Below are 115,343 nucleotides of genomic sequence, written 5' to 3'. Positions count from 1 at the left end.
GTAGTCACATAGTCGCGCCGGAAGGCGTCGCCATCCGGCGATCAATTCAACAGTTAAACTTGCAAGTTTAACTGTCGTGTTCTATGCTTCGCCGCATGAACCCGCCACGCAAACCCGGCGTTTCCGCCGAAACCGTCGCCGCCGACCTGACCCTCGCGGTCGGCCAGCTCATCCGTCGGCTGCGCGCCGAGATCGATTCCGAAGGGCTCGGCATGTCCCAGACGAGCGCGCTCGCCCGGCTCGAACGGCACGGGCCGATGACGACCGCCGATCTCGCGCGCGCCGAGGCGATGAAGCCTCAGTCGATGAAGGCGATCCTCGCGAGCCTCGAGGAAGACGCGCTCGTCGAGCGCGAACCGCATCCGACCGACGGCCGCCAGATCCTGTTCAAACTCACCGCCGCCGGCCTCGCCGCGCGACGCAAGCGCAACGCCGCGAAACACCAATGGCTCGCCGCCGCGATCGAGAAGCTCGATCCGCAAGACATCGACACGCTTGCCGCGGCCATCCCGCTGATTCGCCGCATCGGCGACCAATGAACCGGCCCGTGCGCCACGCGGCATCCGCGCACGGTTTTCCTCGCCCTCTCCTCCGGAGTCCCATCATGAGCGCAACTCGTCTCGACACGAACACGGCGCTGGTCGTCATCGACCTGCAGAAAGGCATCGTCGGCCTCCCCACCGCGCACCCGGTCGCACCGGTGATCGCCCGCACCCGCGAACTGCTCGACGCATTCCGCAGCCGAGGCCTGCCGGTCGTGCTGGTCAACGTCGCGGGCGGCGCACCGGGCCGCACCGAGCAACCGCCGCGCACGGCGCAGTTCCCCGCCGACTGGACCGAACTCGTGCCCGAGCTGAACCGCCAGCCGAACGACCACGTCGTGACGAAGCAGACCTGGGGCGCCTTCACCGGCACCGGTCTCGACGCGCATCTGAAGGCAGCCGGCGTCACGCAGATCGTGCTGACCGGCGTCGCGACGAGCATCGGCGTCGAATCGACCGCGCGGCAGGCGCACGAACTCGGCTACAACGTGACGCTCGCCGTCGACGCGATGACCGACCTCAACGCGGACGCGCACGTCAACAGCGTCGAGCGGCTGTTCCCACGCCTCGGCGAAACAGGCACGACGCACGACATCGTCGCGTTGCTCGACCGGCGCGGCGCGTGAGCGACGAGCGCATCCGGCCGGCGCCGGGCCACGCGCCCAGCCGGCTCGATCCGTCGATCTGGAAAGTCAGCGCGGTGGCGACGCTCGGCTCGCTGCTGTCGCAACTCGATGCGACGATCGTCAACGTGTCGCTGTCGAGCCTCGCGACCGACCTGCATGCCAGCCTGTCGACGATCCAGTGGGTGACGAGCGGCTACCTGCTCGCGCTGACGCTGGTGCTGCCGCTGAACGGCTGGCTCGTCGACCGCATCGGCGCGAAGGCGCTGTACCTGTGGTGCTTCTCGGCGTTCACGCTCACGTCGGCGCTGTGCGGGCTCGCGTGGTCCGCGCCGTCGCTGATCGCGTTCCGCGTGTTGCAAGGCGTCAGCGGCGGCTTGCTCGCGCCGATGGCGCAGATGATGATCGCGCGCGTCGCCGGCCAGCAGATGGCGCGCGTGATCGGCTACGCGGCGGTGCCGGTGCTGCTCGCGCCGATCCTCGGCCCGGTCGTGGCCGGCGCGATCCTGCAGCACACGTCGTGGCGCTGGCTGTTTCTGGTGAACCTGCCCGTCGGCGCGCTCGCGCTCGCACTGGCCGCGCGGTTCCTGCCCGGCGACCGGGACGATGCGCCGCGGCGCGAACTCGACTGGATCGGCCTCGCGTTGCTGTCGCCGGCCCTCGTGCTGTTCCTGTACGGCGTCGAGCGGATCGGCTCGACGCCCGGCATCGTGGCGGTCGCGAGCTCGGCGCTGCTGCTCGGCGCGTTCCTGCGCTTCGAGCGCCGCCAAGGCGAGCGTGCACTGATCGATCTCGCGCTGTTTCGCTCGCGCGTGTTCGGCGCGGCCGCCGGCACGCAGTTCCTGTCGAACGGCGCGCTGTATGCAGGCCAGATGCTGATTCCCGTGTTTCTGATCCAGGCGTGCGGGCGATCGCCCGGCGAAATGGGCTGGCTGCTCGCGCCGCTCGGGCTCGGCATGCTCGTCACCTATCCGTCGATGGGCGCGCTGACGAGCCGGTTCGGCGTACGTCGGCTGGCCGCGGCCGGCGCCCTGCTCGCACTCGTCGCCACGCTGCCGTTCGTGTTCCTCGCGCTGACCGGCTACGATCCGCTCGTGCTCGTGCCGGCGCTGTTTCTGCGCGGCATGGGCCAGAGCGCGATCGGCGCACCGTCGATCTCCGCCGCGTATGCGTCGGTCGAGCGCCGCAACCTGCCGATGGCGACCACGTCGCTCAACATCGTGCAACGGCTCGGCGGCCCGACGTTCACGACGCTATGCACGCTGTTTCTCGCGTGGCGTCTGCAGGCCGAATCGACGTCGGCGGGCGGCACGCAGGCCGTCGCGTACGCGTGGGCGTTCGGCCTGCTGTGCGCGCTGCATGCGGCGAGCTTCGCGACGACGCTGCGGCTGCCGTTGCGCTCGGCTGGCGCAGGCGGCGACGGACGATCCCGCCACACACCGGCCGGTTCGCGCTGAAGACGGGCCGCGCCGCGTGCGCGCGCGGTCTCGCTACGGCAGGCCACATCGGCACCGATCGACGCCACGCGCAACGAGCCAAGCCTCGCATTCAGGCAACGCCGCGGCCGCTCCGTGCCCAACATGCATGCGAAACGGCAGTCCGGCGAAACACCACGGCGACAACGACGCCATCGCAACCACGCCGAATGCAAAACCGAGCAGCACGTCGAGCCGCGCCGTCCCTGCCGCGAGCGCCGGCTTGCGGTGACGCGGATTCGCCATCCACCTTCACCTCGATACAGAGGACACCTGTACAAAGGTGAGCCGATTCGGGAGCCGATCGACCGGCCCTCACCGCACGCATCCGGAACCCGATGGCACAATCACGGTCCCTTTCATGCACCCTTCACCGGGTGCACGCCGCCTCGCGGCGCCGATTCAACGCACAAGAAGGCCCCAGTCCGCCCCTATGACCCTGAACGAATCCTGGTTCACGCCGCTCGTCGGCATCGTCGTCCTGCTCGCCGCCGCCGGCGCGATCGCCGCTGTCGTCCACTTCCTGCTGTTTCGCGTGGTCGCGCGTCTCGCGCGGCTGTCCGCCACGCGCGTCGACGACGCGCTGTTCGAATTCGGCGCATTCAAATGGCTGAACCGCATCGTCCCGTTCGTCGTGATCAAGCTCGGGCTCGGCGCGGTGCCCGGCATGCCCGGCCTGGTCGCGCAGGTCGTCGACAAGGTGCTGTTCGCGCTGATCGTGTTCCTCGTGACGATGACCATCAGCGCGACGCTGTCCGCGCTCGAGCATACGCACCGCACCTCGCAGCGCGACCAGCCGCGCCTGTCGCTGAAAGGCGCGATGCAGCTCGTCAAGCTGGTGATGTTCATCACGGCCGCGCTCGTCGTGATCGGCGACGCGACCGGCAAGCAGATCGGCCTGCTGCTGTCCGGCATCGGCGCGATGTCCGCGGTGCTGATGCTGATCTTCAAGGACACGCTGCTCGGCCTCGTCGCCGGCGTGCAGCTGTCGTCGAACGACATGCTGCGGATCGGCGACTGGATCACGATGCCGTCGGCCGGGGCGGACGGCACGGTCATCGACATCACGCTGAACACCGTCAAGGTCGCGAACTTCGATCACACGATCATCACGGTGCCGACGTGGAAGCTGATCACCGAGAGCTACCAGAACTGGCGCGGGATGACCGAAGCGGGCGGCCGCCGCATCAAGCGCGCGCTGTTCGTCGATGCGACGAGCGTGCGCTTTCTCACGAACGACGAGATCGAACGGCTCGAACGCCTGACGCTGCTGAAGGACTATCTCGAGGACAAGGTCGACGCGATCGAGCAATGGAACGGCACGCTCGGCGCGGCCGGCGACTGCCCGGCGAACCGCCGCCAGTTGACGAATCTCGGCACGTTCCGCGCGTACGTCGCGAACTACCTGAAGGGCCATCCGCGCATTCGCCGCGACATGACGAACATGGCGCGACAACTGCCGCTCACCGCCGAGGGCATTCCGCTCGAACTGTACTGCTTCACCGATACGACGACGTGGGTCGACTACGAAACCATCCAGGCCGACTTGTTCGACCACCTGATCGCGGTGCTGCCTGAATTCGGGCTGCGCGTATATCAGCATCCGTCGGGCTTCGACATGCGGCAGATGGTCGACGCCGCGCAAGCGGGCGTGCACGCGCCGCGCGCGGCTTGATACCGGCCACGGCGGCAGGCCGCCAGCGGCCGCCTGCCCCGCCGTCGGGCGGCGGCGCTCACCGCGCCGCGCACTCCGACGCGAGCCGCCCCAGCACCTTCAGCGCGTCCTCGATCTGCCGCGACCACGGATAGCTGTAGTTGAGCCGGATGAAATGCCGGTAGTCGGTGCCGGCCGAGAACATGTGCCCGGGCCCGACCGTGATCCGCTGCGCGAGCGCCAGCGTGTACAGCTTCATCGCGTCGACCTGCGGCGGCAGTTCGACCCACAGCACATACCCGCCCTGCGGCTGCGACAGCCGCGTGCCTTCCGGGAAGAAACGCCGCACCATCGCACTCATCAGGCTCGCCTGCTGCGCATACTGCTTGCGCATGCGCCGCAGGTGAAAATCGTAGCCGTCGTATTTCAGGTATTCGGCGATCGCGAGTTGCTCGATCGCGGGCGTCGCGAGCGTGTTCAGGAATTTCAGCTTCTCGACCTGGTCGCGATAACGGCCCGGCATCGCCCAGCCGATCCGGTAGCGCGGCGACAGGCTCTTCGTGAACGACGCGCAATGCAGCACCAGTCCGTCGCGATCGAACGACTTCAGCGCGCTCGGCGCCGTGTCGCCGAAGTGCAGCTCGTGATAGACGTCGCTCTCGATCGCCGGCACGCCGTGCTTCGCGAGCAGTTCGACCAGCGCGCGCTTGCGCGCATCGGGCATCTGGAAGCCGAGCGGATTCTGGAAATTCGGCATCACCATGCATGCGGCGACGGGCTCGCGCGCGAGGACCCGCTCGAGCGCGTCGAGATCGATGCCGTCGCCCGGGTGCGTCGCGACTTCGAGCGCGCGCATGCCCATCCGCTCGATCGCGTGCAGCATCGCGTAGAACGTCGGCGACTCCACCGCGATCGTGTCGCCCGGCTTCGCCACCGCCTGCAGGCACAGGTTGATCGCCTCGGTCGCGCCGATCGTCATCACGATCTCGCCCGGCTCGACCGCGACCCCGCGCTCCGCATAGCGCCGCGCGATCTGGCGGATCAGCTCCTGATTGCCGGGCGGCAGGTCGTCGATCACGCCCCAGCGCGTGCGCCGCCGCCCGATCGTCTGCGCATAGCGCGCGAGGCGCTGCACCGGAAACTGCGACGCGTCCGGATACGGCGAACCGAGCGGCACCGCGTCGTCGCGCGCGATCGAGCGCAGCGTCGACAGCACGAGCCGGCTCACGTCCACGGCCGACGGCTCGGCGGCCGGCGCTGAGACATGCAGCTCGGCCTCGGCCGGCGCCGCCGCGCGCGCCCGCACGAAGTAGCCCGACTGCGGCCGGCTTTCGATCAGGCCGCGGCTTTCCAGCACGAGGTACGCACGCAGCACGGTCGTGACGCTGAGCTGTTGCTGCCGGCTCGCGTGCCGCACCGACGGAATCCGCTCGCCGGGCCGGTACACGCCTCGCTCGATCTGCGCCTGGAGATCGTCGGCCAGTTGTTCGTAACGCTTCACGTGCCTCCTTTCAGCTTCCCTTCAGCAACACAGTTGCGATCCGCATGGTATGGATGGCCGAAACTGTACTCTTTTTTGAAGTGAACAGGTGTACACACAGCGGCACGGGCGCCGCGCGTACTCTGCACGCATCGACCCCGACACCCGCATCATGAAAAAGAAATCCGCCACCGCGCGCATCGAACCGTATACCCACCCGGCCGCCGGCTGGGGCGCGCTGAAAGCCGTCACGATCAACCTGATCAAGGAAAAGGTCGCCGGCGGCAACTACCGCACGCTGCTGCGCCAGAACCAGCCGGACGGCTTCGACTGCCCGGGCTGTGCGTGGCCCGACCGCCAGCACGCATCGACGTTCGAATTCTGCGAGAACGGCGTGAAGGCCGTGGCCGCGGAAGCGACGAGCAAGCGCGTGACGCCGGACTTCTTCGCCGCGCACACGGTGACCGAACTGCTCGAACAATCGGATTTCGAGCTCGAACAGCACGGGCGGCTCACCGACCCGATGGTGTACGACGCGCAGACCGACCGCTACGTGCCGATCGCGTGGGACGACGCGTTCGAGCTGATCGCGCGCCACCTGCGCGCGCTGCCGGACCCGAACCAGGCCGCGTTCTACACGTCCGGCCGCGCCAGCAACGAGGCCGCGTTCCTGTACCAGTTGTTCGTGCGGCGGTACGGCACGAACAACTTCCCCGACTGCTCGAACATGTGCCACGAGGCGACGAGCCGCGGGCTGCCGGCGTCGGTCGGCGTCGGCAAGGGCACCGTCACGCTCGACGATTTCGAGCATGCCGACACGCTGCTGATCTTCGGCCAGAACCCCGCGACCAACCATCCGCGGATGATGGGCGAGCTGCGCGAGTGCGCGAAGCGCGGCGCGACGATCGTGTCGATCAACCCGCTGAAGGAGCGCGGCCTCGAACGCTTCGCCGATCCGCAAAGCCCGCTCGAGATGCTGACGATGTCGGGCACGAAGATCGCATCGACGTTCATCCAGCCGACGATCGGCGGCGATTTCGCGCTGATCAAGGGGATGGCCAAGCGCGTGCTCGAACTCGACGACGCCGCGCGCGCCGCCGGTGCGCCGCGCGTCGTCGACACCGCGTTCATCGGCGAGCACACGGCCGGTTTCGACGCGTTCGCCGACGATCTGCGCGCCGAGCGCTGGTCCGCGCTGACGGCCGAAAGCGGCGTGCCGTACGAGCAGATCGACGCGCTCGCGCAGCTCTATGCACGCAGCGAACGCGTGATCGCGACGTGGGGCATGGGCATCACGCAGCACAAGCATTCGGTCGCGACGGTGCAGATGCTGACGAACCTGATGCTGATGCGCGGCAACATCGGCCGCCCCGGCGCCGGCCTGTGCCCGGTGCGCGGCCATTCGAACGTGCAGGGCAACCGCACGGTCGGCATCGAGGAAAAGCCGTCGCAGGCGTTCCTCGACCGGCTCGGCCACGTGTTCGATTTCGAACCGCCGCGCCATCACGGCTACGACGTCGTCGAGACGATCGAAGGGATGCTCGACGGCCGTGTGAAGGTACTGATCGGTCTGGGCGGCAATTTCGCGATGGCGACGCCCGACACGCCGCGCACGTGGGAAGGCATGCGGCGCTGCGCACTGTCCGTGCACATCACGACGAAGCTGAACCGCAGCCACCTGATCCACGGCCGCGACGCGCTGATCCTGCCGACGCTCGGTCGCACCGAGATCGACCTGCAGGACGACGTCGCGCAAGGCGTGACGGTCGAGGATTCGATGAGCATGGTCCACGTGTCGTACGGGATGAACAAGCCGGCCTCGCCGAACCTGATGTCGGAGCCCGCGATCGTCGCGCACATGGGCCACGCGCTGTTCGGCAGCGGCACGATCGACTGGCTCGCATACAAGAACGACTATGCGAAGATCCGCGACGCGATCGAGGCGACCGTCGACGGCTTCTACGACTACAACGCACGCATCGCACGGCCCGGCGGCTTCCACCTGCGCGTCGCATCGCGCGACCGCGAATGGCTGACACCGACGGCCAAGGCGAACTTCATCGCGCACGCGCTGCCGACCGACACGCCGATCCAGCGCGCCCGCGCGCTGCACGGCGACCGGCTGATGACGCTGATGACGACGCGCTCGCACGACCAGTACAACACGACCGTCTACGGGCTCGACGACCGCTATCGCGGCGTGTTCGGCCAGCGCCGCGTGGTGTTCGTCAACCGCGACGATCTCGCGATGCTCGGCCTGAAGGCCGGCGAATGGGTCGACATGGAAACCGTGTGGCACGACGGCATCGAGCGGCGCGCGGACGGCTTCCTGCTCGTCGAGTACGACATTCCGCGCGGCTGCATCGGCGCGTACTACCCGGAAACCAACCCGCTCGTGCCGCTCGACAGCGTCGGCGACGTGTGCAACACGCCGACGTCGAAATCGGTGCCCGTGCTGCTGCATCGCGCGGCGGCGCCCGCCTCGATCGCCGCCTGACGGAGCGCGACGATGATCGTTCGTCCGCGCGAGCACTGGCTGCGGATGCTGCTCGTCTGGAACGGCTCGGTGCTGCCGACCATCCTGCCGCAGCTCGTGCTGACGCTCGCGATCAGCGTCGTCGCGGTCTGGGGCGGCGGCCGCGTGCTCGGCGAGAAGGTGCCGCTGAACCCGACGCCGTTCACGCTGATCGGCCTGACGCTCGCGATCTTCGCCGGGTTTCGCAACAACGCCAGCTACGAACGCTATCGCGAAGGCCGGCAGCTGTGGGGCGGCGTGCTGACCGCCACGCGCACGCTGGTGTCGCAGGCGCTCTGCTACGGCGCGCTCGACCGCGACGACGCCTCGCGCCGCGCGTTCGTGCGCACGGTCGTCGCGTTCGTCTACGCGCTCAAGCACCAACTGCGCGGCACCGATCCGGCCGCGGACCTGCGCGCGCTGCTCGACGGCGCCACCTACGCGCGCGTCGCCGCTTCCCGGTTTCGCCCGATCGTCATCGTGCACGCGCTGCGCGAAGCGTTCGCCGCGCGCGCCGATGCGGGCCATCTCGCCGACACGCGCCTGTGGATGCTCGATGCGCGCCTCGACGATCTCGTCGCGATGGTGAGCGGCTGCGAGCGCATCGCGTCGACGCCGATTCCGTTTTCATACGACGTGCTGCTGCACCGGACCATCTACGCGTATTGCGTGTTGTTGCCGTTCGGTCTCGTCGATTCGATCGGTGTGGCGACACCTTTTGTGACAGTTTTCGTCGCCTATACGCTGATCGCGCTCGACGCCATCGCGCATGCGATCGCCGAACCGTTCGGCGACGGCCCGAATCATCTCGCGCTCGATGCGATGACGCGGCAGATCGAGCGCACGCTGCTCGAACTGAACCGCGAGCCGCTGCCGGCCGAGGTGACGCCCGGCCCGGCCTACCGCCTCACCTGAGCGGCCATCCTGTTCGATCGCGGCGGCCGCGCAGGAAATCGCCATGCGCGGCGGCCGCATCCGCGATCCGCCGCAGCAGGACCACGCCGTGCAGCAACGCATGTGCGTCGTCGCCGTCGCGCGCGGCCACGCGTCGTCGCAACAGGCCGGCCGCGGCATCGCACGTCTGCTCGAGTCGCGCGAAATCCGCCCGTGCGACGCGCCCACGCACCGCCGCCGCCGCGCGGCGTGCGGCCGGTTCGCGCGCGGCCAGTTCGGCGAGCGACAGCAGGCTGTCGCCGATTCCCCAGATCGCGAGCAGATCGCGCATGTCGTGCTCGATCCGTGTCTGCGGCACGCTACCCGCGAATCCGAGCTCGCGTGCAAGACGGTCGGCCGTGCGGCTCAGCCACGCGCTCGCCGACCACGCCCGCGGCTCGCGCGCGAGCCGCGCCAGATCGCGGCGCACCGCGCGATGCAGCCGCCGCCGGCTCGTGCCCGGATCGCCGGGAAACACCAGCGCGAATACCAAAGCGCCGAACGCGATGCCGAGCAGCGTCGCGAGCGCGCTGTTCAGAAACGCGGCGTCGCCGATCCGCGTCGTGTTGTTCGGCGACGTGAAATTCCAGAAGAAGATCGAGAACGCACTGCCCATCGCGGCCGTGCGCGGATGGCGCATCGCGAGGCCGGTGCCGATCAGGAACACGCCGAGGATGTAGGCCAGCATCTCGAAGCCCGACACCGCGGGCAGCAGGATGAAGTTGCAGACGACGCCCGCGACCGCCGCGCATGCCGTGCCTTTCAGGAAACCGACGATCGCACGCACCGAATTGGGACGGGTCGAGAACAGCGCGCTCACCACGGCCGTGATCGCGACGAACCCGCCGCCCACCGGCCACGCGGTGAAGATCCAGATCGCCGACGCGGCCAGCACCGCGATGAACGCGCGGACGCCGTTGTGACACGCGAGCACCGGATCGCGGTGGAACGCATAGCGCACGCGTGCAGGCGGCGGCACCGGCCGGTCGAGCAATGCCTGGCTCGCGAATGCACGGTCGAAGCCGCCGAGCAGCGCCGACAGCCGATCGAGCGTGAGCAGGCGCGACGTGTCCGGGCCGGCCGGCGCGGCCGCTTCGACCCGCAGTGCGTCGTCCACGCGTGCGCGCAGCGCCGCCATCTCGTGCCCGGCGTCGCCCGATACGGCGACCCGGTCGAGCACGCGTGCCGCCTCGTCGACGAGCGGTTCCGGCGCATCGCCGCCGCGCGCCGCATGCTCGCGGATCGCCAGCCCCGCGGCCTGCGCGGCGAGCACGCCGAGCGCCGCCACGCGCAAATGGCCGATCATGTTGCGCACCGGCGGCGCGCCGGCCGCCGCATATTCGGCCGCCGTATCGAGTTCGAGCGCGTCCGCGAACAGCCGGTGCACGGCCGCGTCGTTCGGCTCGCGGCGCAGCGCGCCCGCGCCGACCGCCACCGCGCGGTCGAGATAGCGCGCGAGTCGCGTGCGGACCTCCTTCAGCGGCGCGCCGGGTGCGAAGACCGTTTCGAACAGCGCACCGCACAGGATGCCGACCACCACGTACAAAAACCGCGCGACGGCGACGTCGAACGCATGCAGCGGCGCGGATACCGCGTCCATCGCGACGATCGCGGCCGTATAGCCTGCGAGCACCGCCGCATACGCACGAAAATTCCGCTGGAACGTCGCGATGCCCGCGCACAGGCCGATCCACGCGGCGAGCGCGGGCAGGAACAACTGGGGCGTCTGCGCGAACGCGCTGGTCAGCGCGAGCGCCACGGCCGCACCGATCGCGGTGCCGAGAATCCGGTACTGGCTCTTCGACAGCCCCATCCCGCGGCTGCCCTGCGCGACGATCCACACGGTCGAGGCGGCCCAAATCGGATCGTCGAGATTCATCCGGAACGCGATATAGAGCGCGGTCAACGACGCGGCCGTATTGCGGAGTGCGAATGCAAGCGCGCCGGGCGGCAGCGTCGGACGCGCGTCGCGCAGCGCGGCCCGGACGGCCGCGAGCGGCGGCATGCTGGGGAAAGCGAATTTCATCCGGCGAGCATACGGTCGCGCGGCAGCCGCCACTACGGGGCGCGGGCAGGATGCGTTATTGCGCCGGGCAGGATAATCGGCTCGATCCGCAACGTTTCGGCCCGCGACGGTAAGATGCACGCAGGCCAAACACCGAAACGAACCGCATGGACCTCGAGAGCATCCGGATATTCCTGCGCGTGGTGGAACGCGGCAGCTTCACCGCCGCGGCCACGCAGATCGACATGCCGCTCAGTCGCGCGAGCCGCAAGATCAGGCAGCTCGAGGACGACCTCGGCGTCCAGTTGCTGTACCGCACGACGCGCCGCGTGTCCGTCACCGAAGCCGGCCGCGACTATTACGAACGCTGCCTGCGCGCCGAGGAGATCCTGCTCGACGCGGATCGTCAGGTGCGCGCGCTGCGCACGGAACCCGAAGGCACGCTGCGCGTGCTGGTGCCTTACGCGATCGGCCTGTTCGAACTGGAACCGGCGCTCGCCGAGTTTCGCCGGCGCTACCCGCTGGTCCAGCTCGTGCTGATCTACGACAACAGCGCGCTCGACCTCGTCGAACACGGCTTCGACGTCGCGCTGCGCACCGGCGTGCTGACCGATTCCGGCTATGTCGCGCGCTCGCTCGGCTGGTCGCACGCGAAGCTCGCGGCCAGCCCGCACTATCTCGACCGCGCCGGCCGGCCGCACACGCCGCAGGATCTCGTCGATCACGACATCCTGTTCGTCGGCCGCGACGCGCCCGGCCTGACGCTGCGCCTCACCAACGCGGCCGGCGACGTCGCCGACGTGCCGGTGCGGCCCGTGCTGATCTCGAACGAATCGGTCACGGTGCTGCGCCAGGCCGCGAGCGGCGGCGGCATCGCGCTGATTTCGACCCACTTCACCACACGCCGGATCGAGAGCAACGAACTCGAGATCGTGCTGCCCGACTGGCATCGCACCGACGACGTCGAGCTGCACGCGCTCTACCCGAAACGCGCGACGCTCGACAGCAAGGTGCGCGCATTCGTCGAGTTCCTGACCGAAGTCTTCACGGCGTGGCGGACCATGCCGTAGGGCCGGCAATCGATGCACGGCGGCTACATTATTGCGGTGCAGGAAAGGAATTAATGAGCGCGCAAGCGTTGATCGTCGTGCGCCGCATCGTTAGCCTGTGGCGATGAAAAACGACCACACCCGCTACGGCAGCCACGTGCCCGCTGCCCGCCGACGCGTCACGCGCGTCGCGCCCTCCTGACCGGCGACAGCCCGCCCCGCGACGCCCGCCCCGGCTTCGCCATTCCGATTCACCGATCGAACCGACCACCGCACGCGACGGCACCGCTCGTCGGGCCGCCGTGCGGCGCGCGTGCGTCCGTCCGTTCCGCGCTTCGCCGCACTTGGCCGCACGCCTGCCCCTCACGGGCGGCCGCGGCGTACGGGGCGCACCGCACGACCTTCGTCCATCACGCAGGAACGCCATGTCCTCTCCCTCGTCTTCAGGCCCGCTGTCGGGCGGCCGGCTCGTCATCGGCACGATCGCGGTATCGCTGGCGATGTTCATGAACGTGCTCGACTCGTCGATCGCGAACGTCGCGATCCCGACGATCTCGGGCGACCTCGGCGTGTCGGTCGACGAAGGCACGTGGGTGATCACGATCTTCGCGGCGGCCAACGCGGTGTCGATTCCGCTGACCGGCTGGCTCACGCAGCGCTTCGGCCAGGTACGCCTGTTCGTCGCGTCGATCCTGCTGTTCGTGCTCGCGTCGTGGCTGTGCGGAATCGCACCGAACCTGCCGACGCTGCTCGCCGCGCGGATCCTGCAGGGTGCGGTCGCGGGGCCGCTCGCGCCGCTGTCGCAGGCGCTGCTGCTCGGCGCATGGCCGCGGCAGAAGTCGTCGACGGCGCTCGCGCTGTGGTCGATGACGGCGCTCGTCGGCCCGATCGCGGGGCCGTCGCTCGGCGGCTGGATCACGTACGACTACAACTGGTCGTGGATCTTCTACATCAACATTCCGGTCGGCTTCTTCGCGGCCGCCGTCACGTGGTTCGTGTTCCGCGATCGCGAATCGGCCACGCGCCGCATGCCGATCGACACGGTCGGCCTGCTCCTGCTCGTGCTGTGGGTCGCGTCGCTGCAGATCATGCTCGACAAGGGCAAGGATCTCGACTGGTTCAACTCGCCGGTGGTCGTCGCGCTGGGCATCGTCGCGCTGATCGGCTTCGCGTTCTTCCTCGTGTGGGAGCTGCACGAAGCCAACCCGATCGTCGACCTGCGACTCTTCACGCAGCGCAACTTCGCGGGCGGCACGATCGCGATCTCCGTCGCGTACGGGATGTTCTTCGGCACGCTCGTGCTGCTGCCTCAATGGATGCAGGGCTATCTCGGCTACCGCGCGGTCGATTCGGGGCTGGCCACCGCGCCGCTCGGATTCTTCGCGATCCTGCTCACGCCGGTCATGGGGCGTCTGCTGCCGCGCACCGATCCGCGCTATATCGCGACGCTCGCGTTCGTCGGCTTCGCGGTCGTCTTCATGATGCGCACGACGTTCTATACCGACGTGTCGCGCCGGGATCTCGTGCTGCCGACGCTGTTGCAGGGCATTCCGATGGCGATGTTCTTCGTGCCGCTGACGTCGATCATCCTGTCCGGGCTGCCGCCGGAAAAGATTCCGGCCGCGGCCGGCCTGTCGAATTTCGGCCGCACGTTCTGCGGAGCGGTGGGGACGTCGCTGATCGGCAATGCGTGGAACGACCGCACGATCCTGCATCACGTGCGGCTCACCGAACAGGCGAGCGTCACCAATCCGGTCTTCGCGCAACAGCTCGACGCGAGCCGTTCGCTGCTGCACCTGAGCCCCGATTCGGCACTCGCGTTCTTCAATGCGTCGGTCGATTCGCAGGCGGCCGTGATGGGCCTGAACGACATCTTCTACGTGTCGGCGATCATCTTCATCGCGATCATCCCGCTCATCTGGATCACGAAACCGGCGCGCTCGGGCGGCGGCGATGCCGATGCGGCGGCGGCCGGCGCGCATTGATCCGCATGCGCGGCGCCGGACTGCGCGCCGGCATCGCGACGACGCGAGATGCGCCGATCACGGCGACGACCGACGCAAGCGCCCGGCCGGCAGCGGGCGCTTTGTATCGAATCGTTTCAACGCGCCGACGGTGTCGAATGCTGCGGGTATACTCCGTCGTCAGCCGCCCGTTGCATCGTCGTCCGTCACAAGCGGCCCGATTCCGGGCGGTTTCGTCGCGAAGCTTCGCGTTTCGCCACCCCGCGTTCCAGCCTCGATACGAGACACCCGACGACCGACCATGAAACGATTCCTGCTGCTCCTTCCCGCCGCCCTGCTCGCCGCCTGCGGTTCCGCTCCGTCGTCCGACTCGGCCGGCTCGGGTGCGGCACCGATGATCTACGTGTCGTCGCAACGCCCGGCCTACGCGATCGCGAACTGCCTCGACAGCCGCCTGTCGGGCACCGCACAATCGCAGCACAACGGCGTGACCGACATCGCGGTCGGTTCGAATTCGTACTTCGTCACGCTGACGCCGTCGGGCAACGGCTCGGTGATCAAGGTCGTGCGCGGCTCCGGCAGCGAACCGGCCGAGGAAGCGATGCGCTACGCGGTCGCGCGCTGCGCGATCTGACGCCCGCCGGCGCCGGGCACCCGCCCGGTCCGCCTGCCCAACGCTGCGTGCCAACCGGCGCACCTGCCGAATATTTTCATCCGGGTGCCCGTCGATGAGAGAATCGCACCACGATTCCTTTTCAATGGAGCCCGCATGAAGCACCTGCTGTCCCGGCTGTTCGTCAGCGCCGCTCTCGTCGCGCTTGTTCCGGCGCTGCCGGCGCAGGCTGCCACGCCGCCCGGCATCTTCGTCGTCGCCACGCAACTCGGCGAATTCACGACCCTCGACCCGAGCGGGATCTACGAGCTGGTGCCGTCCGAATACGTCGCGAACACCTACGAGCGGCTGGTGCGCGTCGACCTGAAGGACCCGACGCGCTTCGACGGACAGATCGCGCAATCGTGGACGGTCGGCGCAGACGGCGTGACCTACACGTTCAAGCTGCGCCCGGGCCTCACGTTCCACTCCGGCAACCCGGTCACCGCCGACGACGTCGCGTGGTCGCTGCAGCGCACCATCCTGCTCGACAAGGGGCCGGCCGGCGTGCTCGCCGATCTCGGCCTCACGAAGGCGAACGTGATGCAGAAGGTGCGCGCGATCGATCCGCAAACCGTCGTGCTCGAAACCGACCGCAAGTACGCGCCGAGCTTCGTGCTCAACGTGCTGAGCGCGTGCCCGGCATCGGTGTTCGACAAGAAGCTGCTGCTGTCGCACCAGCAGGGCAACGATTTCGGCAGCGGCTGGCTGCGCACCAACGACGCAGGCTCGGGCCCGTACCAGCTCGTCAAGTGGACGCCGAACGAATCCATCGTGCTGCAGCGCTTCGACAAATACCGCACGCCGTATCCGATGAAACGCGTCGTGCTACGTCACGTGCCCGAAGCGTCCGCGCAACGGCTGCTGCTGGAGAACGGCGACGCCGACGCCGCGCGCAACCTGAGCCCCGACAGCCTCGCCGCGCTGTCGAAGGCCGGCAAGATCAAGGTCGCGTCGTGGCCGGTGTCGGCCCTGCTGTACCTGAGCCTGAACACGAAGAACCCGAACCTCGCGAAGCCCGAGGTCCAGCAGGCGATGAAGTGGCTCGTCGATTACGACGGCATCCAGCGCAACATCGTCAGCACGACCTACAAGGTGCATCAGACCTTCCTGCCCGAGGGCTTCCTCGGCGCGTCGAACGCGCGACCCTACAAGCAGGACGTCGCGAAGGCGAAGGCGTTGCTCGCGAAGGCCGGCTTGCCGAACGGTTTCGACGTGACGATGGACATGCCGAACGACTATCCGTACCTCGAGATCGCGCAGGCGCTGCAGGCGAACTTCGCGCAGGGCGGCATCCGCGTGAAGCTGATCCCCGGCGACGCGAAGCAGGCGATCGGCAAGTACCGCGCGCGCCAGCACGACATCTTCATCGGCGAATGGTCGCCCGACTACATGGACCCGAACAGCAACGCGCGCGGTTTCGCGTGGAATCCGGACAACTCGGACCAGTCGCCGACCAAGATGCTCGCGTGGCGCAACGGCTGGGACATTCCGCAACTGACGAAGGACACCGAGGCCGCGCTCGTCGAGCCGTCGCCCGCGAAGCGCGCGCAGCGTTACGAGGCGCTGCAGAAGGCCGTGCTCGCAAACTCGCCGTTCATCATCATGTTCGAGAAGGTCGTGCAGGTCGCCACGCGCCCCGGCGCGACCGGACCGGAAATCGGGCCGATCAACGACCTCGTGTCATACCGCACGCTCGCGAAATAATCGCGGCCGCCTGCACGCGCGGCCACAGCGCCGTACAGGTAATCGCCGCGGGCCGCAGGGCCGGCGCCGGCCCGTGCGGCGGCGGCGATCTACAATGACCTGCATCGCGCGGATACCGCGCCGGGCACACGTAACGGGACGAGAACATGCATTCGAGCGAGCACGCAGTGTGCGTGGCGATCAACGACAACAACCGCGCGTGGTACGAAATGCTCGTGCCGTTCCTGCTGTCGCTGCGGCACGCCGGCTACGACGGGCGGATCGCGGTGATCGGCTACGGGCTGTCCGAGCGCAAGCGGCAGATTCTCGCGAGCCAGTCGGTCGACGTGATCGACGCGTCGAGCGCCTATGCGCTGCCGGTCGGCCGCTTCATCGAGGCCGCAGAGTATTGCGCGCGCCATCCTCAGATTCGCAAGCTCGCGCTGTACGACGCGGACATCTGGTTCTGCGCGCCGCAGTTCGACCTGTTCTCGCAGATCGGCGACGACCGCATCCACGTGTGCCCCGACCCGCTGTTCTGCACGTTCGTCGTCACGCCGCTGATCGGCGAGCGGCGCGACCATCACTGGCGCCTCGTCGTCGACGAAGTCAATGCGCGCCACGGCGGTGCGCTGCAGGCCGGGCTCGTCGCCGGCACCGCCGACGCATGGGCGCGTTATGCCGACCACCTGCGCGACTGCATCGCCCGCATCGGCACCGATTTCCAGGAATGCTTCGGCATCGATACGACGTTCCTGCATCTGTGGAGCGCACAAGGCGAAACGGCGCTGCTCGACCCGGTCCAGAACTTCGTCAGCAAGTACGGCATTCACGAATCGTTCGATGCGGGCAGCGGCAAGACGACGCTCAGGTATCACGGCGAGCCGATCCGTGCACTGCACATGACCGGCGACATCCGCTTCCTCGACCGGTGGCGCTACTACACGAACCACGCCGATGCCGCGCTGCGCGACGGTACGCCGTTCGCGCTGTCGGACGGCACGCCGGCCCCGTCCGATGCGCTCGCCGCACGCATCGCGGCGGCGGATTACGTGCGCTCGGCCGGGCTGACCGTTGCGTCCGCGGCGCTCGAGACGAGCGCGGGCGCCTACCTGCAGGCGATCGACGAACCGGGCGGCACGATGCTCGTCGGCAGCGGAAACCATGAAATCGTGTTCGCCGCGACCCGCGACATCGCACGGCTGAACGTCTATGTCACGCATCCGTCCGGCTCGCCGTCGCCGCTGCTGTGCGAGGTGCGGGTCGACGGCCACCCGCAGCGCAAAGGCACCGAACTGATGGCGCATTTCTGGTACCGGATAGCGGCCGGCGCCGTCGTCACGCTGCGCGCGACGAGCCTCGGCGGCCAGCAGTGCAACGCGATCTGGCGGCTGCGCGAAGCGCCGGACATGCAGCAGTAAGCGCCCGTCCGCACGCGTTCAACCGAACGCCGCCCAGACCAGATACGCATTCAGCGCGACGATCACGACCGTCGCCGCGCCGGCGACGATTCGCAGCGGCATCCGCATCGCGTAAGCGCCCATCACGTCCTTGCGCGCCGACAGCACCACCAGCGCGATCATCGGCATCGGCAACACGAAGCTCAGCACGACCTGGCTCGCCACCATCGCGCGCGTCACGTCGCAGCCGAGCGCGACCACCGCGAACGCGGGCGCGATCGTCACCGCGCGCCGCACCCAGATCGACAGGCGGCGGTGGATGAAGCCTTGCATCACGACCTGCCCGGCCATCGTGCCGACCACCGAGCTCGACACGCCCGAGGTCAGCAGCGCGACGAGAAACAGCGCGCCGGCCGCCGGCCCAAGTACCGGGACCAGCGTGTGATACGCATCGCCGATGTCGGTCATGCCCGGCGCGGCCACGTGGAACGCCGACGACGCCATCATCACCATCGCGAGATTCACGAATCCGGCAAGCCCGAGCGCGATCGCGACCTCACGGTTCGAGAAACGCACGAGCCGCCGCCGCTGCGCGTCGTCGCGCGGCGCGGTGCGATCCTGCGTGAGGCCCGAATGCAGATACAGTGTGTGCGGCATGATCGTCGCGCCGATGATCCCGACTGCGATCGTCAGCGCCGCATGATCCGGAATCTGCGGGACCACCAGGTGGAACGCGGCCGCACGCCAGTCCTGCGGCGCGATCAGCAGTTCGCCGAGATAGCATGCGCCGATCACGCCGACCAGCGCCGCGATCGCCGCTTCGAGCGGCCGGAAGCCGCGCTTTTCGAGCGCGAGGATCGCGCAGGTCGCGAACGCGGTCGCAACCATTCCCGCGAACAGCGACAGGTGGCACAACAAGCCGAACGCGAGCGCGCCGCCGAGGAATTCGGCGAGGTCGGTCGCCATCGCGGCGATCTCGGATGCGATCCACATGGCCCACACGACCGGCGCGGGAAAGCGGTCGCGACACAGTTCGGCGAGGTTGCGGCCGGTCACGATGCCGAGCTTCGCCGACATCGCCTGGAACAGCATCGCGATCGCGTTCGCGGCCAGCACGACCCACAGCAGCCGGTAGCCGTATGCGGCGCCGGCCTGGATGTTGGTCGCGAAGTTGCCGGGGTCCATGTAGCCGATCGATGCGATCACGGCCGGGCCGACGAACGGCAGCAGCGCGGCGACGCCGGTGCGGCGCCCTTCCAGCGCGGCGCGCGCCGCGCCGTCGATGTGCTCGGTGGAGCGGCCCGGCAGCGCGAAGCCGCCGGCAGGTTTGCTCGGGACGGGAAGCATGGTGGAGTTTCCGTTCGAATGAGTAAGACCGATTCGGGCGCACGTGCCGCGGCCGGCTTGCCGGCCGCCGGCCGTGGCGGGACGATGGCGGCGTTACAGCGGCACGACGTCGGGGCGATTGCGCGGAAACTGCGCGATCACGTCCGGCGCGACGTTCAGGTGCGCTTCGACGAGTTTCGGCGGCGTATGCGCGAGCCAGTCGGACAACGACACCTCCGCATAGCGGTCGGTCTTGAAGATCTCGAGGAACACGAGGTCGGTCCGGCCGGTGTTCTGCACGTAGTGACCGAGGCTCTTCTTCACATAGCCGACGTCGCCCGCGCGGAAGTCGGCCGTCTGCGCCTTCGGCCCCGTGTCGAACACCGTCATCCGCGCCTCGCCTTGCAGGTAGTACTGCCATTCGTCGGCGTTCGGGTGCCAGTGCAGCTCGCGCATGCCGCCCGGATGCACGGTCACGAGCGCCGCCGCGACGGTCGTCGACACGGTGAAGTTGTTGCTGTCCGCGATCCGCACCTCGCCGCCGCGCGTCTTCCTGACCGGCTTCATGTCGCCGAGCGAAAAGACGAACGGATGCGGCGGCGCACCGGCCGACGCGGCCGACGCGTGCTGCGCGTCCGCGAGCGGGCCCGGCTCGTCGCCCTGGAAAATCCACAGGTTGTCGAGCGGCACGTTCCTGAATGCGTCGGCCGGCACGCCGAAGTTGAGCGCGAGCACGTCGGGCGGCGTATGCGCGATCCAGTCGGTCAGCAACAGCGTGTTGAATTCCGATGCGCGGCCGTTATCGAATGCGAGCAGGAATTCGGCGCCGTCGCTGCCGAGGCCCTGCAGCGAATGCGGCAGGCCGGGCGGGAAATACCAGAGATCGCCGGTCTTGACGTCCTGGACCGACGGCCGGCCGAGCTCGTCGAGCACCGTGATCCGGCAGTGGCCGTCGAGCATGATGGCCCACTCGGCCTGCTGGTGCCAGTGCATCTCGCGAATGCCGCCGCGCGTCAGCCGCATGTTGACGCCGGAAATGGTTTCGGAAATCGCGAAATCGTCCTGCGTCACTTCGCGCGCCCAGCCGCCATTTTGAATGCGTTTATGGGCATTATTGAAAGACGCCCAGAATAACGGCATCCCGTTGATATCGGTGGCCGGCGGATCCTGAAAAGACGGAAATTGATTGGCGATGGCCGGATTTTTAGGCCCCGGGTCGGTCAGGCTCTGGCGATTGCGTGCATTCACCGCGCCTTCCGGCGGGCTGTCCGGATTGCCGAACGAGGCGGCCTTGGCCGATACCGCGATGCCCGCGGCGGCAATGGCGCCGGCCGTACTTGCCAGCATTTTGCGTCGAGAAAGATTCGTCATGATTTCCTCTTCATTCTTGCGATCGAGAGAATTCCGGTTACGGAATACTTGTCGTTTTCGGATTATCGAAAATCAAACATCCCGTGACGCAAGTTAAATCCAAATCACAGAAAAACTTAAATGAATTATTAACCTGAATTAATGACTTAATCTGATCGACTTTAATTTTGTAATTATTGCGGTGCAGAGGGACGCCGAGTGGCGGCGGATGTCGGCGAATCGGTCAGGTGCGGTGAATGCGGAAATACGACCGCGGCAGGTCGTGACGTCGCGGATGGCGACGGGAAACGATCGAGGCGCGCCACGTGCCATCGCCGATGCGATGCAGCCGATTCGGAGAACCGATCGTGAAAAACGGAAAACGGGTGAACGCCGATCCGTCGACCACCGGCTAACCGGGCCGCGTCGGGCGCAGCTTACTCCCGCGGCATGTCGGCGAGCCGCTGCGCGGCGAACCGCAATCCGCCCAGGATGCGCTCCGCGACCCTGGCCGGAAAGCCGGGAGGCAATGCCGCGCCGACCGACTCGATCACGTTCGGCGTCGCGGCGACGAGCCGTTCGACGATCGGTGTCGCGATATCGCCGAGCAGGCAATATTCGGCCATCGCGGCAAAGTGCCGTCGCGTGATATCGCGCATCGCATAGTGCTTGCGCTTGCCGTGCACGGCCATCGCGAGCTTCGCCTTGTGCCACGACCACTGGTTCGCGCCATCGCCTTCGACCGGCCAGATCGACATCACGTCATAGAGCGGCGTGAGGCGGAAACGGCCGCCCGGCAGCAGGCGCAGGCTGAAATTCTTCGCATGCCCGTCTGGTGCAGCGAGCATCCAGAACACGATCAGGGCGGCGAACAGTGTGTCGAGATCCTCCCGCGCCGTCTCCGAACGGCGCAGCAGGCCGGCCAGATCGGGTACGCCGGGGCCGCCCTGCGACTCGTACTTCAGGTGAGGCGGCACGCCGAGCGCCTGGCAGAAATCTTCCTGCGGCAAGCGCAACAGCCACCCGCCGTCGCGATGCAACACCCGATCGAACCGTTCGACCGACAGTACCTTGTGCGCGCCGAAACGCACGATTTCCGCGCGCGCCGCCGGCAGGCCGAACGCGCGCAGGATCGCGAGACACAGCCACTCGTTCTCGACGGAGGCCGTGAGATCGGCCCGCTTGTTGCCGACCAGCCCGAGCGGCAACTTGAGAATATGCGTCGTCGGCGTGGCGCCGTGCGGGCGCATCCAGCGCCCGTCGTGAAACAGCAGTGCGGTCTTTTCCTGCGCACCGGCGAGCGACAACCGGAAATCGTCGTCGTCCTCGCCCCCCGTCGCCACGCCGCTCGCCTGATCGAGCACGCGTGCGACGTCCTCGTCCGACAGCGGCGTGCCGTCGATGCGATCGAGGCCGGTTGGCGCATCGTCTTCGCCGAGCAATTGCACCGCCCCGACGCAATCACGACCGAGCGCGGCAAGCAGATCGAACGGCTCGGTCGTCGCGGTGCCGAATCGGGCGGCCAATCGGCGCCGAATGGCGTCGCTGTCCGGAAGCAGGTTGTCGAAGTAATGATTGACGCGTTCGCCACGCAACGGGGCATCGCCGACACCGAACGGCAGCGACAACGACAACGGGCGGCCGACGGCCGACTGCTTCCAGCCGGCGTCGTACAGCAGTTCCATGTCGCCGCGCACGGGAATCCGCCATGTGCCGACCCTCTTACCGTTCGTCCAGATCGACAGCGCGCGCGTGTGCGATTTGCGGCCCATCGCTTACCACTCGGCGGCGGCGGCGTCGCGCCCGTCCTTGGTGCGAATGCTGAGTTCAAGACCGTACAGCGCGGTCAACTCCAGCAATTGCCTGAGCGACAGGCTTTCGGTACGCGTGGTCTCGAGCAGCGACAGCCGCGACTGGCCCACGCCGATTCGCACGGCCGCTTCGGCTTGCGTCAGGCCCTTGGCCTGACGCGCCGAAGACAGGATTTCGCCCAGTTGCGCGGGCGTATTGACGATGAAATTCACGGCGCGTATTCCTGTAGGCAACATGCGCAGTATATTCCTGACAGGCATAAACGCAAATTATTCCTCACATGCATAAACGCAAAATATGCATGACAGGCATAAACAGAGGCCTGCGCGCCGACATCCCGCTTTTGGACCGACCCTATCAGTCATCCTCACACCATAGTTTTTATCCGCTGGCGCGAATGATTTTGGCTTTGTTAGATGGATGACATTCGATCAATCGACGACAACGATCTAACATCCGATGACTTGCGCGTTCGCCCGTACCGTCGAATCCCGCTTTGCCGAGCTGACGCCGACGGCCAAGCGCATCGCGAGCTACATGCTCGCGAACCTCGATCGGCTCGGGCTCGAGACGGCCGACCAGATCGCGCAGCAGGCCGGCACCAGCGGCATCTCGGTCGGGCGCTTTCTTCGCAGCGTCGGCTACCGCAATCTCGACGACCTGAAGCGCGAACTGCGCGGCGGCGGCGATCGTCCGTGGATGATCACCGACCGGCTCGACGAATACCGCCGCGTCGCGGGCACGCAACCGGCTGAACGCAACCGCGGCAACGGGAGTGACGGCCCGCTCGCGTCGTCGCTCGAGCGCGAGCTCGACGCGATCCGCCACGTGTACCGCCTGGCCGAAGGCCCGGTGTTCGCGCAGGTCGCCGACCGCATCGCGCAGGCCGACGCCGTGTTCATCCTCGGCATCCAGTCGACGCGCGGCATCAGCAACGCATTCAGCAGCTACCTCGAATACCTGCGCCCGCGCGTGTTCTATTCCGACGGCCAGTCGGGCTCGTACGTCGATTCGCTGAACTCCGAATTCGAGCGGCCGTACTGCGTCGTCACCGATACGCGCGCGTATTCGCGCAGCGCGCGCCGCTATTGCCAGGCGGCCGCCGAGCTCGGCCAGCCGTTCGCGCTGGTCACCGATCTGTCGTGCCCGTGGGCGCGCGAATGGCCGGCCGACCTGCTGCAGGTGAAGACCGACGTCGGCCAGTTCTGGGATTCGCTCGCACCGCTCACCTGTCTGTTCAACCTGCTGATCACGGCCGTGGTCGACCGCCTCGGCCCCGCGATCGACCGGCGCGTCGCGCGCAACCGCGAACTGCAGCGCACGTTCGACCAATTCGAATCATGAGCGAGCCCACCCTGCCGATGAACGATCACCGTCTCGTCGAAATCACGCCCGCCACGCATCGCGTCGATATCGAGCTCGTCTATGCGACCGCGCGCAATCTGACCGGCAAGCCGATCTACCGCAACGCGCACTGTCTGCTGCTCGAGCCGGCCGAAGCCGCATTGCGCCGCGCGGTCGACGTCGCCGCGCAGGCCGGCTTCACGCTGCGCATCTACGACGCCTACCGGCCGCCGCAGGCGCAGCAGGTCCTGTGGGACTTCCTCCCCGATCCGAACTTCGTCGCCGATCTCGGCCGCGGCTCGAATCACAGCCGCGGCACCGCGCTCGACCTGACGCTCGTCGGCGCGGACGGCGCGCCGCTCGACATGGGCACCGGCTTCGACGAGATGGTCGCCGCATCGGGCCACTTTCACGCGGGACTGCCCGAGCAAGTACAACGCAATCGCCTGCTGCTGCTCGGCGTGATGCACGCGGCCGGCTTCGCGCACATCGACAGCGAATGGTGGCACTACGAACTGCCCGGCTCTCGCGCGTTGCCGCAGATCGACAACGCGGCGAGCGGCCCGTGGCGCCTGATGTAACGACGAAGCACGTCCCCCTTTTCCGTTCACGTTCAACGACTTCAACGACCGATGGAGCGCACATGAAATTCCCGACATCCCGGCTCGTCGCGGCGCTGGCCGCCGCGTCCGCATTCGCCGCCGTTCCGCTTTCCGCCGCCCATGCGGAAACGCCGAAGGACTTGTTCGTGATGGCGACGCTGCTCGACGAATTCACGACGCTCGACCCGGGCGAGATCTACGAGCTGGTGCCGGAGGAATACGTCGCGAACACGTACGACCGGCTCGTGCGCGTCGACCTGCGCGATCCGTCGAAATTCAACGGCGACGTCGCGCAGTCGTGGACGGTGAGCGCCGACGGCCTGACCTATACGTTCAAGCTGCGCACCGGCCTCAAGTTCCACTCGGGCAACTCGCTGACGGCCGACGACGTCGCGTGGTCGATCCAGCGCGCGGTGCTGCTCGACAAGGGGCCGGCCGCCGTGCTGACCGGCATCGGCCTCACGAAGGCGAACGTCGCCGCGAACGTGAAGAAGCTCGACGACGCGACGGTGTCGATCACGACCGACCGCAAGTACGCGCCGACCTTCGTGCTGAACGTGCTCGGCTCGTGGCCCGCATCGGTGCTCGACAAGAAGCTGCTGCTGTCGCATCAGCACGGCAACGACTTCGGCAACGCGTGGCTGAAGACCAACGAAGCCGGCTCCGGCGCATACAGGCTGGTCAAGTGGACGGCCGGCGACAGCCTCGTGCTGCAACGCTTCGACGGCTACCGGCTGCCGCTCGCGATGAAGCGCATCGTGCTGCGCCACGTGCCCGAAGCCGCGAGCCAGCGCCTGCTGCTGGAAAACGGCGACGTCGACGCGGCGCGCGACCTGAGCCCCGACGATCTCGCGTCGGTGGTGAAGTCCGGCAAGGCGAAGGTGGCGGCATCGCCGCAGGCGACGCTGCTGTATCTCGGCCTGAACACGAAGAACCCGACGCTCGCGAAACCCGACGTGCAGGAAGCGCTGAAATGGCTCGTCGACTATGCGGGCATCCAGAGCAACGTCGTGAAGACGACCTACAAGGTGCACCAGACCTTCTTGCCAGAAGGCTTCCTCGGCACGCTGAACACGAACCCGTACAAGCTCGACGTCGCGAAGGCGAAGGCGCTGCTCGCGAAGGCCGGCGTGCCCGGCGGCTTCTCGGTGACGATGGACGTGCGCAACGACTATCCGTACACGGAGATCGCGCAGGCCGTGCAGGCGAACTTCGCGCAGGCGGGCATCAAGGTTCAGCTGATCCCCGGCGACAACAAGCAGACGCTCGCGAAATACCGCGCGCGCCAGCACGACATCTACATCGGCGAATGGTCGGCGGACTACATCGACCCGCACAGCAACGCGCAAGGTTTTGCGTGGAATCCGGACAACTCCGACAAGTCGAGCTATAAAATGCTGGCCTGGCGCAACAGCTGGGACATCCCGCAACTGACGAAAGAAACCGACGCCGCGCTCGCCGAGCCGACCGCCGCGAAACGCGCGCAGCTGTATCAGGCGATGCAGAAGGAAGTGCTCGCGCGCTCGCCGTTCGTGATCATGTTCGAGAAAGTCGCGCAGGTCGCGACGCGGCCCGGGGTGAGCGGGCTCGAAGTCGGGCCGATCAACGATCTGGTGTCGTACCGCAACCTGAAGAAGCAATAAGATTCGCCGCATGTCGACTCCCGCCTCCTCCCTCGAAGCCCTGCGCACGCTGCCCGCGCGGCGCCCGGCCGTGCGCTGGGCCCTGCGCGTGCTGCGCTGGGCGCTCACGCTCGCCGTCACGTTCGCGGGGCTGCTCGCGCTGACGTTCGTGATCGGCCGCAAGGTGCCGATCGATCCCGTGCTCGCGATTCTCGGCGATCGCGCATCGGCCGACGCCTATGCGGCCGAGCGCATCGCGCTCGGGCTCGACAAGCCGCTCGTCACGCAATTCCTGATCTATGCGCGCGACGTGCTGCACGGCAACCTCGGCGTGTCGCTGCTGACCGCGAACCCGGTGCTCGACGACATCCGGCGCGTGTTCCCGGCCACGCTCGAACTGGCGACGATCGCGACGTTGATCGGCATCGCGATCGGCGTGCCGCTCGGCGTCGCGGCCGCCGTGAAGCACAACCGGCCGATCGATCACATCGCGCGCTTCGTCGGGCTGATCGGCAACTCGGTGCCGGTATTCTGGCTCGGGCTGATGGGGCTGCTGCTGTTCTATGCGCGGTTGCACTGGGTCGGCGGCCCCGGCCGGCTCGATCCCGTGTACGACGGAATGGTCGCCCCACGCACCGGCAGCCTGCTGCTCGATGCGGCGCTCGCCGGCGAGTGGGACGTATTGCGCAACGCGGTGTCGCACATCGCGCTGCCGGCCGCGATCCTCGGCTACTACTCGGTCGCGTATCTCAGCCGCATGACGCGCTCGTTCATGCTCGACCAGCTGAGCCAGGAATACATCGTCACCGCGCGCGCGAAGGGCCTGTCCGAGCGGCGCGTGATCTGGCGGCACGCGTTCGGCAACATCGCGGTACCGCTGCTCACCGTGATCGCGCTCACGTACAGCAATCTGCTCGAAGGCTCGGTGCTGACCGAAATCGTGTTCGCGTGGCCGGGGCTCGGCTCGTACCTGACCGGCGCGCTGCTGAACGCCGACATGAACGCGGTGCTCGGCGCGACGCTCGTGATCGGCGCGATGTTCATCACCGTCAACCTGCTGACCGACGCGCTGTACCGCGTGTTCGATCCGCGTGCGCGCTGAGGGCCGCTTCGACATGACCGCTTCCGCCCCGCTTCTTTCCCCGTCCACCCCGAAGGCCGCCCGATCATGAATGCCGAGCGTCTCACGCTGCGCGCGTGGCTTCTTTCCGATGCGCCCGCGTCGCGCTCGCAGGCCGCGTTCGGCCTCGCGTACCGCCGCTGGCGCCGCTTCGCCGCGAATCCGCTCAACCTGTTCGGGCTCGCGATCCTGGCCGCGCTGATCGCGGTCGCGATCGTCGGCCCGCTGATCATGCCGCACGATCCGCTGCGCCAGGTGCTGGCCGACCGGCTGCTGCCGCCCGGCTCGCCGTCGCACTGGTTCGGCACCGACCAGCTCGGCCGCGACATCCTTTCGCGGCTGATCGCGGGGTCGCGCCTGACGCTCGGCATCGCGCTGCTCGTCGTCGTGATCGTCGTGCCGATCGGTCTGCTGATCGGCACGACGGCCGGCTATTGCGGCGGCTTCGTCGACAGCGTGCTGATGCGCATCACCGACATCGCGCTCGCGTTCCCTAAGATCGTGCTCGCGCTCGCCTTCGCGGCCGCGCTCGGCCCCGGCGTGATCAACGCGGTCGTCGCGATCTCGATCACCGCATGGCCCGCGTATGCGCGGCTCGCGCGCGCGGAGACGATCCGCATCGCGCAGGCCGACTACATCCATGCGGCGCGGCTGCAAGGCGCGTCGGGACCGCGCATCCTGCTGCGCTACATCATGCCGCTGTGCATGTCGTCGGTGATCGTGCGCGCGACGCTCGACATGGCCGGCATCATCCTGACCGTCGCGGGCCTCGGCTTTCTCGGCCTCGGCGCGCAGCCGCCGAGCCCCGAATGGGGCTTCATGGTCGCGTCGGGCCGCAACGTGCTGCTCGACGCGTGGTGGGTCGCGACGCTGCCCGGCATCGCGATCCTGCTCGTGAGCCTCGCGTTCAACCTGCTCGGCGACGGGCTGCGCGACGTCTTCGATCCCCGCCATGGAGCGTGACATGCCGATGCATTCCACCGCCGCGCCGGCGCCGCTCTGCGAGATCGACGGGCTGAAGATCGGTTTCCGCGGACACGACGGCAGCGTCACCGACGCCGTGCGCGACCTGTCGCTGACGCTCGCACCGGGCGAACGGCTCGGCATCGTCGGCGAATCGGGCTCCGGCAAATCGCTGACGGGCCGCGCGCTGCTCGGCCTGCTGCCCGGCGCCGCGCGCTGGTCGGCGCACACGATGCGCTTCGCGGGCCACGACCTGCTCGCGATGTCGCCGCGCGAGCGCCGGCGGCTGTGCGGCAGCCAGATGGGCATGATCCTGCAGGACCCGAAATATTCGCTGAACCCGGTCATGACGGTCGCGAAGCAGATGGGCGAAGCGTTTAGGCTGCACGAGCCGGGCTTGCGCGGCCGCGCGCTGCGCGAGCGGATCGTCGACGCGCTCGCTGCCGTGCAGATCCGCGACCCGGCGCGCGTCGCCGATGCGTATCCGCACGAGCTGTCGGGCGGCATGGGCCAGCGCGTGATGATCGCGATGATGGTGTCGACCGGTCCGCGCCTCTTGATCGCCGACGAGCCGACCTCCGCGCTCGACGTTGCGGTGTCGATGCAAGTGCTCGCGGTGCTCGACGCGATGATCGCGCGACACGGCACCGGCCTGATGTTCATCAGCCACGACCTGCCGCTCGTGATGTCGTTCTGCGACCGCGTCGCGGTGATGTATGCGGGGCGCGTGGTCGAAACCTGCGCCGCGCGCGACCTGCGCGATGCGTCTCATCCCTATACGCGCGGGCTGCTCGCGGCGCATCCGCCGCTCGCGAACCCGCCCGACGAACTGCCGGTGCTGCGGCGCGACCCGGCATGGCTCGATCCCGCGCCGCCGGCCGCCGTACGCACCGATCGACAGGAGGCCTCACGATGATCGACGTCGACCGCGCATCGATCCGTTTCCCGACTCGCACGGGTCACGTCGACGCCGTGCGCGACGCGAGCTTCGCGGTACGCGACGGCGAAGTGTTCGGGCTCGTCGGCGAATCGGGTTCCGGCAAGTCGACGCTGCTGCGTGCGCTGACGGGCCTCGCGCCGCTCGCGTCCGGTAGCCTGTCGATCGACGGCCGCCCGGTGGGCGGCACGCCCGATCGTGCGTTCCGCCGCCACGTGCAGATGGTGTTTCAGGATCCGTACGCGTCGCTGCATCCGCGCTTCACCGTCGACCAGACGCTGCGCGAGCCGCTGTCGATCCATGCGATCGGCGACGCCGACGCGCGGATCGCCCGCGCGCTGTCCGAGGTCGGGCTCGGCCCGGCGTTCCGCTTCCGCTACCCGCACCAGTTGTCGGGCGGCCAGCGCCAGCGCGTGGCGATCGCGCGCGCGCTGATCGTCGAGCCGCGCGTGCTGCTGCTCGACGAGCCGACGTCGGCGCTCGACGTGTCCGTGCAGGCCGAGATCCTGAACCTGCTGCGCCGCCTGCATCGCGAGCGCAACCTGACGATGATCCTCGTCAGCCACAACCTCGCGGTGATCGGCTTCCTGTGCCAGCGCGTCGCGGTGATGCAACATGGCCAGATCGTCGAACAGCTGCGCATCGAGGACGTGCGCGCCGGACAGGTCGCACGCGACTACACGCGCACGCTGCTGAACGCGACCGAAGGCTATCGCCGCCTCGATCCGGTGGCCGACGCGTCCGCCACGTGACATCCGCCGGACGCGAACGCATGCGATACTGCGCACGCCACGCGCCGGCTTGCCGCCGCATGGAACCCGTGCGCACCGCAGGGGTCAATTTCCTTTCGTCAACAGCTCAACAGCAATAGGGAGGCGTTCATGCTGCAATTCATCGAAACCCTGGTCGTGGGGCTCATCGTCGGCCTCCTCGCCCGCGCGCTCAAGCCCGGCGACGACAAGATGGGCATCCTGATGACCATCGTGCTCGGCGTCGTCGGCTCGCTCGTCGCCGGTTATGTCGGCCGCGCGGCCGGCTGGTATGCGCCGGGCCAGGGCGCCGGCTGGATCGCGTCGATCATCGGTGCGATCGTGCTGCTCGTGATCGTCGGCGCGGTGCGCAAGCGCGCGGGTTGATCGCGGATCTGCGAATCCGGTACAACACGGCCGCTCATCTCGATGAGCGGCCGTTTTCTTTGGCGAACCGCCATTCGCCGGCGCGCCGACTCGTCGATGCCACATCCGGGCAACGAGCATGGGCCGACGATGGCGATCGTGACCGCCCCTTCACGCCATCGCGGACGCTGTCCACCGCGGGTTCCGCACGCTTTCCGCGGAGTGGCGCTTTCGTGTCCGGGATCGCGGCCCTACAAGCCCGCTTGCATTGAAGCCGTCTGCGTCGGGCATCACATCGCCGATCGTGATACCGCAATATGGCCTTTACCATTCGTCGCGGATTCGGACAGATCAAGCGACAACATCTGCCGAAATTCGGACATGCACATGAACGTCAAACGCTCGTCGAACCACGACGGCGTGTGCCGATCCACGAACGGCAAAACCCTTGCAAAACCGCCCAGATCCTTGCATCACAAGGATCCGGACCTCCGCGCAATCATCTCGCCTCCGAAAGAGGCATAAATTCTTAGTACTTGTACTACAAAAAATCAATTCGATTTCGAATTCGTCATATTCCCCCAACTATCGGGTTATTCGACAATTCATCCTGAATTCAGCCTCGTGCAGATCTCACTTCCCCTCCGGTTGGAATAAAGAGAATCGAAGCGGGCGATTTCAACCTCCATCTATGTTAAGCATATTTAACAATTAGGTATTCGAATGACCAAAACCATCATTTCCGCCGCACTGGCAGCAGCAAGCATCGTCGCAATGGCGCCGGCAGCACACGCGTTCGACGGCACGATCGACTTCACCGGCTCGATCGTCGCGACGACCTGCACGATCAACGGCGGCGGTAGCGCCAACAACTTCACGGTGGCCTTGCCGCCCGTGTCGACCGACGCACTGAAAGCAGCGGGGGCGACGGCCGGCCGCACGCCGTTCCAGCTGAAATTGACGAACTGCCAGCCGGATACCGGCAAGGTTGCGACCTTCTTCGAATCGGGTCCGACGATCAACACGGCCACCGGTCGCCTCATGGTCGACGCCGGTGGCGCCGAAGGCGTGGAAATCGGTCTGCTGAACGATTCGTTCCAGCACATCGCGGCTGGCGCGGCATACAACGCCCAGAACTCCCAGGTCGTGGACATCACGGGCGGCGCCGCCACGCTGAACTACTACGCGCAGTACGAATCGCTCGGCACCGCGCTGAAGGCCGGCCCCGCGAATTCGCGTGTGCAGTACACGATGAGCTATCAGTAAAGCGTAGCGTTCGGCGGTCGCTACGTCAGGGCCGCCGTTCGAACCACGTTGGCTTGTCAAGCCGTCTCCGGGAGTCGCGAGTCGGCTTCGCAAGACAACGCATCGATCTATATCGAATTGGAGAAGGGATTCACATGAAATACCTCTGCCGGAAACTATTCACTGCCGCGTCCATCGCGGCCAGCCTGTTCGCCGCGAATGCGCACGCAAGCATCGTGATCGCCGGCACGCGCGTGATCTTCCCCGCCAACGAGCGCGAAGTGACGATCAAGCTCACCAACGACGGACAGACGCCGGCCCTGGTTCAAACCTGGATCGACAAGGGCGACGCGAACACATCGCCGGAAAAGATCGACGCGCCCTTTACGGTGACACCTTCCATGTTCCGCCTCGATCCCGGCAACGGCCAGACCTTGCGGCTGATCTACACGAAGGAGCCGCTCGCGCAGGACAAGGAGACGATGTTCTGGCTGAACGTGCTGGAAGTGCCGCCCAAGGCGGAAAACGCGGAAGACGCGAGTCGATTGCAACTCGCGTTTCGCACGCGAATCAAGGTATTTTTTCGTCCGCAAAACTTGCCGGGCAAGGCGGACGAAGCACCCGTACAGACGAAATGGCAGGTGGTCCGCGACGGCAAGGGCTATGCACTGAAGGCCACCAATCCGACGCCGTACTTCGTCAACCTGGGCAGCGTCACGCTTCGGTCGGGCGGCAAGGCGCTCGATGCCGGCGCCGGTTATATCAAGCCCGGCGACTCCGCGCTGTTTCCGGTCCAGGGCCTGACGGCCGGCGCGGAACCCGGCGCCGAGGTCGACTACACGAGCATCAACGACTGGGGCGGCGGCATCAAGGCCACGCAGCCGGTGTCGTCCGGCAAGAACACGCCCTGACGACACCGCGATTCCGTCGCGTTCCCTGGCACCCGACCCGCTGAAGTAACCGGAGGCGCGTTCGCGCCTTCCGCCGGTCGACTGCCCATCCCACGGTTTGCCCCAATTCGTGCCTCCGACGAGGCGGCAATCAGAGGCTGACAACGCCTCTGGCGGCATCCCTTTGCCCTGATCGCCCGCGATACGTATCGACGGGCACCTCGGAGTGTCATGCATGATTTCGAAACGGTCGAACCACGCCGCCTGTAGCGTAGCGCCCCGCATCAAACCGCTGTGCGCGCTCCTCCTGTCGACGTTCGCCACGTATCAGCTGGACGCGCAGGCCAACGACGCGCCCGCTCGGCCGACGAAGTTGGCTCAGGTCGAATTCGACCAGCACTTCTTCCCCCAAGGCGGAAGCCAGAGCGTGGACGTGTCCCGCTTCGAAAAAGGCAATACCGTCTTGCCCGGCACGTACAGCGTCGACATCTACGTCAACCAGAACCGCGTCGCCCGCGGCGACGTGCCGTTCAAGGTCGTCGAGACGAACATGGACGCGCAAGCCTGTTTCGATGCAAAGCTGCTCGAGCGCGTCGGCGTCGCCTGGAAGAAGCTGACTCCGGAACTGCTCGCCAGGATCTCGGGCGAAGGCGAAGACGCATGCCTGCCGATCGACGAACTGGTCGGCGGGGCGACCAGCCGCTTCGATTTCGGCGAGCAGCGTCTCGACCTAAGCATTCCGCAGGTTTCGCTCGCCCGCAACGCGCGCGGATACGTGAGCCCCGAGCTGTGGGATTCGGGTATCAACGCGGCGATGCTGGGCTACAACTTCAATCTGTACGGCACCCACAACAGCGGCCAGGGCGGCGGCACGCAGACTCAGGGTTATCTCGGCGTGAACGGCGGCGTGAACCTCGGGAACTGGCACTTCCGCCACGACGGGTCGTTCATGTTCGACTCGCGCGGCAACCGCCAGTATCAGGACATCAACACCTACGTGCAGCGCGACCTGCCGTCGCTAGCGTCGCAATTGACGCTCGGCGAGGCCTATACCACCGGGGAACTGTTCGACTCCACCGCGTTTCGCGGCATGCGCGTGGCGTCCGACGACCGCATGCTGCCCGACTCGCTGCGCGGGTACGCACCGACCGTGCGCGGCGTCGCGAACAGCAACGCGAAGGTCACGATTCGCCAGAACGGCATGGTCATCTATGAAACCAGTGTCGCGCCCGGCGCGTTCGAGATCAACGACCTGTACGCGACAGGCTATGGCGGCGACCTGGACGTTTCCGTCCAGGAGGCGGACGGCAGCACGCATTCGTTCTCGGTCGCGTATGCAGCCGTGCCGTTGTCGCTGCGCCCGGGCGTCAGCCGCTACAGTTTCGTCGTCGGCGCGCTGCGCGACGCGCAGCTTTCGTCTCATCCGCTGTTCGCGCAAGGCACTTGGCAACGCGGCTTGACGAATCTGCTGACCGGATATGGCGGCGTCACGGTGTCGGCAGGCTATGTATCGGCGATGGTCGGCGGCGCATTCAATACGCCGCTCGGCGCGATCGGCGCCGACGTCACGCAGGCGAGCACCGCGCTGCACGGGCAAGGCCGCCTCAGCGGCGCCAGCTTCCGCTTGAGCTACATGAAGGACGTCGCGCAGACCGGCACCAACGTCGCGATCGCCGCCTATCGTTACTCGACCGGCGGGTTCCTCGGGCTGAACGATGCAATGCGCGCGCGCGATCTGGCCGCGCAAAACCTGTCGATCGAAAACGTGTGGCGCCAGCGCAGCCGTGCGTCGGTCACGATGAGCCAGCGGCTCGGAGAGCGTTGGGGGCAATTGAACCTGACGGCGTCCACCGTCAATTACTGGAACCGCAGCGGATCGGATGTCAATTACACCATCGGCTACAACAACACGTTCCGGAACATCGGTTACAGCATTTCGGCCAATCGCCAGCGCAATGCGATCGGTACGGCGGATACCCTGTACTACGCCAGCGTGACGATTCCGCTGGGCAAGGCGAACCCGATGACGATGACCGGGAACGTCTCGCACGAATCCAGCGGCCGCACACAGGCGCAGACCATGCTGTCGGGCTCGCTCGGCACCGACAACAATCTGTCCTATGGCGTGACCGCGAACCATGCGTCGGGCGGAATGGGCAGTTCCACCACTGGCGGCAGCGTGAATGCGCTGTATCGCAGCCCGTATGCCGAATTCAGCGGAGCGGTCGGCACCGGCACCGGCTACTCGCAAGGGTCGATCGGCATTCGCGGCGCGGTGGTCGCGCATCCGGGCGGCGTGATGCTGTCGCAGCCGCTGTCGGACACGATCGGCATCATCGAAGCGCCGGACGCCGACGGTGCACGCGTGATCAACGCGTCGGGCGTGCGCGTGAACAGCCGCGGATATGCAGTGGTGCCTTATCTGACGCCGTACAGCATGAACACCGTCGAAATCGATCCGAAGGGCTTGTCGACCGACGTCGAGCTGCAGGTGAGCAGCCAGCAGATTGCACCGCGTGCCGGGTCCGTCGCGTTGCTGAAATTTGCAACGGTATCGGGCCGCTCGGCGCTGATTCGCGCGGTGCGGTCCGACGGTACGCCGCTGCCGTTCGGCGCACAGGTGCTGGACGAGCATGGCGCCCCGATCGGCTCGGTCGGCCAGGCAAGCAAGATCTTTGCGCGCGGATTGCAGGACAAGGGTGAGCTGACCGTCAAATGGGGGGAAGACACTTCGACGATTTGCCGTATCGCTTACGCGCTGCCTGTGCGCGAGAAGGGGCGCAAGTCGACGGAGCTGCTGCAGGTTGAAGAGACTTGCGCGTCTGCGGCGTTGCACGTTTCCCATGCGCCGAACTTCGCTCCGTCCCGGCATGCCGGCGTGGCGCAATGACGGTATGCCTGCGAATCGCGCAGCGTACCCGGTTCGTGAATTGACTTCTTGTGATTGCGTTGGCGATCCCATATTCGAATAACCTGATTCCATGACGCGCATGACAACCTGCCAGTTACAACGGCGTCGACTGCGCACGCATGGAGTGGCACTGCCAGCCTTATCGACAATGCCGCTGTCATTATCGGAGAACACTTTGTTGAAATCCTTCACCCTTGCGGGTCTGCTCCTAGCGTCCATCATCCCTACGGCGAGTTGGGCGAGGTGCTATACCTCCCAACCGGGAGGCGGCATGTTTATCTACGAAATCAACACTACTGCCGCGTCTTTTGATCCGAGCGTGCCAGTCGGCACAGTTCTCTTCACGAAAACGCTCAGCATGGGCGGTGTCTCAGGCAATGGAACCATAACCTGCGAAAGCCCCGGTCTATCAATAACTCGTCACGGGAAATACACTCCGACCGGGAGTTACAACACCTGGCCGAGCCCGGTTGCGGGCGTCGGGTATCGGATGCGCTATTCCACTAACAACTTATGGTTTCCGTGGACTACCGACTTCGGAAGCGTTAACCAACTCCCGATCGGAACGCCAAATATTGTTCTCGAACTCGTCAAGACGGGCCCCATCACCGCAGGCGGCGCTCTGACAGGTGAAATTGCGGGCTCGTGGGTGCAGAACGGCGCGTTCCAGTTCTTGTCATTCGTTATAGTGGGATCCATTCCCATCCAGCCGCTAGTTCCCACCTGCCGGGTAACGACGCCTTCGATCGCGGTATCGCTGGGTAACGTGGTACAAAAATCGCTGACCGGCGTCGGAACGACGACCAGCGCCAGACCGTTCAACATCCAACTGAGGTGCTCGGGCGGCACTTCAGGTTCGACCACCCGGATGTACACCACGTTGACCGATGCGAGCCATCCAGCCAATGTCTCCAGCGTATTGTCGCTCGGTGCCGACTCCACTGCGTCGGGGGTGGGAATTCAGGTATTGCGCGGAAACAACGACACGTTGATCAGCTACGGCCCGGATTCGTCGCAAGCCGGCAACCCGAATCAATGGTTCGTCGGTCAATTCGGCAACGTCGACGTGACGATTCCGTTGAAGGCGCGCTATGTCCAGACGGCACCGGATGTCAAAGCGGGAACGGCAAATGGCAGGGCGACCTTTACCATGAGTTACCAATAAAGACTTGTGGCTGACCAGTCATCCTGAAGACTGCACGTGACAAGGCTCGGCGTTCCGCCGCAGACTTGACCACACGATCGATGATCGTATGCCACGATGGACTGGCCCGACAGTCGCGGCGGCGCGCCTGCCCCGAGACCGTCCTCTGTCGCAGCCATCCGTGCGCGAAACGCGGCGCCCACCTCCTCCGCATCGACAAACAGCCGCCCGAAACGAGCGGCTGTTTTCTTTTGACGAACGACGGCTCGCATAGCTGTCGATTCGTTGGCGCTGCAATGGTTCACCTGCAAAACAGCGCGTCCGTCGACGGCCTTCCATCGAGCCTACACCACCGGCATTACCCTGACTTGCGGCCGCTCAAATTTGAGATAAATTGATTGAAGGAATACGGTGTCATTTGCTTATTCCCGTTATTTGCGATTTTTCCCCTCAAGAGGTTCGATGAAGTTGCCGTTTACGCATACAGCACCGCAGCGTTGACGGACTGCCATTCGAGCGGCCTCGCTGCGACGCGCTTCCTATCTGGAGCCTGTCATGAAGCATCGTCTGTTTGCCGCCTCGTTCGCCTTGGCTGCCTCGCTTCTGGCCACGTCGTCTTCATTTGCCGCCGGCACGTCCGGCACCCTCTACTTCACCGGCATGATCGTCGAGCCTCCGTGCTCGTTCGCGTTCGACGCGGCCGGCACCGCGCCCGCGCACGTACGCGCCGACTGTCCGCGTCCCGCGACCGGGCAGATCGCGTTCGTCGATGCGGCGAGCATGCAGGCCGTGAAGACCACGACCTTTACCCAGGCTTCTCGCGCAATCGTTTTACCGAATCGTCCGGGCAACGACCACACGCCGATGATCGCCGTCGTCACGTATCAGTAACGCCCGACGCCGGTGCGGCATGCAGGAGGTTCCGCGCGTCCGGTTCGCGCCGTGAAATCGCCCGTCAGTCGCGATGGCAGGCGATCCAGTCGCTGAACGCGCGGATCTTCTGCTGGCTGCCGAGGTTCTCCGGATAGACGAAGTAGTAGCGTGCGCCGGTTTCGAGCACGATGTCGAACGGCCGTTCGAGCCGGCGCGCGCTGACGTCGTCGTCGACGAGCGTCACGTCGCCGATCGCGACGCCGAAGCCCTGCATCGCCGCGTTCGTCGCGAGATCGAGCGTGTCGAACGTCGGCCCGCGCGCGGGATCCACACGACGCTCGCCCGCATGCTCGAGCCATGCGCGCCAGTCGCGATGGTCGCGCGTCGGATGCAGCAGCGTATGGCGCGCGAGATCGCCGGTTGCGTCGAGCGGCGACGCCTGCCGCAGTTCGGGCGCACATACGGGTGTCAGCCGTTCGTCGAACAGCGGCAGCGCGACGACGCCCGGACCCGGCGACATCCCGTAGACGATCGCCGCATCGAACGGCTCGCTCGAAAAATCGACGACGTGCTGCCACGCGGTCGTGATCTGCACGTGGAGATCGGGATGCTCGCCCTGAAAGCGCATGATGCGCGGCAGCATCCAGCGGATCACGCAGGTCGGCACCTTCAGCGCGAGATCGGTGCGCTGCCGCGTGAGCTTCATCGAGATGTCCTCGATGCGCGCGAAGCTTTCGTCGACCACCGGCAACAACTGCTCGCCCTCGGCTGTCAGCGTGAGGCCCTTCGCATGCCGCTTGAACAGCGGAAAACCGTAATGCGCCTCGAGCGTCTGGATCTGCCGGCTCACGGCGCCCTGCGTGAGACACAGCTGCTCGGCCGCACGCGTGAAGCTGCGGTGGCGAGCCACCGTCGAGAAGATCTGCAGCGCGTGCAGGGGCGGAAGTCGGCGCATGGCGAACGGGAAACAGGAAACGGCGAGGAAACGGCACGGAAGGACCGCGCGTCGAGCCGACGCGCGCTGTTCGACACGATAAGCCAAACGCCGGCTTTGCGCGAGACGCTGGATGCTCAGGCCGTCGCAGTCAGCGCGCCCGCCGCGATGCGCGCCGCCGCTGCGACGACATCCGCGCGCGCGGCGGCGGCAGCCTCCGGCTGCGTGAACGACACGGCCATCACGATCGGTGCACGCGACGGCGGCCACAGCACCGCGATGTCCGTCGTCGTGCCGAAGCCGCCGTTGCCGGCCTTGTCGGCCACGCGCCAGCCGGGCGGCACGCCCGCCGCGATGCCGGTCGCTCCGCGCGCGCCGCCGACCATCCATTCCGTCAGTTGCGCGCGCTGCGGCTCGCGCAGCGCGTCGCCGAGCAGCAACCGCTGCAGCGTGTCGACCATCGCGACCGGCGTCGACGTGTCGCGCTCGTCGCCGGGCGTCGCCTGGTTCAGTTCGGGTTCCCAGTGATCGAGGCGGAAGGTGGTGTCACCGCTTTCGCGCGCGAACGCGGTGACGGCCTGCGGGCCGCCGAGCACGCCCATCAGCAGGTTGCCCGCGCCCTTGTCGCCCGACTGCAGCATCGCCGCGCACAGCTGCGCGATCGTCATGCCGGTGTCGACGTGGCTTTCCGTAATCGGCGAGCCGGACACGATTTCATAGCGGCGGTACAGGATGCGGCGCGGCAGCAGCGATGCGTCGAGCGAGCCGCGCGCGAGCATCGCGGCGGCCGCCATGACCGCATACGTGCCGCACAGCGGGAAGCGCTCGCGCGCATGGTGCGCGATGCGCACGCCGTTCGACGTATCGAGCGCGGCGACGCCGAGCCGCCCGTTCGATGCTTTTTCGAGCGCGGCGAGTTCGGCTTGTGCGGTGTGGGCGCGCCCCTGGTCGGCGACCGGCGCGGACGTGCACGCGGCAACGAACGGCGCGGCAACGGCGGCGAGCAACAGCGAGCGGCGTGTCGGAGAGTGTTCCATGAATGAGATCTGTTCTGTCGGAAACGGTGGCTCGAAGCAACGCGGCCGCGCCTCGGCGACGCGCGACCGTTCACGCCGACGGGCGGCCCGCGACGGCATTCGCCGCGCATCCCCGAAAGACGCCCGTCGGCCCCGCGCGAAGGCGGGATTCCCTAGCGTAGCAGCGACGGCCGTCGCGTTCCAGCGAAACGGCCGCGCTTCACCCTTGCGACGAAGGCAGATACGGCATCGGATTCACCGGCTTGCCGTCGCGTCGCACCTCGAACAGCAGCGCGACGCGCGAGTTGTCGAGATCGCCCATCTCGGCGATCGCATCGCCCTGATGCACGATGTCGCCGGTCTTCACGAGCAGCTTGCGGTTGTGCGCATAGGCAGTCAGAAAATCGGCGTTGTGCTGGACGATGATCAGGCTGCCGTAATCGTTCAGGCCGGTGCCCGCATACATCACGCGGCCGTCGGCCGCGGCGCGAACCGGGTCGCCCGGCCGGCCGGCGATCTGGATGCCGCGGTTCTGCCCGGGCCGGAACCCGTCGACGACCTTGCCGGTCGCGGGCCACTTGAGCGCGACGCGGCCCGCATGACGCCTGGTTTCCTTGACGACCTCGCGATCGCTCGCGGTCGACGCGGCGGCTTGCGAAGTGGCCTGCGCGGTGGCCTGGTTACCCACCGCGCCATTGCTCGCCACGGCCTGCGTGTCCGCCGCGCGCGCCGGCGGCAGCGGCTGCTGCTTGACGATGCGCAGCACCTGCCCCATGCGCAGTCTGCCGTTGGCGGTCAGCTTGTTCCAGGTGCGCAAGTCGGCCACGCTGCAATCGTTCGCGGAGGCGATGCCCGTCAGCGTGTCGCCGCGTTTCACGACGTACTTTTGCGCGACGAGAATCGGCGCAGGCGGCATCGCGACGGCCGACGGAGCGACGGGCGGGCTCGCATCGGAAGGCTGCCCCGCCAGCGTGTCGCTCGGCGGAACGGACTGGGGACTTGCACAACCGGCCATCACGAGCACGGCGGCCAGGCCCGACAGCCACGCCGCCTTGCGGTGAATCTCGCGCGTTTTCATGGACGATCCGACTCCGGTTTGACAATCTTTCAAGCATCTCAAAAACGGAACGGCCGACGTGTAACCGGATGCAAACAATGATGACAAACGATCACGGACCGGATGCCGGCCGGCATTCGCTACCGGTAATACGGTCCGATCCGGAAAAACTTGATGGTCTTTTCGCAGAAAAACGGAAGAATTTTCGTGGCCGAAACTATGGCCGGGATGTTTCAATAGGCGCAAGCCACGCCATTCATCGCAACCATGCGACGAATTCGGCGCCGGCCCATGCGATGCCGATGCACAGGAACAGCAGATGCAGCGCGATCTTGAACGACACGCCCCAGGACGAATCGATCTGCATGACGGGCTCCCTCGATTGATGTGCGTCCATCATCGGCCATCGATCGCGCCCCGAAAATGCGGAAGCGGCGAACCGGGTCTCAGGCTGCCCCTGAGACCGGCACGGCGGTTCCTGCTAACTTATCGGCCATTCTCTCCATCGCTTCGCCCATCATGCGCTTCGACCTGACCGACCTGCGGCTTTTCCTGAACATCTGCGAAGCCGGCACGATCACGAGCGGCGCCGAACGCACGCACATCACGCTGCAGGCGGCGAGCGAACGCATTCGCGGGATGGAGGACGAACTCGGCGTGCCGCTGCTGCACCGGACCAAGTCGGGCGCGCAGGCGACCGATGCGGGCCGCGCGCTCGAACATCACGCACGCACCGTGCTGCAGCAGATCGATCACATGCGCGGCGAACTGCAGCAATACGGCCAAGGGCTGCGCGGCCATATCCGGCTGCTGTGCAACACCGCGTCGCTGAGCGAATACTTGCCGGACGCACTGGCCGAGTACCTGCCGCATCACCCCAGGCTGTCGATCAGCGTCGAGGAACGCTCGAGCCAGGAGATCGTGCATGCGATCCGCAACAAGACGGCCGAGGTCGGCATCGTCGCCGATTCGGTCGGGCTCGGCGGGCTCGAACAGAAGCCGTTCCGCGAAGACTGGCTGATCGCCGTCGTGCCGGCCGCGCATCCGCTCGCGTCGCGCGACAAGGTCGCGTTCGACGACATCGCCGGCGAAGACTTCATCGGCCTCACCGACGGCAGCGCGCTGCAAGTGCATCTGGCCGACCAGGCACGCGCGCTCGGCAAACGGATCCGCTATCGCGTGCAGTTGAAGAGCTTCGACGCGATCTGCCGCGTGATCGCGAGCGGCGTGGGCATCGGCATCGTGTCGCGGCACGCGGCCGAGCGCGCGATGCAGACGATGGACGTGCGGCTCGTCGAACTGTCCGATCCGTGGAGCCATCGGAAACTGACGCTCTGCGCGCGGTCGTTCGATGCGCTGCCGAAGTACACGCGCGAGTTCGTCGCGTTCCTGTCGGGCGACGCACCGCCGCCGTAACGCGCGCCGCGCCCGACTCGCCCCATCGACATACGGAGACATCGCCATGACCGATATCGATCTCGCAACCCGCTATCGTGCGTATATCGACTGCCTGAACCGGCAGGACTGGGCGGCGCTCGGCGAGTACGTGTCCGACGACGTGATCCACAACGACCGGCCGCTCGGCCTCGCCGGTTACCGCGCGATGCTGGAACAGGACTTCCGCGACATTCCCGATCTCCGTTTCGAGATCCGGTTGCTCGCGTGCGACCCACCGCACGTCGCGTGCCGCCTGCGCTTCGCGTGTTCGCCGAAAGGGACGTTCATGGGCCTCGCCGTCGACGGCCGCAAGGTCACGTTCGCCGAGAACGTGTTCTACGAGTTTCACGAAGGCAAGATCCGCCAGGTGTGGTCGGTGATCGACAAGGCGGCGATCGAAAAGCAGCTTTGAACGGCGTCGAAGCGGGGGCGTCGCCCGCGGCGGCCGGTGAGCAGCGGCGGCTCAATGCATTTCGATTCTTATGGATAACGTTTTCTCTCGTCATTCATCGAGAACCCGTTTCCATGCGATGCGCCCTTGCGCCGCTGTAAAGCCGCTCCCTCCCGCGCGATGAACACTCGATCGTCAAGAAAAACCCCGACGATTTCGTCGTAATCCTCATTCCATTCCACCGCCTCCGCTCCCGCCATTCGGGTTTCTACCTGCGTCTCCGATGTGAAAGTTGATTGACATCGCGCAGATCGATGCCTAAATTTGGAAAACGTTTTCCAATGCCGAAGCGCGACGCCGGTCTCGGCCCGCGCAGGGGAAACGCTTGCCCGCTCGATTTGCGATTCAGGCCGTCCGTCTTCAGGGAACAGGGTTGCAAGGCGGAAGCCGGGTACGGGCATCGAGCGCGGCATCGGCCACACGCGCCCGTTCCTTCACCACTATTCAAAACCGGAGACACCATGCATCAGCGCAGCAGATTCGCGCTCGGCGCCGCGCTCAGCGCCCTTTCCGTCGTGCTCGTCAGCGCATGCGGCGGCAACGACGTGACCGACACGCCGCCGTCGCCCCCTTCGTCCACCCCGCCCGCGCTCGCAGCGAACTCGCTGCAGGCGCTCGTCTACGGCGCGCCCGACACCAGCGTGCCGGCCGGCACGAACGTTCCGCTCACGATGATGGGGCAGATGCGCGCGCTGTTCGACCTGATCCGGAAATCGCCCGACTTCACGCAGGTCGTGATGGATCTCGGCGACGGCACGCCCGTCCACGTGCTCGACACGAATACCGGCGACAAATTCCTGCCCGGCAAGCTCGCGCTCGGCCTGTCGTACATCCTGATCGACATGAAGTCGAAGAACGACCCGCAATACGCGAGCTACCTCGCGACGTACCAGACGATCACGACCGCGATGATGGCGCAGTCGGGCAGCAACTACACGTATGCGAACACGTCGTGGGGCGAGTACTACTACCTCGTCGCGCTGAACAACCTGAAGGCGCACGGGATGCTCAACGAAGTCTTCAGCGATGCGATGCTCGCGACGCTGCAGCAGCGGCTCACCTTCTGCGACATGTTCGGCCCCGATGCGAGCGGCAAGACCACGACGTGTCCGGCCGCCGGCACGCCGATCGACATCGCGTCGCTCAACACCGCGCAGAACTACTATGCGGTGTCCTACGGAATCGCCGGGCTGCGCCAGAAGCTCGGCTGGAGCAGCCCGACGTTCGCGTCGAAGACCGATCCGGCGGTCGCGACGATGAGCGCGCGCGACGCACTGCTGTACACGCTGACGAACCACATCCGCAACGACTCGTCGGGCGGATTCTCCGACGAAGCGTCGAACACGCACACGACCTACTACGATCAGGCGCGCTTCGACCGCTACAGCACGCTGCTGATCGGCGAAGTAGTCGAGCGCACGTTCGAGATGGGCAACGAAGCGAATCTCACGCCGGAGCTGAAGGGCTATCTGCGCAAGTCGGTCGACCTGATCCTGCCGCAACTGAATGCCGACGGCCAGGGCTTCAACTACGGCCGCTCGATCGGCCCGTACGGCGATTCCGCGTTCATGGAGGTGCTGACGGCCGCGGCCAATGCCGGCGTGCTCACCGATCGCGAGAAACAGGTTGCGTATGCATTCATCTACCAGGCCGCGCGTCGTTTCGACACGTACTGGTACGACCCGTCGCTGCCGACGCCGTCGGTCAACATGTGGGTCAAGGGCCGCGGCACCGACGCGTATCGCGGCAAGCCGCGCGTGATGGGCGAGAACTTCAGCCTGCTGCATCAGTACCTGTACGTGAACGCGTGGTGGAACAAGCTCGGCTTCGGCGGTCAGGCGCCGATGGCCGATGCGGACTACCGCGCGTGGCTCGACGCGCTGCCGCGCTACACGCTCACCTGGTACAACCAGCCGGGCGACGCCGCGCATCCGTACAGCGCCGCGCTGCTCACCGTGCGCGACGGCCGGCGCGTGATCAACCTGAACCTCAGCCAGGCGCCCGACTACAACTCGTATACGCCGTATTACCCGGTGCCGTTCTCCGACAAGCTGATCTACGGCACGACCGACCTCGGCTATGCGCTGCTGGTGCCGCAGGTGACGTACAACGCGAAGACCTACATTCCCGTCACGTACTACAAGAACCTGAACGTGCAGCAAAGCAACGGTCAGGTGATCGTGTCGTTCGATACGACGAAGTTCCGCCTCGCGTCGAAGAACGCCGCTTACACGACGGATCTCGACCTGCAGGTGCACACGGTATTGACGTTCGCGCACGGCACGATCTCGCGCAGCGATACGCTGAGTTCGGGCACGCTCGCAGGCAACCTCGCGGTCGAAACGGACTTCATGTCGTTCGCGGATTTCGCGTCGACCCAGGCCAACGGGGACGGCGTGTCGGTGACATATACGAACAGCGCCGCGACCGGCTATGCGGCATCCGGGTTCGACAGCTGCACGCTGTCCGCCTTCGACACGGCAAACGGCACGACGAATCCGCTGTCGACGACGCCGATCGGGCAGTTGCATTCGAACTTCGCCTGCACGACGAAGCCGTTCGCACTCGGCGCGGGCGCGACCCGCACGGTCGGATGGACGCTGAGGTACGCCGATCCGGCGTAAGCGGCGTGACCGCGATCCCGTGACCGATCCCCGAAGCCGGTTGCCGAAACCGGCTTCGGGATCATTCGGCGGCCGGGCGCGCATTCACCACCCCCCCGCCCCCGCCATATACGCGCCGAGCGCAATCAGCCCGACGAAGAAGCAGCGCTTGAACGTCTTCTCGCTCATCACGCGCCGCGCATATTGCCCGCCGGCCATCCCCGCCAGCGCGGGCACGAGTGCGAGCGCCGACACGCCGAGGTCGATCGTCTGCAGTGCGCCCGTCACACGCAACTGCAGGCCGAGCACGATCGTCGACGCGGTGAACGACAGCCCGAGCGCCTGGATCAGATCGTCCTTCGACAGCCGCAGCGCCTGCAGGTACGGCACGGCAGGTACGACGAACACGCCGGTCGCGGCCGTCACGACGCCGGTCAGGTAGCCGACCACGGCCGACAGCCATTTTTCGTGACGGCCCGGCGCGGGCAGCCGCGCGGCCGCCAGCCCCCACAGCCCGTAAAGCGCCAGCACCACGCCGAGCGCCGCGTGCGTCCACGTGCTGCCGGCCGCGAGCGCCGGCAGCCCACCCGTCAGCGTGCCGACCGTCAGGCCCGCGAGCAGCGGCCACAGCCGGCGCAGCAGCGCGCCGAACGACGGGCCGAGCCCCAACTGCCACACGTTGGTGACGAACGACGGCACGAGCAGCAGGCTCGCCGCGGCCGACGGCGGCATCGCGAGCGTCAGCAGCCCCATCGCGATCGTCGGCAGCCCGAGTCCGATCATGCCCTTGACCGCGCCGGCCAGCAGGAAAACCAGCACGACGATCGTCAGCGTATGAGTTTGCATGGCAGGCATTCCGTCCGGTGAGTACGGCGCCGATGGTGCCTGCCCGTCATGCCGCCCGCCATCTGGTTTTGCCTGAGGCTGGCTCGGGCCCGTCGGACGGGGTGTTCCGGTCGATCCGGCCCCGTGAATCACCCCCGACCCTGCTCGCTGTCGAGGTGCGCCATCTGAGCGGCCGGATAGCGCTCGCCGGCAGCCGCCCCGGCGGGAACCGCCGCTTCGATGCGAGCGAGATCATTGACCGTTAGTTGCAATTCAGTCGCCAGCAAACCGTCCTGCAGTTGCGTGCGCTTGCGCGCGCCGACCAGCGGCACGATGTCGGCGCCGCGCGACAGCGCCCACGCGATGGCGATCTGCGCCGGATTGCTGCCCTTCTCGTCGGCGATCGCGCGCAGCGCATCGACGAGCGCGAGGTTGTGCGCGAGGTTCTCGCCCTGGAAGCGCGGGCTCGCCGCGCGGAAATCGCGCTCGCCCTGCCGCGCCGCGCTCCAGCGCCCGCCCAGCAGCCCGCGCGACAGCACGCCGTAGGCCGTCACGCCGATGCCGAGCTCGCGGCATACGGGCAGAATCCCGGCCTCGATCCCGCGCGACAGCAACGAGTATTCGATCTGCAGATCGGCGATCGGCGCGACGGCGGCCGCGCGGCGGATCGTGTCCGCGCCGGCTTCCGACAGGCCGATATGCCGCACGTACCCGGCCTTCACGAGATCGGCGATCGCGCCCACCGTCTCCTCGATCGGCACCGCCGGATCGACGCGTGCCGGGCGGTAGATGTCGAGGTAGTCGGTGCCGAGCCGCTTCAGCGAGTACGCGACGAAGTTCCGGATCGCCGCGGGCCGCGCGTCGTAGCCGACGAACCCGCCGGCCGGATCGCGCAGCGCGCCGAATTTCACGCTGATCAGCACCTGGTCGCGCGCCCGGCCGCGCAGCGCGTCGCGGATCAGCATCTCGTTGTCGCCCATGCCGTAAAAGTCGCCGGTATCGAGCAACGTGATCCCGTGGTCGAGCGCCGCGTGCAGCGTCGCGATGCTTTCGTCGCGGTCGGCCGGCCCGTACAGATCCGACATCCCCATGCAGCCGAGCCCGATCGCCGATACCTGCGGGCCGGTGCGGCCCAGTTGACGCAAGTCCATGTCCGTTTCCTTCGAATGGTGAGTGGATGAAACGGATTCTGGACGCGCGACGCCGCGCGATAAACGCGAAACGCGCCACCAAACCATTCGACGCTGATTAACAATGGAGTCTTTCCGTTTTCCGCCAAGGCCCTCGCCCGCATGGACCACCTGCAAGCAATGCGCATCTTCGCGCGCGTCGCCCATCTCGGCAGCTTCACGAAAGCGGCCGAGCAACTCCAGCTGCCGCGCCCGACGGTCAGCAATGCCGTCCAGTATCTGGAAAAGCACCTGAAGATCCGCCTGTTGCAACGCACGACGCGGCGCGTCGCGCTGACCGCCGAGGGCGCGACCTATTACGAGCGCTGCGTGCAGTTGCTGGCCGATCTCGACGATGCGGAAACGCTGTTCGAGGATGCCGGCGCGTCGCCGCGCGGCGTGATCCGCGTCGACCTGCCCGAACGTTTCGCGCTGACCCGGGTGATTCCGGCGCTGCCGGATTTTCACGCGCGCTACCCCGATCTGCGCGTCGCGATCAGCACGACCGACCGCTTCGTCGATCTCGTCGCGGACGGCATCGACTGCGCGGTGCGGGTCGGCGTGCTGTCCGACACGTCGCTCGTCGCGCGGCGCGTCGGCGAGATGGCCCAGATCAACTGCGCGTCGCCGGCCTATCTCGCGCGCCACGGCACGCCGCGCTCGCCGGACGAGCTGCCGGACCACGTCGCGGTCGGCTATTTCTCGAGCCGGACGGGCCGCGAGCTGGACTGGGAATATGCGGACATGGATTCGGGCGAGATGCACACGGTGAAGATGCACAGCATCGTGTCGGTCAACAGCTCGCAGGCGTATCTCGCGTGCTGCATCGCGGGCCTCGGGCTGATCCAGGCGCCGCGCGACGGGCTCGCGCCGCTGCTCGCAGACGGTTCGCTGGTCGAGGTGCTGCCGGAATGGAATGCCGGGCCGCTGCCCGTATCGGTGGTGTTTCCGTACGGCCGGCATCTCGCGCCGCGCGTGCGGATCTTCGTCGACTGGCTCGCGGAAACGCTCGGCGGCCGGGCGGATTGACGGCGGCCGTGCCGGGGCATGCGCCCCGGCGCCGGCGCCCGGTCAGAACTTGTGGCGGATCGCGGCGCGCACCGCGAACTGGTTCGACGACGCCGACGGGCCGTCCGTCCCGACGACATAGCCGCCGTCGGCCGCCGTGCCCGTCTTGTCGCCGCCCACCTTCTGCCACGCGCCCTGCAGGTACACGTCGGTACGCTTCGACAGGCTGTAGTCGGCCATCAGGCCGACCGTGTGGTACTTCGGCTTGAACGAGCCGGCCGCGGCATCGTACTTGCCGTCCGTATACACGTACTGCGCGCCGAGGTAGAAATCGGGCGTGAGCTGGTACTTGCCGTTGATCTCGAAGTTCTGGAACTTCGTCGCGGTCAGCCCGAGGCCGGCGAACGTCGACGCCGGCAGGTAGACCGTCGATACGGGATTCTTCACGTCGGTCTTCGTATAGACGATGCCGACCGTGGCCGGGCCGAACGTGTAGTTGACGCCGCCGCCGAAGATGCGCAGCCGATCGGCGACGAAATTCGCGTCGTCGGCCGCGATCGCGCCCGCGCTGCCGATGCCCGGGTTGTTCGCCTGCAGGTACGCGGCCGCGACCTGCAGCCCGGCCAGCGAATATTGCGCGCCGATGCTGTACTGGCGGTTGTTCGAGAAGCCCGTGCCGTTGCTGAAGCTGTACGTGCCGCCGAACGTCAGGCCGTTCCAGTCGGGGCTCGCGTACTTGACCGTGTTGTTGACGCGGAACGAGTTGTCGGTGTTGTCGTTGTCGAACGGGTGCGAAAACAGCGTGCCGCCCCAGTTGCCGTTCGCGGTCAGCGGCGCGAGATAGTCGACGACGGAATCGTACTGGCGGCCGAGCGTCAGCGTGCCGAAGCGCGACTCGGAAAGCCCGACGAACGCCTGACGGCCGAACATGCGGCCGCCCTGGCCGAGCCGGCCGTTGTTCACGTCGAACCCGTTTTCCAGCGTGAAGATCGCCTTCAGCCCGCCGCCGAGATCCTCGCTGCCCTTCAGGCCCCACCGGCTGCCCTGCGCATAACCGCTCGCGAGCTGGTAATTCGTCTTTCCGACCCCATTGACGTTGACGTTGTTCGTGTAATTGAAGCCTTCGTCGATCACGCCGTACAGCGTCACGCTGCTCTCGGCAAAGGCCGGCGCGGCGAATGCGGCGAGCGCGGCGGCAAAAATGACGTGCTTCTTCATGACGGATCTCCGGAGCCGAGGGCCGGGCAGGCCGAACGCCCGGCGAATGTTTGGTCTGTGTATAAGTGGCCCGCAGGGCGGACGACGCGGTGTGCGGCCGCGTGAGGACAAAATGGTGTCACGTCGCAAACCTTCCGTCCATCGGGTGCGGGTCGTCGCGCGCAAAGCGTTGCGCTCGTCCAACTGCCCCGTTGCGCGGAGAGCCTGACCGGGCTTATCGGCAGCGGCACGCCGGCCGGCCATCCGCGTAAACCCGATGGGCGTCGCATCGGTGGCACAATGCGCATCCGTTCGTCATTTCTTCACGAAGTCATGCTTCACCCCGATTCATGCGCGGCGCGCGCCAGTCGCGCCCGCGGCCCGCGCCGGAAGGCGCGCCGATGACCGCGCCGGCCCGCGCCGGCCGCTACGCCGAGCTCGATTTCTTCCGCGGCCTCGTGCTGCTCGTCATCGTCGTCGACCACATCGGCGGCAGCATTCTGTCGCGCGTCACGCTGCACGCGTACGCGCTGTGCGACGCGGCCGAGGTATTCGTGTTCCTCGGCGGCTTCGCGACCGCCATTGCGTACAACTCGCTCGCCGAGCGGCACGACGAGGCCGCCGCGCGCCAGCGTTTCATCCGGCGTGCATTCGAGATCTACCGCGCGTTCCTCGTGACGGCCGGCCTGATGCTGCTGATCACGGCCGTGCTGAATGCGTTCGCGATCGACGGCCCGAACATGCCGACCAACGATCTCGACGGGCTGCTGCACAAGCCGCTCGCCGCGCTGCGCGACATCCTGCTGTTCCGCCGCCAGCCGTACCTTGCGTCGGTGCTGCCGATGTACGCGTTCTTCGCGCTGCTCGTCCCGCTCGCGCTGCCGCTCGCGCGCACGCAGCCATGGCTGATGCTCGCGTTCAGCGGATCGCTATGGTTTGCGGCGCCGCACGTCGCACGCTTCCTGCCGACCGTCGAAGGCGCGCCGTGGGATTTCAATCCGTTCGCGTGGCAATTCCTGTTCGTGCTCGGCGTGATCGCACGCTGCCAGCCCGTCTACCAGACGCTCTCGCCCAAGCCGCAGGGCTGGCTGCTAACGGCCGCGTCGCTCGCGATCGTCGCGGCCGGCGCGTACTACCGGCTGCGCATCGAGCCGTTCCCCACCGATCCGTCGATCAAGCAGAACCTCGGCGTGCTGCGGCTCGTGAACTTCCTCGCGATCGCGTGGCTCGCCGCCAAGCTCGTGCACCTCGGCTGGATGAAGAAGGTCGCGCACGCGATGCCGTGGATCGGCACGATCGGCCGGCAGGGGCTGCTGTGCTTCGTCGCGGGCACCGGCATCTCGCTCGCGGTCGATTCGCTGCTCTACCAGGCGACCGAAGGTTATCTCGACGTGCCGCTGGGCCTGACCGCCGACGCCGTCGCGATGGGGCTGCTGTATCTCGTCGCCAAGCTCTACGGGCCGCTCGTTGCGCGGCTGTCGTTCCGTTCGCGGCAATGACGCGCCGCGCCGTCATGCGCCGCTGCTACGATAGCCGGCGCCTCTCCTGAAACGATTCGCCATGCGCCGACTCGCCCTTCCGTTCGCCCTCGCCCTGTTCGCCGGCGCCATCGCCGCCGCCCATGCCGCGCCGCCGGCGGCGCCTGCTCCGGCCGTATCGACCGCGCCACCGGCCGTCCAGACCGCGACGACGCCGTCCTCCGCGCCGGAGCCGTCCGTCAATCCGGGCAGCAGCGTCGTGCTGCGCACGTTCCGGTCGGCGTCGCTGAAGCGCGACTGGTCGTACACGGTCTACCTGCCGCCCGGCTACAACGCGGAAGGCGCCCGCTACCCGGTGATGTACCTGCTGCACGGCAACGCGGGCAACGCGAACGACTGGGTCACGCAGGGCCGGCTGCAGGCCACCGCCGACACGCTGATCGAGCGCCACGACATCCCGCCCGTCGTGATCGTGATGCCGCAGGGCGGCACCGACTGGTACGTCGATCGCAAGGAGAAGATGCAGAGCGCGTTCCTCAACGACCTGCTGCCCGAAGTCGAAGCGCACTTCGCGGTGTCGAACCAGCGCGCGGGCCGCGCGATCGGCGGCGTGTCGATGGGCGGCTTCGGCGCGCTGCGCTTCTCGCTGCTCGAACCGGGCCTGTTCTGCGGCGCGATGCTGCTGAGCCCCGCGATCTATGCGAACGAGCCGCCGCTCAATTCCGCCGCGCGCTACGTCGGCGTGTTCGGCGACCGCCAGTTCGATTCGCGCGTGTGGCACGAGCTCAATTATCCGGCGCTGCTGCGCGGCTATTTCGCGCGCAACTGGCGCGTGCCGATGTTCATCGCGGCCGGCGACGACGACCTGACGATCCAGGCGGAATCGAGCGTGCTGTACACGCACCTGCGCCGTGCGCAGAACCCGGCCGAGCTGCGCATCGTCGACGGCGGGCATACGTGGGACGTCTGGCGCGGGCTGCTCGGGCAGGGGTTGAAGTATGCGCTGGAGTGCGTGAAGTGACGGCCGGCGGGCGTGGCAGGAAAGCCGCGCCCGGCCGGAAGAAAGGGGCGCCGCCGTCTCGTGGAGCACGTTTCACGATGTCGCTCGAATCCGGGCATCGCGCATTTCGACTACAGTGCCGAAGTGGCGACGGCATCGACCGGCCGCCTCTCCCGTCACTCAACCCGCAGGGTATCCCGCCATGTCCGACTCGAAGAAATTCGCCGCCGTCACGGGCGCCGGCTCCGGCATCGGTCGCGCCGCGGCCATCGCGCTCGCCCGGGCCGGCTTCACCGTCGCGCTGCTCGGACGCACGGAGGCGTCGCTGCGCGACACGCACGACGCCATCCGCGCCGCCGGCGGCGACGCCGACGTGTTTCCCGTCGACGTCGCCGACGAAGCCTCGGTCGATCACGCGTTCGCGCAGATCGCGCAACGGTTCGGCCGGCTCGATGTGCTGTTCAACAACGCCGGCCGCAATGCTCCGGTCGTTTCCCTCGACGAATACGAACTCGACGTGTGGAACAGCGTCGTCGCGACGAACCTGACCGGCGTCTTTCTGTGCGCGCGGGCCGCGTGGCGACTGATGAAAACGCAGACGCCGCAGGGCGGCCGAATCATCAACAACGGCTCGATCTCGGCACACGCGCCGCGCCCCGACACGATCGCGTACACGGCCACCAAGCACGCGGTCACCGGGATCACGAAGTCGCTCGCGCTGGATGGCCGCCGGTACAACATCGCGTGCGGCCAGATCGACATCGGCAACGCGGCCACCGCGCTCACCGAACGGATGACGCAAGGCGTCCCGCAAGCGGACGGCAGCCTCGCGCCCGAGGCGCGGATGGACGTCGCGCATGTCGCGAATGCGGTCGTCCAGATGGCGAATCTGCCGCTCGACGCGAACATCCTCAACATGACGATCATGGCGACTGCGATGCCGTTCGTCGGGCGCGGATAGCGCGTGGTGCGCGCCCGCGCGGACGACGGCGTTCACGCTCGGGCCGCTGCCGAACCGATCCCTGGCGACGGCGCCGAATGCCCACGCGTTCGCGACGCAGATTCAGTGAGGCAGGCTGATCGCTTGCTGCTCGTCCTCGAGCAGCTGCGTCAGCGAACCATGCAATCGCTCGAGGCTGCGCGGCGGTAGTGCGAAGCTTGCCCAGCCAAGCCCGCTATGACGCAGCAACAGCACCACGCCGCCCTCCAGCGGATGGCGCTCGGCATACCAGCAAGGATCCATCTCGGTCACGAATTGCTGCGCGTGCGGCGGACGTTCCGGCACCGCGGGCTGCATCGACGCGCGCAACAGGCTCAAGTACTGGATGACTGCATCCACGTCTTCCGGATCGAGCACTGCCGCGCCCCGTTCGATCGACATCAACACGACGGGCTTGCCGCGCTCTTCGATCATCTTGATGCTCAACGGTTGTGCCATTTCTGTGGTCCTTGCCGCGGTTACGTGATTCCATTATCGATCCCCGTACACGTCTGCCGCCTGAAGATTCGTGATCCGCGCATGAATCTTTTTTTAGAAATTTTCTGGAAAACGCGCCGCGCGACCGTCTGTCGAGGCTCCGCCGCTTTCTAAACGAAATTTCATCCGGCCAGCACTGTTTTTTTAGCGTCCCGCATCCGCGTGCCTTCCATAATGAATTCGCTGCCCGCCCCGGCAGGCGCCGCGCGATGCGTCGACGTAGCCCGCCGAAGACGGACGCGCCCCCCGTATTTCCGGCACATCCATTCCTCGCCGATCATGAACCAACTGCAAGCGATGCGTGTCTTCACGCGTGTGGTCGAGTTATCGAGCTTCAGCCTCGCCGCGCGTCAGCTCGGCATGTCGGCCGCCGCGGTCACGCGCAGCGTCGGCATGCTCGAGGCACATCTGAACATGCGCCTGTTGAATCGGACCACGCGCAGCCTGTCGCTCACCGAGACGGGCCGCGAATATCTCGACGGCTGCCGCGCGATCATCGAGAAGCTCGACGAGATCGAATCGAATCTCGCACAGGTCAATCGCGACCCGCACGGTACGCTGCGCATCGCCGCGTCGGCAACCTCGGTTGCGGCCGGGCTTGGCGCGCTGCTGTCCACGTATCGCGTCGCGCATCCGCGCGTGCGATTCGACGTGACGACCTTCGATATCCAGGTCGACATGGTGGAAGGCGGCTACGACGTGTGCTTCTGCGACGATCACCGCCTCGTCAACTCGACCTTCGTGTCGCGCACGTTGACGAACGTTCGCGACGTGATCGTCGCGTCTCCCGACTACCTCGCGCGCCACGGCACGCCGGTCGAGCCGGTCGAACTGAATACGCACTGCCTGCTGACCGTGTCGAACGGCGCCGCGCGCAACTGGGCGTTCTCGGACGTCGACGGGTGCGCTCGCATCGATACCGGCAATGCGCTGGCGTCGACCAGCAACACGATGGTGCGGATCGCGGCGCTCAATCACATGGGCATCGCACAATTGCCGCATCCGCTCGTTGCCGACGATCTCGCGCGCGGCACCCTGGTGCCGGTTCTCGAACGCTACGACGTGAACGGCGGGCCGCGCTGCGTATCGATCCTCTACCCGAGCCGCAATTACCTGTCCACGAAAGTGCGCAGCTTCATCGACTACGTGGTCGATCACTATCGCACGCCCGAGCGCATGGCCATGCAGCTTGCCGCGGCCTGATTCCGCGGATCGCGTACGCCATGACCCACATCCTGACGATCGAAGACGATCCGCTGATCGCGGATCACATCGCGCACACGCTGCGTGCCGAAGGCCACCGGGTCGACATCGCGCGCACCGGCCGCGACGGCATGGCCCGCGCGATGAGCGCGAACTACGACGTCGTCACGCTCGATCGCATGCTGCCCGACCTCGACGGGCTGACGATCCTCGCGACGATGCGCGGCGTCGGCCTCGATACGCCGGTACTCGTGATGAGTTCGCTGGCCGACGTCGACCAGCGTATCCAGGGGCTGCGCGCAGGCGGCGACGACTACCTCGTCAAGCCGTTCTCGCTCGAAGAAATGTGCGCACGCATCGACGTGCTGATTCGCCGGCGGCCGCGCGGCACGCACGTCGAGACGGTGCTGCGCGCCGGCGAGCTGGCGCTCGACCTGGTGCGGCGACGCGCCACGCTGGGCGCGCGCGAGCTCGCGCTGCTGCCGACCGAATCCCGCGTGCTCGAATTCATGATGCGCAACGCCGGCCGCGTGCTCACGCGCACGATGATCTTCGAGGCCGTGTGGGGCTGCCGCTTCGATCCCGGTACGAACCTGATCGACGTGCACATCGGCCGCCTGCGCAAGAAGGTGAACCGGCCGGGCGCGGCGCCCCTGATCCGCACGATCCGAGGCTCGGGTTACATGCTCGGTTGACTCCGCCCGCTACTTAAAACTTGTTTCATCTTTTTTGCGACCCGTTGTTAGGGGCTGCTCCGCAGAATGCGGTCGTCGGATGCGCATCGGTGTTTTCCCGAAGACGCGCACACCCGGCTCATCTTCACGACGATCTTGAACGGAGCAGCACCTCATGCTGAAAATTGTCCGGCTCGCGCTCACGCGGCCCTATACGTTCGTCGTACTGGCGCTGCTGATCCTGATCGCGGGCCCGCTCGCCGCAGTCCGAACGCCGATCGACATCTTCCCGGACATCCGCATCCCGGTGATCAGCGTCGTCTGGAACTACGCCGGACTGCAGCCGGACGACATGTCCGGGCGCGTGATCACCTACTACGAGCGCACGCTCGGCACGACGGTCAACGACGTCCAGCATATCGAGTCGCAATCGTTTCGCGGCTACGGCATCGTGAAGATCTTCTTCCAGCCGACCGTCGATATCCGCACCGCGACCGCGCAGGTCACCTCGATCTCGCAGACGGTGCTCAAGCAGATGCCGCCCGGCACCACGCCGCCGCAGATCCTCAACTACAACGCGTCGACCGTGCCCGTGCTGCAGATCGCACTGACCAGCAACACGCTCGACGAACAGAAGCTGGGCGATTACGCGGTCAACTTCATTCGGCCGCAGTTGCTATCGGTGCCGGGCGTCGCGATTCCGACGCCGTACGGCGGCAAGACGCGCGAAGTCCAGATCGACCTCGATCCGCAGGCGCTGCAATCGAAAGGGCTGTCGGCGCAGGACGTCGCGCACGCGCTCGCGCAGCAGAATCAGATCATCCCGGCCGGCACGCAGAAGATCGGCCGCTTCGAATACAACATCAAGCTCAACAACAGCCCGCTCGCGCTCGACGCGTTGAACGACCTGCCGATCAAGTCCGTCGGCGGCACGACGATTTACATCCGTGATGTCGCCCACGTGCGCGACGGCTACCCGCCGCAGGGCAACATCGTGCGCGTGGACGGCCACCGCGCGGTGTTGATGAGCATCCTGAAGAACGGCTCGGCATCGACGCTCGACATCATCGCGGGCGTGAAGGCGAAGCTGCCGCTGGTCGAACAGACGCTGCCGCCGGGCCTGAAGCTCGTCACGATGGGCGACCAGTCGACCTTCGTGAACGGCGCCGTCAGCGGCGTGGCGCGCGAAGGCATCATCGCGGCCGCGCTGACCTCGCTGATGATCCTGCTGTTCCTCGGCTCGTGGCGCTCGACGCTGATCATCGCCGCGTCGATCCCGCTGGCCGTGCTCTCGGCGATCGCGCTGCTCGCGGCCACCGGCGAAACGCTGAACGTGATGACGCTCGGCGGCCTCGCGCTCGCGGTCGGGATCCTCGTCGACGATGCGACGGTGACGATCGAGAACGTGAACTGGCACCTCGAACAGGGCAAGGACACGCGCACCGCGATCGTCGACGGCGCGAAACAGATCGTGATGCCGGCGCTCGTCTCGCTGATGTGCATCTGCATCGTGTTCGTGCCGATGCTGATGCTCGACGGCATCTCGCGCTTTCTGTTCGTGCCGATGGCCAAGGCGGTGATCTTCTCGATGGTGTCGTCGTTCGTGCTGTCGCGCACCTTCGTGCCGATGCTCGCGCAATATCTGCTCAAGCCGCATGCGTCGGCCGGTCACGCATCGGGCGAACTGGCCGCGGTGATGGACTCGCACGCGGGTCACCCCGGCGCGCACGACGTCCCGCCGTCGCGCAATCCGCTGGTGCGATTCCAGCGTGCGTTCGAGCGCCGCTTCGAGTCCGTGCGCGCGTCGTACCGGATCCTGCTGGGCCTCGCGCTCACGCGCCGCAAGCCGTTCGTCGTCGCCTTCCTCTGCATCGTGGCCGCGTCCTTCCTGCTCGCCCCGTCGCTCGGCCGCAATTTCTTCCCGACCATCGATTCCGGCGAGATCGCGCTGCACGTGCGCGCGCCGGTCGGCACGCGTGTCGAGGAAACCGCCGCCGAGCTCGACCGCATCGAAAACACGATTCGCGGCGTGATTCCGCCCGCGCAATTGCGCGAAGTGATCGACAACATCGGCTTGCCGAACAGCGGGATCAACCTGACCTACAACAACAGCGGCACGCTCGGGCCGCAGGACGGCGACATCCTGATCTCGCTGTCGCGCGATCACGCGCCGACCGCCGACTACGTGCACACGCTGCGCGAACGCCTGCCGCGCGCCTATCCGGGCACCACGTTCTCGTTCCTGCCCGCCGACATCGTCAGCCAGATCCTCAACTTCGGCGCACCGGCCCCGGTCGACCTGCAGGTGGCCGGCCCCGACCAGCAGGCCAACCTCGCTTATGCGCGCGAGCTGTACCGCAAGCTGCGCCTGATCGCGGGGGTCGCCGACCCGCGCATCCAGCAGGCCAGCACCTATCCGCAGTTCACGGTGACGGTCGACCGCACGCGCGCCGACCAGCTCGGCATCACCGAGCAGGACGTGACGAACTCGGTGGTCGCGACGCTCGCCGGCACGAGCCAGGTCGACCCGACCTACTGGCTCAACCCGCGCAACGGCGTGTCCTATCCGATCGTCGCGCAAACGCCGCAGTACAGGATGACCACGCTGTCGGCGCTGCGGAACCTGCCGGTCACCGGCGCGAACGGCCAGTCCCAGCTGCTGGGCGGCCTGGCCACGATCACGCGGGGTGTCGGCAACGCGGTGGTGTCGCACTACAACATCGAACCGCTGTTCGACATCTACGCGACCACCCAGGGGCGCGACCTCGGCGCGGTCGCGGCCGACATCGACGATATCGTCAAGGCCACCGCGAAGGACGTGCCCAAGGGCTCGACCGTCACGCTGCGCGGCCAGGTGCAGACCATGAACGGCGCGTTCGCCGGCCTGCTGCTCGGCCTCGTGGGCGCGATCGTGCTGATCTACCTGCTGATCGTCGTGAACTTCCACTCGTGGGCCGACGCATTCGTGATCGTCTCGGCACTGCCGGCGGCGCTGGCCGGCATCGTCTGGATGCTGTTCACCACGCATACGCCGCTGTCGGTGCCGGCGCTGACCGGCGCGATCCTGTGCATGGGCGTGGCCACCGCCAACTCGATCCTCGTCGTCAGTTTCGCGCGCGAGCGCCTGGCGGAAACGGGCAACGCGCTCGCCTCCGCCCTCGAAGCCGGTTTCACGCGATTCCGCCCGGTGCTGATGACCGCGCTCGCGATGATCATCGGCATGGCGCCGATGGCGCTCGGCCTCGGCGACGGCGGCGAACAGAACGCGCCGCTCGGCCGCGCCGTGATCGGCGGCCTCGCGTGCGCGACGATCGCGACGCTGTTCTTCGTTCCCGTCGTGTTCAGCCTCGTGCATCGGCGCGACGCGCCGAAGCACGACGCGTCCCGCGCTTCCTCCCCTTCCGCGTCCGGAGCTTCCCATGTCCACTGAGATCGATATCAAGTCGCCGAAACGGCTGCCCAACCTCAAGCTCGTCGCCACGCTCACCGCGCTGATCGCGGTCGGCATCGTGGCGACCGGCATCGTCGGCCGCGCGCACGCGAAACAGGAAATGACCCGGTGGTCCGCCGAACAAGCGGTGCCGACCGTGGTCGCGTACACGCCATCGACCGGCGGCGACGGCGCAACGCTCGTGCTGCCCGGCCACCTGTCCGCGTTCGAGCGCGCGCCGATCCACGCGCAGGTGTCGGGCTACCTGCATGCGTGGTACGCCGATATCGGCGCGCACGTGAAGTCGGGGCAGTTGCTCGGGCTGATCGATACGCCCGAACTCGACCAGCAACTGCAGCAGGCGCGCGCCGACCTGCAGAGCGCGCTCGCCAACGAGAAGCTTGCCGCGTCCACGGCCGCGCGCTGGACCAGGATGCTCGCGCAGGATTCGGTGTCGCAGCAGGAAACCGACGAAAAGACCAGCGACCTCGCGGCCAAGCAGGCGATCGTCGCCGCCAACGAGGCCAACGTGCGACGCCTCGACGCGCTCGAGGCGTTCAAGCGTATCGTCGCGCCGTTCGACGGCGTCGTCACCGCGCGCAAGACCGACATCGGCCAGTTGATCTCGGCCGGCGGCGGCGCCGGCCCGGAGCTGTTTGCCGTGTCCGACGTCCACCGCATGCGCGTCTACGTGAGCGTGCCGCAGAACGAGGCCGCCGCGATCCGGCCCGGCATGACGGCCACGTTGACCGTGCCGGAGCATCCGGGCGAGACCTTCCGTGCGACGCTCGCCGACACCGACGACTCGATCGCCGATTCGACCGGCACGCTGCTCGTGCAGTTGATGGTCGACAACCCTGCAGGCAAGCTGATTCCCGGCGAATACACCGAAGTGCATTTCGCGCTGCCGGCCGGCAGCGCCCAAGCGTTGACGATTCCGGCCAGCTCGTTGATCTTCCGGCAGGCCGGCCTGCAGGTCGCCGTGGTCGGCAAGGACAATCGCGCGGTATTCAAACCCGTGACGATCGCGACCGACCTCGGTACGCACGTGCAGATCGCGACCGGCCTCGCGCCGGACGATCGCGTGATCGACAACCCGCCCGACTCGCTCGAGGCCGGCGACCCGGTCAGGCTCGCGGCGCCGGCCCGCACCGTCGCGTCGGCGGCGCGCGACACGGAGCGCTCGCATGGCTAACCGGCTTCGGCTCTGCGCGCTGCTCGCCGGCGTCGCGTTCTTGTCCGCGTGCTCGTTCGCGCCCGCCTATCACGCGCCGCAGACGGCGCTGCCGGCCAGCTTCAAGGAAGCGGACGGCTGGCAGGCCGCGAAGCCGGCCGACCGCATCGCGCGCGACGGCTGGTGGAAGGCGTTCCGCGATCCCGTGCTCGACCGGCTCGAGGCGCAGGTGAGCGTGGCCAACCCCGACGTGGCCGCGGCCGTGGCCCGCCACGACGAGGCGGCCGCGCTGTTCGATCAGGCGCGCTCGGGGCTGTTCCCGACCATCGGCCTCGGCGCGCAGGTCTCGAGCAACCGTCAGTCGGCCACGCGGCCGCTGCGCGGCTCGAACCAGCCGAACGTCTATGGCGCCGACACGCTCGACGCCGGCTTCGACTACGACCTCGACTTGTGGGGGAAAGTCCGCAACGCGGTCGCGGCCGGGCGAGCCGACGCCCAGGCGAGCGCCGACGATCTCGCGTCGGTGCGGCTGAGCCTGCAGGCGAGCCTCGCAAGCGCGTACTTCAGCCTGCGCGGGCTCGATCAGCAGCAACGGCTGCTGACCGACACGATCGACACCTACCGGCGCGCGCTGCGCCTGACGATGAGCCGGCACGCGGGCGGCATCGCGTCCGACCTCGACGTCTCGCGCGCGCGAACGCAGCTCGATGCGGCCCGCGCGTCGGCCGAGGACGTCCGGGCGCGGCGCGCGCTCTACGAGCATTCGATCGCGACGCTCGCGGGTGTGCCGGCGTCGTCGTTCTCGCTGACGCCGGATCTGAATGCGGCATATCTGCCGACGATCCCGCCCGGCATTCCCGCGACGCTGCTGCAGCGGCGTCCCGACGTGGCGGCCGCCGAGCGGCGCATGGCCGCCGCCAACGCGAAGATCGGCGTGGTGCGCGCGGCGTTCTTCCCCGACATCACGCTCGGGCTGGTCGGCGGCTACCAGAGCTCGGGCCTCGGTCACTGGCTCAGCGCGCCGAACGAGATCTGGTCGATCGGGCCCAGCCTCGCGCTGACGCTGTTCGACGGCGGCCGGCGCGAGGCGCTCACCGACCAGGCGCGCGCACAGCTGGCCGAGAACGGCGCGAAATACCGCGCGGTGGTGCTCGACGCGTGCCGGCAGGTGGAAGACAACCTCGCGCTCACGCACCACCTCGGCGACGAAGCCGATCGCGAGCAGGAAGCGCTCGACGCGGCCGAACGCACGTTGCAGCTGTCGATGTCGCGCTATCGGGACGGTGTCGTCAGCTATCTCGACGTGGTGACGGCGCAAGCCACCGAGCTGGATACGAAGATCGCGATGCTGGAGCTGAACACGCGCCGGCAACTGGCGGCGGTGGGGTTGATCGCCGCGCTGGGCGGCGGGTGGTCGGCAGACGAAGTCGCAGCCGATACGCAAGCACAGGCCGCGCTGCCGGCTCGTTCAACGGACTGAATCCTTCGCGACATGGACGAAGCGTGTCGCATTTCAAGGCACCCGTCGCGATGACGGGTGCCGTTTTTTTACGCCGGACTGGCGGCTCAGAACTTGTGACGGATGCCGGCTGCGACCACGGCCTGACGATCGTTGCCTGACGCTGCCAGGTTGAAGATCCCTGCGTTGCCGAGCACCGCGACGCCGTCGGCGCCTGTCACGCGCTGGTACACGCCTTCCAGATAGAGGTCGGTGCGGCGCGACAGCGCATAGTCGGCCTGCAGCATGAACTGGTTCCACTTCGGCGCGACGCTGCGGCCCGCATCGTCGAAGCGGCCCTGCGTGAACGTATAGGCGCCGCCCAGCGAGAAAGCCGGCGTGACGAAGTAGCGTCCGTTCAGTTCGTAGTTGCTGAAGGTCAGCAACTGGCCGTTCACACGGCCGTATGCGCCGCCCTGCGACAGCTCGCGCGGGTCGTTCAGGATCGTTCTGGTGTAGACCACGCCGATCGACGCATGGTCGAATGCATAGTGCGCGCCAGCGCCGAACGTGCGCCAGCGGCCGCCGGCCAGCATCGCGTCGCCATCCGAACTGCTCAACGAGCCGCCGGTGTTCTGCGGCGCGTTCACGCCGCCCGGCTGGTTCGACTGCAGGTACGCGACGGCGAGGTCGACCGGGCCGTTCGCATACTGCGCGCCGACGCTGTATGCGTTGTCGTTGCTGAACCCGCCGCCCTGATTGCTGAAGCCGTACGCGCCGCCGAACGTGAAGCCGCCGTAGTTCGCACTGCGGAACTTCACCGCGTTGTTCATCCGCGTGTCGTTGGCGAGGTTGTCGTTGTCGTACGGATGATCGGCGAGGTTGCCGCCGAATCCCGACCCCGTCGCCGACAGCGGCGCGACGAAGTCGACCAGGAAATCGTATTGGCGGCCGAGCGTGACCGTGCCCCACTGGCGGCTCGCGAGGCCGACCCACGCCTGGCGGCCGAATTCGTCGCCGCCGTTGCCGAGCTTGCCGTTCGCGACGTTGAAGCCGTTCTCGAGCGTGAACACGGCGGCCAGGCCGCCGCCGAGATCCTCGTTGCCGCGCAGCCCCCAGCGCGACGTGCTGACGTTGCCGCTCTGCAGGCCGTAGACGGGCCCCGCGCCCGCGGCCGATTTCTGGTTGCTGATGTAGTCCAGGCCCGCGTCGATCGTGCCGTACAGCGTCACGCTGCTCTGCGCATGCGCCGAACTCGCCAGCAGGCACGCGACGGCTGCCGGAATTGCCAGATATTTCTTCATGATGGTTTCGTTGGAGTGGATCGGTCTGCTCGCATCGCCGGCCCGCGCGACATGGCCGCTCGTGCGCGATGCGATGGCGCCCAATTTAGGCAGCGGGCATGACAGCGCCGTTATCGAAACGGCCCGAAAAATGAAACCTGCTTCATCTTGACGACATCCCGGTTTCACGTCCCCGCGAATGCGCGCCGGTGCATGAATTTCTTTTCACGTTGCGTATGCCGATCCGTTAACGCCCCTCCTCTATGCTCGTCCTCAACCCCGGCGCGATGCCGATATCGACACGCCGCGCCGCGGGGAGATGCCCAGTCGATCATCATGAGGACTCCAAACATGAAAACCACCAGCATCGTCGCCGCCGCCATGCTTGCGGCAATCGGCACGCTGTCCGCTCCCGCGTTTGCCCTGACCGGCAGCCAGCCGATCCCGATGTCGCCGGCCGCCACCAAGGACGGCGCGCCTGGCACTCAGGCCGCCGGCCAGTGGGTGCCGCCCTACGGCCAGCCGATCCACGAGAAGACCCGCGCCGAAGTCCATGCCGAGCTCGTGCAGGCCGAACAGGACGGGCAGCTCAAGTACCTGAACTCCACGCTCTATGCGCATTGACGGGTGCGACCGTGCGGCCGGGCGCTGCCCGGCGCACGCCGGCTGTCCCCCGAATTGCCCGCCATCCATGAAGCGGCTTCCCCTGCTCGCCCGTTCCGCCCGTCTCACGCTCGTCGCGCTTGCCGCCGGCGTCATGTTGTCCGCCTGTGCCGCCGCGCAGCCCGACGGCCCCGGCAATTGTGTCGGCCCGCCCGACTTCTGCGTGCCCTTCTTCGGCTCGTAAACGCACGACGGTCGCGCGGCCGACACCGCGCGCTCATGCGTCCGGCAGCGTCACCTGGTAGCCATAGCGGCTCACCGTATCGATGCGGACGTCGGGCAGATGCCGCGCGAGCTTACGGCGTAGTCGCGACACCACGAGATTGACGCTCGACGGATCGACATCCTCCTTGTCCTGCCATACATAGCGGATCAATTGGTCGCGCGGCACCGGCGCGTTCGGATGGCGCATCAGGCATTCGAGCAACAGGAATTCCCGGCGCGTCACGGCGAGGCGCAGCTTGCCGTCCTTGAGCTCGCGCGCGAGTGTCCCGACGGCGGACGCACCCGCGATCGAACGACCCGCATCGCGCGGCCCGGCCAGCCGCTGCAACGCCTCCAGGCGTTCGTGCAGCTCGATGAACGAATACGGTGCGCAGAAACACGCATCGGCGCCCGCGCGCAACATATGGATGCGTTCGCGCGCCGACGCCTCGCCGAACAGCACCACGAGCGCGGCGCCGCCGCTGTCGGCAACGAAACGCGGCAGCGTCCCGAGCAACGCGGCCTCGCCGCCGGGCTCGAACGCGGTCGCGACGATCGCGTCGAACGCCTCCTGCGACGCGAGGAACAGACCGTCGCGCGGATCGTCGGCGCGCTGCACGCTGTGCCCGCTTTCCTGCAGCGCCTTGTGCAGCCACGACGCTTCCGGATGCGGCGAAGTCACGAGCAGGATGCGCATCGTCAGCCGGCCTCGTGGCTGCAAAATGCGATCGCGTGCAGCGTCGTCCGGACGGCCATCATCCCAGCGACCTCGGCCAGCATTCGATCGTCACGCGCGTGCCGGGCGCGGCATCGCCGATCCGCAGCGTGAAATCGTGCACGTTGACGACCGTCGACACGATGCTCAGGCCGAGGCCGGCCCCGGCGAGATGCCCGGTGCGGCGGCTGCGGTACCGATACCGCAGTACCGCGTCGCGTTCGTCGGCTGCGATGCCCGGGCCGTTGTCGATCACGTCGATGCGCGGGCCGGACGGCGTGTCGTGAAGTTCCAGGCGCACCGTATCGCCCGCCGTCGTGTACTTGAGCGCGTTGTCGAGCAGGTTGCTCAGCGCCTCGAACAACAGCGCGCGGTCGCCGTGAATCCGCGCCACCGGCTCGACCGACTGCACGAAGTGGATCGCGCGGCTGTCCGCGAGCGGTTCGAACAACTGCCCGATGTCCACCACCAGATCCTCCAGCGACAGCTCCGCAAATCCGCCGCGCCGCTGCAACGAACCGATTTCGGCGATACGCAGCATCGCCCGGAAACGATCGAGCAACACGTCGGTCTCGTTGCGTGCACGCGAGACGAGACGCGCCAGCACGGCATCGTCGAACCGCTCCGCGCGCTGCGCCGCCTGCGCGAGCAGCGTGTGCACGTGTGCGAGCGGCGTCCGCAAGTCATGCGCGATGCCGTCGCAGACGCCCTTTACCTCGTTCATCAGCCGCTCGATCTCCTCGAGCATGTGATTGACGAGATGGGACAGCAGATCGATCTCGTCGTGTCCGCCCACCGGCAGCCGCTGGCCGAGATCGCCCTGCGCAATGCACTGGGTGATGTGCCGAACTTCCTTCAGACGCCGCATTTGCCGCACGCTGAGCATCAGGCCGCCCACGACGCCCGTGCCAAGACAGAGCGGCCCGCCGCCGACCAGCGCCTGGATGATCGCCGCGCGGATTCGCAGGATGTGCGTGAGGTCGCGTCCGAGCACCAGCACGTCGCCGTTTGCACGCCGCTCCGCCATCGTGCGGACGACCGGCGGCACCTGGTCTCCCGCGATCGGCATCGTGTGATCGAGCGTCACGCCGCTGCGGTTCGGCTGCAGGCCGGCGGGCAACGCCAGCACATCGCCGGCAATATGCGTGCCGTCCGCGGCGAAGAGCCCGTAGTAGTTGGTATGCATCCGCTCGTGCTCGATCCGGTGCAGGATCGCGGCAGCAAGCTGGTCGTCCCGTATCGAATCGAAATAGATCATCTGCCAATCGATCACCGTGTCGGTTTCCCGCTCCATGTCGTGCGTGATCACCGATGCGATGAAACCGAGCAGCAGCATGACCGACACGGAGAACGTGACGGCATAGACCGACACCAGCCGAAACGTACTCGAGTACCAGCGTCGCGCGGGTGCCGGCTGGACCTGATGGGCGGCGCACGCCGCGGTAGCCGGTTCAGCCAAGGCGATACCCCGCGCCGCGTACCGTCTGGATCATCTGCTTCGCATCGGGGGGATCGATCTTCTTGCGCAACCGGCCCATGTGCACTTCGATCAGGTTCGTGCCGGGATCGAAGTGATAGCCCCATACGGCCTCGAACAACATCGTCCGCGTAATGGTTTGCCCGGCATTGCGCATCATGTATTCGAGCACGCGATACTCGGTCGGCAACAGCACGATTTCCTCGCCGTCGCGGAACGCCTTGCGCGAGATCAGGTCGAGCTTGAGGGGGCCGACGACCAGCGTCGTGTCGAACGGAGCCGGCGCGGCCTGGCTCCGGCGCAGCAGCACCTCCAGGCGCGCGGCCATTTCCTCGGGGTCGAACGGCTTGGTCAGGTAGTCGTCGCCCCCCGCGCGCAGCCCGCGCACCCGTTCGTCGACATCGCCGAGCGCGCTCAGCATCAGCACGGGTGTGCGCACGCCGACGCTGCGCATCGTGGTCAGGATCGTGAGGCCATCGACGACCGGCAGCATCCGGTCGAGCGTGATCACGTCGAACTCGTTGCCGAGCGCGCGCGCCATCCCATCGCGCCCGTTCGCCACCCATTCGACCGTAAAGCCGCGCCCCTCCAGCTCCCTGACTATTTCGTTCGCGGTGATTTCGTCGTCCTCGATCGTTAGGACGTGCGCGATGGCCGTACGCTCCTCGGCCAGCGTGTCACGCGAGATGGGCTCGTGGCCCGGGGAAGCGGATGATGCCATGTACGATTCTCGTCTTCGTCGAAGGGACGTATGCGCGTCGATATCCGACGACCGAACGCGCTCGTGCAGAGCTTATGCGTGCACGCGTAAAAGATGCACATCGGCTTCGTGAAGAAAGTTTCATATCCGGCAGCATGGCGTCCAGGCCGTCTTCAATCCTGGCCGGTGCGCCGTCGCAACGGAGTCCGGGAACGACGCGGCATGCGGGCCCTTGCGACACGATGCCGTACCGCGACCATTCATGCGCACCGGCCGGCGCGACCGGCTGCGAACCGAGCGCCGCAACGCGCGATCAGCGCGGGTGAGATCGTGTGCCCGATCCGTCCGCACGATGCGACGCGAGATCGCGTGCGGCATCGATCGCGCGATCCGTCCGTTCGGCTTTCGCATGCGCGAGCGTCACGTCGGCGATCGCGAGCCCGGTTCCCTGCACCTTCGCGAACGCCGGCAGCGACGCATACATCAGCGCGACCAGTCCAGTCGTCATGACCGTCGATTTCATTGCATTACCCCAGTGTGTACCGCGCGGCGCACGGCGTCGATCGATTCGTCGCTCGACGATACGCCGCAGCGCCTAACCATCCGGAAACACGCACATGAAGGATTCTTTAGATTCCCATGCGGCAGCCGATGCACGGACGGAACCGTGCTTGCCTAAAACATCTTTCATCATCGCGCTGCCGTTTAGATAGTCCGCCGTGCCTAATCTTCGTCTCGCGGCCGACGCAGGCATCCTGCCGTACGGCCTCTACCCAACGCTATCCAGGAGCCGAAGATGAATCATCCCGTCCGTTACGTCGTCTGCGCCGCCATGCTCGCACTGAGCGTCTCCGCGCATGCCGAGACGACGCTCACGTCGGCGCAATGCCATGACTATCCGTTCGTGCATACGAAAGGCCCGGTCTCCCACCGGCAGCTCGTCAACGAACTGAACGAGCTGGAGTCCGTCGGTTACAACCCGTCGTCCGGCGACGAGAGCAGCTATCCGGACGACATCGATTCGGCACAGGCGCGCCTGATGCAGAAGTATCAGCACGATTGTGCCGGTGCAGCCAATACCGTCGCGTCGAACGGCAACTGAATCGTCTGCGGCACACGTTCTCCGAGTTTGCGCGCGAGCCTCGCGGCCGCGCGCGTTTTTTTGTTGATGCGACTCGATCGTCGACGGCACGCGCGACCGTTTCCTCGTGCGCTTTGCCCCGACATTCCGTTCCGATATGTCGACGTGTCACGCGAATAAAATCCTCATGTCAACCGGCGAAAAACGGAAAACGACACATCGCAAAGCGTTCGATACGCCAGACGACTCCAAAGCATCCCTATCTTTACGCGTGGCGCCCATCGCTGCACGAGACTTTCGAATACTGAAAGAGAGTCTTTCCATGCACGTTGCGGCGCCCGCTTTTCCTCCGCCTACACTGCCTCGTCCGCCGAGATCGCATTTCGGGACGACATCGAGGTCAGCGCCATCCGGCGCCGACTACCCAACCACACCATCAGGGCAACGAAATGAAACGTCGATCGATGAAACCGTGCTGGTTCGCATTCGCGCCGGCACTCCTGCTCGCCGGTGCGGCGCATGCCCAGCAGAGCATCACGCTGTACGGGCTGATAGACGAAGGGCTCAACTTCACGAGCAACGCAGGCGGCCATCGCGCATGGCAGATGTCGAGCGGAGACACGTTCGGCAGCCGATGGGGCTTGAAAGGCAGTGAAGACCTGGGCGGCGGCGACAAGGCCATCTTTCAGCTCGAAAACGGCTTCAACGTGAACAGCGGCAAGCTCGGTCAGGACTCGAGCATGTTCGGCCGCCAGGCGTTCGTGGGCCTGTCGTCTTCACGGTATGGCACGCTCACGCTCGGACGCCAGTACGACACCAGCGTCGACGCGCTCGGCTTCGGCGGTATCACGGCGGCCGGCAACTGGGCGGGCGACATCGCTACCCACCCGTTCGACAACGACAATACGGACTGGGATTTCCGCGTCGACAATGCCGTCAAATATGTCACTCCGACATACCGCGGACTCACGGCGGAAGCGATGTACGGCTTAAGCAACCAGCCCGGCGGATTCTCGGACAATCGCGTCTGGGGCGCCACGCTGAACTACCAGAGCGGCAACCTGACCGCGGCGGCGTCCTACCTGAAGCTCGACAATCCGGGGCTCGCCGCGGGTGGCGCGGTCAACGGTGGCGATCTCTTCAACGGGTCGTCCCAGCAGGACATCGGCGTAGCGGCTTCCTACCAGTTTACCCACGTACTCGTCGGCGCCGCGTGGTCCCATGTCGATGTCTACAACCCCACCGGCAATGCATGGATCGACGATTCCACCCTGCAGAACGGCGCGACGTGGAATGCGTGGAAATTCGACAACTTCGAACTCAATGCTCAGTACTACTTCACTCACGACCTATGGCTGGGCGCGTCCTACACGTTCACCATCGCGCATCTGTACACGTCCGACACGAAATATGTCCCCAAGTGGCACCAGATCGGCATGATGCTCGACTATGACCTGAGCAAGCGCACTTCGCTGTATCTGCAAGGTGCGTGGCAGCATGTCGTCAGCGCTCGTACCGGCACCGGCTTTGACGAAGCACAGATCGTGGACGCATCGGCTGGCGCGTCGTCCGGGCCGAACCAGATGGTTTATCGCATCGGCATGTTGCATCGCTTCTAGCCCGCGAGACGCCCGCACCGGAACCCGCTCGGCGCGGCTTCGGTGCGGGCGCCGGCATGTCGATCGGCATTCGATGTGAATCATCGTCATGAATGCGCTCGATTACACGCGGGCACACGTGCTCAGTCCTCGTGCGGGATGCCTTCGATCGGACACGCCGGCGTGCCGGGCGTAGCGCGCGTCAGCGCTTCGACACGGCGACGCGTGCGCATCGCCGGCCCGGCGTCTGCGTCGCATGAATGCCCGGCGGGAACTACCCGATGTCCATCACTGCCTTGCCCGACTGGCGGCGCTCGTCGAGCGCGGCATGCGCTTCTTCGGACGTGCGGCCGATGTTGCGCTGCTCGGATCGGACCCGCTGACAAGGACGAGATCCTCGTCCGTGTCGCCAATCAACCACGCGTTCCGTCCGGTTGCAAACCGCAACCGGACGGTCGACACGCCGATCGCCCTCAATTGCTGAAGATCAGACCGCGAGCGGCGCCATTGACGTAAATCCGGCCGTATGTGTTCCAGTCGCCGGCCATCACGCCGGAGTCGCCGAATTGGTGCGCGTCGTCGTTGAAGCGCGCCCACGTTGCGCCGCCGTCGTCGGAATGGTAAATGCCCCAGACGCCGTTCACCGTGCCTTCCACGTAGACCGCGGCCGAGTACGGCGACCCGGTCGGCGCCTTGCCCAACGCGATCACGGTGGCGCCCGGCGTGCCGTTGACCGACGCAAAGGCGCCGAGCTTCGCCCAGGTCGCCCCCGAGTCCACCGAGTGGTACACGGCGGTGCCGTCGGCCAGCCAAAGATCGCCCTCCGCATTCGGATTGACCGCCATCGACGTATCCCGCCACGCATTCCACGCCAGATTCGCGTTCACCGAGCCCTGGCTCAGCGTGAACGTATGGCCGCCGTCGTTCGACACGTAGATCTTGCCGCGCTGCCAGCTCCACGACGCACCGCCCGAATCGTACGCATAGACCTTGTTCGGGTTCTGGCGGTCCGCGGCCAGCCGATAGGCACGCGGGAAGCCGTTCCAGGTGGCGCCGAACGCCGGCAGGTTGGTCGCCGTCCAGCTGGCGCCATTGTCGGTGGTGTACGACGGCACCGAGTCCGGCGGTGCCCAGGTCACGTTGTTGCGGGACGAGACCGCCAGGTTGCCCACGTTGCTCTGACTTGCCGCGGCGCCGTTGGGCAGCGACGCGAACGTCGCCCAGCTATTGCCGCCGTCGCCCGACCAGAAGCCCTTGGTGGCATGGCCGTTGGCGTTGTCGACGCCCGCGGCGGCGATGTACGTTGGATCGGACCACGACATATCGGCCGAATTGCCGCTGCTCCACGTGTTCAACGGGCCTTTCGTCGGCCTCGTCGACAGGTCCGTATTGACCCACGTGCCGATGTCGCCGGCGCTGTTGATGAAGTTGTACGACGCGCCGGGCGGCGCCGTGACGAGCGCGAGCGTCACGGTTTCCTCGAGGTTGTCGACCTTGGGGCTCCAGGTCGGCGTGGGCGACGACGCGTTCATGGTTTCACAGATACCGCCGCCGTGGACGTGCATGACGTGATCGCGATTGGCGGGGTCGATGGCGACGCTTTCCACCCAGCCGGCACAGCCATCCGACGCAGTGCCCGTATGCGGCATGCCGGCCTCGATTTCGCGCCACGTGCTGCCGCCGTCGTCGGACAGCTGGATGGTCTTGCTGGTGTCGCTCCAGCCGGTCATGCCCAGTGCGATTCGGGCGGACGAGCCCAGACCGGAGACGGACAGGCCGCCAAACCCGTTGCTGCTGGAACGGTTGAGCAGCGTCCAGTTGCCGTCGTTGCTGCCGCCGAACTTGTAGAGATAGCTCGGTCCGCCGATGCCCTGGCCGACGCCCGCGTTGAACACCGCGTAGAAGTTGCCGTCGGACGTGCGCACGACGTGCGGGATGTAGTAGCCGGACACCGTCGGCGGGACGGGCACCGGGGTCCACGAGAAGCCGCCGTTGGTGGACTTGTACAGCGTCGACGTCAGGCCCGCCGCGTTGGCGTAGTCCGGGGCGACGGTGGCCCACATGATCCAGGTCGGCTGACCGCTACCCTTGCCCGACGTATCGAAGATCACCTGTTCGACGCCGATCGGGGAATTGCCGCCGCCGATCGTGGTGGAGGACAGACCCGTGACCTGCGCCCACGTGCGGCCCGAATCGGTACTCTTCCACAGGCCGGCCGTGCGCGATCCATAGAACAGCGTCGACGGATGGTTGGGGTCCACCTGCAGGCGCTCGCCGGTGGCCCGGCCGTTGTCGTTGCCGCCCACCGGGAACGGCAGATCGTAGTGCGTCCAGCTGTTGCCACGATCGCTGGAGATGTAGATGCGGCCGTTGTGACCCTGCGTCACGGTAACGCCGGCCATCATGTAGACGAGCTGATCGTCGTTCGGGTCGAGCGCGAGGCTTTCGATGCCGTGGAAATCACCCTCCCCTGCGCCGAAACCAATGCCGTCGGTGATAGGCGTCCACGTCGAGCTGGTCGCATTCCAGCGGTATGCGCCGCCGACGTCGGTGCGTGCGTACAGCAGGCTCGCGTTGGTCGGATGATAGATCAGGCCGGTGACGTAGCCGCCCCCGCCCCACTTGACGCTGGTCCAGCTGGCCGCCGGCTGATTGCTGCCGCTGCCGATTCCGCCGATCTGGCCGCGATTGGCGGCTACATTGGCGCCCAGATTGGTCACGCCCGTCGCGCTATCGGATCCGTCACCGCAGCCCCATAACGTACACGCCATCGCCGCAGCGGCAATCCATCGCCGAGAAAACATAGTCATCCGAAAAGTCCTTGAAGGAAGAGGTCCATCGCAGGGCCCGCCACCGGGCCCCGCGCAATCAATTCGCCATGAGCGATGCAATCTGCGCAGCGTCGAGCGCACCGCGATAGATGCGGAAATCGTCGATCAGGCCGTTGAACGTGGCGTCGGCACTGTATTGCGATTTGCCCAGCCAGTTCTGCGTGGTACCGCCAAGGCGGAACGGCGCCTGGAACATCGCCGTGTTGGTGCTGACGGGCGTGCCGTCCACGTAGATCGTGCCGGTCGACCCCGAGAGCGTGACGGCCACATGCACCCATCGCTTGCTCGGCAACTCGGCGGGGGCGTCGATGATCTGTTCCGGAGGGCCGTCGCCGGGGCCGTTGGCCGTCATCGCGAAGCGCATGCCGGCCCAGCCGTTGCGCGACTGCCCGCGTGGCGTGAACATCATGTAGCGGTGGAAGCCCGTGCCGAAGTCGAACAGGCGTGCCCACGTCTGCGAGCCGTTCCAGAACACCCAGCTGGCGATGGTGAAGTCCGACACATCGGTCAGCACATCGTCGGGCAACGCCACATACGCGCCCGAGCCATTGAGCGAGACCGCGTTGCCGTTGCGCCCCGCTGCCCACGTTGCGCCGTTGAGCGTGCCGTTGCGCCCGTTGCCCGAACGATCGGCGGCCGTGGCGCCGCTGCCTTCATCGAAGGTGAGGTGCGCAAGCAGTTGCTGCGCCGTGATCACTTTCACTTCGTTGGAGTGCGCCGATTCGCCCGCAATCGTTTGCGCTGTCACGACATAAAAATACGTACCGGCACCGGCTGGCATGTCGGTATAGGTCAGCAGATCGGTGATCCCGCTCTGGATGGTGCTGTACGGTCCACCGGCAATGGTCGCGCGCTTGACGTTGTAGCTCGTGGCATCGCTGCTGCCCCACCACGACAGCACCACCTTGCCCGCGCTGGCGTAGCCGGTCAGGCCGGTCGGCGTGGCGGCAGCGGGGCCGGGGTCGAGCGTGCAGGTGAGCGTGCCGTAGCCGAGCTGGTCGAAGCCGCCGCTGTTGGGGCCGTAGTTGCCGCCGCCGCCTTCCGGCGCCACGAGTTCGGCTGCGCGCTTGGTGTAAGGCGCCGCCAGGCCTTTGCGGTTGATGTAATGGTTGGCCACCAGCGCCCAGCAGGGCCGCCCCAGCGCGCCGCCTTGCCCGCCGGCGGCGAACTGCGTCTGGATGACGCCGGCGCTGTTCTGGTACGTGACGAAAGGCACCGTGTAGAACGCGCCGTCTGCCTGCTTCAGGTTGGCCTTGGCCACGTATTCGGCGCCCGCCAGAAAGCGGTTGTTGTCGTAGCCGTACAGGTCGATGCCCTGATTCCACGCCATTTCGCAAATGGCACCCGTCAATGCAATGCCCAGCACACTGTGCCCCTGGTCCCGGCCGGCTTCCTGCCATTGCCCGAGGTTGCCGGGGTGCATGTAGTACACGGCTTGCCGGATACAGCCGTTACTGCCGCCGGTCTTGAAATGGGTGACGGCCTCGTCGACGAGCCCGGCATCGTCGCACAGCACGCCGATGGCCAGGACGCACGCGACGTTGGCCAGTCCCCAGTTGGCCCAGTAGTGCGTGTCCATCGCGGTATCGATACGGGTCAGGAAAGCATGGCTGACCGGGTAGAAGACATTGCGCATCATCGCCTGAAACGCGGCGAGGCCGGCCGGGCTCCAGCCGCTGTAGCTGCGCATGATTTCGGCTACGTTGGCGAACTCGTAGCCATAGATGCCGGCAGCGAGTGCCACGTCGCTGCCGCCGAGCGTCGTCAGCGTCGAGGCCCATCGGTCCAGATACGCCACTGCCTTGTCGGCGTAGCGCTTGTCGTCCGACACCTTCCAGCGCAGCGCGTCGCCGTAAGCGGCGGCGATGTCGTTGTAGAGGGCGCCGTAGTTCTGACCATGCGTCGGATCGTTGCCGCGATAGATGCCGACCTGCGGGTTAGGGTTGTTCGTCAGGCGCGTGTGACCGTTGGCAACGAGCACGTTCCAGCTGTCGATCCACGGGGAAGCTTGCGCGCCGACTTTCGCGCGCATGCGTTCGAAATCCGCCTCGGTATGCAGCAAGCCAGGATGCACGAAGGTGCGGGTTTGGGCAGTGCCTGCCGACTTCGCACCTGCGTCGATACCGTCCGAAGCCGGGGCCACTGCGGACGCTTGGCCGCCGTTGTTCGCCGATGCACGCTCACCGCCTGTCGCCGCGTTCCCGCCGTCGCCGCCGCATCCGGCCAGAAGCGTTGCACCGAGCCCCATCACGAAATGGCGTCGTGCAACATTGTCGATGTCGCCGAGTGCGACGATTTCCTCGGACAGCATCGTCGATGCTCCTTTGTCTCGCATGTCTGGATCCCCTGTTTTTAGCTTTCGTCAACGCGATAAAATGTACTATCCGTTCCGTATTCATCAGGAACGGGGTGCATTCTATCCAGTGAGATAGGGATCCAATCAAGCGGAAAATAACAAATTCACCGATGACACGCACTTGTCACATCGATGATGCAGGGATCGAGAAATGCGCGAAGCGGTCGGGTACAGCCGCAGAACCGAGCAAAGGTCGTCATCGTTTGCGAAGTACGAATGTCGCTTCATCGGCCAACACCGACGCGAAACCTGAAAACTTCCACGGAATCCAGTCCATTTCCATTCGTGCTACGAAATAAAATCGTCACTGGCCATGATGTCGCGAAAAGCGGCGTCAATTCCCCCTGCAGCGCCGGCACCGCCTCCCTACCGCCCCAACACCCGCTCCACCAACCTCACGAAATAACTCGCCCCCACCGGCAGCAACGCATCGTTGAAGTCGTAACTGGCGTTGTGCAGCAGGCAAGGCCCGCCGCCATGCCCATGCAAACGATGATCTCCCGCGCCATTCCCGAGAAACGCATAACAACCCGGCTTCTCGCGCAGCATGAACGAGAAATCCTCCGCCGCCATGGTCGGATCGACGGCTGCGTTCACATGCGCGTCGCCCACCAGCTCACGCATCACCGCCACCGCCACCGCAGTCTGCTCGGCGTCGTTCACGGTGGCCGGATACTGGCGCTGGAAATCCACCTCGCTCTCGCAATCGAAGGCTGCGGCCGTCGCGGCCACCACGGCGCGCATGCGCGTCTCGATCAGGTCGAGCGTCGCATCGGAGAAAGTCCGCACCGTGCCGCCGAGCCACGCATCGGTCGGCACCACGTTCATCGCCTCGCCCGCATGCACCTGCGTGACCGACAGCACCGCGCCGTCGATCGGATTTCGGTTGCGCGTGACGATCCCCTGCAGCGCATTCAGCACCTGGCCCGCCGCGAACACCGGATCGCGGCCCAGGTGCGGCATGGCCGCGTGGCAGCCGGCACCGCGCAAGTCGATCCGGAACAGGCTGGTCGAGGCCATCAGCGGCCCCGGCCGCACCGCGAAATCGCCGGCCGCGATGCCGGGCCAGTTGTGCAACCCGAACACGGCATCCACCGGGAAACGCTTGAACAGGCCGTCGTCGATCATCGCGCGCGCGCCGCCGCCCGCTTCCTCGGCCGGCTGGAAGAACAACTGCACGGTGCCGTCGAACTCGCCATGCCGCGCCAGATGGCGCGCGGCCCCCAGCAGCATGGCGGTGTGGCCGTCGTGGCCGCACGCATGCATCGCGCCGGGCACCGTCGAACGATGCGCGAAGGTGTTGGCCTCCTGCACGGGCAGCGCATCCATGTCGGCGCGCAGGCCGATCGCGCGCGGGCCGCTGCCGCGCTTCAAGGTGCCGACCACGCCGGTGCGGCCGACGCCGCGCGTGACGGCATAACCCCATTGCTCGAGCCGCCCGGCAACGAGTTCGGCAGTGCGGAGCACGTCGAAGCCCACCTCGGGATGGGCGTGAATATCGCGGCGGATCGCCGTCAGTTCGTCTGCGTGCGCGACGATGGAATCGATCAGTTTCATGCGGAGGGAAGCGCTTTTGTCGTCGTCGCGATACGGCGGCGGGCCGGTCCATGCCGGTCGCCGCCGCGCCGCGAGGCATCAGATATGGAACAGTTGCGCCACCAGGGTCGCGCCGATGAAGGTACCGGCATTGGCCACGAAGGACACCAGCACGATGCGCCAGCCGAGCCGACGGAACGCCGGGATGTCCTTGGCGATCGACAGCCCCGCGAATACCAGCATCGGCGTGGTCACCCCGAGGAAATCGTTGTGCGAGCTGAGCGCGGCGATCTGCGAAGCCCACGGGCACCACGGCGAGGTCAGGGACATCGCCACCACCGATACCCAGCAGACCGCCGGAATCCGTCGCCCCGTCACACGCGCCAGCGCATCGCCGACGATCGTCGCGCACACCATGATCGCGATTCCCGGCAGTCCCGCGAGCGGCGTGGTGCCGTGGGCGATCCAGTCGCACACCAGCGCCATCGCGGCCGTCACGATCCAGGCCAGCAGCTTGCCGCCGTAGCCGAGCGCCGGCGCCTCGGTCCGCACGTCGCCCAGCGACGGGCTGGCCGCCTCGGGCTGCGCCGAGGCCTTGGTGGTGCGGCCGATCAGCGGCTCCAGCACGCGATAGCCCCAGACCGCGAGCGGCAGCGAGATGAAAAGCGTGAAGTAGGTACCGATGGTGGTGGTGATCAGGTTGCTGGCCGCGGCGAACGCGAGCACCGATTTCGCCGTCTCCGGGTCCTGCTGCGCGGCGATCGCGCCCGAGGCGGCCGCCATCATGCTGCCCGAGCCGACGCCGGAGCCCATCGCCAGCGCGAGCGGATCGAAGATGCCGAGGCTGCTCACGAAACCCGCGAACACGGCGATGAACACTGCACCGAACACGGTGCCGGTCAGGTACTCGGCCAGCACGCCGCGGCCCTCGGCCGAATCCATGCCGTACTTCTCGCCGATGATCGCCAGGCTCGGCTCGCGGCCCACCGAGAAGGTCGCGCCGATCGCCTCGCGTTTGATGCCGAGCAGCAACGCGAGCGGCAGGCCGAGCAGGATGGTGCCGACGAAGTGGCCGAATTCCTGGAAGGCCAGCGCCCAGCCCGCCGACGCCAGCTTGGGCAGCGCGCTGCCCACCATCAGCCCGAGCTTGGAGACGAACAGCAGCAGCGCCGGCTGCAGGATCGCGGCCGCGAAGAATTGGTCGGGCACGCTCAGGCGCGCACTGCCGTTCCAGCGCGCGCTGGCCAGCCCTACCGCCGCGCCGAGCAGCAGCGCCCAGATCATCGGCAGCAGCACGACCTTGCCCGGCCCGAGCTTGAACGTGAACGAGCCGATCCATTCGGCGACCAGCAGGATGCCGGCCGCGTATAGCAGAACCTTGGCGGTGGCCGCGCCGCCCAGTTCGCGCCGCTCGATACCCAGTGCGTGTTCCATGACGAGTCTCCCCTTGAAGCCCGGCTGCCGTCGAATGCGGGCCGGTGGTTACAGATAACCGAACGCGGTGGGCGGCGCTTCGGCCGTCTCGACCCACACGCTCTTGGTCTGCGTGTATTCGTACAGCGCCTCGACCCCGCTCGAGCGGCCGTAGCCGCTCATGCCGTAGCCGCCGAACGGCGATGCCACGTTGATGGTCTTGTAACCGTTGACCCAGAAGGTGCCGGCCTTCACCTGCGCGGCCACACGATGCGCGCGCGCCACGTCGGTGGTCCACGCCGCGCCGGCCAGGCCGAAGTCGGTGTCGTTGGCGATCGCGATCGCCTCATCCTCGGTGTCGAACGGAATGGCGGCCACCACCGGCCCGAAGATCTCGGTGCGCGCCACATCCATCGCGTTCGACACGCCGGCCAGCACGGTGGGCGCCACGAAGTAGCCGCCGCTGCCCTCCGCGACGCGCCCGGGCGAGCCGCTGGCGAGCGTGGCGCCCGCCGCCACGCCGCTCTCGATCATCGACATCACGTGGTCGTACTGCTTGCGATTGTTGATCGGGCCCACCTCGGTCGCCTCGTCGAGCGGCGCGCCGACACGGATCTTCTTCGCCCCGGCCGCCACCATCGCGACGAACTCGTCGTAGACGGCGCGCTGCACCAGCAGACGCGAGCCGGCCACGCAGCTCTGGCCCGCGCCGGCGAAGATCGCCGCCTGGGCAGTCAGCGCGGCGCGCTTGAGGTCGGCATCGGCGAACACGATATTGGCCGACTTGCCGCCCAACTCCAGCACGCACGGCAGCACGCGGCGCGCGGCGGCCTCGGCGATGCGCGCGCCGGTGGCCGGCGAACCGACGAACACCACCTTGCCGACCACGCGATGCGCGATCGCGGCCTGCCCGGCGGTGTGACCGAAACCGGCCAGCACGTTGACCAGGCCGCGCGGCAGCCCGGCCCGCTCGCCGAGCCTGGCGACCGCCAGCGACGTGAAGGGCGTCAGTTCCGAGGGCTTGAGCAGCACGCCGTTGCCCATCGCCACCGCGGGCGCCACCTGCCAGCCGCAGGTAAACACCGGCGCGTTCCAGGGCGTGATCTGCAGCACCACGCCGGCCGGCTCGCGGCGCGTGTAATTGAGGTGCGAGGTCGGCACCGGGATCACGCTGCCGTAGAACTTGTCGGTCCAGCCCGCGTAGTACTCGAACATCTCGGCGACCTTGCCCACCTCGCCCCGGCAGTCGCGGATCGGCTTGCCCGAGCCCAGCGCCTCCAGCCGCGCGATCGCCTCGGCCTCGGCGCGGATCGCGCGCGCCACCTCCTGCATCACGCGACCGCGCGCGGCATGCGTGAGCGCCCACCATTCGCGCTGCGCGCGGCGCGCGCTTTCGGCCGCGTGGTCGATCGCGGCTGCGCCGGCGTCGCGATAGGCGAGCGTGGCCTCGCCCGTCGCCGCATCGTAAAGCTGGATCGTGTCGCCCCGGCCGGCGACGAGCTCGCCGTCGACATATGAGCCGATCGTGGCGGCACCGGGGAAGAAATGCGCGAAGGCGGCAAGCAACTGGTCTGCGTGCTGGGTCATGTCAGGTGTCCGTGTATGTGAGTCGAGCGGGATCGCGGCGCGGGCTGCCGGGCCTCACGCCGGGTCGAGGAAGTCGACGATGCGGTTGAAGTCCTCGCCGTCGGCGACGGATCCCTCGCTGGCGGCCCACACGCGCGCCGCCTCGCGCGCCACCGGCGCGACGCTGTCGAACTGGTCGAGCAGGCCCAGCGCGAGCCGCACGTCCTTGCGCATCAACTTCATCGTGAAACCGGAATCGAACTTGCCGTTGAAGATCCAGGTCGGGTAGTTCGTCAGCGTCGCGCTGTTGCGGCCGGAGCCGCCGTTGAGCGCCTCGACCAGCTTTTCCGGATCGACGCCGGCCGCGCGCGCGGTGCGCACCGCCTCGCTGGCGGCCAGCAGGTGCACGCCGGTCAGCAGGTTGTTGAGCAGCTTGGTGACGTGACCGGCGCCCACCGGGCCCACATGAACGCGCTTGGCGCTGATCGTCGCGAGAATCGGCTCGATGGCGGCGATATCGCTGTCCGAGCCGCCGAGCACCATGGTCATGGTGGCGGTAGCCGCGCCTTTCGGGCCGCCGCTCACCGGGCCGTCGACGAACCCAATGCCGCGCTCGGCCAGGGCCGCCGCCACGCGCCGCGTGCTGTCCGGATCGGCCGTGGTGGTGTCGATCACGATGGTGCCCGGTTTCGCGTGCTCGAGCACGCCGCCCGCGCCCAGCACCACCGCCTCGACCACCGCCGAGGTCGGCAGCGACAGCAGCAGCACGTCGGCGTCGCGCGCGATCTCGGCCACCGAATCGCGCGCCGACAGCACCGCCTGTTCGGCCAGCGCGAGCGCCACGCCGGGCGTCGCGTCATAGCCGAGCACCGTGTAGTCGCCGCGCCGCAGCGAACCCGCCATGCCGCGCCCCATGTTGCCCAGACCGATCACGCCCACCGTTTTCATCCGACGACTCCCGATAGCTGTTGGTTCGAGGCCGGCGCGCCAGCTTGCGCCTACCCTGCATGGCTACGATGTTCGGTCCGGCGATCCGTATAATCAATCAACGCCAATATTGAGATTGTTCTCTTTTTTAGAACGCCAGGATCCATGAGCGATACCCTCACCGACAGTCGGATCGTCTATTTCTACGAGGCCGTGCGTTGCGGCACGATCCGCGCCGCGGCCGACTGGCTCGACGTGGCGCCCTCGGCCGTGAGCCGCCAGATCGGGCTGCTGGAGAAGGAGCTCGACGCCACGCTGATGGAGCGCCACGCGCGCGGCGTGACGCCCACCGAGGCGGGACGCTGCGTGATCGAGTATTTCCGCGAGCAGCTCGCGCACCGCGACGACCTGATCTCGCGTCTGCAGGAGCTGCGCGGGCTCAAGACCGGCCAGGTCAGCCTGGTGCTCGGCGAGGGCTTTGTCTCGGATCTACTGGCCGGGCCAATGCAGCAGTTCTGCCGGCAGTTCCCCGGGATCCGCGTCAACCTCGACGTGGGCAGCACCAACGACGTGATCCGCAAGATCTCGAACGACGAGGGCGAGATCGGCCTGGTGTACAACCCGCCCGCCGAGCCCAAGCTGGTGTCGCGCGCGTCGAAGCGGCAGCCGATGATGGCGATCGTCGGCCCCGATTTCCCGCGCCGCAGCCACAAGGTGCTGACGGTGCAGCAGCTCGCCACCTACCCGCTGGCGGCCACTCACCCGTCGTACGGCACACGACAGATGATGGAGGCCGTGGAATACGCCGAGCGCGTGCGGCTCGCGCCGATCATCACCACCAATTCGTTCGCGATCCTGAAGGAGTTCGTGAAATCGGGGCTCGGCATCTCGGTGATGCCAGCCTTCGCGGTGACCGCCGAACTGCAGGCCAAGGAGCTGTTCGCGATCGAGATCGCGCATCCGATTCTCGAGAACGCCGAGGCGCACATGGTCACGCGCGTGGGCCGCAAGCTTTCGGTTGCCGCCAACAAGATGCTGCAGATGATGACGGGGCAGATGCGGGCGTTCCGGTAGGGGGTTCTGGCCCGACTCGTGATTCTGCCTGCGACGCGAGGCTTCGGTCAGCGGCCTGCAACGGTCATCGAAGAAAAGAGAACGCTGCACGCCCGTGCCCTCATGGGCACATAACCAGAGCCAAACGCCCTCACATTTCCGGATCCGGAATCCGCGCCGACTGAATCACCACCAGCGTATCGCCCGCCTCGATCCTGCACGGCGGATCCTCGTAAAACGAATGGATCTTCCCGCCGCGATCGAGCCCGACCACGATCGCGCCCGGCACGACGTTCGTCATGCAGCCGATCTCATGCGGCAACGCCTCGCGCTCCAGCAGCGTCGCGCGACCGCGCGTCGACAGCATGTCGTTCACGAACGGCACGATGTAGCGGCTATGGACCGCGTCCGCCAGCAACAGCGCGCCGATCTTCGTCGACGACACGATCACGTCCGCGCCGGCCTGCCGCAGTTGCCGCTGGTACAGGTTCTCCTGGATCCGCACGACGATCTTCGTATCGGGCGCGATGCTGCGCACCGACAGCGTCAGCAGGATCGCGGTCGGATCGTCGGTCACCGAAATGATCACGGCCTTCGCCGCGCGCACCTGCGCCTGCTGCAGCAGATCCTCGTGCGCCGGATCGCCGAGCAATCCCGTCACGCCGAGCGACGTCGCCGCCTCGAGGGCCTGCTGTTGCGAATCGATCACGATGATCGTGGCCGGATCGACGCCGCTCTCCAGCAACTCGCGCACCGCGATCGACCCCGACAGACCATAACCGCACACGACGATGTGATCGGACAGTTGCTTCTGCAGGCGTTTCATGCGGAATTCCTCGACGACGCGCTGGATCACGAACTGATACGCCGTGCCCAGGAAAATGAACCAGATGCCGATGCGGATCGGCACGATGAAGAAGGCATCGAGCAGGCGCGCCCGCGCCGTGACGGGCACGATATCGCCGTAGCCGACCGTCGCGACCGTGACCATCGTGAAGTACACGAGATCGGCCACGGTCATCGGCGTGCTCTTGGTCGAATCGCGCAGGCCGTCGCGATCGAGATACAGCACGAGAAACGCAAGCGTGCACAACAGCACGACCGCGCCGAGGCGGAACAGCAGCGTGCGGCGCGGCGACGTCGCGGGGCGCGTGAACAGCGTGCGTGCGCGCGGCGCCTGCCACGGATTGCGGGCGCGACGCAAACGCAGGCGCAACGAGCGGCGCTGATCGGATGGCGTTGCCAACGGGAAATCTCCTGAAGGATGCGGGCTCGATTCTACGACGGGAACGCGTGCACGCGGCCGGTCACAGCATGCTGCGCGGCCGCACCATCGTCCCGTCGACGAAACGCCGCGCGCGAAACGCCGACAGGTCGAGCGACGGCGCGCCCGTGTCGATCCATTCGGCGAGCAGCCGGCCGACGATCGGCCCCATCGCGAAACCGTGCCCGCAGAACCCGGTCGCAATCGCGAGCCCCGCCGGCGTGCCCGGCGCATCGATCACCGGAATGCCGTCGGGCAGCACGTCGATCAGGCCGGCCCATGCCTCGACGACCTGCGCATCCTTCAGCGCGGGAAAGATCGCCTTGAGCTTCGCGAGCGCGCGCGGCGCATGGGCGCGATTCGGCTGGGGCTGCGGATCGCGCGGCTCGATCGGCCCGGTCGAGCCGTCGATGCGTGCGAGCACGTCGCGCCATGCGGACGCACCCAGATGCAGCCGGAATTTGTCGCGTTGCGACCAGAATTCCGGCCAGAAGAGACTCAAGCCGCGCAGATGGCCGAGCGTCAGGTCGACGTCGACCTGCATGTCGTCGGCGAGATTGATCGCGCCGTTCTTGCGCTGCCGGATGCCGAGACCATGGCCCCACACCGTCGCCGCGGACACCGGCGGGACCACGTTGGTGCGCATGCAGGTGCCGCGCACGGCCTGCTGCGGCAGCCGGATGCCGACGCCGTCGAGCAGCCGGAAACTGGTCGCGCCGGCCGCGCAGATCACGCGACGCGTGCGAATCGTGCCGCGCTCGGTCGCGACGCCGACGACCGCGCCGCCGGCCGTCTCGATCGCGCTCACACCGCAGCCTTCGAAGAAACGCGCGCCGGCCTCGGTCGCGCGCGCCGCGAATGCGGCGGCCACGCGACGCGGCTCGGCCTGCCCGTCGGTTGCCGTATACAGGCCGCCGAGGGTACGCGCGTGCGTCGACAGCCCTTGCACGCGCTCGTCGATCTGGGCGCGCGTCAGCGTGCGCGTGTCGAGCCCGTGCTCGCGCGCGACGGCGAGCCACGCCTGGAACGAGGCCCAGTCGTCTTCGTTGTCCGCCATGTAGAGGCAGCCGCCCTGCCGCCATTCGAGATCGAAGCCGAGCGCCTGCTCCAGGCCTTCCCATATCCGCATGCCGGCCATCATCAGCGGCACTTCGGCCGATTCGCGTCCCTGCTGTCGCACGAAGCCCCACGCGCGCGTCGATTGCTGGCCGGCGATGCGCGACTTGTCGAGCACGACGGCTTTCAGGCCGCGCAGGCCGAGGTAGTAAGCAGCCGCGCAGCCCATGATGCCGGCGCCGGCGACGACGACGTCGGCTTCGGTCGGAAACGCCGTATCGGCGTGGCTCAATGCGTCGTGCAGCGGATAGGTGGTGGTCATTGTTTTCTGTCGGGTCGATGCATGCCCGGCAAAGCTTATCGTGGCGGCGACGTCACATGAAGCGATAAATTTCGAAAACCGTCATTCGGCTCCCTTCGGGGTCCATCATCGCATCGACGCCGGTGCGGTGGCGCGGCCTGCCGACGCCACGGCGCCGCAGCCGCATGTCGCACCGCGACGGTTGCGCTCGCTTGCGCGTCGATACCGGCAGCGGTGGAATTGTCGGCCGATGCCGGTGCCTCGACACCCTGCGCCGTCGCGGAAATTCGATCCGTAGATGCGGGCTCGCCAAGCGCAACGCGAACCGTTGCGTCGACAAGGCTCGACGCCCGATGCGATCGTTGCCCGCTCAGCCGGATTCCTTATCGATCAGGATTGCGAATTTAATGGCGGACAATACCCGATCGATGCCGCAGCCGTTCGTGCCTGACCGGCTCCGGCGGCTGTTGTCCGCCGGACGAGACGACGGCACGCCGTTCACGTCTATGCACGATGTAGCGCGAACGCGCAATCGATGCGTGTCGGTTCGACGGCGTCGACGGCGACATGTCGAGCGCCCGACAACCACGCGGCCATTCATTCAGTCAGGACTTCGCGGCCTGCCCGGGGGAGCCGCCGCCACGCTGGCGTCCTCAGTGCGAATAGCGCGTTTGCGTGCCTGCGGTGCGGTCGAACGGCTGCAGTCTCGCCAGCTGCTCGATCGACATCGTGACGACTTCCACAACATGTCGCGCGATTTCGTCGTCGGCCATGCCCGCGTTGATGTACCGCTCGATGCTCATCGTGCGGGGCGGATAGCTGCCGGCTTCGTCGTCGACAATGTCGATCCTGGCCGTACGCTGCTCGGGCGACAGCACGATCTGGACGGTTTTGCCGTGAACGACGGTCTGCATGCACAAAGTGGACATTCGCAGTCTCCGATTGCGTTGGCTTCGGACGATCGATACCTCACAACAGGAGTCGTCAATCTACAAATTTCCGCACGCATTCGCAACATTCAGACACGAATTCCTCGTCGTTCGGGCGCAGCACCGCCGGTCGACCGATGCCCGCATTGCACGGGCATGCGCTGCGCTACGCATAGCGGCTCAGCCATTCTTCGGAGAATTGTCTAGCGTACGCGACCGCTTCGGCTTCGGTGTCGAATTCGCCCAGCTTGCGGAATGCAGCCTCACGGCTGAAACCCACCTTCGTGACCTCGACCTGCGCGGCGTATTTGCCGGCCTCCGTCACGCGCGGCTCGCAGTTCATTTCGTATCCGCGCATCAAGAATTTCTTCTGCATCGGTTCAACACGTTTTTGAAACGGCGGAATCGTAGCAGCAGCTGCGCCGACCTGAAAAGTATCCGCGTCGGTCTCACTAGAGGAAACCGTCGATGGATCGCCTTCCAGGGACTTCGACGATCCGCCGTGCGATACCCTGAAAAAACGGGGCGGAAACGTCGGTCCGGCGCGTCCGCGCCCTGCGTTGGTGCATCGTGCGGCGATTACCTGCCGTCTCGTGTGGAATCGCATTCGGGCCGACCGGAATACGGACCGGAAGATGTCGAACGCGCCATCACCGTCATGCGCCGCGTCAAGCCGGGCGTAACGTCATGACACACCTTTCACACAAACGCACCTTTCACCACACTGAATGACGACCATTTTGCGGTAAAGTTATCTTTTCCGTGCGTGGCCGGTCGGCTCGCCATTGGACGTCATGAAGACTGTCCGCCGAGACTGCCGCAAGGCGTCGTTCTGAACGTCACGATCCGTTCCCGTAGCATGACCACTGAAGCAATCACCACGGATTCCCTCGCGGTTGCCGAGCGCGTGCGCGAGCTGATGACCCGCAACGGCATCGGCAAGCGCCAGCAGACCACCGAGCTGTGCCGCATCCTCGATCTGAGTTTCTCGCAAGGCCACCGCAAACTGCGCGGCAGCAGCCCCTGGACGCTCGCGCAGATCAAGAAAGTCGCCGAAGCGTACGGCGAACCGGCCGCGCAGTTGTTCGGCGCGCAAACGCTCGACCCCGGCATGGTCGGCGCCTATTCCCAGGAAGCCGTCCTCTATGCGGGCGTCGCCGAGATTCCGTGCACCGCCTGGATCGGCGCGCCGCTCGAAGCCGGTGCGCGCCCCGAGTTCGTCGCGTACGAACAGAACGGCCGCTGGCGCGTGCTGCGCCATACCGGCGTGCTGTACCAGAACGCGTACGACGTGCACAAGATCGAGATCTACCCGCGCCGTGCGGAGAGCGACAAGCTCGTCGTCGCGGTGATCGATCCCGATCGCGTCAGCGCGACCGAGCTCTGCCGCTATCTCGAACGGCAGGGTTTCGCGACGGCCGCGTTCGACGGGCTCGCAGCATTCGTCGACGCGCTGCAAGGCCAGGCCTTCGACGCGGTCCTGACCGAATGGCTGTTCGACGACGGGACGGCCGCGACCGCGATCAAGGCCGTGCGCACGTCCGACAATCCGGGCGCGCCGATTTTCGTGCTGACGGGCGACCTGCTCACCGGCCGCGCGAGCGAAGCCGACATCAGCGAAGTGATCCGCGCGTTCGACGTGGTGTGCTACGAAAAACCCGCACGCATGGCGATCCTCAGCGCCGATCTCGCGAAGCGTCTCGCGCGCGGCTGACGTCCGCCGGGCCGGCCGCCCGTCGAATGGCCAACGCATGCGCCGCGGGCATGAACCGGTTCCTCAGTACAATAGCCGCACCCGTTCACGCGCACGCCGGCATCCGCCGCCCGACTCCATGGCCCGCCTCATCCCCGACGACTGGAAAAGCCTCGCCGCGACCGGCGCGGCCGAACGCGAGCGCGAAACGCTCGCCGCGCTCGAACACGCGCTGCCCGACGCCTACACCGTGTATCACGGCGTCCACTGGACGCGCGCCGACCAGGCGTTCTCGGTGTTCGGCGAAGCCGCGTTCGTCGTCGTGAGTCCGGCCGGCCGCATGCTGCTGATCGAGCAGAAGGCCGGCTTCCTGCGCGAAACCCCGAAAGGGCTCGTGAAGGTCTACCTGCAGAAGGAACGCAATGTCCCGATCCAGCTCGCGCGCACGCAGGAGACGCTGCACCGGCGCCTGACGGCCGCGCTCGGCGCGGGCGTCTACGGCGTCGAGGCGCTGCTGTACTGCCCCGACTATTCGATCCGCGACGCGTCGATCGCCGGCGTCGCGCCCGAGCGCATCGTCGACGCGTCGCGCAAGGCGCAGCTCGCGCACGTGATCCTGCAAGTCCTGCCCGAGGACGACGCGCCCTTTCCGAACGCCCCGAAGCTCCACCATTTCCTCGCGGACGAGCTCGCGCTCACGCCCGACACGAGCGCGCTCGTCGGACAGGCCGGCACGCTCGTCACCCGGCTGTCCGGCGGGCTCGCCGCATGGGCGCGCCAGCTCGCGTTCACGCCGTTCCGGCTGCGCGTCACCGGCACCGCGGGTTCGGGCAAGACACAGCTCGCGGTGCAGGTGATGCGCGATGCGGTCGCGGCCGGCCAGCGCGTGCTCTACGTATGCTTCAACCGGCCGCTCGCCGACTACATCGCGCGCATCGCGCCGCCCGGCGCGAAGATCGCGAATTACCACCAGCTGTGCGACTGGGTCGCGCGCGACGGCGGCTATACGCCCGACTTCCAGGCGCCCGGCGAATTCGAACGGCTCGAGGCGCGCTTCGCGCAAACGCCGATTCCCGAACGCTGGCGCTTCGACGTGCTGGTCGTCGACGAAGGGCAGGATTTCCACGCGCCGTGGGCGGCCGCGCTGGAGCGCCTGCTCGCGCCGGACGGCGCATGGTGGTGGCTGGAAGATCCGCTGCAGAACCTGTACATGCGCGAACCCGTCGCGCTGCCCGGCTGGGTCACGCTGAAGGCGCTTACCAATTACCGCAGCCCGCGCGACCTGCTGGAATTCGTGCGCGACATCGTCGGCCGGGCCGAACCGCTCGCGGCCGAATTGCGCTCGGGCAGCCCGTTCGACGGCTCCGATCCGTCGGTGTCGGCATACGGGGAAGACGGCGCGTCGGGCGACGCGCTGGCGCAAGCCTGCATCGACGCGACCAAGCGTGCGATCACGCACGCGCTGTCGCTCGGCTTTCGCAAGCAGGACATCGCGGTGCTGTCGTACCGCGGCCGCGAAGGCTCGGTGCTGGCATCCCTCGACCAGCTCGGCCCGCACCGGATCAAGCGCTTCACCGGCAAGTACGACCTGTTCGGCAACCCCGAGTATCGCGACGGCGACGTGCTGCTCGATTCGATCTACCGCTTCAAGGGCCAATCGGCGCCGTGCGTGATCCTGGCCGAAGTCGACTTCGACACGCTCGACGCGCGCGCCGCGCGCAAGCTGTTCGTCGGCGCGACGCGCGCGACGATGAAGCTGCTGATCGTCGCATCGTCGCGCGCGGCCGCGCAACTCGCGGCCGGTTGACGCGGCGGGCGGTGCGCCTGCCCGCCGCCGCGCCGCCGTCATTTCGCTTCAAGCCACCCGAAACGCCCCCACCGCGCGGCGCAGCCCATCCGCCTGCTCCTCGAGCGACGCGGCAGCCGCGGCCGCCTGCTCGACCAGCGCCGCGTTCTGCTGCGACACCTGATCCATCTGCGACACCGCGCGGTTCACCTGCTCGATCCCGTCGCGCTGCTCGCTCGATGCGGCCGCGATCTCCGTCATGATGCCCGTCACGCGCCCGATCGCCTGCTGGATGTCCTGCATCGTCGCGCCGGCCGTACCGACGAGCCGCGAGCCGGTCGCGACACGCTCGACCGATTCGCCGATCAGCGTGCGGATTTCCTTCGCCGCGGACGCCGAGCGTTGCGCCAGCGTGCGCACCTCGCCCGCGACCACCGCGAAGCCACGGCCCTGCTCGCCCGCGCGCGCGGCTTCGACCGCCGCATTCAGCGCGAGGATGTTGGTCTGGAACGCGATGCCTTCGATCGTGCCGATGATGTCGGCGACCTTCTGCGAACTCCGGTCGATCTCGTTCATCGTGCCGATCACCTCGCCGACGACCGTCGCGCCGCGCGTCGCGATCTCGCTCGCGCTGTCCGCGCAGGCCTGCGCCTCGAGCGCGTGGTCGGCGTTCTGCTTCACGGTCGCCGTCAATTGCTCCATGCTCGCGGCCGTCTGCTGCAGCGCCGACGCCTGCTCCTCGGTGCGCTGCGACAGATCGGTGTTGCCGGCCGCGATCTGGTGCGTCGCCGTCGAAATCGCTTCGGAACCCTGGCTCACCTGGCGCACCGTATCCGCGAGGCTGCGCTGCATGCCGGTCACGCCCTTGACCAGTTCGGCCATCTCGTCGCGCGACGACCAGTGCACTTCCGACGTGAGGTCGCCGTCCGACAGCCGACGGAAATGCGACAGCAGGCGATTCACCGGCTGCGTGATCGCGAAATGCAGGCCGATCGCGCAACCGAGGCACGCGGCCAGGCCAAATGCGATGCCCGCGATCGCGCCCATGCGCATCCAGCCGTAATAGGTCTGCGCGGTGTCGTACACGTCCTTGCCGCGCGCGGCCTGGTACGCATCGAGCGCGTCGGTCGCCTGCGTGAGCGCGACCGACAGCGGCGGCGCGACCGTCATCAGCAACCGGTCGGCTTCGTCGCGCCGCCCTTCGCGAATCGCGTCGATCATCGGCTTCAACGCCTGTCCGATCAGCGCCTGGCGCGCGGCATCGAGGCGGCTCGCGAGCGGGCCCTCGTCGTCGCCGTGCGGCATCGCCGCGTAGGTGCGCCACGCCGTGTCCGCCTTCGCGAGATAGCCCTCGGCCTTCTTCACGAGATCGGGCACCTCCGGCGCTTCCGGATGCAGCAGCGCACGGTCGAGCGTCGTCCGCACGATCGTCAGGTTCAGGCTCGCCGCGGACAGCGCGGTCTTCGCCGCGAGTTGCCGCGTATAGGCCTCGTCGAGGGCGCGGTTCGAGCTCTGCATGCCCGCGAGGCCGATCAGCCCCGACACGACGAGCAGCGCGGCGACGAGGCCGAGCGTGGAGAAAATCCGCGTACGGATCGAGAAACGGGAAAACAGGGCGTTCAGGTTCATGACGGCACGTGAGCGATGAAAAGTGCCGCGGCAATCGGTCCGCGGCACGCTGTATTACGGTTTGCCTGCAAAAAACTTGAGTCCGTCCCTGCTTCGCGGCTGACCGCGATCAATTTTTCGGGCGGCAATGTCCCGTTACGACTGCAACATATTGAGTCTGGGCAGAAATTGACTAGTCAATCATCAATGGCTATATTTCGACTCAATTTCCTGCCATGGCAGATATTTCGATGACGACCCATACGCTCCCTACTTCCCCGTCCGCCGACGCGGCCCGCCGCGACACGCCGACCGGGCTGATCGTCGCCGCGCTGCTGCTCGTGATGCTGCTGTCCGCGCTCGACCAGACGATCGTGTCGACCGCGCTGCCGACGATCGTCGGCGAACTCGGCGGGCTCGACCAGTTGTCGTGGGTCGTCACCGCGTACCTGCTGTCGTCGACCGTGGTGCTGCCGCTGTACGGCAAGCTCGGCGACCTGTACGGCCGCAAGATCGTGCTGCAGGTCGCGATCGTGCTGTTCCTCGCCGGCTCCGCACTGTGCGGCATCGCGCAGGACATGACGCAACTGATCGTGCTGCGCGCGCTGCAGGGCCTCGGCGGCGGCGGCCTGATGGTCGTCACGATGGCCGCGATCGGCGATCTGGTCCCGCCCGATCGCCGGGCGCGCTACCAGGGGATGTTCGGCGGCGTCTACGGCCTCGCGACGATCGTCGGCCCGCTGCTCGGCGGCTTCCTGGTCGAGCATCTTTCATGGCGCTGGATCTTCACGATCAACCTGCCGCTCGGTGTGCTCGCGCTCGCGGTGATCGGCATGGCGTTCCGGCCGCACACCGCGCACGTGAAGCATCGGATCGACTACATGGGTGCCGCGTTCCTCGCGACCGCCCTCACCTGCGTGATCCTGTTCACGAGCGAAGGCGGCTCGCTGCTGCCATGGACGTCGCCCCAGCTGTGGATGACGCTCGTGCTCGGTCTAGTCGCGATCGGCGGCTTCATTTACGAGGAGCGCATCGCGGCCGAGCCGATCATGCCGCTCGACCTGTTCCGCCATCGCACCTTCGTGCTGGTCAGCCTGATCGGCTTCGTGGTCGGCATCGCGCTGTTCGGCTCGGTCACCTTCATTCCGCTCTACCTGCAGGTCGTGAAGGGCTCGACGCCGTCGCAAGCCGGCATGCAGCTGCTGCCGATGATGGGCGGGATGCTCGTGACGTCGATCGTCAGCGGGCGGCTGATCTCGCGGTTCGGCTCGTACCGGCTGTTCCCGATCGGGGGGACGCTGATGGGCGGCGTCGCGATGGCGTTGCTGTCGACGCTGACGCTCGATACGCCGCTGCACACGATGTACGCGTACATGGCGCTGCTCGGGATCGGGCTCGGGATGGTGATGCCCGTGCTGACGCTCGCCGTGCAGAACACGGTCGAATTCCGGCACATGGGAGTGGCGACGTCGGGCGCGACGCTGTTCCGCTCGATCGGCGGCTCGCTCGGTGTCGCCGCATTCGGCGCGCTGTTTTCGCACGGGCTGCAGTCGCGGATGATGCACGCGCTGCCGGCCGGTACCGAACTGCCGCCCGCGCTCGGCCCGGCCGCCGTGCACCAGTTGCCGGATGCCGTGCGCGACGCGTACCTGCACGCGTTCGCCGGTTCGCTGCACGTCGTCTATCTGTCGGCCGCGGCGGTGATCGCGATCGCGTTCGTGCTCGCATGGTTCGTCGAAGATGCGCCGCTGCGCAAGCACCCCTGAGCACCAGCGGCTCGCGATGCGACCGCCGGGCCGCCGCGCGAGCCGCCGCCCCCGTCGTCACGCCAGCAGCACGACCCCGCCCGTCGTCGCGCGCGACTCCAGCAACCGGTGCGCGTCGGCCGCCTGTTCGAGCGGCAGCCGCGCGCCGATCTCGACGTGCATGCCGCCCGCCAGCCGGTCGAGCGTCGCCCGCGCGGCGTCCCGATACGCGCCGGCGTCGCGCGCGATGAAACCGAGCACGCTCGGCCGCGCGAGCGCGATCGAACGGGCCGGGCCCAATTCGTCGAGCTCGAACGTCTGTCGCGCACCGATCGCGGCGACCTGCCCGATGCTCGCGACCATGCCGAACGGACGAATCGCCCCGAGCGTACGGGTCAGCACGTCGCCGCCGATGCCGTCGATCGCGTAGTCGACGCCCGCGCCGCCGCCGAACGTACGCGCGGCCGCGACGAAATCCTCCTCGCGATAATCGACCACCGCTTCCGCGCCGTGCGCGCGCACGAGCGCGGCCTTCGCGGCCGATCCGACCGTGCCGATCACCCGCGCGCCGAGCGCACGCGCCCACTGCGTCGCGAGCAGCCCGACGCCGCCGGCCGCCGCATGCACGAGCACCGTGTCGCCGGCGCCGACCTGCCGGACGCGATGCAGCAGCATGTAGACGGTGATGCCCTTCAGCAGCCCCGCGGCGGCGGCTTCGTCGCTCAGCCCGTCGGGAATCGGCAGCACGCGCTCGGCCGGCATCGTGCGCAGGCTCGCATAGCTGCCGGTCGGCAGGCCCGCATATGCGACGCGCTGCCCGGGCGCGAGATCCGTCACGCCCGCCCCAACCGCGTCGATCACGCCGGCCGCCTCGACGCCGAGCGCCGCCGGCAGCGCCGGCAACGCGTGCGCGCCCGTCCTGAAATAGATGTCGACGAAATTCACGCCGATCGCGGTCTGGCGAATCCGCACTTCTCCGGGCCCGGGCGGCGCGACGGGCGCATCGACGCGGCGCAGCACGCCGGCGTCGCCGTAACGGTCGATCCCGATCCGGATGGCATGGGCGGTTTGGGTCATGGCGTTCCTCGCTATCGAATGATGTGACACGATCATCTCATCGTGCATAATCGAACGGAACTCACGTTCAACGCCCATCTACTGTGCAAAATTCGACCGATCGAGAGGCTAACGCCGCACCCATGCCGCCGATGAGCTGGGACGACATTCGCTACTTCCTGGCGGTGATGCGCGGCGGCAGCCTGTCGGCCGCCGCCCGGGCGCTGCAGGTCCAGCATTCGACGGTCGCGCGGCGGATCGATGCGCTGGAGTCGGCGCTCGGGATCCGGCTGTTCGACCGGCTGCCGCGCGGCTGGCCGCCGACCGACGAGGGGCTGCACGTCGCCGAGCACGCCGCGCGCCTCGAAGCCGACGCGCATGCGTTCGCGCGCGCGGCGCAGGGCGCGGCCGCGCTCGACGGCGTGGTGCGCGTATCGGCGTCGCCGGTATTCGCCAGCCATTTCCTCGCGCCGCGCCTGGCCCGCGCGCAGTGCGCATGGCCGGCGTTGCGGATCGACCTGATGGGCGAGATGCATGCGGCGAACCTGTACGCACGCGAAGCCGATCTCGCGGTGCGGCTGTCGCGGCCGAGCGAACCGGGGCTCGCCGCGCGCCGGCTCGGCACGATGCGCTTCGCGCTGTGCGCGACCCGGGAATGGGCGGACGCGCCGCCCGATAGCTGGCCGTTCGTCGGCTACGACGATGCGCTCGCGCAAACGCCGCAGCAGCAATGGCTCGAACGCTTCGCGGCCGGGCGTCGTTTTGCGTTCATCGCCAACGACCTGGCCGCGCAGCATCGCGCGTGCGCAGCCGGGGCCGGCGTCGCGCTGCTGCCGCGGTTTCTCGTCGACGATCCGGCCGCGCACGCCGGCGCGCCGCTCGTCGAGCTGACGGCCGCGCCGCGCTGCGACATCGAGCGCGAGATCTGGCTCGTCGTTCATCCGGACGTGCGCCGCTCGCCGCGCGTGCAGCGCGTGGCCGACGCGATCGCCGATGCGGTCCACGCGGCGGACGGCCGGCTGTAAGCCGCCGAAACCGCAAACGGCTTTACCAGCCGCGCCAGCAGCCGGCATAGTGGCGTTTTGACTTCGCTCGCCCTGCCGCCATGCCTGCCGCTCCCGCCTGCGTCGTTCGCGACGCCACCGACGCCGACCTCGATGCGATTCACGCGATCTACGCGCACCACGTGCATCACAGCGTCGCGTCGTTCGAGGAAACGCCGCCCGACGTCGCCGAACTGCGCGCACGCCGCGACGCGGTGCTGCGCCACGGGTTGCCGTATCTCGTCGCCGAATGCGACGGCCGCGTGGCCGGCTACGCCTACGCGACGCCGTACCGCACGCGCAGCGCGTATCGCTTCGCGATCGAGGATTCGATCTACATCGACGATGCGCAGCGCGGGCGCGGCATCGGCCGCGCATTGCTCGCGGCGCTGATCGAGCACTGCGAACGCGGCCCGTGGCGGCAGATGATCGCGGTTATCGCCGACGGCGGCACCGGCGGCTCGACGTCGCTGCATCGCGCGTTCGGCTTCGAGCCGGCCGGCCTGCTGAAAGCGGTCGGTTTCAAGCACGGCCGCTGGATCGACACGGCGCTGCTGCAGCGCCCGCTCGGCGACGGCGCGAACACGCGCCCCGCCTCGCCCGAGCCTGGCGCGGCGCGCTAGAATGGCCGCATGTCAAAACAGACTCATTCCACGCCCGACGAGGCCACGCCGGATTCCCGCAACGAGTACACGGTCGACGAACTCGCGCGCGTGTCCGATACCACCGTGCGCAACGTCCGCGCCTATCAGGATCGCGGGCTGCTCGCGCCGCCGGAGAAACGCGGACGCGTCGGCATCTACGACGACACGCACGTCGCGCGCCTGAAGCTGATCAACCATCTGCTCGCGCGCGGCTATACGCTGTCGAACATCCAGGACCTGATCAAGGCGATCGACGAAGGCCACGACCTGCGCTCGATCCTCGGCCTCGAAAACGCGATCGGCGGCCGCTGGTCGCACGAGTTGCCGAAAACCTATTCGCTCGCCGCGCTCGCGCAGATGTTCGGCCCGCAGGCGACCACGCAACTGTCGCGCGTGACCGAGCTCGGGCTGCTCGAACGGCGCGGCCTGTCGTTCGTCGCGAAAAGCCCCGCGCTGCTCGAGGCGGCGGCCGCGATGACGAAGGAAGGGATTCCGCCGCGCGAGCTGCTCGACGTGATCAGCCTCGCGCGCCCGCATTTCGACGCGATCGCGCGGCTGCTCGTCGATCTCGTCGTGAAACGGCTCGACCGTTACGACGCCGACACGCTGCCGCCGGCCACCGACGTGCCGGAACTGGTCGACGCGATCTGGCGCCTGCGCCCGCTCGCGGCCGTGTTCGTCGAGGCCGAGACGAACCGCGCGCTCGAAACGGCCGCCAGCGCGTATCTCGGCGGGCGGGTCGCGACGATCCTCGACAAGAAGCTCAGCGACGAAGCGGCGCGGCAGTCGGGTACGACCGATACGCAAGGCGACGGCGACAACGCATAGGGCGCGCCGTCTTGCATCGGTTCGCCGCTAACGACGCGCGCGCATCCGGTTCGCGGAAGGACCGACGGCCGTTGCCGATGAGAAGCGCCGTTCGCCGAGACCGGCGCATGGCCGGCAGCACCGTTCGACCGTCATTCCCGCCGGACGGCGCCGCATCGCGTCGCCCACGGCAACCGGCCGCGCCGCGAAACAGTTACAAGTTATCGGTTGACGTGAACCCGCCCGGCGGTTAGTGTATGCGTCGAAGTCCAAGAAGTCCGATTGCTGTTCATCAATTGCTCGCTCTCCCCTCAGCGGTATTCGTTGCCCTCTCCCTCCTTGACGCTTCAAGCGCTCTTTCACAGAGCAAATCCCCGTATATTTTTTCTCAAGGAATCTTCATGGATACCGGTATCGTCAAGTGGTTCAACGACAGCAAAGGCTTTGGCTTCATCACGCCGGACAAGGGCGGTGACGACCTGTTCGCTCACTTCTCCGAAATCCGTGCCGACGGCTTCAAGACGCTGGCCGAGAATCAAAAAGTGAGCTTCGAAACGAAGCAAGGCCCGAAGGGTCTGCAAGCGGCCAACATCAAGCCGCTGTAAAGTTTGAAGGGCCCGGCCTCCCACGACGGACGCCGGGTCGCAGCGACATCCCCACGGAGCTTCGTCTCCCAAAGTTGGCGCGATCGGCTCGATCTGCATCTGTTCGGTTAGCAGCTCGCCCGGCGCCACACGTCTCGTTGCACTTCATCCCCCCTCCGGCCGCAACGCCTTATTTTCGCTTTCCGACTGCGTCAGATTCAGCTCGCAATGGCGTTGAATCGGCGTACCCGTGCGTATAACGCGCACGGCACGCGCGCACTCGACCATCATTAAAATTAAAATGGACAACCAACGAATTCAACAGTACAACGGCTATGCCGTCCAACCCTCGGCGCATCGGCTGCCCGACGGGTATTTTTCATCCAACCTGCTGCTCGAACGTACCGACGGCACACACGGCGAAGGCCGCTACCAGTTCTATTCGCTCGATTACTTCGCGAGCGAAGCGCAGGCGCTGGCGCATTCGGCACGCTGGGCACGCAACTGGGTCGATACGCGCGGTTGACGGCAGCGCCCCAGTACCCGCGCCCGCCCGGCATATGAGCCGTCGGCGCGGTCGGTTCGAACTTCCCGATCGCCCGTCCCACGTCGTCGTCAAGCTGCGCCCTCTCCGCGCGAACGTTGACGACGTACTGGCGACATCAGCGCAGACGGCCATCGAGAAAACCGGCGGGCAACTGCCCACCGGCCTTCTGCACGACACGTCCGTTCACCGGCTTCACCGCCCCGCCACCTTCTTCTGCCGCCACAGGCACAGCAGATCGCAAGCCACGTGCGCGGCCGCGATCGCCGTGATGTCCGCGTGATCGTACGCAGGCGCCACCTCCACCACATCCGCCCCGACCAGATTCACCGCCCCGAGCCCCCGCACGATCGCCAGCGCCTGCGCCGACGACAAGCCGCCCGCGACCGGCGTCCCCGTTCCCGGCGCGAAGGCGGGATCGAGACAATCGATATCGAACGTCAGATACGCAGGCCGCTCGCCGACGATCTCGACGATCCGCTCCACAGCCGCCCGCGCACCATGGTCATGCACCCACGCGGCATCGAGCCGCTCGATCCCGAGAAAGTCGTCGTTCCACGTGCGGATCCCGACCTGCACCGACGTCGCGGGATCGATGAGCCCTTCCTTCACCGCCTTGTAGAACATCGTCCCGTGATTGAGGCTGTCCGGATCGTCGTCGGCCCACGTATCGCAGTGCGCGTCGAAATGGATAAGCGACAGCGGCTTGCCGTAGCGCTCCGCGTGCGCGACCAGCAGCGGATACGTGATGTAGTGGTCGCCGCCGAGCGTCAGCATCTTCGCGCCCGAGCGCAGGATCGTGCGCGCATGCTCGACGATCGCGGGCTTGATCGACAGCGGGTTGTGCGCGTCGAACCAGCAGTCGCCGTAGTCGACGGCCGCGAGGTCGTCGAACGGATCGAAGCCCCACGGATACGGATGGAGCTCCGCGAGCTGCACGCTCGCCGCACGAATCGCGGCCGGCCCGAGCCGCGCACCGGAACGATAGGTCGTCGCGAGATCGAGCGGCACGCCGGAGATCGCGACGTCGATACCGTCGAGCGTGCGCGAGTAATTGCGGCGCATGAACGACAGCACGCCCGCATAGGTGTTTTCGATCGAGGAGCCGTACGGCGTCGTGCGACGGATCGCGCCGTCGCCGTGAAGAAGTTCGGTCATGGTCGGGTTCGGGTTCGTGGTGGCCGGGGCGCCCCGCTTCGAGCGAGCGCTCGGGCCGGGCTCGGCGTGGATACGTCGGGCCTGCACCGGCTCGCGCATCCGGTCGCGAGGCGAGGCGGGACATCGACAGCGACAACGGCAATACCGCGGCGATCATAGCAAGCCGATTCGCAGCCGTTGCCCCGGTTCAGCCGGGGCAACGCGCGGAAAAATCCGGTGGCGGCGTCGCGGCGCGTCGCCGTCGTTTCCTAGAAGGATTCGCCGGTTTTCGCGCCCCCGTTCTTCCGGATAATGGCCGGCAGCCGCGCCATCGACCGCGCGCCGTCCGCTGCGGATGACAACGAACCGGAGACACCCGCCTTGATCGCCACGCTTCCCGCCGCCTACCGCCGGCTCCGGCCGCTCGCCATCGCCGCGGCGCTACTGTACGGGCTGTCGCTCGCCGCCGCGCCCTATCCGGGCCAGGCCGCCGCAAAAGCCGCGATGGGCATCCTGCTGCTCGCGGCGGGCAGCACCTGCGGCGCGGCGCGCGAACGCACGTGGCTGTGCGCGGCGCTCGCGAGCGCCGTGCTCGGCGACGTGCTGCTCGCGCTGCCCGACTGGCCGCTGTCGTTCGTCCTCGGCCTCGGCGCGTTCCTGCTCACGCATCTGTGTTATTGCGCGATCTTCTTCCGGTGGCGCGCGCGGCCGCACGGCTGGCGCATCGTTGCGCTCGTCGGGCTGTGGATCGCCGCGCCGGCGTTTTACGTGGCGTTCTTCCCGCATCTCGGCGAGTTGCAGGCGCCGGTCGCCGTCTACATGCTCGTGCTGTGCGCGATGGCGAGCTTCGCGCTCGCCGCCCGCACGCATGGCCCGCTGGTCGCGCTCGGCAGCCTGGTCTTCGTCGGCTCCGACACGCTGATCGGCGTCGGCCGGTTCCTCGGCGGTTTTCCGGGTATCGACTATTTCATCTGGGGCCTCTATGCGCTCGCGCAGGTCACGATCGTGGCCGGGGTTTTCCATGAGACGGCCAACCGGTCGATCCGTCCCTGATACCGTTTCAAACAGGTCGCCGCACGTCGGCGGCCCCGCTTCTTCCGTGTCTCGCCCTGTCGACGGCCTTTTCCGCTCATCCCGCATCGCGGAAAGCGACCCGTTCCAAACCCCGCTCAGCCTTTTCCCGCCTGGTTTTCGGCGCTTAGAGCGCCGCTTCTAGCCCCTTGCGGTTTCGAGGTTCACGCACTATCGTTACATCAACCAATGTAACATTAAAAAATGAGCCAAATCGGAGACACCCGGATGAATGCTCGCACGTTGCCTTTCGGTCCAGCCGGCCATGACGGCCTGGACGAAACCATCGACATCGCCATCATCGGCACCGGCTTCGCCGGCCTCGGGATGGCGATCCGCCTGAAACAAACGGGCGTGACCGACTTCGTCGTCCTCGAGAAAGCTGCGTCGGTCGGCGGCACATGGCGCGACAATCATTACCCCGGGTGTGCATGCGACGTGCAATCGCACGTCTATTCGTTCTCGTTCGCGCCGAACCCGCGCTGGACGCGCATGTTCGCGCCGCAGCCGGAGATCCGCGCGTATCTGGAAGACTGCGTGCAGCGCTTCGGCGTCGGCCCGCACCTGCGGATGAATCACGAACTGCAGCGCGCCGAATACGACGAAGCCGCGCAACGCTGGCGCCTCACGTTCGCGAACGGCAAGCGGCTGTCCGCGCGCGTGCTGGTGTCGGGCATGGGCGGGCTGTCGCGCGCCGCGCTGCCGGCGATACCCGGCGTCGAAACCTTCCAGGGCCGCGCCTTCCATTCGCAGCAGTGGGATCACGATTACGCGCTCGAAGGCAAACGCGTCGCGGTGATCGGCACCGGTGCGAGCGCGATCCAGTTCGTGCCGCAGATCGCGCCGCGCGTGAAGACACTCGCGCTGTTCCAGCGCACGCCGCCGTGGATCATGCCGAAGCCCGACCGCAACCTGACCGGCTTCGAGAAATGGCTGTTCCGCACACTGCCGTTCACGCAGAAGGTCGTGCGCAGCGGCATCTACTGGATGCTCGAATCGCGCGTGCTCGGCTTCGCGATCCATCCGTCGCTGATGAAGAACGTGCAGAAGCTGGCGCTGCGCCACATCCGCAAGCAGATCCCCGATCCGGAGCTGCGCAAGACGGTCACGCCGAACTACACGCTCGGCTGCAAGCGCGTGCTGATCTCGAACGACTACTACCCGGCGCTGTCTCGCAAGAACGTCGACGTGATCACGACCGGCATCGATCGCATCGAAGCCGACGCGGTCGTGACGACCGACGGCAAGCGTCATGAAGTCGACTGCCTGATCTACGGTACCGGCTTCCAGGTGGCCGACCCGTATCCGCGCGGGGCGATCATCGGCCGCGGCGGCCTCGACATCGTCGACGCGTGGCGCGACGGCGCGCATGCGTATCTCGGCACGACGCTGCCGGGCTATCCGAACTTCTTCATGATCGTCGGCCCGAATACGGGCCTCGGTCACAACTCGATGGTGTTCATGATCGAGTCGCAGATCGAGTACATCCTCGGCGCGCTGCAGGCGATGCACCGCGAACGCGCCGATGCGATCGAGGTGCGCCCGCTCGTCGAGGCGCAGTTCAACAACGACCTGCAGGGCAAGCTGAAAAAGGCGATCTGGTCGACGGGCGGCTGCAAGAGCTGGTACCTCGACCCGCGCACCGGCAAGAACACGACACTGTGGCCGGGCTTCACGTGGCGCTTCAGGCAGGCAACCGCGCACTTCTCGATCGCCGATTACCACGCGTATCGCGCGCCGCAGCACGACACGACCGCGCGGCCCGTCGCCGCGCCCGCCGCTTCCGCTTCCACGTCCGCCGAAGCGGCCTGAGCCAGACAAGGAGCCACCGACATGAAAGATTTCGCCAACAAGGTCGCCGCGATCACGGGCGCCGGCTCGGGCATGGGCCGCGCGCTCGCGATCCAGCTCGCGCAGGCCGGCTGCCACGTGTCGCTCGCCGACAAGAACGGCGTCGGCCTCGCCGAAACCGAACGGATCGTCCGCGCGATCGCGCCGAACGTGCGCGTGTCGACGCGCGTGCTCGACGTCGGCGATCGCGACGCGATGTTCGCGTGGGCCGACGACACCGCGAAGGAGCACGGCAAGGTCAACCTGATCTTCAACAATGCGGGCGTCGCGCTGTCGAGCACGATCGAGGGCATGGAATACGGCGATCTCGAGTGGATCGTGAACATCAACTTCTGGGGCGTCGTGCACGGCACGAAGGCGTTCCTGCCGCACCTGAAGGCATCGGGCGACGGCCACGTGATCAACACGTCGAGCATCTTCGGGATCTTCGCGCAACCTGGCATGAGCGGCTACAACGCGACCAAGTTCGCGGTGCGCGGCTTCACCGAATCGCTGCGCCAGGAACTCGACATGATGAAGTGCGGCGTGTCGGCCACCTGCGTGCATCCGGGCGGCATCCGCACGAACATCGCGCAATCGAGCCGCGTCGCGAAGAACATGGTCGGCTTCATCGTCGAGAGCGAACAGCAAGGCAAGGACAGCTTCGAGAAGTTCTTCATCACGACCGCCGACGACGCCGCGCGCACGATCCTCGCCGGCGTGCGCAAGAACAAGCGCCGCGTGCTGATCGGCCGCGACGCGAAGGGCGCCGACTGGATGGCGCGCATCCTGCCGGCCGCTTACCAGGCGCTCGTCGTGCTCGCGACGCGCCGCGAGGCCGCGAAGGCCCGCCGCCATGCCGCACGCGGCACGCCGGCGCCGGTGCACGCCACCTACAACAATGCAGGCAACCAGGGAGAACAATCATGACGATACCGAACATGATGCCCGTGCGGCGCGACATCCGTTTCGCGCTGCCGCCCGAACGCGCGAAGGACTGGCATGTGCAGGGCGTGCCGGTCACGCACTTCATGAACGCACTGTCGCTGCTGTTCCCGGCCGGCGAACGCTTCTTCATGGATTCGGTGCGCCACTACCGCGACCGGATCGAGGACCCCGAGCTGAAGAAGCAGGTGCTCGGCTTCATCGGCCAGGAAGCGATGCACACGCGCGAACACATCGAGTACAACGACCTGCTGCAAGCGTCCGGCCTGCCCGCGCACAAGCTCGACAAGCGCCTGTGGACGATCCTCGGCTGGTTCAAGAAGGTGCTGCCGCACTCGATGCAGCTGGCGATCACGATCGCGCTCGAGCACTACACGGCGATCCTCGCGAACCAGTTGCTGTCGGGCCACGAGCACCGGATCGACGGCTCCGTCGAAGGCTACCAGCAGATGTGGATGTGGCACGCGATGGAGGAAACCGAGCACAAGGCGGTGTCCTACGACGTGTGGCGCACCGTGATGAAGCCGGGCCTCGGCAGCTATCTGCTGCGCACCGGCACGATGCTGACGACGACCGTGTTCTTCTGGGCCATCGTGTTCGACTTCCACGTGCGGCTGATGCTCGCCCATCGTCGCGAACACGGCAAGTTCGGCGGCATGTGGCGCCTCGTGAAGTATCTGTACAGCCCGAAGAACGGCGTGTTCCCGAGCATCGCGCGCGAATGGCTCGACTACTTCCGCCCGGGCTTCCACCCGTGGGATCACGACAACCATCAGTACTTGCAGGAGCTCGACACGCTGCTCGAGAACATCGACGCGACCAACGCGCGCTATGCGGCGCAGGCCGCCCCGCGCCGCGTGCCGCTGCATTCGGTGGCGCAGGCATGACGCCATGGCGCGCGCTCACGAGATGCTGACCGTCCGGTCCGGCGACGTGAAACTCGCCGTCTACGTAAGCGGCTCGCGTCGCGCGCCGCCGCTGATCCTCGTGCATGGCTATCCCGACTCGGCGGCCGTGTGGGCGCCGATCCGCGCGCGGCTCGCGAAACGCTACCGCGTGATCGCATACGACGTGCGCGGCGCCGGTGCATCGGATGCGCCGCGCCGCCGTGCCAACTACACGCTCGAACGGCTCGCCGGCGACCTGAAGGCAGTGGCCGATGCGACCTGCGGCGGCCGGCCGTTCCACCTGGTCGGCCACGACTGGGGCTCGATCCAGTGCTGGGAAGCCGTGACCGATCCCGCGTTCCGCGGCCGCATCGCGTCGTACACGTCGATCTCGGGCCCGTGCCTCGATCACGTGTTCCGCGCGAAGATGCGCGTCAAGCAGAGCCTGAAGTCGTGGTACATCGCGTTCTTCCACCTGCCGCTCGTGCCGTCGCTGGTATGGCGGCTCGGCGGCGCGGCGCTGTGGCCGCGCTGGCTCCAGCTCACCGAACGCGTGCGCGCCGAGCGCGATCCCGTGCAACTGAAGAACGCGCTGAACGGGATGCAGATGTACCGCGCGAATTTTCTCGCGCGAGCCCGCAGGCCGCGGGAGCGGTACGCGCAGGCGCCGGTGCAGATCCTGGTGCCGATGCGCGACCGCTACGTGACGCCGGAGATGTCGGTCGACCTCGATCGCTGGCTCGGCGACCACGTGCGCGAGGAAATCGACGGCACGCACTGGATCGTGCTGCGTCACCCGGACATGATCGCATCGCGGATCGACCGCTTCGCGTCCGCGCAGGAGCGGCCGGCGGCGACGAACGCCGCGGTTCAGCGCGCCGTCGGCGGTGCCGGCAGGCGTCTGAACAGCGTCTCGTAATCGACGACGAGCCCGTCGTCGTCGATGTCCATCTCCGCGGTGAAATTCCGGAAGATCCCTTCGTAGCGATAGCGGCGGCCCGGCTCGATGCACGCATAAGCCTGCTTGACCGGCTTGACGGTCAGGTCCGGCGTCGAGATGTACGCGACGTCGATCGGCCGCCGCTCGCCGCGCGCGAGCCCGAGGCGGCCGATCGGCAGCGAATTCGTGAACGGCGTCGCCGCGATGTCGATGTCGATGCAACCCTCCAGTTCCGGCAGTGCGCGGCCTGAACCGTCGCGCCAATGCCCGGCGCCGTCGCCGTGCAATTCGAGCGTGCCGCCGCCCATCACCTTGAGCACCGCGTAAGTCACGCGCCATTGCGCGTCGCATTCGACGCGATACGCGAGCCCATACGCGCGACCGTACCGCTGGCCGACCACCGCGCTTTCGACGACGATCGCGCCGCCGCGCCGGTCGAACGTCAGATGTTCGACCCCGTCGCCTTCGAGCGACGCCCATCGCACTTCACGCATCGTTCCGCCTCCCGGTTTCCCCATTGCGGGGCATCGTCGCGCAAATCCCGGCAATCGAGAATGCTACCGTCAAAGAGTCCAGCGTGCGTCATTTGCGTTCGACGTCTACGTCCGGCCCCTCGAACGCTGACCGGATAGCTTCCACGACTCGCGCCGCTCTGTGCTCATCCTCGAACTGACAATTCCACGATCCCACACGAAAACATTAACGCGCTAGCTCGAGCGAAAACGATAGCAATGGCGCGAATATGTTAACAAACCGTATAAAGCTCGCTAAAACGCTAACAAACATCCAAATACACACCTGTCACGCCCCATTTCAGGGCACCGACCACAAATCCCGACTATCCAGAATTCCCTATTCCGGTGCATGGGATTGTGTCCTATGCTCGCGGCTCATCCTGTTCCGCCGCCATCATGCCTACCGCCCGCCCTGCCTCGCCGCCGATCGACCTGCGCATGCTGCTGCGCGGCATCGGGCAGGTCGTGCTGCAGGCGAACGCGCTGACCGGCACGCTGCTGCTCACCGCGCTCGCGCTGACCGACCTGCGGCTCGCGTGCGCGGCGCTGGTCGGCTCGGCCGCCGCCAGCATGACGGCCGTGTTGACGGGCGCCGAGCGCCGCGACGTCGAACAGGGACTACATGGCTTCAACGGCGCGCTGGCCGCGCTGATCGCCGTGCTGTTCGCGCCCCATCCACTCGCCGCCGTCGCGCTGGTGCCGCTGGCGGCGATTGGCGCGGCGCTCTTGCAACGCGCGATGCGGGTGTCGCTCGCCCGCTGGCGCCAGTGCCCGTATTCGAGCCCGTGCCTGGCCGTCACCGCGCTGTGGTTCCCGTTCATCGCGTTGCAGCATGCGGACGGCGCGACCGCCAGCCCGACGCTGACACCGGCTTCCATCACCGACGCGCTGCTGTCGGGTGTCGCCCAGACGACCTTCGCGCACGGCGCATGGGCTGGCGTGCTGGTCGTCGCCGGCCTCGCCGTCGCATCCCGCCGCGCGGCCGCGTTCGCGCTTGGCGGCGCGGCCGTGTCGACCGTGCTGCTGGTCGCGCTCGGCGCAAGCGGCGCGTCGTTCGCCGGCGGCCTGCTCGGCTTCAACGGCGCGCTCGCCGCGCTCGCACTGATGTCGCGCGGGCCGCGTGCGGCGCTCGCGGCCGCCGCACTCGCCGCGCTCATTCAATGGCTCGCGATGCGCGCGGGCATCCCCATGTTCACGGCCCCGTTCGCGCTCGCGTCGTGGGTGACCGTGGCCGTCGCGCGCCGCCTCACCCTCGGAGAACCCGATGTCGTTCGCACACCGTCCTGATACCGTGAAGCCCGGCGGCCCGATCTCGGACGCCGAGCGCCGGCTGCGCGTCGACCTCGCCGCCGCGTACCGCCTCGTCGCGCTGAACGGCTGGGACGACCTGATCTACACGCATCTGTCCGCGACCGTGCCCGGCGAGCCCGACCACTTCCTGATCAACCCGTTCGGCCTGACGTTCGACGAGGTTTGCGCATCGAACCTCGTGAAGATCGACCTGGCCGGCCAGCGGATCGGCGGCGGCGAGCACGCCGTCAACGTGACCGGTTTCGCGCTGCATGCGGCCGTGCACGCCGCGCGCGCCGACGCCGTCTGCGTGATGCATCTGCACAATACGGCCGGCATCGCCGTGTCGATCCAGCGCGACGGGCTGCTGCCGGCGTCGCAGCATGCGTTGCGTTTTCATGGCGATCTCGCGTACCACGACTACGAAGCACTCGCGTTCTCGCCGGCCGAAGGCATGCGGCTGACCGCGAGCCTCGGCGCGAAATCCGCGATGCTGCTGCGCAATCACGGCACGCTGACGGTCGGCCGCACCGTCGCCGAAGCCTATGTGCTGATGGATACGCTGATCAAGGCGTGCGACATCCAGGTGCGCGCGCAGGCCGGCGGCGGGCCGCTCGTGCTGCCGGAGCCGGACGTCGCCGAGCGCACCGCCGAACAACTGCGCGACGGCGGCGCGATCGAAGGCGAACTGGAATGGCCGGCGCTGCTGCGCCGGCTCGACCGGATCGATCCGTCGTATCGCGACTGACGTTGCCTGCGCACCCGACCGAATCGTTCATCGTCAATCGTTCAATCCCAACCGGAGCATCTGTCATGCCGACTTTCAATATCCAGCTGTTCGAAGGCCGCACCGTCGACCAGAAGCGCGCATTCGTCGAAGCAATCACGCGCGTCACGTGCGAAACGCTCGGCTGCGCGCCGGGCTCGGTCGATATCATCCTGACCGACGTGAAGAAGGAGAACTGGGCGACGGCCGGGAAGCTGTGGAGCGACGAGCGCTGAGCGCCGAGGGCAGCGTCGCTTCGGCGCCGCACGCCCTGCGCTGAACGTTGCACCGCGGGATGCCCGCGACGGCCACTGCATGCGGGCGCCTCACGCCCGCCGCCATTGTGCACCCGCACATCGCTTTGTCACGCAATCGGCGCATAATGCCGGACAGACGCAGCAGCCAATGGCCACCCGACGGAGACCGCCATGGAAGCGAAGAACGAGGAAGTCGTCGCACACCTGCTCTCCGACGTCGTCGAATTCGCGCGCGCTCGGCTGCCCGAAGCCACGTTCCGGATCGTCGAGCCTTTCCTGCGTCACTACTACGATTTCGTCGACGCCGACGATCTGCAGAACCGCAGCATCGCCGACCTGTACGGCGCCGCGATGGCGCACTGGCAAACCGCCCAAAAGTTCGTGCCCGGCAGCGAACGCCTGCGCGTGTACAACCCGATCCTCGAACAGCACGGCTGGCATTCCGACCACACGGTGATCGAGATCGTCAACGACGACATGCCGTTCCTCGTCGATTCGGTGACGATGGCCGTCAACCGTCTCGGGCTCGCGCTGCATTCGGCGCTGCATCCGGTGTTCCGCATCTGGCGCGGCGCCGGCGGCGGCATCGAGCGGGTCGACGCGGGTGGCGCGACCTCCAGCGACAGCCAGTCGCAACTCGCGTCGTTCATCCATTTCGAAGTCGACCGCTGCGGTGACGCCGCGCTGCTCGACACGCTGCGCGAGGACATCGCGCGGGTGCTCGGCGACGTGCGCGCGTCGGTCGAGGACTGGCCGAAGATCGTCGACATCGCCCGCGCGACGATCAAGGACATGAAAGCCCGCGAATCGACCGCGGAGGACATCGAGGCGCGCGCGTTCCTCGAATGGATGGTCGCCGATCACTTCACGTTCCTCGGTCAGCGCGACTACGCGCTCGTATCCGACGGCACGGGCTTCGGCCTGCGCGGCATCGAGGGCTCGGGCTTCGGCATCCTGCGCGAATCGCTGCGCACGTCCGATGCGCCCGACGTGACGCCGCTGCCGCAAGCCGCCGCCGACATCATCACCGGCGCGTGGCCGATCTTCCTGACCAAGGCGAATTCGCGCGCGACCGTGCACCGCCCCGGCTATCTCGACTACGTCGGCGTGAAACTCGTCGGCGCCGACGGCAAGGTCGCCGGCGAGCGTCGCTTCATCGGGCTCTACACGTCGACCGCATACATGGTGTCGACCGCCGAGATCCCGATCGTGCGCCGCAAGTGCGCGAACATCCTGCGGCGCGCGGGCTTCTTGCCGAAGGGGCATCTCGGCAAGTCGCTCGTGACGGTGCTCGAAACCTATCCGCGCGACGAACTGTTCCAGGCCGACGAAGACCAGCTCTACGACATCGCGCTCGGCATCCTGCGCCTGCAGGAACACCAGCGTACGCGCCTGTTCGTGCGCCGCGACCGCTTCGACCGCTTCGTGTCGTGCCTCGTGTTCGTGCCGCGCGACAAGTACAACACCGACCTGCGCCGGCGCATCGCGAAGCTGCTCGTCGATGCGTACAACGGCGTGAACGTCGAATTCACGCCGCTGCTGTCGGAATCGGCAATCGCGCGAATTCATTTCGTCGTGCATGCGGAACCGGGCACGATGCCCGACGTCGACACGCGCGAGCTCGAAACGCGGCTCGTGCAGGTCACGCGCCGCTGGCAGGACGATCTCGCCGACGCGCTGCTCGACGCCTTCGGCGAAGAGCAAGGCAACCGTCTGCTGCAGCGCTACGCGGAATCGTTCCCGGCCGGCTATCGCGACGACTATCCGGCGCGCACGGCCGTGCGCGACATCGAGCTGATCGAGCGCGTGAAGGATTCCGGGCAGCTCGCGATGAACCTGTACCGGCCGATCGAGGCCGAGCCGCGCGCGTTCCGCTTCAAGGTGTATCGCGCGGGCGACCCGATCGCGCTGTCGCGCAGCCTGCCGATGCTCGAACACCTCGGCGTGCGCGTCGACGAGGAGCGGCCATACCGGATCCAGACGCAGGACGCCGCGCATGCGTGGGTACACGATTTCGGGCTGGAGCTCGCCGACGACACCGAATTCGACATCGAGCGCGTGAAAGGCCTGTTCGAGGATGCGTTCGACCGGATCTGGAGCGGCCGGATCGAGAACGACGACTTCAACCGTCTCGTGCTGCGCGCGCACCTGAGCGCACGCGAAGTGACGATCCTGCGCGCGTATGCGAAATACCTGCGACAGGTCGGCTCGACCTTCAGCGACGCCTATATCGAACGCGCGCTGACCGGCAATCCGGCGATCGCGCGGCAACTCGTCGAGCTGTTCCTGCTGCGCTTCGATCCGCACATCGGCAACACGCGCGACGTGCAGGCCGAGCGGCTGCTGAAGGCGATCGAAGGCGCGCTCGACCAGGTGCCGAACCTCGACGAGGACCGCATCCTGCGCCAGTTCCTCGGCGTGATCAACGCGACCGAGCGCACGAACTACTTCCTCGCCGACGCGAACGGCGAATCGAAGCCGTACCTGTCGTTCAAGTTCGATCCGGCGAAGGTGCCCGGCCTGCCCGAACCGAAGCCGATGTTCGAGATCTGGGTGTATTCGCCGCGTGTCGAGGGCGTGCACCTGCGCGGCGGGCGCGTCGCGCGCGGCGGCCTGCGCTGGTCGGATCGCCGCGAGGATTTCCGCACCGAGGTGCTCGGGCTGATGAAGGCGCAGATGGTGAAGAACGTCGTGATCGTGCCGGTCGGCTCGAAGGGCGGCTTCGTCGTGAAGAACCCGCCGCCGCCGAGCGATCGCGAAGCATGGATGCGCGAAGGCATCGCGTGCTACCAGACGTTCCTGCGCGGGCTGCTCGACCTCACCGACAACCTCGCCGGCAACGCGATCGTGCCGCCGCCCGACGTCGTGCGCCACGACCCCGACGATCCGTACCTGGTCGTCGCCGCCGACAAGGGCACGGCCACCTTCTCCGACTACGCGAACGCGATCTCGCACGAATACGGCTTCTGGCTCGACGACGCGTTCGCGTCCGGCGGCTCGGTCGGCTACGACCACAAGAAGATGGCGATCACCGCGCGCGGCGCGTGGGAATCGGTGAAGCGGCACTTCCGCGAAATGGGCGTCGACACGCAGACCACCGACTTCACCGTGGTCGGCATCGGCGACATGTCGGGCGACGTGTTCGGCAACGGGATGCTGCTGTCGCCGCATATCCGGCTCGTCGCCGCGTTCGATCACCGGCACGTGTTCCTCGACCCGAACCCCGACCCGGCGACGAGCTTCGCGGAGCGCCAGCGCATGTTCGCGCTCGAACGCTCGAGCTGGGCCGACTACGACGCGGCCGCGATTTCGCCGGGCGGCGGCGTGTATCCGCGCACCGCGAAGACGATCCCGCTGTCGCCGGCCGTGCAGGCCGCGCTCGGCATCGACGCGCACGCGCTGCCGCCGACCGAGCTGATCCGCGCGATCCTGCAGGCGCCGGTCGACCTGCTGTACAACGGCGGCATCGGCACCTACGTGAAGGCGGCGCGCGAAACCCATGCGCAGGTCGGCGACCGCGCGAACGACGCGGTGCGCGTGAACGGCGCGGACCTGCGCTGCAAGGTCGTCGGCGAAGGCGGCAATCTCGGCTGCACGCAGTTCGGCCGCATCGAGTTCGCGCAGCGCGGCGGCCGCATCAACACCGATGCGATCGACAACTCGGCCGGCGTCGATTGTTCGGATCACGAAGTCAACATCAAGATCCTGCTCGGGCTCGTCGTCTCCGACGGCGAGATGACCGAGAAGCAGCGCAATGCGCTGCTCGCCGAGATGACCGACGAAGTCGGGCTGCTCGTGCTGCGCGACAACTACTACCAGACGCAGGCGCTGTCGATCGCGGGCCGCCATGCGGTCGAACTGCTCGACGCCGAGGCCCGCCTGATGCGCTGGCTCGAACGCGCGGGCCGCCTGAACCGCGTAATCGAATTCCTGCCGACCGACGACGAAGTCGCCGAGCGGCAAGCCGCGAAGCTCGGCCTCACGTCGCCGGAACGCGCGGTGCTGCTCGCGTACAGCAAGATGTGGCTCTACGACGCGCTGCTCGAATCCGACGTGCCGGAGGATCCGCTGGTGGCCGCGATGCTCGTCGACTATTTTCCGAAGCCGCTGCAACAGCGCTTCAGCGAGCCGATGCGCCGCCATCCGCTGCGCCGTGAAATTCTCGCGACGCACCTGACCAACGCGCTCGTGAACCGCGTCGGCTGCGCATTCGTGCACCGGCTGATGGAGGAGACCGACGCGAAGCCCGGCGACATCGTCCGTGCGTGCATCATGGCGCGCGACGTGTTCGACCTCGACGCGGTATGGCGCGACATCGACGCGCTCGACAACCGCGTCGCCGACGACGTGCAGGCGCGCATGTTCGTCGACGTCGCGCGGCTGCTGGAGCGCGCGGCGCTGTGGTTCCTGCGGCATCTGCAGTCGGGGGCGGTGGCCGACGGCGGCGTCGCCGGATTGATCGCGCGCTGCCGCGACGCGGTGCAGCGCATCGCACCGCAACTGCCGTCGCTGCTGCCGGCCGACGATCTCGATGCGCTGTCCGAGCGGCAACGCGTGCTGGTCGATGCCGGCGTCGACGCCGCGCTTGCCGGGCGCGTCGCGAGCGGCGACATCTCGGCCGCGCTGCTCGACATCGCCGAAGTGGCCGCGACCTGCCATCGCAGTCTCGAACTGGTCGCGGGCGTCTACTTCTCGCTCGGCACGCTGCTCAACTACGGGTGGATCGGCGAACGCGCGGCCACGCTGCCGACGCCGACGCATTGGGACATGCTCGCGCGCGCGGCCGCGCTCGCGGAAGTCGCGCGGCTCAAGCGCACGCTCGCGACCAGCGCGCTCGCGGAATCGCCGGATTCGACCACGCCGGACACGATCGTCGGCGCGTGGCGCGCGCGCCGCGAGACCGCGCTCGCGCGCTACGAGCACCTGCTCGCGGATCTGCGCGCGTCGGGCGGCGCCAGCCTCGCGGTGCTGCTCGTGGTCGTGCGCGAGATGGCGGTGCTCGAACGCGCGTGAAGCTCGCACGCGCGGCACGCGGCGGTCACACCGTCGCGACGAGCAGTTCCTCTGCGCGATTCGGCGGGCGCAGCCCGTCGGTACGATCGGCGAAATAGCGGCGCGTGAGATCCGCCGCCGACACGTGTTCGGCCCGCGTGAAGCCGGCTTGCGTCGCGAGCGCGCAAATCTGCGCCGGCGTGAAGAAGCTGATGAACGGCGTGCCGCTCTCGCGCGCGCCCTTGGCGGCCATTTCGAGACCCGGGCGCACGTCCGGATCGGCATGCTCGAGCGGCAGCAGGAAGGTCATCGCGAACGTCGAGCCCGGCGCGAGCGCCGCCGCCTCGCGCAACGCCGCCACGTTCGCTTCGTGCGTCAGGTACATGCTCACGCCGGTGGACACCACGACCGCCGGTTTGTCCGCATCGAAGCCCGCCCGCACGAGCGCGTCGCGCCACGACTGCTTCGCTTCGAAATCGACCGGCACGAAGCGCAGCCAGTCCGGCACGCCGAAGCCGAGTTCGGTCAGGCGACGGCGTTTCCACGCCTGAGGCGCGGGCGGATCGACCTCGAAGACGGTCAGTCGCGACGCCATCTCGGGCCGGCGCTGCACGAAACTGTCGAGGCCCGCGCCCAGGATCACGTACTGGTTCACGCCCCGCGCGGCCTCGTCGACGACGAGATCCTCGATGAAGCGCGCCCGCGCGACGATCGATGCACGAAACGGCCGCGTGAAGCGCTGATCCATGTCGCCGCGCTGCTGCCAGCCGGGCCGCGGCGCGAGCAGACGCAGGCCGACTTCATCGGCGAGCACGTGCGGCGGCTCGTCGAGTTCGACGTGCAGCGCGCGCCACAGCGCGACGCGCTCGGCGGTGCTGTCGGGAGCATCCTGATGGCGGTCGGTCATCGTCGTCCCCTCATGCACCGGGCTTGCCCGGCGCCTGCAGGCGCCATACGCGGCCGTCGGGATCGCGCACGGTCATGTCGCGCGTGCCCCAGTGCGTGTCCTCGAACGGCGTGACGACGTCGACGATCGGCTGCGGCTGCACGGCCTGCTCGTCGGCGACTTTGAGTACGACCTGCATGTCGGGCGTCTCGCTCGCCGGCACCTCGGCGATGAACAGGAACGGGCCGTCGCCGCTGCGCAACTGGCCTGACTGATGATCGGTTTCGAACTCCAGCGTGAAGCCCAGCGCCTGGAAAAACTTCGCCGACTTGCCCCAGTTGTGCGTGGTCAGGTACACGGCTTCGATTCGCTCGGATGACATGTCACTCCTCCTTGTTGGATGACCCGGCCCCCGGTCGCGGAGCGGCCAGATATGCACGCAATGCGTCGGCCACCAGCGCGGACAGCGACTGCTCCGTTTCGATGGCGCGATGCTTGACCTGCCGGATCAGACTCAGCGGCAAGTACACGTTGAATTGCTTCACTTCTTCGTCGGTCATGGTTGCTAGTATGCTAGCAAACTAGCAAAAGTCAACCGACGGCAGCGGCGAAAGGGCCGAGGGGGCCGCCGTCGGATATCGGCCGGCCGCGTTACTTCGCGCTGCGCGCCGCGAGCCGCGCGAACAGCGCGTCGAGATCGAATCCCGCCGTATCGATGCCGATCGTGTCGCGCAGGCACGCCGCCCAGTCGGCGGCATCGTCGAACGTGACGGTGCGCCCGGCTCCCGCCGCGTCGCGCAGCGTCAGCACGGTGTTGAGCAACGCCGCGCGGCCGTCCGGCAGCACACGGCACGCGATCAGGTCGTTCACGAAGATCGATTCGGGATACGTGGACGTAAACCAGTTCGCGGCTTCGTAATCGATCCACTCGGCCGGCTTCAGCGAGAAGCGGTAGGTCGTCTGCCAGCCGTCGGGAATCTCGAACTGCATGTCGAATTCGCCATCGACCGGCGCATCGATCACGCGAAACGCGCCGTGCGGCGTCAGTTGCCGCTCGCCCGGCACGAACCGCAGCGGCGCGGTCAGCGTCGCGCTGCCGAAGCCGATGTCCGCAAGCCACGTCGCGCCGTCGAGATCGATGCGCAGCAGCATGTGCGTCTGCGCGGTGACGATCTCGGGCGGCCGCATCCAGCGCACGCGCGCGATCAGCGGCGTCACGCGAAAACCGATCGTCGTGAGCGCGGTGTAGAACAGCTTGTTGAGTTCGAAGCAGTAGCCGCCGCGCCGGCCTTCGATCACCTTGTCGACGAGCGCGGGCAGGTCGAGCGCGACCCGCGCGCCGGTCAGCGGATTGAGGTTTTCGAACGGAATCGCCTGCGGATGCAGCAAATGCAGCCGACGCAGTACGTCCAGCGTCGGTTCGGCCGGGCCGTCGTAGCCGATGCGGGAGAAATAGCGCGAGAGGTCGAACGAGTCAGTCATGAGAACCGGCACCGATGAAGGAACACGCCACGATAGCATCGCGCGAAATCCCCATGTTGTGCGGGGCCATGGTTCGTCGCCGGCGCGCACGATGCCGGCCACCGCATCGCGCACGCCTGCCCGCGGCGTTACGGCAGCAGCTTCAGCGCGGACGACGCGACGGACGGCACCGAAATGCCCTGGCTCGTCGCGAACTGCACGGCCTGGCCGAGCGTCGCGGCAAGCGACTGCAACTGGCCCGGCGCGCTTTGCGCAATATACGACGCGGCCTGCATGTTCTGCGGATTCAGGCCCGATTGCAGCAGCGACGCCGCGCTCGTCGAACCGAGCGTGCCGAGCCCCGACTGCAGTTGCGAATACTGCGTGAGGCCCTGCCCCAGCGACGCGAGGCCGTTGCTGAACGCCTGCTTGTCGATCGGGCCGTGCGTGGCGCCGCCGCTCGCGAATGCCTGGCCGAGCGCCTGCGACACCGATTGCTGCGCGCCGCCCATCTGCGACAGCGTGGCCGGCGACAGCGCATCGCCGCCGGACAGCTGGCTCGCGGCCTGCTGCGCTTGTCCGGCCGCCCCCGTCAGCCCCATCGCCGACGCGAGCGACGACTGACCGTTCAGCACCTGCTGGTTCGCACCGACATAGGCCTGCAGCAACTGCGCGACACCGCCCTGCGCAGGCGCGGCCTGCTGCTGCCCGCCGCCGAGCAGCGACGCGCCGATCGACTGCAGGTCGAGCTGCGCGTGCGCGGCGCCGCTCACCAGGATGCCGAACGCGATGCCTGCCGAGGCCAGATGCCGGCCCGTCGCGCGAATGTGCTTCATGTGTTTCCCTCGTGCCCGAATGATCGAGGCGATATTGTCGAAGCGCGTCGCGCGCCGCCGCAACGACTGAAACACATCGAAACGAAATCGGGCCACGCCGCCGCTTGCAATTCGGCGGCCGACAGGCCCCGTCGCGCAGATTCCCGTGCGGTTGCCGCGCGATGCCGCGCACGTCCCGCGATTCTTTCTCCGGTTGCATCAATGGACGCCAGCCCCGGCCTGCGCCGGCGACGCGACGCAACGCTTCCGCCGCGCGCTTCGCGTCGAGCAATGCAAACGAAACGGGCAGCCCGTCGCCGCCCGTTTCGTCACCCGTTTCGCGCCCGGCTTACGGGCTGCCTGCCGGCCGCGGTATTACGCTGCCATCCACGCCGGCACCCGCCGGGCCACCCAGTCGGCCGCCTGCTCGTAGCCGTGCGCAAGCTGCAGCACGGCGAGATCGGCGCGCGGACGACCGATCAGTTGCATCCCCATCGGCAAGCCCGCGTCGTTGAAACCGACCGGCACGTTGATCACCGGGCAGCCGGCCAGCGTCCACGGCACGACCGTTTCCATCCAGCGGTGATAGGTGTCCATCGCGCGGCCCGCGATCTCCTTCGGCCAGCGCTGGTCGACGTCGAACGGGAAGACCTGCGCGGTCGGCGCCGCGATGAAGTCGTAACGATCGAAGAAGCTCAGCGCCGCCTGATGCCACGCGGTTCGTTCGACGCTCGCGTCGAACACCGCCGCGCCCTGCATCGCGAGCAACCCCTCGACCTCGTAGATCGCCTCGGGCTTCAGCAGCGCGCGCCGCGCCGGGTCGCGATAGTGCGCGAGCAGCCCACCGCCCGACAGCAGGTGCCGGTGCGCGAGCCACAGGCGCCAGATCCGGTCGGGCGCGAACGCCGGCAGCGCCGCATCGACGTCGCAGCCGATCTCGCGCAGCGTCGCCAGCCCATGCTCGCACTGCGCGAGTACGCCGGCCTCGGTCGCGAGATAGCCGTTCCAGTCGCCGACCCACGCGACGCGCTTGCCGCGCAGATCCGCGTCGAGCGGCTGCGCGAACGCCGCCGGATCTTCCGCGAGCGACAGTGGATCGTTGCGGTCGTAGCCGGCCTGGATCGCGAGCAGTTGCGCGACGTCGCCGACCGTGCGGCCCATCGGCCCTTCGATGCCGAGCTGCTGCACGAACACGTCGACGCCCGGCCAGCGCGGCACGCGGCCTTGCGACGGACGGAAACCGTAGATGTTGCAGAACGCGGCCGGATTACGCAGCGAACCGCCGAAATCGCTGCCGTCCGCCACCGGCAGCATCCGCGACGCGAGCGCCGCCGCCGTGCCGCCGCTGCTGCCGCCCGCGCTCTTCGTCAGGTCGTACGGGTTGCGCGTCGCGCCATAAACCTCGTTGAACGTGTGCGAACCGAGCCCGAACTCGGGCGTATTGGTCTTGCCGATGAAGATCGCGCCGGCCGCGCGCATTCGCGCGACGCCGACGGAGTCGGCCTGCGGCACGTTCTCGCGGAAGATCGGCGAACCGTAGGTCGTCCGCAGCCCCTTCGTCATCGCCAGATCCTTCGGCGCTTGCGGCATCCCGTGCAGCCAGCCGCGGTACTCGCCGCGCGCCAGCTCCGCGTCCTTTTCCGCGGCTTCCGCCAGCAGCGCATCGCGCTCGCGCAGCGCGACGATCGCGTTGACCGCGCCATTCACGCGCTCGATGTGATCGAGATACGCACGCATCGTCTCGACGCACGAGACCGCCTTGCCGCGGATCGCCGACGCGAGCTCGCCGGCCGACAGGCGCACGATCGGATCGACGGAAATGGAAGCGGGAGCGAGAAACTGCGGGGCGCCGTGCGGCATGCGGGTCTCCTGGGATGCGGTATCGGATGGCGCGCCGCCGGGCGGCGGCCGACGCTCTACTCTACGCGACGCGCCCTGGACGACCTCCGATATTTTGCGGCGCAATTCATTGCGGATCCGACTGAATCGCGCTCGCGGCGAGAGTTCGCACCGACCGGCCGGGGCCGGTGCTAGCGCTCGCTGCCATTTATGCGCATAAACTTAAATTTCTTATATTTTTAATTGGTGCGTCACGAGGCTGCGTGCGTTAACGACATTTTTATGCGGCCGGCCGATCTCTTTAGATCGTTTCGTCCTGCCGCTCGCTACGCTGGAAGCACTTCGTTTCCGGGTTCATCGTCCATGCTCAAGCTGCTGGTTCCGGTCGGCCATTCGCCGCGCTCGCTTCAGGCCGTTCGGCACGCAACGTTTCTGTATCGCGAGCG

General features: G+C 67.2%; 99 protein-coding genes and 1 pseudogene (2 of these 100 cut by a window edge). 60 read left to right on the top strand and 40 right to left on the bottom strand.

What is annotated here, in order from left to right:
• The 5 genes from WT53_RS19620 to WT53_RS19595 form a co-directional block, all read left to right on the top strand.
• Nucleotides 1–4, top strand: the 3' end of a protein-coding gene (locus tag WT53_RS19620) for a hypothetical protein (protein WP_034204682.1). 230 nt of this gene lie to the left of the window's left edge; 4 of the gene's 234 nt are visible here — the last part of the coding sequence; its start codon lies beyond the left edge, outside the window; it ends in the stop codon at nucleotides 2–4.
• Nucleotides 5–83: 79 nt separating this feature from the next.
• Nucleotides 84–539, top strand: coding sequence for a MarR family winged helix-turn-helix transcriptional regulator (locus WT53_RS19615; protein WP_034204681.1), 456 nt, complete (start codon nucleotides 84–86; stop codon nucleotides 537–539).
• Between the two features lie 65 nt (nucleotides 540–604).
• Nucleotides 605–1,168, top strand: coding sequence for an isochorismatase family cysteine hydrolase (locus tag WT53_RS19610; protein WP_059822230.1), 564 nt, complete (start codon nucleotides 605–607; stop codon nucleotides 1,166–1,168).
• Nucleotides 1,165–2,622, top strand: coding sequence for a DHA2 family efflux MFS transporter permease subunit (locus WT53_RS19605; protein WP_060261133.1), 1,458 nt, complete (start codon nucleotides 1,165–1,167; stop codon nucleotides 2,620–2,622). Before WT53_RS19610 ends, WT53_RS19605 begins: the two co-directional genes overlap by 4 nt.
• A 451-nt stretch (nucleotides 2,623–3,073) precedes the next feature.
• Nucleotides 3,074–4,315 (top strand): mechanosensitive ion channel family protein, encoded by a 1,242-nt coding sequence (locus WT53_RS19595; protein ID WP_034204677.1) that lies wholly within the window; start codon nucleotides 3,074–3,076, stop codon nucleotides 4,313–4,315.
• Nucleotides 4,316–4,373: 58 nt separating this feature from the next.
• Here the strand turns inward: WT53_RS19595 and WT53_RS19590 are convergent, their stop codons facing one another.
• Entirely contained in the window at nucleotides 4,374–5,795 is a 1,422-nt protein-coding gene (locus WT53_RS19590; RefSeq protein WP_034204676.1) for a PLP-dependent aminotransferase family protein, read from the bottom strand.
• Between the two features lie 151 nt (nucleotides 5,796–5,946).
• On the opposite strand from WT53_RS19590, the gene WT53_RS19585 reads away from it, so the two are divergent.
• Nucleotides 5,947–8,271: an FdhF/YdeP family oxidoreductase gene (locus WT53_RS19585; protein ID WP_034204675.1), complete on the top strand. Its 2,325-nt coding sequence runs from the start codon at nucleotides 5,947–5,949 to the stop codon at nucleotides 8,269–8,271.
• Nucleotides 8,272–8,283: 12 nt separating this feature from the next.
• Nucleotides 8,284–9,204, top strand: a complete 921-nt coding sequence (locus WT53_RS19580; RefSeq protein ID WP_034204674.1) for a bestrophin family protein — start codon at nucleotides 8,284–8,286, stop codon at nucleotides 9,202–9,204.
• Here WT53_RS19580 and WT53_RS19575 read toward each other — a convergent pair.
• Nucleotides 9,197–11,248: an FUSC family protein gene (locus WT53_RS19575; RefSeq protein ID WP_034204673.1), complete on the bottom strand. Its 2,052-nt coding sequence runs from the start codon at nucleotides 11,246–11,248 to the stop codon at nucleotides 9,197–9,199. The genes WT53_RS19580 and WT53_RS19575 overlap by 8 nt on opposite strands.
• A 146-nt stretch (nucleotides 11,249–11,394) precedes the next feature.
• On the opposite strand from WT53_RS19575, the gene WT53_RS19570 reads away from it, so the two are divergent.
• The 5 genes from WT53_RS19570 (at nucleotide 11,395) to WT53_RS19550 (ending at nucleotide 17,999) form a co-directional block, all read left to right on the top strand.
• Nucleotides 11,395–12,297, top strand: coding sequence for a LysR family transcriptional regulator (locus WT53_RS19570; protein WP_034204672.1), 903 nt, complete (start codon nucleotides 11,395–11,397; stop codon nucleotides 12,295–12,297).
• 404 nt (nucleotides 12,298–12,701) lie between these two features.
• A complete protein-coding gene (locus tag WT53_RS19565; RefSeq protein WP_034204671.1) occupies nucleotides 12,702–14,261 on the top strand; it encodes a DHA2 family efflux MFS transporter permease subunit in 1,560 nt (519 codons plus the stop codon).
• A 280-nt stretch (nucleotides 14,262–14,541) separates the two neighbouring features.
• Nucleotides 14,542–14,874 (top strand): hypothetical protein, encoded by a 333-nt coding sequence (locus tag WT53_RS19560; protein WP_034204670.1) that lies wholly within the window; start codon nucleotides 14,542–14,544, stop codon nucleotides 14,872–14,874.
• A 135-nt stretch (nucleotides 14,875–15,009) separates the two neighbouring features.
• The gene (locus tag WT53_RS19555; RefSeq protein ID WP_034204669.1) at nucleotides 15,010–16,599 is read left to right on the top strand and encodes an ABC transporter substrate-binding protein; all 1,590 of its coding nucleotides are present in this window, start codon (nucleotides 15,010–15,012) and stop codon (nucleotides 16,597–16,599) included.
• 146 nt (nucleotides 16,600–16,745) lie between these two features.
• Nucleotides 16,746–17,999: a hypothetical protein gene (locus WT53_RS19550; RefSeq protein WP_034204668.1), complete on the top strand. Its 1,254-nt coding sequence runs from the start codon at nucleotides 16,746–16,748 to the stop codon at nucleotides 17,997–17,999.
• A gap of 18 nt (nucleotides 18,000–18,017) precedes the next feature.
• Here WT53_RS19550 and WT53_RS19545 read toward each other — a convergent pair whose 3' ends face one another.
• The 4 genes from WT53_RS19545 to WT53_RS19530 all read right to left on the bottom strand — a co-directional run bounded on the left by WT53_RS19545 (nucleotide 18,018) and on the right by WT53_RS19530 (nucleotide 22,678).
• A complete protein-coding gene (locus tag WT53_RS19545) occupies nucleotides 18,018–19,325 on the bottom strand; it encodes an Nramp family divalent metal transporter (protein WP_034204667.1) in 1,308 nt (435 codons plus the stop codon).
• 93 nt (nucleotides 19,326–19,418) lie between these two features.
• Entirely contained in the window at nucleotides 19,419–20,675 is a 1,257-nt protein-coding gene (locus WT53_RS19540; protein WP_034204666.1) for an oxalate decarboxylase family bicupin, read from the bottom strand.
• Nucleotides 20,676–21,091: 416 nt separating this feature from the next.
• Entirely contained in the window at nucleotides 21,092–22,426 is a 1,335-nt protein-coding gene (locus WT53_RS19535; protein WP_034204665.1) for a type II toxin-antitoxin system HipA family toxin, read from the bottom strand.
• Between the two features lie 3 nt (nucleotides 22,427–22,429).
• Nucleotides 22,430–22,678, bottom strand: a complete 249-nt coding sequence (locus WT53_RS19530) for a helix-turn-helix transcriptional regulator (protein WP_034204664.1) — start codon at nucleotides 22,676–22,678, stop codon at nucleotides 22,430–22,432.
• 247 nt (nucleotides 22,679–22,925) lie between these two features.
• On the opposite strand from WT53_RS19530, the gene sapR reads away from it, so the two are divergent.
• From sapR to WT53_RS19465, 13 genes are all read left to right on the top strand, one after another.
• Nucleotides 22,926–23,810: a sap1 transcriptional regulator SapR gene (gene sapR / locus WT53_RS19525; RefSeq protein ID WP_034204663.1), complete on the top strand. Its 885-nt coding sequence runs from the start codon at nucleotides 22,926–22,928 to the stop codon at nucleotides 23,808–23,810.
• Nucleotides 23,811–23,827: 17 nt separating this feature from the next.
• Entirely contained in the window at nucleotides 23,828–24,391 is a 564-nt protein-coding gene (ddpX, locus tag WT53_RS19520; protein WP_034206165.1) for a D-alanyl-D-alanine dipeptidase, read from the top strand.
• A 62-nt stretch (nucleotides 24,392–24,453) separates the two neighbouring features.
• Nucleotides 24,454–26,055 (top strand): ABC transporter substrate-binding protein, encoded by a 1,602-nt coding sequence (locus WT53_RS19515; protein WP_034204662.1) that lies wholly within the window; start codon nucleotides 24,454–24,456, stop codon nucleotides 26,053–26,055.
• Between the two features lie 10 nt (nucleotides 26,056–26,065).
• Nucleotides 26,066–27,136: an ABC transporter permease gene (locus WT53_RS19510; protein WP_060261128.1), complete on the top strand. Its 1,071-nt coding sequence runs from the start codon at nucleotides 26,066–26,068 to the stop codon at nucleotides 27,134–27,136.
• Between the two features lie 66 nt (nucleotides 27,137–27,202).
• The gene (gene nikC / locus WT53_RS19505) at nucleotides 27,203–28,117 is read left to right on the top strand and encodes a nickel transporter permease (protein ID WP_034204660.1); all 915 of its coding nucleotides are present in this window, start codon (nucleotides 27,203–27,205) and stop codon (nucleotides 28,115–28,117) included.
• A gap of 1 nt (nucleotide 28,118) precedes the next feature.
• Nucleotides 28,119–29,033, top strand: a complete 915-nt coding sequence (locus WT53_RS19500; protein ID WP_060261124.1) for an ABC transporter ATP-binding protein — start codon at nucleotides 28,119–28,121, stop codon at nucleotides 29,031–29,033.
• Nucleotides 29,030–29,806: an ABC transporter ATP-binding protein gene (locus WT53_RS19495; RefSeq protein WP_060261119.1), complete on the top strand. Its 777-nt coding sequence runs from the start codon at nucleotides 29,030–29,032 to the stop codon at nucleotides 29,804–29,806. The genes WT53_RS19500 and WT53_RS19495 overlap by 4 nt, the downstream gene beginning before the upstream one ends.
• Before the next feature lie 129 nt (nucleotides 29,807–29,935).
• On the top strand, nucleotides 29,936–30,190 hold the full coding sequence (locus WT53_RS19490; RefSeq protein ID WP_034204657.1) for a GlsB/YeaQ/YmgE family stress response membrane protein: 255 nt from the start codon (nucleotides 29,936–29,938) through the stop codon (nucleotides 30,188–30,190).
• Nucleotides 30,191–30,892: 702 nt separating this feature from the next.
• A complete protein-coding gene (locus tag WT53_RS19485) occupies nucleotides 30,893–31,435 on the top strand; it encodes a fimbrial protein (RefSeq protein ID WP_060261115.1) in 543 nt (180 codons plus the stop codon).
• A 134-nt stretch (nucleotides 31,436–31,569) separates the two neighbouring features.
• Nucleotides 31,570–32,325 (top strand): molecular chaperone, encoded by a 756-nt coding sequence (locus WT53_RS19480; protein ID WP_059783158.1) that lies wholly within the window; start codon nucleotides 31,570–31,572, stop codon nucleotides 32,323–32,325.
• A gap of 214 nt (nucleotides 32,326–32,539) precedes the next feature.
• Complete coding sequence (locus WT53_RS19475; RefSeq protein WP_060261111.1) at nucleotides 32,540–35,194, top strand: fimbria/pilus outer membrane usher protein; 2,655 nt, start codon at nucleotides 32,540–32,542, stop codon at nucleotides 35,192–35,194.
• A gap of 292 nt (nucleotides 35,195–35,486) precedes the next feature.
• Nucleotides 35,487–36,380, top strand: coding sequence for a fimbrial protein (locus WT53_RS19470; RefSeq protein ID WP_230624766.1), 894 nt, complete (start codon nucleotides 35,487–35,489; stop codon nucleotides 36,378–36,380).
• Between the two features lie 534 nt (nucleotides 36,381–36,914).
• The gene (locus tag WT53_RS19465; RefSeq protein ID WP_034204654.1) at nucleotides 36,915–37,250 is read left to right on the top strand and encodes a hypothetical protein; all 336 of its coding nucleotides are present in this window, start codon (nucleotides 36,915–36,917) and stop codon (nucleotides 37,248–37,250) included.
• A 64-nt stretch (nucleotides 37,251–37,314) separates the two neighbouring features.
• Here the strand turns inward: WT53_RS19465 and WT53_RS19460 are convergent, their stop codons facing one another.
• The 3 genes from WT53_RS19460 to WT53_RS19450 form a co-directional block, all read right to left on the bottom strand.
• On the bottom strand, nucleotides 37,315–38,187 hold the full coding sequence (locus WT53_RS19460; protein WP_034204653.1) for a LysR substrate-binding domain-containing protein: 873 nt from the start codon (nucleotides 38,185–38,187) through the stop codon (nucleotides 37,315–37,317).
• Between the two features lie 116 nt (nucleotides 38,188–38,303).
• Nucleotides 38,304–39,203 (bottom strand): class A beta-lactamase, encoded by a 900-nt coding sequence (gene bla, locus WT53_RS19455; protein WP_034204652.1) that lies wholly within the window; start codon nucleotides 39,201–39,203, stop codon nucleotides 38,304–38,306.
• Nucleotides 39,204–39,402: 199 nt separating this feature from the next.
• Nucleotides 39,403–40,260: a peptidoglycan DD-metalloendopeptidase family protein gene (locus WT53_RS19450; RefSeq protein ID WP_034204651.1), complete on the bottom strand. Its 858-nt coding sequence runs from the start codon at nucleotides 40,258–40,260 to the stop codon at nucleotides 39,403–39,405.
• A gap of 498 nt (nucleotides 40,261–40,758) precedes the next feature.
• Between WT53_RS19450 and WT53_RS19445 the strand changes: the two genes are divergently transcribed.
• Together WT53_RS19445 and WT53_RS19440 are read left to right on the top strand one after the other, a co-directional pair.
• The gene (locus tag WT53_RS19445) at nucleotides 40,759–41,655 is read left to right on the top strand and encodes a LysR substrate-binding domain-containing protein (protein ID WP_060261107.1); all 897 of its coding nucleotides are present in this window, start codon (nucleotides 40,759–40,761) and stop codon (nucleotides 41,653–41,655) included.
• Nucleotides 41,656–41,701: 46 nt separating this feature from the next.
• Nucleotides 41,702–42,088: an ester cyclase gene (locus WT53_RS19440; protein WP_034204650.1), complete on the top strand. Its 387-nt coding sequence runs from the start codon at nucleotides 41,702–41,704 to the stop codon at nucleotides 42,086–42,088.
• Between the two features lie 68 nt (nucleotides 42,089–42,156).
• Here WT53_RS19440 and WT53_RS33580 read toward each other — a convergent pair whose 3' ends face one another.
• A complete protein-coding gene (locus WT53_RS33580; RefSeq protein WP_156447892.1) occupies nucleotides 42,157–42,549 on the bottom strand; it encodes a hypothetical protein in 393 nt (130 codons plus the stop codon).
• A 39-nt stretch (nucleotides 42,550–42,588) separates the two neighbouring features.
• On the opposite strand from WT53_RS33580, the gene WT53_RS19435 reads away from it, so the two are divergent.
• A complete protein-coding gene (locus tag WT53_RS19435) occupies nucleotides 42,589–44,751 on the top strand; it encodes a hypothetical protein (RefSeq protein ID WP_034204649.1) in 2,163 nt (720 codons plus the stop codon).
• An 84-nt stretch (nucleotides 44,752–44,835) separates the two neighbouring features.
• Here WT53_RS19435 and WT53_RS19430 read toward each other — a convergent pair whose 3' ends face one another.
• Nucleotides 44,836–45,576 carry a sulfite exporter TauE/SafE family protein gene (locus WT53_RS19430; protein WP_034204648.1) on the bottom strand — a complete coding sequence of 247 codons (741 nt, stop codon included), beginning with the start codon at nucleotides 45,574–45,576 and terminating at the stop codon, nucleotides 44,836–44,838.
• A gap of 128 nt (nucleotides 45,577–45,704) precedes the next feature.
• Nucleotides 45,705–46,706, bottom strand: a complete 1,002-nt coding sequence (locus WT53_RS19425; RefSeq protein WP_034204647.1) for an aldo/keto reductase — start codon at nucleotides 46,704–46,706, stop codon at nucleotides 45,705–45,707.
• A 141-nt stretch (nucleotides 46,707–46,847) separates the two neighbouring features.
• Between WT53_RS19425 and WT53_RS19420 the strand changes: the two genes are divergently transcribed.
• Nucleotides 46,848–47,753: a LysR family transcriptional regulator gene (locus tag WT53_RS19420; protein ID WP_034204646.1), complete on the top strand. Its 906-nt coding sequence runs from the start codon at nucleotides 46,848–46,850 to the stop codon at nucleotides 47,751–47,753.
• A 42-nt stretch (nucleotides 47,754–47,795) separates the two neighbouring features.
• Here the strand turns inward: WT53_RS19420 and WT53_RS19415 are convergent, their stop codons facing one another.
• Nucleotides 47,796–48,950, bottom strand: coding sequence for a porin (locus WT53_RS19415; protein ID WP_034204645.1), 1,155 nt, complete (start codon nucleotides 48,948–48,950; stop codon nucleotides 47,796–47,798).
• A gap of 380 nt (nucleotides 48,951–49,330) precedes the next feature.
• On the opposite strand from WT53_RS19415, the gene WT53_RS19410 reads away from it, so the two are divergent.
• The 3 genes from WT53_RS19410 to WT53_RS19400 all read left to right on the top strand — a co-directional run bounded on the left by WT53_RS19410 (nucleotide 49,331) and on the right by WT53_RS19400 (nucleotide 52,368).
• Entirely contained in the window at nucleotides 49,331–50,428 is a 1,098-nt protein-coding gene (locus WT53_RS19410; RefSeq protein WP_034206162.1) for an OpgC domain-containing protein, read from the top strand.
• Between the two features lie 61 nt (nucleotides 50,429–50,489).
• Complete coding sequence (locus WT53_RS19405; RefSeq protein WP_034204644.1) at nucleotides 50,490–51,428, top strand: esterase family protein; 939 nt, start codon at nucleotides 50,490–50,492, stop codon at nucleotides 51,426–51,428.
• A 181-nt stretch (nucleotides 51,429–51,609) separates the two neighbouring features.
• Complete coding sequence (locus tag WT53_RS19400) at nucleotides 51,610–52,368, top strand: SDR family oxidoreductase (protein ID WP_034204643.1); 759 nt, start codon at nucleotides 51,610–51,612, stop codon at nucleotides 52,366–52,368.
• A gap of 102 nt (nucleotides 52,369–52,470) precedes the next feature.
• Here the strand turns inward: WT53_RS19400 and WT53_RS19395 are convergent, their stop codons facing one another.
• Complete coding sequence (locus WT53_RS19395) at nucleotides 52,471–52,845, bottom strand: hypothetical protein (RefSeq protein WP_034204642.1); 375 nt, start codon at nucleotides 52,843–52,845, stop codon at nucleotides 52,471–52,473.
• 318 nt (nucleotides 52,846–53,163) lie between these two features.
• Here WT53_RS19395 and WT53_RS19390 point away from each other — a divergent pair, with 318 nt between their 5' ends.
• From WT53_RS19390 to WT53_RS19370, 5 genes are all read left to right on the top strand, one after another.
• Nucleotides 53,164–54,087, top strand: a complete 924-nt coding sequence (locus WT53_RS19390) for a LysR family transcriptional regulator (protein WP_034204641.1) — start codon at nucleotides 53,164–53,166, stop codon at nucleotides 54,085–54,087.
• Nucleotides 54,088–54,107: 20 nt separating this feature from the next.
• Nucleotides 54,108–54,782 (top strand): response regulator transcription factor, encoded by a 675-nt coding sequence (locus tag WT53_RS19385; protein ID WP_034204640.1) that lies wholly within the window; start codon nucleotides 54,108–54,110, stop codon nucleotides 54,780–54,782.
• A 154-nt stretch (nucleotides 54,783–54,936) separates the two neighbouring features.
• The gene (locus WT53_RS19380; protein WP_034204639.1) at nucleotides 54,937–58,191 is read left to right on the top strand and encodes an efflux RND transporter permease subunit; all 3,255 of its coding nucleotides are present in this window, start codon (nucleotides 54,937–54,939) and stop codon (nucleotides 58,189–58,191) included.
• Nucleotides 58,181–59,386, top strand: coding sequence for an efflux RND transporter periplasmic adaptor subunit (locus WT53_RS19375; RefSeq protein WP_034204638.1), 1,206 nt, complete (start codon nucleotides 58,181–58,183; stop codon nucleotides 59,384–59,386). Before WT53_RS19380 ends, WT53_RS19375 begins: the two co-directional genes overlap by 11 nt.
• Nucleotides 59,379–60,845 (top strand): efflux transporter outer membrane subunit, encoded by a 1,467-nt coding sequence (locus WT53_RS19370; protein WP_034204637.1) that lies wholly within the window; start codon nucleotides 59,379–59,381, stop codon nucleotides 60,843–60,845. Before WT53_RS19375 ends, WT53_RS19370 begins: the two co-directional genes overlap by 8 nt.
• A gap of 86 nt (nucleotides 60,846–60,931) precedes the next feature.
• Here WT53_RS19370 and WT53_RS19365 read toward each other — a convergent pair whose 3' ends face one another.
• Complete coding sequence (locus WT53_RS19365; RefSeq protein WP_034206161.1) at nucleotides 60,932–62,107, bottom strand: porin; 1,176 nt, start codon at nucleotides 62,105–62,107, stop codon at nucleotides 60,932–60,934.
• 330 nt (nucleotides 62,108–62,437) lie between these two features.
• Between WT53_RS19365 and WT53_RS19360 the strand changes: the two genes are divergently transcribed.
• Nucleotides 62,438–62,710, top strand: coding sequence for a DUF4148 domain-containing protein (locus tag WT53_RS19360; RefSeq protein ID WP_034204636.1), 273 nt, complete (start codon nucleotides 62,438–62,440; stop codon nucleotides 62,708–62,710).
• A 67-nt stretch (nucleotides 62,711–62,777) separates the two neighbouring features.
• Complete coding sequence (locus WT53_RS33875; protein ID WP_179949032.1) at nucleotides 62,778–62,933, top strand: hypothetical protein; 156 nt, start codon at nucleotides 62,778–62,780, stop codon at nucleotides 62,931–62,933.
• Between the two features lie 33 nt (nucleotides 62,934–62,966).
• On the opposite strand, the gene WT53_RS19355 is transcribed toward WT53_RS33875, so the two are convergent.
• The 4 genes from WT53_RS19355 to WT53_RS19340 form a co-directional block, all read right to left on the bottom strand.
• Nucleotides 62,967–63,650, bottom strand: coding sequence for a response regulator transcription factor (locus WT53_RS19355; RefSeq protein ID WP_034204635.1), 684 nt, complete (start codon nucleotides 63,648–63,650; stop codon nucleotides 62,967–62,969).
• Between the two features lie 58 nt (nucleotides 63,651–63,708).
• Nucleotides 63,709–65,127: a HAMP domain-containing sensor histidine kinase gene (locus tag WT53_RS19350; RefSeq protein WP_060261103.1), complete on the bottom strand. Its 1,419-nt coding sequence runs from the start codon at nucleotides 65,125–65,127 to the stop codon at nucleotides 63,709–63,711.
• A complete protein-coding gene (locus WT53_RS19345; protein WP_034206160.1) occupies nucleotides 65,120–65,797 on the bottom strand; it encodes a response regulator transcription factor in 678 nt (225 codons plus the stop codon). The genes WT53_RS19350 and WT53_RS19345 overlap by 8 nt, the downstream gene beginning before the upstream one ends.
• A 361-nt stretch (nucleotides 65,798–66,158) precedes the next feature.
• Nucleotides 66,159–66,353, bottom strand: a complete 195-nt coding sequence (locus WT53_RS19340; protein WP_257127852.1) for a hypothetical protein — start codon at nucleotides 66,351–66,353, stop codon at nucleotides 66,159–66,161.
• 288 nt (nucleotides 66,354–66,641) lie between these two features.
• Here WT53_RS19340 and WT53_RS19335 point away from each other — a divergent pair, with 288 nt between their 5' ends.
• Both WT53_RS19335 and WT53_RS19330 read left to right on the top strand, forming a co-directional pair.
• Nucleotides 66,642–66,947, top strand: coding sequence for a DUF4148 domain-containing protein (locus tag WT53_RS19335; protein ID WP_034204632.1), 306 nt, complete (start codon nucleotides 66,642–66,644; stop codon nucleotides 66,945–66,947).
• A 428-nt stretch (nucleotides 66,948–67,375) separates the two neighbouring features.
• Complete coding sequence (locus WT53_RS19330; protein ID WP_034204631.1) at nucleotides 67,376–68,545, top strand: porin; 1,170 nt, start codon at nucleotides 67,376–67,378, stop codon at nucleotides 68,543–68,545.
• Nucleotides 68,546–68,667: 122 nt separating this feature from the next.
• Here WT53_RS19330 and amiE read toward each other — a convergent pair.
• The 7 genes and pseudogenes from amiE to WT53_RS19300 form a co-directional block, all read right to left on the bottom strand.
• A pseudogene (amiE, locus tag WT53_RS34435) lies at nucleotides 68,668–68,826 on the bottom strand (aliphatic amidase); the annotation flags it as partial.
• Nucleotides 68,827–68,997: 171 nt separating this feature from the next.
• Nucleotides 68,998–71,436 carry a dockerin gene (locus WT53_RS19325; RefSeq protein ID WP_230624765.1) on the bottom strand — a complete coding sequence of 813 codons (2,439 nt, stop codon included), beginning with the start codon at nucleotides 71,434–71,436 and terminating at the stop codon, nucleotides 68,998–69,000.
• Nucleotides 71,393–73,666 (bottom strand): LamG-like jellyroll fold domain-containing protein, encoded by a 2,274-nt coding sequence (locus WT53_RS19320; protein WP_034204629.1) that lies wholly within the window; start codon nucleotides 73,664–73,666, stop codon nucleotides 71,393–71,395. The genes WT53_RS19325 and WT53_RS19320 overlap by 44 nt, the downstream gene beginning before the upstream one ends.
• Before the next feature lie 411 nt (nucleotides 73,667–74,077).
• Nucleotides 74,078–75,268, bottom strand: a complete 1,191-nt coding sequence (locus WT53_RS19315; protein WP_034204628.1) for a M20 aminoacylase family protein — start codon at nucleotides 75,266–75,268, stop codon at nucleotides 74,078–74,080.
• Between the two features lie 78 nt (nucleotides 75,269–75,346).
• Nucleotides 75,347–76,681 (bottom strand): DUF3100 domain-containing protein, encoded by a 1,335-nt coding sequence (locus WT53_RS19310; RefSeq protein ID WP_034204627.1) that lies wholly within the window; start codon nucleotides 76,679–76,681, stop codon nucleotides 75,347–75,349.
• Between the two features lie 48 nt (nucleotides 76,682–76,729).
• Nucleotides 76,730–78,247: an aldehyde dehydrogenase gene (locus tag WT53_RS19305; RefSeq protein WP_034204626.1), complete on the bottom strand. Its 1,518-nt coding sequence runs from the start codon at nucleotides 78,245–78,247 to the stop codon at nucleotides 76,730–76,732.
• Between the two features lie 54 nt (nucleotides 78,248–78,301).
• Nucleotides 78,302–79,174 carry an NAD(P)-dependent oxidoreductase gene (locus WT53_RS19300; RefSeq protein ID WP_034204625.1) on the bottom strand — a complete coding sequence of 291 codons (873 nt, stop codon included), beginning with the start codon at nucleotides 79,172–79,174 and terminating at the stop codon, nucleotides 78,302–78,304.
• A gap of 144 nt (nucleotides 79,175–79,318) precedes the next feature.
• Here WT53_RS19300 and WT53_RS19295 point away from each other — a divergent pair, with 144 nt between their 5' ends.
• Nucleotides 79,319–80,227, top strand: a complete 909-nt coding sequence (locus WT53_RS19295) for a LysR family transcriptional regulator (protein ID WP_034204624.1) — start codon at nucleotides 79,319–79,321, stop codon at nucleotides 80,225–80,227.
• 130 nt (nucleotides 80,228–80,357) lie between these two features.
• Here the strand turns inward: WT53_RS19295 and WT53_RS19290 are convergent, their stop codons facing one another.
• From WT53_RS19290 to WT53_RS19275, 4 genes are all read right to left on the bottom strand, one after another.
• Nucleotides 80,358–81,452, bottom strand: a complete 1,095-nt coding sequence (locus tag WT53_RS19290; protein WP_034204623.1) for a TrkA family potassium uptake protein — start codon at nucleotides 81,450–81,452, stop codon at nucleotides 80,358–80,360.
• A 61-nt stretch (nucleotides 81,453–81,513) separates the two neighbouring features.
• Nucleotides 81,514–82,848, bottom strand: a complete 1,335-nt coding sequence (locus WT53_RS19285; RefSeq protein WP_034204622.1) for an FAD-binding oxidoreductase — start codon at nucleotides 82,846–82,848, stop codon at nucleotides 81,514–81,516.
• Nucleotides 82,849–83,480: 632 nt separating this feature from the next.
• Nucleotides 83,481–83,756, bottom strand: a complete 276-nt coding sequence (locus tag WT53_RS19280) for a hypothetical protein (RefSeq protein WP_034204621.1) — start codon at nucleotides 83,754–83,756, stop codon at nucleotides 83,481–83,483.
• A 166-nt stretch (nucleotides 83,757–83,922) separates the two neighbouring features.
• On the bottom strand, nucleotides 83,923–84,132 hold the full coding sequence (locus tag WT53_RS19275; RefSeq protein WP_034204620.1) for a hypothetical protein: 210 nt from the start codon (nucleotides 84,130–84,132) through the stop codon (nucleotides 83,923–83,925).
• Between the two features lie 483 nt (nucleotides 84,133–84,615).
• Between WT53_RS19275 and WT53_RS19270 the strand changes: the two genes are divergently transcribed.
• The gene (locus WT53_RS19270) at nucleotides 84,616–85,470 is read left to right on the top strand and encodes a helix-turn-helix domain-containing protein (protein WP_027780902.1); all 855 of its coding nucleotides are present in this window, start codon (nucleotides 84,616–84,618) and stop codon (nucleotides 85,468–85,470) included.
• A 118-nt stretch (nucleotides 85,471–85,588) separates the two neighbouring features.
• A complete protein-coding gene (locus WT53_RS19265; RefSeq protein WP_034204619.1) occupies nucleotides 85,589–87,256 on the top strand; it encodes an ATP-dependent helicase in 1,668 nt (555 codons plus the stop codon).
• Nucleotides 87,257–87,304: 48 nt separating this feature from the next.
• Here the strand turns inward: WT53_RS19265 and WT53_RS19260 are convergent, their stop codons facing one another.
• A complete protein-coding gene (locus tag WT53_RS19260; protein WP_034204618.1) occupies nucleotides 87,305–88,864 on the bottom strand; it encodes a methyl-accepting chemotaxis protein in 1,560 nt (519 codons plus the stop codon).
• A gap of 230 nt (nucleotides 88,865–89,094) precedes the next feature.
• Here WT53_RS19260 and WT53_RS19255 point away from each other — a divergent pair, with 230 nt between their 5' ends.
• On the top strand, nucleotides 89,095–90,609 hold the full coding sequence (locus WT53_RS19255) for an MDR family MFS transporter (protein ID WP_034204617.1): 1,515 nt from the start codon (nucleotides 89,095–89,097) through the stop codon (nucleotides 90,607–90,609).
• Nucleotides 90,610–90,666: 57 nt separating this feature from the next.
• Here WT53_RS19255 and WT53_RS19250 read toward each other — a convergent pair whose 3' ends face one another.
• Nucleotides 90,667–91,665 (bottom strand): quinone oxidoreductase, encoded by a 999-nt coding sequence (locus tag WT53_RS19250; protein WP_034204616.1) that lies wholly within the window; start codon nucleotides 91,663–91,665, stop codon nucleotides 90,667–90,669.
• A 131-nt stretch (nucleotides 91,666–91,796) separates the two neighbouring features.
• Between WT53_RS19250 and WT53_RS19245 the strand changes: the two genes are divergently transcribed.
• The 5 genes from WT53_RS19245 (at nucleotide 91,797) to WT53_RS19225 (ending at nucleotide 95,248) form a co-directional block, all read left to right on the top strand.
• Nucleotides 91,797–92,669, top strand: a complete 873-nt coding sequence (locus tag WT53_RS19245; RefSeq protein WP_052100196.1) for a LysR family transcriptional regulator — start codon at nucleotides 91,797–91,799, stop codon at nucleotides 92,667–92,669.
• Between the two features lie 80 nt (nucleotides 92,670–92,749).
• On the top strand, nucleotides 92,750–93,310 hold the full coding sequence (locus WT53_RS19240) for a GNAT family N-acetyltransferase (protein ID WP_034204614.1): 561 nt from the start codon (nucleotides 92,750–92,752) through the stop codon (nucleotides 93,308–93,310).
• A gap of 9 nt (nucleotides 93,311–93,319) precedes the next feature.
• A complete protein-coding gene (locus tag WT53_RS19235) occupies nucleotides 93,320–94,159 on the top strand; it encodes a MerR family transcriptional regulator (protein ID WP_034204613.1) in 840 nt (279 codons plus the stop codon).
• A gap of 380 nt (nucleotides 94,160–94,539) precedes the next feature.
• On the top strand, nucleotides 94,540–94,743 hold the full coding sequence (locus tag WT53_RS19230) for a cold-shock protein (protein ID WP_011549079.1): 204 nt from the start codon (nucleotides 94,540–94,542) through the stop codon (nucleotides 94,741–94,743).
• Between the two features lie 280 nt (nucleotides 94,744–95,023).
• Nucleotides 95,024–95,248, top strand: a complete 225-nt coding sequence (locus WT53_RS19225; protein WP_034204612.1) for a hypothetical protein — start codon at nucleotides 95,024–95,026, stop codon at nucleotides 95,246–95,248.
• 213 nt (nucleotides 95,249–95,461) lie between these two features.
• On the opposite strand, the gene speB is transcribed toward WT53_RS19225, so the two are convergent.
• Complete coding sequence (gene speB, locus WT53_RS19220; RefSeq protein ID WP_034204611.1) at nucleotides 95,462–96,424, bottom strand: agmatinase; 963 nt, start codon at nucleotides 96,422–96,424, stop codon at nucleotides 95,462–95,464.
• Between the two features lie 360 nt (nucleotides 96,425–96,784).
• On the opposite strand from speB, the gene WT53_RS19215 reads away from it, so the two are divergent.
• From WT53_RS19215 to WT53_RS19195, 5 genes are all read left to right on the top strand, one after another.
• Nucleotides 96,785–97,456, top strand: coding sequence for a lysoplasmalogenase (locus tag WT53_RS19215; RefSeq protein WP_034206159.1), 672 nt, complete (start codon nucleotides 96,785–96,787; stop codon nucleotides 97,454–97,456).
• A 246-nt stretch (nucleotides 97,457–97,702) separates the two neighbouring features.
• Complete coding sequence (locus tag WT53_RS19210) at nucleotides 97,703–99,286, top strand: NAD(P)/FAD-dependent oxidoreductase (protein WP_034204610.1); 1,584 nt, start codon at nucleotides 97,703–97,705, stop codon at nucleotides 99,284–99,286.
• A 21-nt stretch (nucleotides 99,287–99,307) separates the two neighbouring features.
• Nucleotides 99,308–100,234, top strand: coding sequence for an SDR family oxidoreductase (locus WT53_RS19205; protein WP_034204609.1), 927 nt, complete (start codon nucleotides 99,308–99,310; stop codon nucleotides 100,232–100,234).
• Entirely contained in the window at nucleotides 100,231–101,136 is a 906-nt protein-coding gene (locus WT53_RS19200) for a metal-dependent hydrolase (RefSeq protein ID WP_060261097.1), read from the top strand. Before WT53_RS19205 ends, WT53_RS19200 begins: the two co-directional genes overlap by 4 nt.
• Nucleotides 101,137–101,140: 4 nt before the next feature.
• Nucleotides 101,141–102,055 (top strand): alpha/beta fold hydrolase, encoded by a 915-nt coding sequence (locus WT53_RS19195; RefSeq protein WP_060261094.1) that lies wholly within the window; start codon nucleotides 101,141–101,143, stop codon nucleotides 102,053–102,055.
• Here WT53_RS19195 and WT53_RS19190 read toward each other — a convergent pair.
• A complete protein-coding gene (locus tag WT53_RS19190; protein ID WP_034204607.1) occupies nucleotides 102,007–102,570 on the bottom strand; it encodes a putative glycolipid-binding domain-containing protein in 564 nt (187 codons plus the stop codon). The genes WT53_RS19195 and WT53_RS19190 overlap by 49 nt on opposite strands.
• Before the next feature lie 417 nt (nucleotides 102,571–102,987).
• On the opposite strand from WT53_RS19190, the gene WT53_RS19185 reads away from it, so the two are divergent.
• The 4 genes from WT53_RS19185 (at nucleotide 102,988) to WT53_RS19170 (ending at nucleotide 109,917) form a co-directional block, all read left to right on the top strand.
• A complete protein-coding gene (locus WT53_RS19185; protein WP_034204606.1) occupies nucleotides 102,988–103,878 on the top strand; it encodes an urea transporter in 891 nt (296 codons plus the stop codon).
• Entirely contained in the window at nucleotides 103,856–104,629 is a 774-nt protein-coding gene (locus tag WT53_RS19180; protein ID WP_034204605.1) for a class II aldolase/adducin family protein, read from the top strand. Before WT53_RS19185 ends, WT53_RS19180 begins: the two co-directional genes overlap by 23 nt.
• 65 nt (nucleotides 104,630–104,694) lie before the next feature.
• The gene (locus WT53_RS19175) at nucleotides 104,695–104,883 is read left to right on the top strand and encodes a 4-oxalocrotonate tautomerase (protein WP_006487223.1); all 189 of its coding nucleotides are present in this window, start codon (nucleotides 104,695–104,697) and stop codon (nucleotides 104,881–104,883) included.
• Between the two features lie 192 nt (nucleotides 104,884–105,075).
• Nucleotides 105,076–109,917: an NAD-glutamate dehydrogenase gene (locus tag WT53_RS19170; RefSeq protein ID WP_060261091.1), complete on the top strand. Its 4,842-nt coding sequence runs from the start codon at nucleotides 105,076–105,078 to the stop codon at nucleotides 109,915–109,917.
• A gap of 25 nt (nucleotides 109,918–109,942) precedes the next feature.
• On the opposite strand, the gene WT53_RS19165 is transcribed toward WT53_RS19170, so the two are convergent.
• The 6 genes from WT53_RS19165 to WT53_RS19140 all read right to left on the bottom strand — a co-directional run bounded on the left by WT53_RS19165 (nucleotide 109,943) and on the right by WT53_RS19140 (nucleotide 114,918).
• A complete protein-coding gene (locus WT53_RS19165) occupies nucleotides 109,943–110,803 on the bottom strand; it encodes a class I SAM-dependent methyltransferase (RefSeq protein WP_034204603.1) in 861 nt (286 codons plus the stop codon).
• A 10-nt stretch (nucleotides 110,804–110,813) separates the two neighbouring features.
• Nucleotides 110,814–111,164, bottom strand: coding sequence for a glyoxalase/bleomycin resistance/extradiol dioxygenase family protein (locus WT53_RS19160; RefSeq protein WP_034204602.1), 351 nt, complete (start codon nucleotides 111,162–111,164; stop codon nucleotides 110,814–110,816).
• A gap of 1 nt (nucleotide 111,165) precedes the next feature.
• Nucleotides 111,166–111,342, bottom strand: a complete 177-nt coding sequence (locus WT53_RS19155) for a ribbon-helix-helix protein, CopG family (RefSeq protein WP_034204601.1) — start codon at nucleotides 111,340–111,342, stop codon at nucleotides 111,166–111,168.
• A 91-nt stretch (nucleotides 111,343–111,433) separates the two neighbouring features.
• Nucleotides 111,434–112,264 carry an arylamine N-acetyltransferase gene (locus WT53_RS19150; RefSeq protein ID WP_034204600.1) on the bottom strand — a complete coding sequence of 277 codons (831 nt, stop codon included), beginning with the start codon at nucleotides 112,262–112,264 and terminating at the stop codon, nucleotides 111,434–111,436.
• A 128-nt stretch (nucleotides 112,265–112,392) separates the two neighbouring features.
• Nucleotides 112,393–113,079, bottom strand: coding sequence for a hypothetical protein (locus WT53_RS19145; RefSeq protein WP_034204599.1), 687 nt, complete (start codon nucleotides 113,077–113,079; stop codon nucleotides 112,393–112,395).
• A 354-nt stretch (nucleotides 113,080–113,433) separates the two neighbouring features.
• On the bottom strand, nucleotides 113,434–114,918 hold the full coding sequence (locus WT53_RS19140) for an amidase (protein ID WP_034204598.1): 1,485 nt from the start codon (nucleotides 114,916–114,918) through the stop codon (nucleotides 113,434–113,436).
• A 342-nt stretch (nucleotides 114,919–115,260) separates the two neighbouring features.
• Here WT53_RS19140 and WT53_RS19135 point away from each other — a divergent pair, with 342 nt between their 5' ends.
• Nucleotides 115,261–115,343: the 5' portion of a universal stress protein gene (locus WT53_RS19135; protein ID WP_060261088.1), read on the top strand. Its footprint extends 352 nt past the window's final position; only the first 83 of its 435 coding nucleotides appear in the window; it begins with the start codon at nucleotides 115,261–115,263; its stop codon lies off the right edge, out of view.

It is taken from the genome of Burkholderia sp. MSMB2157WGS (assembly GCF_001532755.1).
GTDB lineage: Bacteria > Pseudomonadota > Gammaproteobacteria > Burkholderiales > Burkholderiaceae > Burkholderia.
Note: the sequence above shows the minus strand (reverse complement) of the source record. Positions and strands in the feature narration are given on the sequence as shown.

What these genes read in the sequence shown, in the direction of transcription:
- WT53_RS19535 (WP_034204665.1), bottom strand. Translation starts at nt 22,426, where the DNA reads ATGGGCCGCAAATCGCACACGCGCGCGCTGTCGATCTGGACGAACGGT.
- WT53_RS19235 (WP_034204613.1), top strand. Translation starts at nt 93,320, where the DNA reads ATGTCAAAACAGACTCATTCCACGCCCGACGAGGCCACGCCGGATTCC.
- sapR (WP_034204663.1), top strand. Translation starts at nt 22,926, where the DNA reads ATGACTTGCGCGTTCGCCCGTACCGTCGAATCCCGCTTTGCCGAGCTG.
- WT53_RS19360 (WP_034204636.1), top strand. Translation starts at nt 62,438, where the DNA reads ATGAAAACCACCAGCATCGTCGCCGCCGCCATGCTTGCGGCAATCGGC.
- WT53_RS19160 (WP_034204602.1), bottom strand. Translation starts at nt 111,164, where the DNA reads ATGTCATCCGAGCGAATCGAAGCCGTGTACCTGACCACGCACAACTGG.
- WT53_RS19515 (WP_034204662.1), top strand. Translation starts at nt 24,454, where the DNA reads ATGAAATTCCCGACATCCCGGCTCGTCGCGGCGCTGGCCGCCGCGTCC.
- WT53_RS19420 (WP_034204646.1), top strand. Translation starts at nt 46,848, where the DNA reads ATGGACCACCTGCAAGCAATGCGCATCTTCGCGCGCGTCGCCCATCTC.
- WT53_RS19485 (WP_060261115.1), top strand. Translation starts at nt 30,893, where the DNA reads ATGACCAAAACCATCATTTCCGCCGCACTGGCAGCAGCAAGCATCGTC.
- WT53_RS19170 (WP_060261091.1), top strand. Translation starts at nt 105,076, where the DNA reads ATGGAAGCGAAGAACGAGGAAGTCGTCGCACACCTGCTCTCCGACGTC.
- WT53_RS19595 (WP_034204677.1), top strand. Translation starts at nt 3,074, where the DNA reads ATGACCCTGAACGAATCCTGGTTCACGCCGCTCGTCGGCATCGTCGTC.
- WT53_RS19285 (WP_034204622.1), bottom strand. Translation starts at nt 82,848, where the DNA reads ATGACCACCACCTATCCGCTGCACGACGCATTGAGCCACGCCGATACG.
- WT53_RS19545 (WP_034204667.1), bottom strand. Translation starts at nt 19,325, where the DNA reads ATGCTTCCCGTCCCGAGCAAACCTGCCGGCGGCTTCGCGCTGCCGGGC.
- WT53_RS19460 (WP_034204653.1), bottom strand. Translation starts at nt 38,187, where the DNA reads ATGCGCCGACTTCCGCCCCTGCACGCGCTGCAGATCTTCTCGACGGTG.
- WT53_RS19295 (WP_034204624.1), top strand. Translation starts at nt 79,319, where the DNA reads ATGAGCGATACCCTCACCGACAGTCGGATCGTCTATTTCTACGAGGCC.
- WT53_RS19175 (WP_006487223.1), top strand. Translation starts at nt 104,695, where the DNA reads ATGCCGACTTTCAATATCCAGCTGTTCGAAGGCCGCACCGTCGACCAG.
- speB (WP_034204611.1), bottom strand. Translation starts at nt 96,424, where the DNA reads ATGACCGAACTTCTTCACGGCGACGGCGCGATCCGTCGCACGACGCCG.
- WT53_RS19245 (WP_052100196.1), top strand. Translation starts at nt 91,797, where the DNA reads ATGAGCTGGGACGACATTCGCTACTTCCTGGCGGTGATGCGCGGCGGC.
- WT53_RS19145 (WP_034204599.1), bottom strand. Translation starts at nt 113,079, where the DNA reads ATGAAGCACATTCGCGCGACGGGCCGGCATCTGGCCTCGGCAGGCATC.
- WT53_RS19205 (WP_034204609.1), top strand. Translation starts at nt 99,308, where the DNA reads ATGAAAGATTTCGCCAACAAGGTCGCCGCGATCACGGGCGCCGGCTCG.
- WT53_RS33875 (WP_179949032.1), top strand. Translation starts at nt 62,778, where the DNA reads ATGAAGCGGCTTCCCCTGCTCGCCCGTTCCGCCCGTCTCACGCTCGTC.
- WT53_RS19540 (WP_034204666.1), bottom strand. Translation starts at nt 20,675, where the DNA reads ATGACGAATCTTTCTCGACGCAAAATGCTGGCAAGTACGGCCGGCGCC.
- WT53_RS19225 (WP_034204612.1), top strand. Translation starts at nt 95,024, where the DNA reads ATGGACAACCAACGAATTCAACAGTACAACGGCTATGCCGTCCAACCC.
- WT53_RS19435 (WP_034204649.1), top strand. Translation starts at nt 42,589, where the DNA reads ATGCATCAGCGCAGCAGATTCGCGCTCGGCGCCGCGCTCAGCGCCCTT.
- WT53_RS19570 (WP_034204672.1), top strand. Translation starts at nt 11,395, where the DNA reads ATGGACCTCGAGAGCATCCGGATATTCCTGCGCGTGGTGGAACGCGGC.
- WT53_RS19425 (WP_034204647.1), bottom strand. Translation starts at nt 46,706, where the DNA reads ATGGACTTGCGTCAACTGGGCCGCACCGGCCCGCAGGTATCGGCGATC.
- WT53_RS19415 (WP_034204645.1), bottom strand. Translation starts at nt 48,950, where the DNA reads ATGAAGAAGCACGTCATTTTTGCCGCCGCGCTCGCCGCATTCGCCGCG.
- WT53_RS19445 (WP_060261107.1), top strand. Translation starts at nt 40,759, where the DNA reads ATGCGCTTCGACCTGACCGACCTGCGGCTTTTCCTGAACATCTGCGAA.
- WT53_RS19305 (WP_034204626.1), bottom strand. Translation starts at nt 78,247, where the DNA reads ATGACCCAGCACGCAGACCAGTTGCTTGCCGCCTTCGCGCATTTCTTC.
- WT53_RS19340 (WP_257127852.1), bottom strand. Translation starts at nt 66,353, where the DNA reads ATGACGACTGGACTGGTCGCGCTGATGTATGCGTCGCTGCCGGCGTTC.
- WT53_RS19380 (WP_034204639.1), top strand. Translation starts at nt 54,937, where the DNA reads ATGCTGAAAATTGTCCGGCTCGCGCTCACGCGGCCCTATACGTTCGTC.
- WT53_RS19270 (WP_027780902.1), top strand. Translation starts at nt 84,616, where the DNA reads ATGACCACTGAAGCAATCACCACGGATTCCCTCGCGGTTGCCGAGCGC.
- WT53_RS19450 (WP_034204651.1), bottom strand. Translation starts at nt 40,260, where the DNA reads ATGAAAACGCGCGAGATTCACCGCAAGGCGGCGTGGCTGTCGGGCCTG.
- WT53_RS19195 (WP_060261094.1), top strand. Translation starts at nt 101,141, where the DNA reads ATGGCGCGCGCTCACGAGATGCTGACCGTCCGGTCCGGCGACGTGAAA.
- WT53_RS19475 (WP_060261111.1), top strand. Translation starts at nt 32,540, where the DNA reads ATGATTTCGAAACGGTCGAACCACGCCGCCTGTAGCGTAGCGCCCCGC.
- WT53_RS19500 (WP_060261124.1), top strand. Translation starts at nt 28,119, where the DNA reads ATGCCGATGCATTCCACCGCCGCGCCGGCGCCGCTCTGCGAGATCGAC.
- WT53_RS19375 (WP_034204638.1), top strand. Translation starts at nt 58,181, where the DNA reads ATGTCCACTGAGATCGATATCAAGTCGCCGAAACGGCTGCCCAACCTC.
- WT53_RS19410 (WP_034206162.1), top strand. Translation starts at nt 49,331, where the DNA reads ATGACCGCGCCGGCCCGCGCCGGCCGCTACGCCGAGCTCGATTTCTTC.
- WT53_RS19140 (WP_034204598.1), bottom strand. Translation starts at nt 114,918, where the DNA reads ATGCCGCACGGCGCCCCGCAGTTTCTCGCTCCCGCTTCCATTTCCGTC.
- WT53_RS19320 (WP_034204629.1), bottom strand. Translation starts at nt 73,666, where the DNA reads ATGCTGTCCGAGGAAATCGTCGCACTCGGCGACATCGACAATGTTGCA.
- WT53_RS19370 (WP_034204637.1), top strand. Translation starts at nt 59,379, where the DNA reads ATGGCTAACCGGCTTCGGCTCTGCGCGCTGCTCGCCGGCGTCGCGTTC.
- WT53_RS19430 (WP_034204648.1), bottom strand. Translation starts at nt 45,576, where the DNA reads ATGCAAACTCATACGCTGACGATCGTCGTGCTGGTTTTCCTGCTGGCC.
- WT53_RS19555 (WP_034204669.1), top strand. Translation starts at nt 15,010, where the DNA reads ATGAAGCACCTGCTGTCCCGGCTGTTCGTCAGCGCCGCTCTCGTCGCG.
- WT53_RS19250 (WP_034204616.1), bottom strand. Translation starts at nt 91,665, where the DNA reads ATGACCCAAACCGCCCATGCCATCCGGATCGGGATCGACCGTTACGGC.
- WT53_RS19150 (WP_034204600.1), bottom strand. Translation starts at nt 112,264, where the DNA reads ATGACTGACTCGTTCGACCTCTCGCGCTATTTCTCCCGCATCGGCTAC.
- WT53_RS19365 (WP_034206161.1), bottom strand. Translation starts at nt 62,107, where the DNA reads ATGAAGAAATATCTGGCAATTCCGGCAGCCGTCGCGTGCCTGCTGGCG.
- WT53_RS19315 (WP_034204628.1), bottom strand. Translation starts at nt 75,268, where the DNA reads ATGAAACTGATCGATTCCATCGTCGCGCACGCAGACGAACTGACGGCG.
- WT53_RS19180 (WP_034204605.1), top strand. Translation starts at nt 103,856, where the DNA reads ATGTCGTTCGCACACCGTCCTGATACCGTGAAGCCCGGCGGCCCGATC.
- WT53_RS19210 (WP_034204610.1), top strand. Translation starts at nt 97,703, where the DNA reads ATGAATGCTCGCACGTTGCCTTTCGGTCCAGCCGGCCATGACGGCCTG.
- WT53_RS19190 (WP_034204607.1), bottom strand. Translation starts at nt 102,570, where the DNA reads ATGCGTGAAGTGCGATGGGCGTCGCTCGAAGGCGACGGGGTCGAACAT.
- WT53_RS19400 (WP_034204643.1), top strand. Translation starts at nt 51,610, where the DNA reads ATGTCCGACTCGAAGAAATTCGCCGCCGTCACGGGCGCCGGCTCCGGC.
- WT53_RS19310 (WP_034204627.1), bottom strand. Translation starts at nt 76,681, where the DNA reads ATGGAACACGCACTGGGTATCGAGCGGCGCGAACTGGGCGGCGCGGCC.
- WT53_RS19440 (WP_034204650.1), top strand. Translation starts at nt 41,702, where the DNA reads ATGACCGATATCGATCTCGCAACCCGCTATCGTGCGTATATCGACTGC.
- WT53_RS19255 (WP_034204617.1), top strand. Translation starts at nt 89,095, where the DNA reads ATGACGACCCATACGCTCCCTACTTCCCCGTCCGCCGACGCGGCCCGC.
- WT53_RS19565 (WP_034204671.1), top strand. Translation starts at nt 12,702, where the DNA reads ATGTCCTCTCCCTCGTCTTCAGGCCCGCTGTCGGGCGGCCGGCTCGTC.
- WT53_RS19405 (WP_034204644.1), top strand. Translation starts at nt 50,490, where the DNA reads ATGCGCCGACTCGCCCTTCCGTTCGCCCTCGCCCTGTTCGCCGGCGCC.
- WT53_RS19240 (WP_034204614.1), top strand. Translation starts at nt 92,750, where the DNA reads ATGCCTGCCGCTCCCGCCTGCGTCGTTCGCGACGCCACCGACGCCGAC.
- WT53_RS19585 (WP_034204675.1), top strand. Translation starts at nt 5,947, where the DNA reads ATGAAAAAGAAATCCGCCACCGCGCGCATCGAACCGTATACCCACCCG.
- bla (WP_034204652.1), bottom strand. Translation starts at nt 39,203, where the DNA reads ATGGAACACTCTCCGACACGCCGCTCGCTGTTGCTCGCCGCCGTTGCC.
- WT53_RS19355 (WP_034204635.1), bottom strand. Translation starts at nt 63,650, where the DNA reads ATGCGCATCCTGCTCGTGACTTCGCCGCATCCGGAAGCGTCGTGGCTG.
- WT53_RS19275 (WP_034204620.1), bottom strand. Translation starts at nt 84,132, where the DNA reads ATGCAGAAGAAATTCTTGATGCGCGGATACGAAATGAACTGCGAGCCG.
- WT53_RS19330 (WP_034204631.1), top strand. Translation starts at nt 67,376, where the DNA reads ATGAAACGTCGATCGATGAAACCGTGCTGGTTCGCATTCGCGCCGGCA.
- WT53_RS19385 (WP_034204640.1), top strand. Translation starts at nt 54,108, where the DNA reads ATGACCCACATCCTGACGATCGAAGACGATCCGCTGATCGCGGATCAC.
- WT53_RS19395 (WP_034204642.1), bottom strand. Translation starts at nt 52,845, where the DNA reads ATGGCACAACCGTTGAGCATCAAGATGATCGAAGAGCGCGGCAAGCCC.
- WT53_RS19265 (WP_034204619.1), top strand. Translation starts at nt 85,589, where the DNA reads ATGGCCCGCCTCATCCCCGACGACTGGAAAAGCCTCGCCGCGACCGGC.
- WT53_RS19185 (WP_034204606.1), top strand. Translation starts at nt 102,988, where the DNA reads ATGCCTACCGCCCGCCCTGCCTCGCCGCCGATCGACCTGCGCATGCTG.
- WT53_RS19200 (WP_060261097.1), top strand. Translation starts at nt 100,231, where the DNA reads ATGACGATACCGAACATGATGCCCGTGCGGCGCGACATCCGTTTCGCG.
- WT53_RS19490 (WP_034204657.1), top strand. Translation starts at nt 29,936, where the DNA reads ATGCTGCAATTCATCGAAACCCTGGTCGTGGGGCTCATCGTCGGCCTC.
- WT53_RS19580 (WP_034204674.1), top strand. Translation starts at nt 8,284, where the DNA reads ATGATCGTTCGTCCGCGCGAGCACTGGCTGCGGATGCTGCTCGTCTGG.
- nikC (WP_034204660.1), top strand. Translation starts at nt 27,203, where the DNA reads ATGAATGCCGAGCGTCTCACGCTGCGCGCGTGGCTTCTTTCCGATGCG.
- WT53_RS19480 (WP_059783158.1), top strand. Translation starts at nt 31,570, where the DNA reads ATGAAATACCTCTGCCGGAAACTATTCACTGCCGCGTCCATCGCGGCC.
- WT53_RS19155 (WP_034204601.1), bottom strand. Translation starts at nt 111,342, where the DNA reads ATGACCGACGAAGAAGTGAAGCAATTCAACGTGTACTTGCCGCTGAGT.
- WT53_RS19560 (WP_034204670.1), top strand. Translation starts at nt 14,542, where the DNA reads ATGAAACGATTCCTGCTGCTCCTTCCCGCCGCCCTGCTCGCCGCCTGC.
- WT53_RS19390 (WP_034204641.1), top strand. Translation starts at nt 53,164, where the DNA reads ATGAACCAACTGCAAGCGATGCGTGTCTTCACGCGTGTGGTCGAGTTA.
- WT53_RS19465 (WP_034204654.1), top strand. Translation starts at nt 36,915, where the DNA reads ATGAAGCATCGTCTGTTTGCCGCCTCGTTCGCCTTGGCTGCCTCGCTT.
- WT53_RS19260 (WP_034204618.1), bottom strand. Translation starts at nt 88,864, where the DNA reads ATGAACCTGAACGCCCTGTTTTCCCGTTTCTCGATCCGTACGCGGATT.
- WT53_RS19230 (WP_011549079.1), top strand. Translation starts at nt 94,540, where the DNA reads ATGGATACCGGTATCGTCAAGTGGTTCAACGACAGCAAAGGCTTTGGC.
- WT53_RS19280 (WP_034204621.1), bottom strand. Translation starts at nt 83,756, where the DNA reads ATGTCCACTTTGTGCATGCAGACCGTCGTTCACGGCAAAACCGTCCAG.
- WT53_RS19335 (WP_034204632.1), top strand. Translation starts at nt 66,642, where the DNA reads ATGAATCATCCCGTCCGTTACGTCGTCTGCGCCGCCATGCTCGCACTG.
- WT53_RS19165 (WP_034204603.1), bottom strand. Translation starts at nt 110,803, where the DNA reads ATGACCGACCGCCATCAGGATGCTCCCGACAGCACCGCCGAGCGCGTC.
- WT53_RS19550 (WP_034204668.1), top strand. Translation starts at nt 16,746, where the DNA reads ATGCATTCGAGCGAGCACGCAGTGTGCGTGGCGATCAACGACAACAAC.
- WT53_RS19300 (WP_034204625.1), bottom strand. Translation starts at nt 79,174, where the DNA reads ATGAAAACGGTGGGCGTGATCGGTCTGGGCAACATGGGGCGCGGCATG.
- WT53_RS19510 (WP_060261128.1), top strand. Translation starts at nt 26,066, where the DNA reads ATGTCGACTCCCGCCTCCTCCCTCGAAGCCCTGCGCACGCTGCCCGCG.
- WT53_RS19615 (WP_034204681.1), top strand. Translation starts at nt 84, where the DNA reads ATGCTTCGCCGCATGAACCCGCCACGCAAACCCGGCGTTTCCGCCGAA.
- WT53_RS19610 (WP_059822230.1), top strand. Translation starts at nt 605, where the DNA reads ATGAGCGCAACTCGTCTCGACACGAACACGGCGCTGGTCGTCATCGAC.
- WT53_RS19575 (WP_034204673.1), bottom strand. Translation starts at nt 11,248, where the DNA reads ATGAAATTCGCTTTCCCCAGCATGCCGCCGCTCGCGGCCGTCCGGGCC.
- ddpX (WP_034206165.1), top strand. Translation starts at nt 23,828, where the DNA reads ATGAACGATCACCGTCTCGTCGAAATCACGCCCGCCACGCATCGCGTC.
- WT53_RS19495 (WP_060261119.1), top strand. Translation starts at nt 29,030, where the DNA reads ATGATCGACGTCGACCGCGCATCGATCCGTTTCCCGACTCGCACGGGT.
- WT53_RS19470 (WP_230624766.1), top strand. Translation starts at nt 35,487, where the DNA reads ATGTTTATCTACGAAATCAACACTACTGCCGCGTCTTTTGATCCGAGC.